This is a genomic window from Nonomuraea sp. NPDC050383, from assembly GCF_044459125.1.
Classification (GTDB): Bacteria; Actinomycetota; Actinomycetes; order Streptosporangiales; family Streptosporangiaceae; genus Nonomuraea.
Window position 1 is genome coordinate 556,233 of sequence record NZ_JBITIP010000003.1, and the last position, 105,225, is coordinate 661,457.

At 70.3% G+C, this 105,225-nt stretch carries 98 protein-coding genes, 2 tRNA genes and 2 pseudogenes (1 of these 102 cut by a window edge); 50 read left to right on the forward strand and 52 right to left on the reverse strand.

Features of this window, described 5'->3' with window-relative positions; all coding sequences use genetic code 11:
• The 3 genes from ACIBG4_RS10950 to ACIBG4_RS10960 form a co-directional block, all read left to right on the forward strand.
• Nucleotides 1-1,083, forward strand: the 3' portion of a protein-coding gene (locus ACIBG4_RS10950; protein WP_310708158.1) for a PLP-dependent aminotransferase family protein. The gene continues 150 nt to the left of window position 1, outside the view; the window shows 1,083 of its 1,233 coding nt (coding positions 151-1,233); its start codon lies off the left edge, out of view; it ends in the stop codon at nt 1,081-1,083.
• 318 nt (nt 1,084-1,401) lie between these two features.
• The gene (locus ACIBG4_RS10955; RefSeq protein ID WP_355441283.1) at nt 1,402-2,358 is read left to right on the forward strand and encodes a D-alanine--D-alanine ligase; all 957 of its coding nucleotides are present in this window, start codon (nt 1,402-1,404) and stop codon (nt 2,356-2,358) included.
• 60 nt (nt 2,359-2,418) lie between these two features.
• Complete coding sequence (locus ACIBG4_RS10960) at nt 2,419-3,465, forward strand: threonine aldolase family protein (RefSeq protein WP_397201636.1); 1,047 nt, start codon at nt 2,419-2,421, stop codon at nt 3,463-3,465.
• Nucleotides 3,466-4,514: 1,049 nt separating this feature from the next.
• Here ACIBG4_RS10960 and ACIBG4_RS10965 read toward each other — a convergent pair.
• The 8 genes from ACIBG4_RS10965 to rpmH form a co-directional block, all read right to left on the reverse strand.
• Nucleotides 4,515-5,480, reverse strand: coding sequence for a ParB/RepB/Spo0J family partition protein (locus tag ACIBG4_RS10965; protein ID WP_397201637.1), 966 nt, complete (start codon nt 5,478-5,480; stop codon nt 4,515-4,517).
• A gap of 358 nt (nt 5,481-5,838) precedes the next feature.
• Nucleotides 5,839-6,768, reverse strand: coding sequence for a ParA family protein (locus ACIBG4_RS10970; RefSeq protein ID WP_397201638.1), 930 nt, complete (start codon nt 6,766-6,768; stop codon nt 5,839-5,841).
• 137 nt (nt 6,769-6,905) lie between these two features.
• Nucleotides 6,906-7,577 carry a 16S rRNA (guanine(527)-N(7))-methyltransferase RsmG gene (gene rsmG / locus ACIBG4_RS10975; RefSeq protein WP_355441272.1) on the reverse strand — a complete coding sequence of 224 codons (672 nt, stop codon included), beginning with the start codon at nt 7,575-7,577 and terminating at the stop codon, nt 6,906-6,908.
• 262 nt (nt 7,578-7,839) lie between these two features.
• A complete protein-coding gene (locus tag ACIBG4_RS10980) occupies nt 7,840-8,328 on the reverse strand; it encodes a R3H domain-containing nucleic acid-binding protein (RefSeq protein ID WP_310708157.1) in 489 nt (162 codons plus the stop codon).
• Between the two features lie 20 nt (nt 8,329-8,348).
• The gene (gene yidC / locus ACIBG4_RS10985; RefSeq protein WP_310707767.1) at nt 8,349-9,299 is read right to left on the reverse strand and encodes a membrane protein insertase YidC; all 951 of its coding nucleotides are present in this window, start codon (nt 9,297-9,299) and stop codon (nt 8,349-8,351) included.
• A gap of 4 nt (nt 9,300-9,303) precedes the next feature.
• Entirely contained in the window at nt 9,304-9,561 is a 258-nt protein-coding gene (gene yidD / locus ACIBG4_RS10990; protein WP_310708156.1) for a membrane protein insertion efficiency factor YidD, read from the reverse strand.
• A gap of 17 nt (nt 9,562-9,578) precedes the next feature.
• Nucleotides 9,579-9,941 (reverse strand): ribonuclease P protein component, encoded by a 363-nt coding sequence (gene rnpA, locus ACIBG4_RS10995; protein ID WP_310707766.1) that lies wholly within the window; start codon nt 9,939-9,941, stop codon nt 9,579-9,581.
• A gap of 72 nt (nt 9,942-10,013) precedes the next feature.
• Nucleotides 10,014-10,151 carry a 50S ribosomal protein L34 gene (gene rpmH / locus ACIBG4_RS11000; protein WP_043614899.1) on the reverse strand — a complete coding sequence of 46 codons (138 nt, stop codon included), beginning with the start codon at nt 10,149-10,151 and terminating at the stop codon, nt 10,014-10,016.
• Nucleotides 10,152-10,609: 458 nt separating this feature from the next.
• Here rpmH and dnaA point away from each other — a divergent pair, with 458 nt between their 5' ends.
• From dnaA to ACIBG4_RS11045, 9 genes and pseudogenes are all read left to right on the forward strand, one after another.
• Nucleotides 10,610-12,190: a chromosomal replication initiator protein DnaA gene (gene dnaA, locus ACIBG4_RS11005; protein ID WP_397201639.1), complete on the forward strand. Its 1,581-nt coding sequence runs from the start codon at nt 10,610-10,612 to the stop codon at nt 12,188-12,190.
• A gap of 526 nt (nt 12,191-12,716) precedes the next feature.
• Nucleotides 12,717-13,856 carry a DNA polymerase III subunit beta gene (dnaN, locus tag ACIBG4_RS11010; protein WP_310707764.1) on the forward strand — a complete coding sequence of 380 codons (1,140 nt, stop codon included), beginning with the start codon at nt 12,717-12,719 and terminating at the stop codon, nt 13,854-13,856.
• A 42-nt stretch (nt 13,857-13,898) separates the two neighbouring features.
• Nucleotides 13,899-14,843: pseudogene (gene gnd / locus ACIBG4_RS11015) on the forward strand (phosphogluconate dehydrogenase (NAD(+)-dependent, decarboxylating)); the annotation flags it as partial.
• A 91-nt stretch (nt 14,844-14,934) separates the two neighbouring features.
• The gene (gene recF, locus ACIBG4_RS11020) at nt 14,935-16,164 is read left to right on the forward strand and encodes a DNA replication/repair protein RecF (RefSeq protein WP_310707763.1); all 1,230 of its coding nucleotides are present in this window, start codon (nt 14,935-14,937) and stop codon (nt 16,162-16,164) included.
• Nucleotides 16,154-16,651 carry a DciA family protein gene (locus ACIBG4_RS11025; RefSeq protein WP_355441259.1) on the forward strand — a complete coding sequence of 166 codons (498 nt, stop codon included), beginning with the start codon at nt 16,154-16,156 and terminating at the stop codon, nt 16,649-16,651. The genes recF and ACIBG4_RS11025 overlap by 11 nt, the downstream gene beginning before the upstream one ends.
• Before the next feature lie 375 nt (nt 16,652-17,026).
• Entirely contained in the window at nt 17,027-18,970 is a 1,944-nt protein-coding gene (gene gyrB / locus ACIBG4_RS11030; RefSeq protein ID WP_355441256.1) for a DNA topoisomerase (ATP-hydrolyzing) subunit B, read from the forward strand.
• A 33-nt stretch (nt 18,971-19,003) separates the two neighbouring features.
• Nucleotides 19,004-21,511, forward strand: a complete 2,508-nt coding sequence (gene gyrA, locus ACIBG4_RS11035; RefSeq protein WP_355441253.1) for a DNA gyrase subunit A — start codon at nt 19,004-19,006, stop codon at nt 21,509-21,511.
• Nucleotides 21,512-21,514: 3 nt separating this feature from the next.
• On the forward strand, nt 21,515-22,225 hold the full coding sequence (locus ACIBG4_RS11040; protein ID WP_397201641.1) for a DUF3566 domain-containing protein: 711 nt from the start codon (nt 21,515-21,517) through the stop codon (nt 22,223-22,225).
• Nucleotides 22,226-22,354: 129 nt separating this feature from the next.
• A tRNA-Ile gene (locus tag ACIBG4_RS11045) sits at nt 22,355-22,431 on the forward strand.
• Between the two features lie 63 nt (nt 22,432-22,494).
• Here the strand turns inward: ACIBG4_RS11045 and ACIBG4_RS11050 are convergent.
• The 13 genes from ACIBG4_RS11050 to ACIBG4_RS11110 form a co-directional block, all read right to left on the reverse strand.
• Complete coding sequence (locus ACIBG4_RS11050; RefSeq protein WP_397201642.1) at nt 22,495-23,496, reverse strand: tyrosine-type recombinase/integrase; 1,002 nt, start codon at nt 23,494-23,496, stop codon at nt 22,495-22,497.
• 914 nt (nt 23,497-24,410) lie between these two features.
• Nucleotides 24,411-24,794 (reverse strand): tyrosine-type recombinase/integrase, encoded by a 384-nt coding sequence (locus ACIBG4_RS11055; protein WP_397201643.1) that lies wholly within the window; start codon nt 24,792-24,794, stop codon nt 24,411-24,413.
• Nucleotides 24,795-24,816: 22 nt separating this feature from the next.
• Nucleotides 24,817-25,335: a tyrosine recombinase XerC gene (gene xerC / locus ACIBG4_RS11060; protein WP_397201644.1), complete on the reverse strand. Its 519-nt coding sequence runs from the start codon at nt 25,333-25,335 to the stop codon at nt 24,817-24,819.
• A 115-nt stretch (nt 25,336-25,450) separates the two neighbouring features.
• Nucleotides 25,451-25,609, reverse strand: coding sequence for a helix-turn-helix domain-containing protein (locus ACIBG4_RS11065; RefSeq protein ID WP_397201645.1), 159 nt, complete (start codon nt 25,607-25,609; stop codon nt 25,451-25,453).
• 161 nt (nt 25,610-25,770) lie between these two features.
• A complete protein-coding gene (locus ACIBG4_RS11070) occupies nt 25,771-25,959 on the reverse strand; it encodes a hypothetical protein (protein ID WP_397201646.1) in 189 nt (62 codons plus the stop codon).
• A gap of 85 nt (nt 25,960-26,044) precedes the next feature.
• Complete coding sequence (locus ACIBG4_RS11075) at nt 26,045-26,845, reverse strand: SMI1/KNR4 family protein (protein WP_397201647.1); 801 nt, start codon at nt 26,843-26,845, stop codon at nt 26,045-26,047.
• 567 nt (nt 26,846-27,412) lie between these two features.
• Nucleotides 27,413-27,970, reverse strand: coding sequence for a hypothetical protein (locus ACIBG4_RS11080; protein WP_397201648.1), 558 nt, complete (start codon nt 27,968-27,970; stop codon nt 27,413-27,415).
• Nucleotides 27,970-28,296: a PadR family transcriptional regulator gene (locus ACIBG4_RS11085; RefSeq protein ID WP_397201649.1), complete on the reverse strand. Its 327-nt coding sequence runs from the start codon at nt 28,294-28,296 to the stop codon at nt 27,970-27,972. Before ACIBG4_RS11085 ends, ACIBG4_RS11080 begins: the two co-directional genes overlap by 1 nt.
• A gap of 419 nt (nt 28,297-28,715) precedes the next feature.
• On the reverse strand, nt 28,716-29,279 hold the full coding sequence (locus ACIBG4_RS11090; RefSeq protein WP_397201650.1) for a carboxymuconolactone decarboxylase family protein: 564 nt from the start codon (nt 29,277-29,279) through the stop codon (nt 28,716-28,718).
• Complete coding sequence (locus ACIBG4_RS11095) at nt 29,279-29,878, reverse strand: TetR/AcrR family transcriptional regulator (RefSeq protein WP_397201651.1); 600 nt, start codon at nt 29,876-29,878, stop codon at nt 29,279-29,281. Before ACIBG4_RS11095 ends, ACIBG4_RS11090 begins: the two co-directional genes overlap by 1 nt.
• Nucleotides 29,879-30,157: 279 nt before the next feature.
• On the reverse strand, nt 30,158-31,261 hold the full coding sequence (locus ACIBG4_RS11100; RefSeq protein WP_397201652.1) for an aminotransferase class I/II-fold pyridoxal phosphate-dependent enzyme: 1,104 nt from the start codon (nt 31,259-31,261) through the stop codon (nt 30,158-30,160).
• 174 nt (nt 31,262-31,435) lie between these two features.
• Complete coding sequence (locus ACIBG4_RS11105; RefSeq protein WP_397201653.1) at nt 31,436-31,927, reverse strand: GNAT family N-acetyltransferase; 492 nt, start codon at nt 31,925-31,927, stop codon at nt 31,436-31,438.
• Nucleotides 31,928-32,046: 119 nt separating this feature from the next.
• On the reverse strand, nt 32,047-32,379 hold the full coding sequence (locus ACIBG4_RS11110) for a cupin domain-containing protein (protein WP_397201654.1): 333 nt from the start codon (nt 32,377-32,379) through the stop codon (nt 32,047-32,049).
• A 70-nt stretch (nt 32,380-32,449) separates the two neighbouring features.
• Between ACIBG4_RS11110 and ACIBG4_RS11115 the strand changes: the two genes are divergently transcribed.
• Nucleotides 32,450-33,400 carry a GlxA family transcriptional regulator gene (locus ACIBG4_RS11115; RefSeq protein WP_397201655.1) on the forward strand — a complete coding sequence of 317 codons (951 nt, stop codon included), beginning with the start codon at nt 32,450-32,452 and terminating at the stop codon, nt 33,398-33,400.
• Nucleotides 33,401-33,482: 82 nt separating this feature from the next.
• Here ACIBG4_RS11115 and ACIBG4_RS11120 read toward each other — a convergent pair whose 3' ends face one another.
• Nucleotides 33,483-33,860, reverse strand: coding sequence for a dienelactone hydrolase family protein (locus ACIBG4_RS11120; protein ID WP_397201656.1), 378 nt, complete (start codon nt 33,858-33,860; stop codon nt 33,483-33,485).
• A 133-nt stretch (nt 33,861-33,993) separates the two neighbouring features.
• On the reverse strand, nt 33,994-34,359 hold the full coding sequence (locus tag ACIBG4_RS11125; RefSeq protein ID WP_397201657.1) for a winged helix-turn-helix transcriptional regulator: 366 nt from the start codon (nt 34,357-34,359) through the stop codon (nt 33,994-33,996).
• Between the two features lie 75 nt (nt 34,360-34,434).
• Between ACIBG4_RS11125 and ACIBG4_RS11130 the strand changes: the two genes are divergently transcribed.
• Both ACIBG4_RS11130 and ACIBG4_RS11135 read left to right on the forward strand, forming a co-directional pair.
• A complete protein-coding gene (locus tag ACIBG4_RS11130) occupies nt 34,435-35,286 on the forward strand; it encodes an MBL fold metallo-hydrolase (RefSeq protein WP_397201658.1) in 852 nt (283 codons plus the stop codon).
• Nucleotides 35,283-36,284, forward strand: a complete 1,002-nt coding sequence (locus ACIBG4_RS11135; RefSeq protein WP_397201659.1) for a zinc-binding alcohol dehydrogenase family protein — start codon at nt 35,283-35,285, stop codon at nt 36,282-36,284. The genes ACIBG4_RS11130 and ACIBG4_RS11135 overlap by 4 nt, the downstream gene beginning before the upstream one ends.
• Before the next feature lie 101 nt (nt 36,285-36,385).
• Here ACIBG4_RS11135 and ACIBG4_RS11140 read toward each other — a convergent pair whose 3' ends face one another.
• On the reverse strand, nt 36,386-36,859 hold the full coding sequence (locus ACIBG4_RS11140) for a MerR family transcriptional regulator (protein WP_397201660.1): 474 nt from the start codon (nt 36,857-36,859) through the stop codon (nt 36,386-36,388).
• Between the two features lie 19 nt (nt 36,860-36,878).
• Nucleotides 36,879-37,751, reverse strand: coding sequence for an SDR family NAD(P)-dependent oxidoreductase (locus ACIBG4_RS11145; protein WP_397201661.1), 873 nt, complete (start codon nt 37,749-37,751; stop codon nt 36,879-36,881).
• Between the two features lie 194 nt (nt 37,752-37,945).
• On the opposite strand from ACIBG4_RS11145, the gene ACIBG4_RS11150 reads away from it, so the two are divergent.
• On the forward strand, nt 37,946-38,419 hold the full coding sequence (locus tag ACIBG4_RS11150; protein ID WP_397201662.1) for a hypothetical protein: 474 nt from the start codon (nt 37,946-37,948) through the stop codon (nt 38,417-38,419).
• A gap of 129 nt (nt 38,420-38,548) precedes the next feature.
• On the opposite strand, the gene ACIBG4_RS11155 is transcribed toward ACIBG4_RS11150, so the two are convergent.
• Nucleotides 38,549-39,220 (reverse strand): winged helix-turn-helix transcriptional regulator, encoded by a 672-nt coding sequence (locus tag ACIBG4_RS11155; RefSeq protein WP_397201663.1) that lies wholly within the window; start codon nt 39,218-39,220, stop codon nt 38,549-38,551.
• 112 nt (nt 39,221-39,332) lie between these two features.
• Between ACIBG4_RS11155 and ACIBG4_RS11160 the strand changes: the two genes are divergently transcribed.
• Nucleotides 39,333-40,229, forward strand: coding sequence for an SDR family oxidoreductase (locus tag ACIBG4_RS11160; protein WP_397201664.1), 897 nt, complete (start codon nt 39,333-39,335; stop codon nt 40,227-40,229).
• Between the two features lie 31 nt (nt 40,230-40,260).
• Nucleotides 40,261-40,395 (forward strand): hypothetical protein, encoded by a 135-nt coding sequence (locus tag ACIBG4_RS11165; protein WP_397201665.1) that lies wholly within the window; start codon nt 40,261-40,263, stop codon nt 40,393-40,395.
• Nucleotides 40,396-40,460: 65 nt separating this feature from the next.
• On the opposite strand, the gene ACIBG4_RS11170 is transcribed toward ACIBG4_RS11165, so the two are convergent.
• Together ACIBG4_RS11170 and ACIBG4_RS11175 are read right to left on the reverse strand one after the other, a co-directional pair.
• Nucleotides 40,461-41,351: an alpha/beta hydrolase gene (locus tag ACIBG4_RS11170; protein ID WP_397201666.1), complete on the reverse strand. Its 891-nt coding sequence runs from the start codon at nt 41,349-41,351 to the stop codon at nt 40,461-40,463.
• 58 nt (nt 41,352-41,409) lie between these two features.
• Entirely contained in the window at nt 41,410-42,012 is a 603-nt protein-coding gene (locus ACIBG4_RS11175; RefSeq protein ID WP_397201667.1) for a GNAT family N-acetyltransferase, read from the reverse strand.
• A 121-nt stretch (nt 42,013-42,133) separates the two neighbouring features.
• Here ACIBG4_RS11175 and ACIBG4_RS11180 point away from each other — a divergent pair, with 121 nt between their 5' ends.
• Nucleotides 42,134-43,105 carry a TetR/AcrR family transcriptional regulator C-terminal domain-containing protein gene (locus ACIBG4_RS11180; protein WP_397201668.1) on the forward strand — a complete coding sequence of 324 codons (972 nt, stop codon included), beginning with the start codon at nt 42,134-42,136 and terminating at the stop codon, nt 43,103-43,105.
• 29 nt (nt 43,106-43,134) lie between these two features.
• Here the strand turns inward: ACIBG4_RS11180 and map are convergent, their stop codons facing one another.
• Nucleotides 43,135-43,917 (reverse strand): type I methionyl aminopeptidase, encoded by a 783-nt coding sequence (map, locus tag ACIBG4_RS11185; protein WP_397201669.1) that lies wholly within the window; start codon nt 43,915-43,917, stop codon nt 43,135-43,137.
• A gap of 66 nt (nt 43,918-43,983) precedes the next feature.
• Between map and ACIBG4_RS11190 the strand changes: the two genes are divergently transcribed.
• Entirely contained in the window at nt 43,984-44,286 is a 303-nt protein-coding gene (locus ACIBG4_RS11190) for a helix-turn-helix domain-containing protein (protein ID WP_397201670.1), read from the forward strand.
• 129 nt (nt 44,287-44,415) lie between these two features.
• Here the strand turns inward: ACIBG4_RS11190 and ACIBG4_RS11195 are convergent, their stop codons facing one another.
• Both ACIBG4_RS11195 and ACIBG4_RS11200 read right to left on the reverse strand, forming a co-directional pair.
• Nucleotides 44,416-45,867 (reverse strand): MFS transporter, encoded by a 1,452-nt coding sequence (locus ACIBG4_RS11195; RefSeq protein ID WP_397201671.1) that lies wholly within the window; start codon nt 45,865-45,867, stop codon nt 44,416-44,418.
• 73 nt (nt 45,868-45,940) lie between these two features.
• Entirely contained in the window at nt 45,941-46,429 is a 489-nt protein-coding gene (locus ACIBG4_RS11200; RefSeq protein WP_310707732.1) for a MarR family transcriptional regulator, read from the reverse strand.
• A gap of 222 nt (nt 46,430-46,651) precedes the next feature.
• Here ACIBG4_RS11200 and ACIBG4_RS11205 point away from each other — a divergent pair, with 222 nt between their 5' ends.
• The 4 genes from ACIBG4_RS11205 to ACIBG4_RS11220 all read left to right on the forward strand — a co-directional run bounded on the left by ACIBG4_RS11205 (nt 46,652) and on the right by ACIBG4_RS11220 (nt 52,570).
• The gene (locus ACIBG4_RS11205; RefSeq protein WP_310707730.1) at nt 46,652-47,407 is read left to right on the forward strand and encodes a ZIP family zinc transporter; all 756 of its coding nucleotides are present in this window, start codon (nt 46,652-46,654) and stop codon (nt 47,405-47,407) included.
• A gap of 143 nt (nt 47,408-47,550) precedes the next feature.
• Nucleotides 47,551-48,708: a glutamate--cysteine ligase gene (locus tag ACIBG4_RS11210; protein ID WP_397201672.1), complete on the forward strand. Its 1,158-nt coding sequence runs from the start codon at nt 47,551-47,553 to the stop codon at nt 48,706-48,708.
• 131 nt (nt 48,709-48,839) lie between these two features.
• Nucleotides 48,840-50,627 carry an N-acetylglutaminylglutamine amidotransferase gene (locus ACIBG4_RS11215; RefSeq protein ID WP_397201673.1) on the forward strand — a complete coding sequence of 596 codons (1,788 nt, stop codon included), beginning with the start codon at nt 48,840-48,842 and terminating at the stop codon, nt 50,625-50,627.
• Entirely contained in the window at nt 50,627-52,570 is a 1,944-nt protein-coding gene (locus ACIBG4_RS11220; RefSeq protein ID WP_397201674.1) for a S9 family peptidase, read from the forward strand. The genes ACIBG4_RS11215 and ACIBG4_RS11220 overlap by 1 nt, the downstream gene beginning before the upstream one ends.
• A gap of 27 nt (nt 52,571-52,597) precedes the next feature.
• Here ACIBG4_RS11220 and ACIBG4_RS11225 read toward each other — a convergent pair whose 3' ends face one another.
• The 3 genes from ACIBG4_RS11225 to ACIBG4_RS11235 all read right to left on the reverse strand — a co-directional run bounded on the left by ACIBG4_RS11225 (nt 52,598) and on the right by ACIBG4_RS11235 (nt 55,787).
• Nucleotides 52,598-54,274, reverse strand: coding sequence for a RecQ family ATP-dependent DNA helicase (locus tag ACIBG4_RS11225; RefSeq protein ID WP_397201675.1), 1,677 nt, complete (start codon nt 54,272-54,274; stop codon nt 52,598-52,600).
• A gap of 80 nt (nt 54,275-54,354) precedes the next feature.
• Nucleotides 54,355-55,488 (reverse strand): NlpC/P60 family protein, encoded by a 1,134-nt coding sequence (locus ACIBG4_RS11230; RefSeq protein WP_397201676.1) that lies wholly within the window; start codon nt 55,486-55,488, stop codon nt 54,355-54,357.
• Complete coding sequence (locus ACIBG4_RS11235; RefSeq protein ID WP_397201677.1) at nt 55,488-55,787, reverse strand: hypothetical protein; 300 nt, start codon at nt 55,785-55,787, stop codon at nt 55,488-55,490. The genes ACIBG4_RS11230 and ACIBG4_RS11235 overlap by 1 nt, the downstream gene beginning before the upstream one ends.
• A gap of 263 nt (nt 55,788-56,050) precedes the next feature.
• Between ACIBG4_RS11235 and ACIBG4_RS11240 the strand changes: the two genes are divergently transcribed.
• From ACIBG4_RS11240 to ACIBG4_RS11270, 7 genes are all read left to right on the forward strand, one after another.
• A complete protein-coding gene (locus ACIBG4_RS11240) occupies nt 56,051-58,174 on the forward strand; it encodes a prolyl oligopeptidase family serine peptidase (RefSeq protein WP_397201678.1) in 2,124 nt (707 codons plus the stop codon).
• Between the two features lie 142 nt (nt 58,175-58,316).
• The gene (locus ACIBG4_RS11245; protein ID WP_310707724.1) at nt 58,317-58,808 is read left to right on the forward strand and encodes a hypothetical protein; all 492 of its coding nucleotides are present in this window, start codon (nt 58,317-58,319) and stop codon (nt 58,806-58,808) included.
• Nucleotides 58,808-60,211: a hypothetical protein gene (locus ACIBG4_RS11250; protein ID WP_397201679.1), complete on the forward strand. Its 1,404-nt coding sequence runs from the start codon at nt 58,808-58,810 to the stop codon at nt 60,209-60,211. Before ACIBG4_RS11245 ends, ACIBG4_RS11250 begins: the two co-directional genes overlap by 1 nt.
• Nucleotides 60,208-61,563, forward strand: a complete 1,356-nt coding sequence (locus tag ACIBG4_RS11255) for a VWA domain-containing protein (protein WP_397201681.1) — start codon at nt 60,208-60,210, stop codon at nt 61,561-61,563. Before ACIBG4_RS11250 ends, ACIBG4_RS11255 begins: the two co-directional genes overlap by 4 nt.
• 13 nt (nt 61,564-61,576) lie before the next feature.
• Nucleotides 61,577-62,692, forward strand: coding sequence for an AAA family ATPase (locus ACIBG4_RS11260; RefSeq protein ID WP_310707721.1), 1,116 nt, complete (start codon nt 61,577-61,579; stop codon nt 62,690-62,692).
• The gene (locus ACIBG4_RS11265; protein ID WP_397201682.1) at nt 62,689-65,496 is read left to right on the forward strand and encodes a hypothetical protein; all 2,808 of its coding nucleotides are present in this window, start codon (nt 62,689-62,691) and stop codon (nt 65,494-65,496) included. Before ACIBG4_RS11260 ends, ACIBG4_RS11265 begins: the two co-directional genes overlap by 4 nt.
• A gap of 44 nt (nt 65,497-65,540) precedes the next feature.
• Complete coding sequence (locus tag ACIBG4_RS11270; protein WP_310707719.1) at nt 65,541-66,035, forward strand: MSMEG_6728 family protein; 495 nt, start codon at nt 65,541-65,543, stop codon at nt 66,033-66,035.
• A 48-nt stretch (nt 66,036-66,083) separates the two neighbouring features.
• Here the strand turns inward: ACIBG4_RS11270 and ACIBG4_RS11275 are convergent, their stop codons facing one another.
• The 3 genes from ACIBG4_RS11275 to ACIBG4_RS11285 all read right to left on the reverse strand — a co-directional run bounded on the left by ACIBG4_RS11275 (nt 66,084) and on the right by ACIBG4_RS11285 (nt 68,396).
• Complete coding sequence (locus tag ACIBG4_RS11275; RefSeq protein WP_397201683.1) at nt 66,084-67,250, reverse strand: Dyp-type peroxidase; 1,167 nt, start codon at nt 67,248-67,250, stop codon at nt 66,084-66,086.
• The gene (locus ACIBG4_RS11280; protein WP_397201684.1) at nt 67,250-67,768 is read right to left on the reverse strand and encodes a copper chaperone PCu(A)C; all 519 of its coding nucleotides are present in this window, start codon (nt 67,766-67,768) and stop codon (nt 67,250-67,252) included. The genes ACIBG4_RS11275 and ACIBG4_RS11280 overlap by 1 nt, the downstream gene beginning before the upstream one ends.
• A gap of 82 nt (nt 67,769-67,850) precedes the next feature.
• The gene (locus ACIBG4_RS11285) at nt 67,851-68,396 is read right to left on the reverse strand and encodes an MFS transporter (RefSeq protein WP_397201685.1); all 546 of its coding nucleotides are present in this window, start codon (nt 68,394-68,396) and stop codon (nt 67,851-67,853) included.
• Nucleotides 68,397-68,603: 207 nt separating this feature from the next.
• Here ACIBG4_RS11285 and ACIBG4_RS11290 point away from each other — a divergent pair, with 207 nt between their 5' ends.
• Nucleotides 68,604-69,305 (forward strand): hypothetical protein, encoded by a 702-nt coding sequence (locus ACIBG4_RS11290; protein WP_397201686.1) that lies wholly within the window; start codon nt 68,604-68,606, stop codon nt 69,303-69,305.
• Between the two features lie 114 nt (nt 69,306-69,419).
• Nucleotides 69,420-69,968, forward strand: coding sequence for a universal stress protein (locus ACIBG4_RS11295; RefSeq protein WP_310707714.1), 549 nt, complete (start codon nt 69,420-69,422; stop codon nt 69,966-69,968).
• Nucleotides 69,969-69,978: 10 nt separating this feature from the next.
• Here the strand turns inward: ACIBG4_RS11295 and ACIBG4_RS11300 are convergent, their stop codons facing one another.
• Complete coding sequence (locus ACIBG4_RS11300) at nt 69,979-71,364, reverse strand: PLP-dependent aminotransferase family protein (protein WP_397201687.1); 1,386 nt, start codon at nt 71,362-71,364, stop codon at nt 69,979-69,981.
• A gap of 69 nt (nt 71,365-71,433) precedes the next feature.
• Here ACIBG4_RS11300 and ACIBG4_RS11305 point away from each other — a divergent pair, with 69 nt between their 5' ends.
• The 6 genes from ACIBG4_RS11305 to ACIBG4_RS11330 all read left to right on the forward strand — a co-directional run bounded on the left by ACIBG4_RS11305 (nt 71,434) and on the right by ACIBG4_RS11330 (nt 75,346).
• Nucleotides 71,434-71,883 carry a carboxymuconolactone decarboxylase family protein gene (locus ACIBG4_RS11305; RefSeq protein ID WP_397201688.1) on the forward strand — a complete coding sequence of 150 codons (450 nt, stop codon included), beginning with the start codon at nt 71,434-71,436 and terminating at the stop codon, nt 71,881-71,883.
• Between the two features lie 3 nt (nt 71,884-71,886).
• Entirely contained in the window at nt 71,887-73,098 is a 1,212-nt protein-coding gene (locus tag ACIBG4_RS11310) for an MFS transporter (RefSeq protein WP_397201689.1), read from the forward strand.
• 216 nt (nt 73,099-73,314) lie between these two features.
• The gene (locus ACIBG4_RS11315; protein WP_013130296.1) at nt 73,315-73,434 is read left to right on the forward strand and encodes a DLW-39 family protein; all 120 of its coding nucleotides are present in this window, start codon (nt 73,315-73,317) and stop codon (nt 73,432-73,434) included.
• A 16-nt stretch (nt 73,435-73,450) separates the two neighbouring features.
• Complete coding sequence (locus ACIBG4_RS11320) at nt 73,451-74,179, forward strand: HAD-IA family hydrolase (protein WP_310707710.1); 729 nt, start codon at nt 73,451-73,453, stop codon at nt 74,177-74,179.
• A 16-nt stretch (nt 74,180-74,195) separates the two neighbouring features.
• Nucleotides 74,196-74,268 (forward strand) — tRNA-Ala (locus tag ACIBG4_RS11325).
• Nucleotides 74,269-74,836: 568 nt separating this feature from the next.
• Nucleotides 74,837-75,346, forward strand: a complete 510-nt coding sequence (locus tag ACIBG4_RS11330; RefSeq protein WP_397201690.1) for a hypothetical protein — start codon at nt 74,837-74,839, stop codon at nt 75,344-75,346.
• 463 nt (nt 75,347-75,809) lie between these two features.
• On the opposite strand, the gene ACIBG4_RS11335 is transcribed toward ACIBG4_RS11330, so the two are convergent.
• The 5 genes and pseudogenes from ACIBG4_RS11335 to ACIBG4_RS11355 all read right to left on the reverse strand — a co-directional run bounded on the left by ACIBG4_RS11335 (nt 75,810) and on the right by ACIBG4_RS11355 (nt 79,223).
• Nucleotides 75,810-76,136 (reverse strand): hypothetical protein, encoded by a 327-nt coding sequence (locus tag ACIBG4_RS11335; protein WP_397201724.1) that lies wholly within the window; start codon nt 76,134-76,136, stop codon nt 75,810-75,812.
• An 85-nt stretch (nt 76,137-76,221) separates the two neighbouring features.
• Nucleotides 76,222-76,470, reverse strand: a pseudogene (locus ACIBG4_RS11340) (helix-turn-helix domain-containing protein); the annotation flags it as partial.
• A gap of 11 nt (nt 76,471-76,481) precedes the next feature.
• Complete coding sequence (locus ACIBG4_RS11345) at nt 76,482-77,030, reverse strand: hypothetical protein (RefSeq protein WP_397201691.1); 549 nt, start codon at nt 77,028-77,030, stop codon at nt 76,482-76,484.
• Between the two features lie 389 nt (nt 77,031-77,419).
• Complete coding sequence (locus tag ACIBG4_RS11350; protein WP_310707703.1) at nt 77,420-77,830, reverse strand: Rid family hydrolase; 411 nt, start codon at nt 77,828-77,830, stop codon at nt 77,420-77,422.
• Between the two features lie 751 nt (nt 77,831-78,581).
• Nucleotides 78,582-79,223, reverse strand: coding sequence for a TetR/AcrR family transcriptional regulator (locus ACIBG4_RS11355; protein WP_397201692.1), 642 nt, complete (start codon nt 79,221-79,223; stop codon nt 78,582-78,584).
• A 46-nt stretch (nt 79,224-79,269) separates the two neighbouring features.
• Between ACIBG4_RS11355 and ACIBG4_RS11360 the strand changes: the two genes are divergently transcribed.
• Nucleotides 79,270-80,802 carry an FAD-dependent monooxygenase gene (locus ACIBG4_RS11360; RefSeq protein ID WP_397201693.1) on the forward strand — a complete coding sequence of 511 codons (1,533 nt, stop codon included), beginning with the start codon at nt 79,270-79,272 and terminating at the stop codon, nt 80,800-80,802.
• A 6-nt stretch (nt 80,803-80,808) separates the two neighbouring features.
• On the opposite strand, the gene ACIBG4_RS11365 is transcribed toward ACIBG4_RS11360, so the two are convergent.
• A complete protein-coding gene (locus ACIBG4_RS11365; protein WP_397201694.1) occupies nt 80,809-83,379 on the reverse strand; it encodes a BTAD domain-containing putative transcriptional regulator in 2,571 nt (856 codons plus the stop codon).
• A 25-nt stretch (nt 83,380-83,404) separates the two neighbouring features.
• The gene (locus ACIBG4_RS11370) at nt 83,405-85,555 is read right to left on the reverse strand and encodes a glycoside hydrolase family 6 protein (RefSeq protein WP_397201695.1); all 2,151 of its coding nucleotides are present in this window, start codon (nt 85,553-85,555) and stop codon (nt 83,405-83,407) included.
• 117 nt (nt 85,556-85,672) lie between these two features.
• Here ACIBG4_RS11370 and ACIBG4_RS11375 point away from each other — a divergent pair, with 117 nt between their 5' ends.
• Together ACIBG4_RS11375 and ACIBG4_RS11380 are read left to right on the forward strand one after the other, a co-directional pair.
• Complete coding sequence (locus tag ACIBG4_RS11375; RefSeq protein WP_397201696.1) at nt 85,673-86,323, forward strand: class I SAM-dependent methyltransferase; 651 nt, start codon at nt 85,673-85,675, stop codon at nt 86,321-86,323.
• Between the two features lie 133 nt (nt 86,324-86,456).
• A complete protein-coding gene (locus ACIBG4_RS11380; RefSeq protein ID WP_397201697.1) occupies nt 86,457-86,906 on the forward strand; it encodes a hypothetical protein in 450 nt (149 codons plus the stop codon).
• Nucleotides 86,907-86,954: 48 nt separating this feature from the next.
• On the opposite strand, the gene ACIBG4_RS11385 is transcribed toward ACIBG4_RS11380, so the two are convergent.
• Complete coding sequence (locus ACIBG4_RS11385) at nt 86,955-88,421, reverse strand: sialidase family protein (RefSeq protein WP_397201698.1); 1,467 nt, start codon at nt 88,419-88,421, stop codon at nt 86,955-86,957.
• A 355-nt stretch (nt 88,422-88,776) separates the two neighbouring features.
• Between ACIBG4_RS11385 and ACIBG4_RS11390 the strand changes: the two genes are divergently transcribed.
• Entirely contained in the window at nt 88,777-89,538 is a 762-nt protein-coding gene (locus ACIBG4_RS11390) for an antibiotic biosynthesis monooxygenase (protein WP_397201699.1), read from the forward strand.
• A gap of 409 nt (nt 89,539-89,947) precedes the next feature.
• Complete coding sequence (locus tag ACIBG4_RS11395) at nt 89,948-90,943, forward strand: cellulose-binding domain-containing protein (protein WP_397201700.1); 996 nt, start codon at nt 89,948-89,950, stop codon at nt 90,941-90,943.
• A gap of 88 nt (nt 90,944-91,031) precedes the next feature.
• Here ACIBG4_RS11395 and ACIBG4_RS11400 read toward each other — a convergent pair whose 3' ends face one another.
• On the reverse strand, nt 91,032-91,460 hold the full coding sequence (locus tag ACIBG4_RS11400; protein ID WP_355446711.1) for a DUF6463 family protein: 429 nt from the start codon (nt 91,458-91,460) through the stop codon (nt 91,032-91,034).
• Between the two features lie 914 nt (nt 91,461-92,374).
• Between ACIBG4_RS11400 and ACIBG4_RS11405 the strand changes: the two genes are divergently transcribed.
• Genes ACIBG4_RS11405 through ACIBG4_RS11425 form a run of 5 tightly spaced genes read left to right on the forward strand, consistent with a single transcriptional unit; the run spans nt 92,375 to nt 97,209 of the window.
• The gene (locus tag ACIBG4_RS11405; protein ID WP_397201702.1) at nt 92,375-94,777 is read left to right on the forward strand and encodes a nitrate- and nitrite sensing domain-containing protein; all 2,403 of its coding nucleotides are present in this window, start codon (nt 92,375-92,377) and stop codon (nt 94,775-94,777) included.
• A complete protein-coding gene (locus ACIBG4_RS11410) occupies nt 94,774-95,208 on the forward strand; it encodes a roadblock/LC7 domain-containing protein (protein ID WP_397201703.1) in 435 nt (144 codons plus the stop codon). The genes ACIBG4_RS11405 and ACIBG4_RS11410 overlap by 4 nt, the downstream gene beginning before the upstream one ends.
• Complete coding sequence (locus ACIBG4_RS11415) at nt 95,205-95,603, forward strand: DUF742 domain-containing protein (protein ID WP_397201704.1); 399 nt, start codon at nt 95,205-95,207, stop codon at nt 95,601-95,603. Before ACIBG4_RS11410 ends, ACIBG4_RS11415 begins: the two co-directional genes overlap by 4 nt.
• Nucleotides 95,584-96,183 carry a GTP-binding protein gene (locus ACIBG4_RS11420; protein ID WP_397201705.1) on the forward strand — a complete coding sequence of 200 codons (600 nt, stop codon included), beginning with the start codon at nt 95,584-95,586 and terminating at the stop codon, nt 96,181-96,183. Before ACIBG4_RS11415 ends, ACIBG4_RS11420 begins: the two co-directional genes overlap by 20 nt.
• A gap of 45 nt (nt 96,184-96,228) precedes the next feature.
• The gene (locus ACIBG4_RS11425) at nt 96,229-97,209 is read left to right on the forward strand and encodes an NAD-dependent epimerase/dehydratase family protein (RefSeq protein WP_397201706.1); all 981 of its coding nucleotides are present in this window, start codon (nt 96,229-96,231) and stop codon (nt 97,207-97,209) included.
• Here ACIBG4_RS11425 and ACIBG4_RS11430 read toward each other — a convergent pair.
• Both ACIBG4_RS11430 and ACIBG4_RS11435 read right to left on the reverse strand, forming a co-directional pair.
• Nucleotides 97,191-97,838 (reverse strand): response regulator transcription factor, encoded by a 648-nt coding sequence (locus ACIBG4_RS11430; protein ID WP_310707686.1) that lies wholly within the window; start codon nt 97,836-97,838, stop codon nt 97,191-97,193. The two genes, ACIBG4_RS11425 and ACIBG4_RS11430, sit on opposite strands and share 19 nt — an antisense overlap.
• Nucleotides 97,823-99,082, reverse strand: coding sequence for a sensor histidine kinase (locus ACIBG4_RS11435; RefSeq protein ID WP_397201707.1), 1,260 nt, complete (start codon nt 99,080-99,082; stop codon nt 97,823-97,825). Before ACIBG4_RS11435 ends, ACIBG4_RS11430 begins: the two co-directional genes overlap by 16 nt.
• A 270-nt stretch (nt 99,083-99,352) precedes the next feature.
• On the opposite strand from ACIBG4_RS11435, the gene ACIBG4_RS11440 reads away from it, so the two are divergent.
• Nucleotides 99,353-100,567: a cytochrome P450 gene (locus ACIBG4_RS11440; RefSeq protein WP_397201708.1), complete on the forward strand. Its 1,215-nt coding sequence runs from the start codon at nt 99,353-99,355 to the stop codon at nt 100,565-100,567.
• A 36-nt stretch (nt 100,568-100,603) separates the two neighbouring features.
• On the opposite strand, the gene ACIBG4_RS11445 is transcribed toward ACIBG4_RS11440, so the two are convergent.
• The 3 genes from ACIBG4_RS11445 to ACIBG4_RS11455 form a co-directional block, all read right to left on the reverse strand.
• A complete protein-coding gene (locus tag ACIBG4_RS11445; RefSeq protein WP_397201709.1) occupies nt 100,604-101,974 on the reverse strand; it encodes an erythromycin esterase family protein in 1,371 nt (456 codons plus the stop codon).
• Between the two features lie 102 nt (nt 101,975-102,076).
• A complete protein-coding gene (gene helR / locus ACIBG4_RS11450; protein WP_397201710.1) occupies nt 102,077-104,230 on the reverse strand; it encodes an RNA polymerase recycling motor ATPase HelR in 2,154 nt (717 codons plus the stop codon).
• A 98-nt stretch (nt 104,231-104,328) separates the two neighbouring features.
• A complete protein-coding gene (locus ACIBG4_RS11455) occupies nt 104,329-104,790 on the reverse strand; it encodes a glycosyltransferase (protein ID WP_397201711.1) in 462 nt (153 codons plus the stop codon).
• Nucleotides 104,791-105,225: the final 435 nt, after the last annotated feature.

Here is a 105,225-nt window from a genome sequence, read left to right on the forward strand (position 1 = left end):
GCTCTGCAGTACGGCTCCGGCCAGGGCGATCCGCACCTGCGCGAGCAGATCTGCGAGGTCATGCGGCTGGAGGGGATTCAGGCCGGGGCGGACGACGTCGTCGTCACCGTGGGTTCGCAGCAGGCGCTCGACCTGATCACCCGCATCTTCATCGACCCCGGCGACGTGGTGCTGGCCGAGGGCCCGTCCTACGTGGGCGCCCTCGGGACCTTCGCCGCGTACGAGGCCAAGGTGGTGCACGTCGCCATGGACGACCAGGGCATCGTGCCCGAGTCGCTGGCGCAGACCATCTACGCCCTGGAGACCGCCGGGGCGCCGATCAAGTTCCTCTACACGATCCCGACGTTCCACAACCCCGGCGGCGTCACGCTCAACGTGGCCCGCCGCCAGCAGGTGCTCGACATCTGCCAGCGGGCCGGCGTGCTCATCGTCGAGGACAACCCGTACGGGCTGCTCGGCTTCGACGGCGAGCCGATGCGCGCCCTGCGCGCGGACAACGCCGACGGGGTGGTCTACCTCGGGTCGTTCTCCAAGACGCTCGCGCCCGGGTTCCGCGTCGGCTGGGCGCTCGCCCCGCACGCCATCCGCGACAAGCTCATCCTGGCCATGGAGTCGGCCGTCCTGTCGCACTCGTCGTTCACGCAGCTCGCCGTCGGCCAGTACCTGGCCACGCAGCCATGGCGGGAGCAGATCAAGTCGTTCAGGGAGCTGTACCGGGAGCGCCGTGACGCGCTGCTGGAGGCCCTGGGGGCGCTCATGCCACCCGAGGTCACCTGGACGCGGCCGGGAGGCGGGTTCTTCGTCTGGGCGTCGCTGCCCGAGGGGCTCGACTCCAAGGCCATCCTGCCGCGCGCGGTGGCGGAGCGGGTGGCCTTCGTGCCCGGCACGGGATTCTTCTCGGACGGGAGCGGGGCGCGCAACATGCGCCTGTCGTACTGCTACCCGGAGCCGGACCGCATCCGGGAGGGCGTGCGACGGCTCTCCGGGGTGATCGAGCAGGAGATCCAGCTGCGCGACACGTTCGGCACGGGGTCCACGCGTGGGCACGCGGGCGTCGACACACCGGGGCCCGACCTGGCCTGAGGCTCCCCCTCACGCCTGCTCTTCGTTCCCCTGCACTCGTACCCGTACGGGCCGGTGTCCCCGCGCGGACGCCGGCCCGTACGGTCCCGTCTCGGTGCGGGCTCGCTGTATGGCGTGTGCTGTGCGATCTCACGGCAGTGACCGCACCGCATGCATTCCCCGCAGCCCTCCGCCTGTCAGCACCGCACCGTGGCCCGGACCGGGCGGCACACCGAACGACTGGATGACGCCACGCGGTCGGCCGGTGCCGCCCGCCGTGCACCAGGGCTGCCCGCCGCCGGTACGGTTGGACAGCGTGCCATCAGCGGAGGAGATGTGATGAGCGATCTGGGCCACGTGCTCGTGCTGGCCGGGGGCCTCTCGTACGAGCGTGAGGTGTCCCTGCGCTCGGGCCGCCGCGTGAGCGAGGTGCTACGCGCGGCGGGCATCGACGTGGAGACCCGCGACACCGACGCGTCGCTCGTGCCCTCCATTCTCGCCGATCCGCCGGACGCCGTCTTCGTCACGCTGCACGGAGGCGCCGGCGAGGACGGCGCGATCCGTTCGGTGCTGGAGCTGCTCGGCGTGCCGTACGTCGGCGCGGACCCCGACGCGTGCCGGGTGGCCTTCGACAAGCCCACCGCCAAGGGGGTCGTCCGCTCTGTCGGGCTGCGGACGCCGCAGTCCGTCACGCTGCCGAAGGAGACCTTCCACGACCTGGGCGCCACGGCCGTGCTCGGGCGCATCGTGGAGCGGCTCGGCCTCCCTCTCTTCGTCAAGCCCGCCCGGGGCGGCTCCGCGCTGGGCGCCTCGTTCGTGCGCACCGCCGAGGAGCTGCCCGCCGCGATGGTGGGCTGCTTCGCCTACGGCGACACCGCGCTGATCGAGCGGTACGTGGAAGGAGTGGAGGTGGCGGTCTCCGTGGTCGACCTCGGGCACGGTCCCGTGGCGCTGCCGCCGGTCGAGATCGTTCCGGACGCCGGGGTCTACGACTACGCGGCCCGCTACACGGCAGGGCACACCGAGTTCTTCGCCCCGGCCCGCCTCACGCCCGACGCCGCGGCCGCCTGCGCCGAGGCGGCCGTGAAGGCTCACACCGCGCTGGGACTGCGCGACATCTCCCGGACCGATCTCATCGTGGACGCCTCGGGACAGCCGCACTTCCTGGAGGTCAACGTCGCGCCCGGCATGACCGAGACGAGCCTCCTGCCGATGGCGGCAGAGGCGGCGGGTCAGGATTTGGGCGACCTCTGCCTCATCCTGCTCCGCCACGCGGCCGGCCGCGCCCAGGGCTGACCGCCGCCGAGCGGCCTTCCGCGAGGAGGGCGGCTCGGCATACATCAGTAGCCTTGGCATGTGCTGATCGATTCCATCTATCCCAAGAGCTTCGCCAGCGACAACCACGCCGGCGTGCATCCGGCCGTCCTCGACGCCATGACGGCCGCCAACGACGGCGACGCCCCCGCGTACGGAGGCGACCGATGGACCGAGAACTTCGAGCGTCAGGTCAAGGAAGTGTTCGGCGGCGAGGCGGAGGGGTTCGCCGTGTTCAACGGCGCCGGGGCCAACATGGTCGGGCTGGCCCTCATGCTGGGCCGCTACGACGCCGTCATCTGCCCGGAGACCGCGCACATCGCCACGCATGAGACCGGCGCGGCGGAGCGGCTGCTGGGGGTCAAGCTCATCACCGTCCCGACGGAGGACGGCAAGCTGCGCCCGCACCACATCACCAGCCGTCTGGGTGTCCTGGGCCTCCCCCACGAGCCGCAGCCGCGCGTCGTCTCCGTCTCCCAGGTGACCGAGCTCGGCACCTGCTACTCCCCCGACGAGCTCGCCGCGCTCGCCCGCGTCGCGCACGACTCGGGGATGCGTCTGCACGTGGACGGCGCCCGGCTGGCGAACGCCGCCGCGTACCTGGAGTGCGACCTTCGGACCATCACGACGGACGCCGGCGTGGACGTCTTCAGCTTCGGCGGCACCAAGAACGGCGCGCTGGCGGCCGAGGCGGTGGTCGTCCTGGACCCGTCCCTGGCGCACGCCGTGCCGTTCCTGCAGCGGCAGTCGCTGCAGCTCGCCTCCAAGATGCGGTACGTCTCGGCGCAGCTCTCGGCTCTGCTGACGGACGAGCTGTGGCGCCGCAACGCCGCCCACGCGAACGCCATGGCCGCCCGCCTGGCTGCCGGGATCGAGGGACTGCCGGGGGTTTCACTGGCCTACCCGCCTCAGAGCAACGCCGTCTTCGCCGCCCTGCCGAAGAACGCGGCCGCCGCGTTGCTGGGGCGCTACCTCTTCCACCACTGGGACGAGGACGCGGGGGTGGTCCGCTGGATGACCGCCTTCGACACCACGCCGGAACAGGTGGACGATTTCCTGGTCGACATCCGCAAGGCGGTCGGTGCCTGAGGGTGCTCGATGGGCGCCCTCCCCCGCTTGTGTTGTCTCACTCCCATGTTTCACGTGAAACGGCGTCGCTGAACTGGCATCACTGGACTGGCATCACTGGACTGGCGTCGCTGGACTGGCGTGCTGATCGCGCTTCTTCTGGCTCGCCTCTGCTCGGCGGGCACTGTTTCACGTGAAACAGTGCCCGCCTGCGGCCTTGGTTTCACGTGGAACGGGTGGCCGGGCGACGTGGTTTCACGTGAAACACGGCGAACGCCGAGCCACCGGGAACAGGCTCACACCGCCCGGCAGGGTGCTTCGCCGACACCCCGGAGGCCAGACCGCGCGATTGGGTGCAGCGAAGCAGCAAGGCCGCACGGTGGAGAGCCGCGCACTGAGGTCGGCCGATGAGGGTGCACATGGAGAGCGCGGGCGTAGCGTGCACTGGGCGGGAGCGTGCACTGGGCGGGAGCGTGCACTGGGCGGGAGCGTGCACTGAGCGGGCGCCCGCCGGGCGCGGGCGCTGAGGAGGCGCAGGAGGGGTGCGCAGCCGGAGGGCACGTTGCCGGCAGGGAGCCGCGCAGTGGGGGCGGCAGCGTCAGAAGAGCAGCGGTCACGGGGTCTCCGGTCACGACCTGACAGGCGATGAGCCTTCGCTGCCCAGCGATCAGCGACCCAGGACCGGCGACCGGCGTCGGCGACCGGTGGCCGGGAGGCCGGTGACCGGGCGGACGGGCGACTGGCCACCGGCGACCGGCCAGGAGAGCAACCGACGACAAGCTTGAGCGCCAGGCAACGAGACCAAGCGGGGACGATGACGGCGGGCACCAGGAGCCAGCCGGCAGGGGCAGCCTGAGCGACGAGATGGTGTGGCTTCAGACAGGCGACGGCGTAAGTCCGCGGTAGTGATAGGCGAAACAGCCGACGCCAGGCCGCTGGGGTGACAGGTGGTACAGGCGGCGCCAGACCGCTGTGGTGAATGGGTGGTACGGGCGACGGCGTCCAGCCGCTGTGGTTTCACGTGAAACAGGGCGGCGCTCAGGGCGGCGTTGTTTCACGTGAAACAGGGGTCAGGCGTCGGCTTCCCGCATGGCGCGGGCGGCCTCAGGAGCCATGGTGCCGATGATGCGCTCCAGGTCGTCGATCGTGGCGAACTCCACCACGATCCGCCCCTTGCGTCGGCCCAGGTCCACCTTGACCTTCGTCTCGAAGTGGTCCGAGAGGCGGTCGGCGAGGTGGGTGAGGCCGGGGGCGGTGGGCCGGTTGGTGGGGCGGCGCTCGCGGGTGGGCTTGGGGGCCGCCGTCGCACCGCCGAGCGCGACGATCTCCTCGACCGCCCGAACCGACAGCAGCTCGGCGACGATCCGGTCCGCCAGCCGGGTCTGCTCCGCCGCACTGTCGAGACCCAGCAGGGCGCGGGCGTGCCCGGCGCTGATGGTGCCGGCCGCCACCCGGAGCTGCACCTCGGGCGGGAGGTTGAGCAGGCGCAGGGTGTTCGTGATGTGGGAGCGGGAGCGGCCGACCTTCTGGGCGAGCTGCTCGTGCGTCGCCCTGAAGTCGTCCAGGAGCTGCTGGTAGGCGGCGGCCTCTTCGAGGGGGTTGAGCTGCTCGCGCTGGAGGTTCTCGATGAGGGCGTCGCGGAGGAGGTCGTCGTCCTGGGTGTTGCGCACGATCGCCGGCACCGGGTCGAGCCCCGCCAGCCTGGAGGCACGCCAACGCCGCTCCCCCATGATCAGCTCGTACTCGCCACCGCCGACCGAGCGGACGACGATCGGCTGCAGCAGACCCACCTCGCGGATGGAGGCCGCCAGCTCTTCCAGCCGCTCCTCGTCGAAGACGTCACGTGGCTGCCGGGGGTTCGGCACGATGGCTTTGAGGGGGATCTCCCTGAAATACGCCCCGGCGATCGGCAGAGGGCCGCTCTCGGTGGTCGTGCCGTTGGCGGGGGCCGACTCCGTCCCCGTACCGTCACCGATGGGACCGGTCGGGATGAGCGCCCCGAGTCCCTTGCCCAGTCCCCGCCGCTGCTGACTCACTGCGTCTCCTCCACCCGGCCGAATCCGGTCACTCCAGGAGAGGTTACCGGTGCCGACGCGGCCCGGTGTGTCCTCGCCACACGCCGTTGTTCCTGATTTACACCTGGCGAGCCGGGCCCCGGGCATGACAAGGCGGACACGTGGCGAGCCCATACCGGCGTCACCTGCCGAGCCGCAGCGGTGGTGGTCACCTGCCGAGCGTCCCGGCCGACTCCGCCACAGCCGCTCTCCCAAGTCCACGTGGCGAGTCCCGCTCGCTGCGCGCGGGCGTGCCACAGGCGCCGCCGCCGGCGTTGCTCGGGTTCCGGTGGGAAGTTCTCCTCCGTAACCGGCGCCTCCCGCCGGTTCGGTCGAGGGGCTACACCACGACGTGGTGGGCGATCTCTCTGGCCGCGTCCATGTACGCCATGGCGCCGCTCGAACCCGGGTCGTACGTCATGACCGACTGCCCGTAGCTGGGCGCCTCCGACAGGCGGACGCTGCGCGGGATCACGGTGTTGAGGACCGTCTCGCCGAAGTGCGCCCGGACCTCCTCCGCCACCTGCGACGCCAGGCGCGTGCGCCCGTCGTACATGGTGAGGACGATCGTCGACAGCCGCAGCGTCGGGTTGAGGTGCGCCTTGATCAGGTCGACGTTGCGCAGGAGCTGGCCGAGGCCCTCCAGGGCGTAGTACTCGCACTGGATGGGAATCATGACCTCGTCCGCGGCCACCAGCGCGTTGACCGTCAGCAGGCCGAGCGACGGCGGGCAGTCGATGATGATGTAGTCCAGCTCGGCGGTGTACGCGCTGAACGCACGGCGCAGGCGCGCCTCGCGGGCCACCAGCGAGACCAGCTCGATCTCCGCGCCGGCCAGGTCGATCGTGGCAGGCGCACAGTACAGGCCCGGCATGTCGGGTACCTGCTTCACGATGTCGGCCATCGGGAGGTCGTCCACCAGGACCTGGTACACGTCGGGGACGTCACCGCGGTGCTCGGTGGCCAGCGCCGTCGAGGCGTTGCCCTGAGGGTCAAGATCAACGACCAGGACGCGCTGGCCGTTCATGGAGAGCGCCGCCGCGATGTTGACGGACGTCGTGGTCTTGCCGACGCCGCCCTTCTGGTTGGCAACCGCGATCACTCTGCACTTCGACGGGCGGGGCCACGTACTCTCACTGCCGCCGGGAGCGTCCTCGGCCTGGCTGGCCGCCTGAGTCGCAGATGTTTCACGTGAAACCACGGAGCTGAGCGCCTCTCGTACCAAAGGGGAATCGCCGGGGTTCAGTGGGGTCTGGGTCACGATGGCCATCCTTTCAACCCGTGGTGGGCCGGTGTCGGGAATTCGCTGCGGCGACACGCCCAATTCGGGCCAGCCCACGCCCGTGGGACTTTCGGCCAGAGGACCGTCGGGCCAGCCAAGACCGCTTGACGCGACTGGCACCACCGTCACCTCCTTCGTCGCCGCCTGGCAACCTCCGGCGAGCGACCTGCTACCACCCGGACCAGTGTCGCAGGCGGCTCGACCTTACCGCGCCCGACTGTGACAAGCTCAGCCGTCCTCGCTCCAACGGCCCGGAGCTGTGGCTCGGCCTCGGCGAGCTCCTCGGCGGCGCGCTCCCCCTTCATGGCGATCAGCTCGCCGCCTTCGCGCAGGAGCGGCATGGCCCACTTCAGCAGCCGGTCCAGCGGCGCGACCGCGCGAGCGCTCGCCACGTCGAACACCCGTTTGCCCGCCAGCTCCTCCGCCCGGCCGCGCACCACCTCGACGTTGCTCAGCTTCAGCGCCTCGACGCACTCCTCCAGGAAGACGGTGCGGCGCAGCAACGGCTCCAGGAGGGAGACCTGAACGTCCTGCCGGACGATCGCCAGCACCAGTCCGGGCAGCCCGGCGCCGGAGCCGATGTCGACCAGGCTGACGTCCTCGGGCACGGCCTCGGCGACGACGGCGCAGTTGAGCAGGTGACGGTCCCAGATGCGCGGCACCTCGCGCGGGCCCAGCAGGCCGCGCACGACGCCCGGCCCGGCCAGGAGCTCGGCGAACGTGTTCGCCCGGTCCCATGCCTCGCCGGTGAAGACGTCCCGTGCGATGCCGGGCGGAGCGGGTAGCTCATCGCTCACTGGTAGGTGGCCCTTTCTCGGGGTGGTGACGGATGACCTCTGCGGCGGTCCGCGGGCGGTGTCGAGTCAAGGCTAGCCACCTTCTTGAGTGCGGCTCGTACGAGACGTCACTGGGAGACGACCGAACCACCCCGCCGGGCGCCCCGCGCTTCCGTACGGGGTCGCGTACCTCCCAAGACGGGCGAAAAGAGGGAGACATGCGAACGGCCGCCAGCCCGCGCGTGGCGGGGCTGGCGGCCGGACTGGTGCACGGGGCCGGGAGTCAGGCGGGGAAGACCACCACGTACCGCTGAGGCTCCTCGCCCTCGGACTCGCTGCGGAGCCCGGCGGCGGCCACAGCGTCGTGGACGATCTTGCGCTCGAACGGGGTCATGGGGCTCAGCGACTTGGGCTCGCCCTTCTCCCGGACCTGGTGGGCGACCTCGCTGCCCAGCTTGGTCAGCTCGGCGCGGCGGCGCTCGCGGTAGCCGGCGACGTCGAGCATGAGGCGCGACCGCTCCCCGGTCTGCCGGTGCACGGCCAGGCGGGTGAGCTCCTGGAGCGCCTCCAGCACCTCGCCCTCAGGTCCGACGAGTTCGTTGCCCTTGAGCCCGACGACGGAGACGAGGGCACGGTCGCCCTCGACGTCCATGTCGATGTCGCCGTCGATGTCGGCGATGTCGAGAAGGCCCTCGATGTAGTCGGCCGCGATCTCGCCCTCCTGCTCGAGCGCGTTGAGATCAGGAGCCTTCTCCTGCTCGGCCTCAGTCATGACCGCCCTCTCCTTCGTGTTCACGACTTCTTGCTGCCGGTTCGCTTGCTGCGGGGCTGGCGGGTGGGCTGCTGTCTGACGATCTTAGGCTCGGGCGGAGCGGGGGGCGCCTGTTCTTCGGGAGTGGTGCCACGGATCTTGGAGATGAGCCCCTGCTTGGGCTGGACGGGGATGACGTTGCCCTTGGCGTCGTACTGCGGCATGGGGTGCCGGCTGTAGAACCAGTGCTGCTGGCCGAGCGTCCACAGGTTGGTGGTGACCCAGTAAAGGATCAGGCCGAGCGGGAAGTTCAGGCTGAAGAAGGCGAACAGCGGCGAGATGTACATGAGGATCTTCTGCTGCTGCGCCATGGGGTTGTCCGGCATCTGGGCCATGGAGCGGCCGACGCTCTGCCGGACGGTGAGGAACGTGGTCAGCGAGCTGATCGCCACGAAGATCCCCAGCACGATCTTGGTCTGGATGACCGTCGCGTCGAAGCCCTGGATCTGCGCCTCGGACATGAAGAAGCTGGCGGGCAGCGGCGCGCCGAAGATGTGCGCGGACCGGGCGCTGTCGACGAGCTCCTGCGTCATGCCGTAGACGGGCCGGCCGTCGGCCATCGCCCGCAGCACGGTGAACATGGAGATGAAGATCGGGAACTGCGCGACGACAGGCAGGCAGCCGCCGAGAGGGTTGGCGCCCTGCCCTTGGTACAGCGCCATGACCTCCTGGTTCATGCGCTGCTTGTCGTTCTTGTACCGCTTACGCAGCTCCGCGACCTTGGGAGCCAGCTCCTGCATCTTCCGTGACGAGCGCATCTGCTTGAGGAACAGGGGGAAGATCAGGATCCTCATGCACACGGTCAGCGTGATGATGGTCAGCGCCCAGGTCAGCCCGCCGTCCGGGTTGAGGACTGTGCTGTATCCCGTATGGATCCAGATGATGACGTGGGCTACGGCTTCATAGAGCCAGCTCAGCCAGGACAGCTCCACCGAGCTATCTCCCTTGCATTTCGTGGGACCGAACCGGGCGTGGGGGCACCGGGTCTATACCTCCGGGATGAAATGGATGGCACCGCCCGATGCGCCGGACAGTCAGCCAGGTGCCGCGCAATGCACCGTGTACGGCGATCGCCTCGAGTCCGTATGCGCTGCACGAAGGATGGAAACGGCAGTGCGGACCGAGCATCGGGCCGATGAAAGCCCGGTAGAACCGAATGGGGAGGATCAGTGCCCGAGCGGCGAGGCTCGGCATCCCCTGCGGCTGCTCCGTCATCTTTGTCCATCCATCGAGGACTCACGCCGCCTCAGGAGTCGATCCAGTGCGAGGTCAAGCTCGGCGGCTAGGTGCTCGGATCGCGCTGACGCGGCCGGTGGATTGGCGCGTACCACAAGCAGGCTACCTCTCGGCAGCCGTGCGAGACGGTCCCGCATCAGGTGTCGAAGCCGACGCTTGACCTTGTTGCGGATGACGGCGCCACCGACGGCTCGGCTCACCACGAAACCCACCCGAGGTGTCTCATCCCCTGAAACAACGAGATGCACCACCAAAGTGGGGCGACCGGCGCGTCTGCCGCGCTTGATCGCCTCCTGGAACTCCTCCCCGCGCCGCATGCGGGATTCTCGGGACAGCACGTGAAAGGACCGTATACGCCTATTGCCCGCCGGCGGACATCACCGGCGGGCGGACTATCAGGCGCGGGGCGATCAGGCCGACAGCTTCTCGCGGCCCTTGCGACGACGGGCGGCGAGGATGGCGCGGCCGGCCCGGGTGCGCATCCGCAGCCGGAAGCCGTGGGTCTTCGCGCGACGACGGTTGTTCGGCTGGAAAGTACGCTTGCTCACGGGTGGGCTCCAGGCTTGATGGTGCGCCCAGGGGCGCTTGAAACACATGGCTGGCCTGCCGTGGGAGCGAGGGCACGCGAAATAGCCGTCGCGTGGCAAGCCGACCGTCGTACGTTACGGGCCAGACGCGTCCTAGGTCAAACCGGCGGACGCCACCGCGAGGTTATCCACCTGTCCACAGGCAGGTTTTCCACCGCCCCGGCCGCGTCCACAGTATGTGCACCCAGGTGCCACTAGGCTGTGGACAACGTCTTGTACACAGCCTGTGCACATAGCTACTGTCGGCCACTCCAGGGCCATGTGAGGCTGTGGACATCCTGTGGATCACCTGTGGAGATCCTGGGTATCGCGCGCGGTTCCCGGGCTGTGGACGGACGGGGTCGACCGTCACGCGGACGGCGCCCGGGTGTGGATAACAATCGCGGGGGGCCGCGGAAAGGAAGGAGGGGAGTGGCGCCATGAACGCTGCCGAGCTCGCCACGGTCTGGTCCAGGGCTCTGGGCAACTTCATCAACGAGAACGTCCCCGTCCAGCAGCGCACGTGGCTGTCCATGGTCCGCCCGATCGCCGCGGCCGGCGACACGATCGTGCTGGGCGTCCCCAACGACTTCCTCAAGGACCTCATCGAGGGCAAGCTGCGCCAGCCGGTGACGACGGCGCTGTCGCAGGAGCTCGGCAAGGCCGTGCGGCTGGCCGTGATGATCGACACGACGGCCCCCGAGCAGCCTTCCCAAGAGACTCATCAACAGCCTGTGGGCAATGGTTATCCCCAGGGTGTGGATCAGCAGCTGCGTTTCCCACAGCCCCCGTCGTCCCAGCATTACGCCGTTTCGGAGCCCCCGCAGTTCTATTCTCCACAGGCGGAGCCGGCTCAGTCATCCACCGAATATCCACAGCCTGGCTTCACTTTTGAACAGGCCCAGCCGTACACACCGCCTGTGGAGAAAGCGCCGGAGCCGCCGCCGAACCGGTGGGAGGCGAAGAGCACAAAACCGAGCGAACCGGCCAGACTCAACCAGAAGTACACATTTGAGACATTCGTCATCGGGGCCAGCAACCGGTTCGCACACGCCGCGGCCGTGGCCGTGGCCGAATCGCCCGCGAAGGCGTACAACCCGCTCTTCATCTATGGCGACTCGGGGCTCGGCAAGACGCATCTCCTGCACGCCATCGGTCATTACGCGCAGAGCCTGTACGACGGCGCGCGGGTGAGGTACGTGAGCTCGGAGGAGTTCACCAACGACTTCATCAACAGCATCCGCGACCACAAGGCCGACGGCTTCCGCGGGCGCTACCGCGCGATCGACATCCTGCTCGTGGACGACATCCAGTTCCTGGAGGGCAAGGAGCAGACGCAGGAGGAGTTCTTCCACACCTTCAACACGCTGCACAACGCCAACAAGCAGATCGTCATCTCCAGCGACCGGGCGCCCAAGCAGCTCATCACGCTGGAGGACCGGCTTCGCAACCGGTTCGAGTGGGGCCTGATCACCGACGTCCAGCCGCCCGAGTTGGAGACCCGCATCGCCATCCTCAGGAAGAAGGCGATCCAGGAGGGCCTGGCCGCGCCGCCCGAGGTGCTGGAGTACATCGCGAGCCGCATCTCCACCAACATCCGCGAGCTCGAGGGCGCCCTGATCAGGGTGACCGCGTTCGCCAGCCTCAACCGGCAGGGCGTCGACCTGCAGCTCGCCGAGGTGGTGCTGAAGGATCTGATCACCTCCGAGTCGGGCCCGGAGATAACGATCGCGACCATCATGGCCAAGACCGCCGAGTACTTCGGCATCAGCATCGACGACCTGTGCGGCAGCTCGCGCAGCCGGGCGCTGGTGAACGCCCGTCAGATCGCGATGTACCTCGCCCGCGAGCTGACGGAGCTGTCGCTGCCGAAGATCGGCCAGCAGTTCGGCGGCCGCGACCACACGACGGTGATGCACGCGGAGCGCAAGATCCGGTCCCTCATCGCGGAGCGCAGGTCGATGTACAACCAGGTCAATGAGCTGACAATGCGCATCAAACAGACCACCAGCGGGTCCTGAGCAGTTATGCACAGCCTGTGGATAACACTGTGGACCAGGGGAAACGCGCACGGACGGCCGTCAGCCGCCCCACAATGCCCGGAAATTTCGCCCACAAGGGCTGGGGATAAAGCTGGGGACATCCTGCGGATAACTTGGGGACAACCTGTGGATGTCCTGTGGACGCCCTGTGCACAGTCATCTGAGGCCGCGCGAACAGGCGGTTTACCCCGTGGATAACCGGTGGAAACCTTGTGGATGACCGGTGGATGAACACCCCCTGGTCTGGGGACAGCGTGTGCACAACTTTTCGTCATCCCCAGGCGGCGAAGTTGTCCCCAGGCGTCACCCACAGGGGCGGTGGATGAAAACAGGCGGCCTGAGCAGCGGAAACGCCGGTTGTCCACAGTATCCACACCCCCTAGTGTGATGACCACTTATCTCATCTAGAAAGAACTCAAGACCCATAGAAGGGTTCTCCCGGACCGGAGGTGCGGGAGGCGAGACACTTTGAAATCTCAACGAGGCACCCAGGAGGCTGATCACGGTGATGTTCCGAATCGAGCGAGACGTCCTCGCTGAGGCGGTGGCATGGACGGCGCGCAGCCTTCCCGCCCGCCCGTCGGTACCCGTGCTCGCCGGCATGCGCATGGAGGTGACCGACGAGCAGCGGCTCAAACTCTCCGGCTTCGACTACGAGGTCTCCGCCCAGGTGACGCTCGAGCTCCAGACCGGCGAGCCGGGAGTCGTCCTCGTCTCCGGCAAGCTCCTCGCCGAGATCACCCGCTCCCTTCCCGCACAGCCTGTGGACTTCGTGGTGGACGGCGCCAAGGCGGTCGTCACGTGCGGCAGCGCGCGATTCACACTCCTCACCATGCCTGTGGAGGACTACCCGACGCTCCCGGCCATGCCGCCGGCCGCCGGGCGGGTGGGCAGCGACGTGTTCGCCTCCGCCGTCGCGCAGGTCGCCGTCGCCGCCGGCCGTGACGACACGCTGCCGATGCTCACCGGCGTCCGCATGGAGATCGAGGGCGACCTGGTCACCCTCGCCGCGACCGACCGCTACCGCCTGGCCGTGCGCGAGCTGAAGTGGCAGCCCGGCCAGCCCGACATCTCGGCCGTCGCGATGATCCCCGGCAAGACCCTCGCCGACACGGCCAAGGCCCTCGGCTCGTCCGGCGCCGAGGTGGAGATCGCGCTCAGCTCGGCCGGCGGCGCCGGCGAGGGCATGATCGGCTTCTCCAGCGGCGGCCGGCGCACCACCACGCGCCTGCTCGACCCCGAGTTCCCCAAGTACCGCTCGCTGCTGCCCACGGAGTTCTCCGCGCGCGCCGACCTGTCCACAGGCCCGTTCGTCGAGGCGGTCAAGCGCGTGGCCCTGGTCGCCGAGCGCAACACCCCCGTGCGTCTCGCGTTCAGGAGCGGCGAGGTCGTGCTGGAGGCCGGCAGCGGCGACGAGGCGCAGGCCGTCGAGGTGCTGCCCGTGGACTACGAGGGCGAGGAGATGAACATCGCCTTCAACCATCAGTTCCTGCTGGAAGGGCTGGGTGCGATCGACTCCGACGTGGCCCGGCTGCAGATGACCACGTCCACCAAGCCCGCCATCCTCACCGGGGGCAAGCCGGTGGACGGCGACGGCGCTCCCGACTACCGTTACCTGATCATGCCGATCCGCCTGTCAGGCTGAAGCTGACATCAGGGATGATGGAAGCCTGACAAGGGGGTAGAGCAAATGCAGATCGGCATGATCGGGCTCGGCAAGATGGGCGGCAACATGGCCGAGCGCCTCCGGCGCGGTGGCCATGACGTCGTCGGATACGACCACAACCGCGAGGTCAGCGATGTGGGCAGCCTGAAGGAGCTGGTCGAACGGCTGGAGGCGCCGCGCGCGGTCTGGGTGATGGTCCCGGCGGGCAAGCCCACCCAGCAGACGATCGACGAGCTCGGGCGCCTGCTCAGCGAGGGCGACATCGTCGTCGACGGCGGCAACTCCCACTACGTCGACGACCAGAAGCACGCGGCGGAGCTGGCCGAGAAGGGCATCGGCTTCGTCGACTGCGGCGTCAGCGGCGGCGTCTGGGGCCTGGAGAACGGCTACGCGCTCATGTGCGGCGGCGACAAGGCCGCAGTCGGCCACCTGATGCCCGTGTTCGAGACGTTGAAGCCGGAGGGCGAGGACGGCTTCGTCCACGCGGGCGACGTCGGCGCGGGCCACTTCGCGAAGATGGTCCACAACGGCATCGAGTACGGCATGATGCAGGCCTTCGCCGAGGGCTGGGAGCTGCTGGAGGCGTCCGACGTCGTCAAGGACGTGCGCGGCTCGTTCAGCAGCTGGCGCACCGGCACGGTCATCCGGTCGTGGCTGCTGGACCTGCTCGTACGCGCCCTCGACGACGACGAGCGCCTCGACCAGCTCCGCGGCTACGCCCAGGACTCGGGTGAGGGCCGCTGGACGGTCCAGGCCGCCGTCGACCACGCGGTGCCCCTGCCCGTGATCACCGCGGCGCTGTACGCGCGGTTCGCCTCGCGGCAGGACGACTCCCCCGCGATGAAGGTCGTCGCGGCGCTGCGCAACCAGTTCGGCGGCCACGCGGTGACCGCGGCCGAGGGCTCCACCGAGAAGGGCGCGGACGCGCCCGGCGCCGACGTCACCCCGCCGCGCGAGGCGCAGTAGGGCCTTCCGCGTCAGGCTCGTCCCCCAGGTTTTCCACAGGTGGGCAAGCCGGTTGCCCACGTGACCGGCGTGGCCCACTAACCTTCGTGGGGTGCACGTCGCCCACCTGTCGCTGACCGACTTCCGGTCCTACGCCTCCGTGGAGCTCGGCCTGGAGCCGGGCGTCACGGCGTTCGTCGGACCCAACGGCCAGGGCAAGACCAACCTGGTCGAGGCCCTCGGCTACGTCGCGACGCACTCCAGTCACCGGGTGGCCACCGACGCGCCCCTGGTGCGGCAGGGGGCGAGCCGGGCGATCGTGCGGTGCGCCGTCCACAGGGACGACCGGCGGGCGCTGGTGGAGCTGGAGATCAACCCGGGCCGGGCCAACCGCGCCCGGCTCAACCGCTCGCCCGCGCGGCCGCGCGACGTCATCGGGCTGCTGCGGACGGTGCTGTTCGCCCCGGAGGACCTGGCGCTGGCCAAGGGCGACCCGTCGGAGCGCCGGCGCTTCCTCGACGACCTGCTGGTGGCGCGGGCGCCCCGGTTCGCCGGGGTGCGGGCCGACTACGAGCGGGTGCTCAAGCAGCGGGGCGCGCTGCTGCGCACGGCCGCGCAGGCCCGCAGAGGCTCCAGGAGCCCCCGTAAGGCCGAGGGCGACTCCGGGTTCGCGGCGGCGGGCGCCGGCGACGTGACGGCCACCCTGGACGTCTGGGACGCCCATCTGGCGCGGCACGGCGCGGAGCTCCTCCAGGCCCGCCTCGATCTGGTCGAGTCGCTGCGCCCGCTGGTCGCCGGAGCGTACGCCGCGCTCGCCCCCACGAGCGCCCCCGCGACCCTCGACTACCGCAGCACGTTGTCCACAGGCGGGGACGGCGCGGAGGACGAAGTCGCCGGTGAGCGGGGATCTTCCGATGCGCAGACGTTATCCACAGACTTGGGGAAAACCCTTGAGGAGCGGATGCGGGAGCGGCTGCTGGAGGTCCGCCCGGCCGAGCTGGAGCGCGGCGTCACGCTCGTCGGCCCGCACCGCGACGACCTCGTCCTCGGCCTCGGCGACCTGCCCGCCCGCGGCTACGCCAGCCACGGCGAGTCGTGGTCGTTCGCGCTGGCGCTGCGCCTGGCCGCGTACGATCTGCTGCGCGCCGACGGAGGCGACCCGGTCCTGATCCTCGACGACGTCTTCGCCGAGCTCGACGGCCAGCGCAGACGCCGCCTGGCCGAGATCGTCGCGCCCGCCGAGCAGGTGCTGATCACCGCGGCCGTGCCCGACGACGTGCCGCCCGAGCTGGCCGGCGCCCGTTTCGACGTCGCAGAGGGGAGCGTGACCCGTGTCCGTTGACGACAACCCCACCGCCCGGGGCGCCGCCATGGCGAGGGAGAAGCTGGCCCAGGCCAAGGCCGACGCGGCCAAGCGCGGCCAGCTCCCCCGCCGTGAGCCGCGGCGCAGGGCGGCCGGCCCCCGCCGGGAGGGCGGCGATCCCCAGCTCTTCGGCCGCGCCATCCGGGACCTGCTGGCCGAGCGCGGCTGGGAGCGGCCGGCGGCCGTCGGCGGCGTGTTCGGGCGCTGGGCCGACATCGTCGGTCCCGACCTGGCCGCCCACACCAAGCCGGAGGGGTTCGAGGACGGCGAGGTGCTGATCGCGGCCGACTCCACGGCGTGGGCCACCCAGGTGCGGCTGCTCGCGCGCACGCTGCTGCGACGGCTCAACGAGGAGCTGGGCGAGGGCACGGTGACGAGGGTCAAGGTCAAGGGACCGCAGCACGGGCCGCGTCAGGGCGGCCTGCGGGTCACGGGGAGCCGCGGCCCGGGCGACACGTACGGCTGAGCGGGCGAGGGCGGAGGACCGGCCCGCGACCAGCCGTACGCGATCGGGAACGGAGAGCGGACAGGCGCGGAAAACCGATCAGAAGCCCGCAGGAGCGATGACCCCGCACCCATGGGGGGGAAGGCTTGCGCGGGGGGTCAACGAGCGACAGGGCAATACAGGGGCGTTCAATGCCACCTTGGGCGCTCGGACCCGGTAGAATGAAAGCGGATTCCGGACACGTCCGCTTGCGTGTCACCCCCGGCGCGCCATGCGACGTCGACTCCCCCGGGTGACCAGCGCAACGGGGCACTCACGACGGTGACGGGCACGGCAGGGGCAGCTGGGCAAGAGAGCGCCTCCCTGCCGCGTGTCCGCGGCAGGAGGATTTGGGACTTGTCCTACGACGCTAGCTCAATCACCGTACTCGAAGGGCTTGAGGCGGTTCGCAAGCGCCCGGGTATGTATATCGGATCGACCGGTGAGCGCGGTCTGCACCACCTTGTCCAGGAGATCGTGGACAACGCGGTGGACGAGGCACTCGCCGGTCACGCGGACCGCATCGACGTCACACTGCTGGCCGACAACGGCGTCCGGGTGGTCGACAACGGGCGTGGCATCCCCACGGGCATCCACCCTGTGGAGAAGCGATCCGCGGTCGAGGTGGTGCTCACCACGCTCCACGCGGGCGGCAAGTTCGACGGCAAGTCGTACGCCGTTTCGGGTGGTCTGCACGGCGTGGGTTCCGCCGTGGTCAACGCGCTGTCCACAGCCATGAACGTCGTGGTCAAGCAGAACGGGCGCGTTCACCGCCTGAATCTCGTCAACGCCAAGCCCGTCGCGCCTCTGTCCATCGACGAGGAGACCGACGAGACCGGCACCGAGGTCACTTTCTGGGCCGACCCCGAGATCTTCGAGACCACCACGTGGAACTTCGAGATGCTCTCGCGCCGGTTCCAGGAGATGGCGTTCCTCAACAAGGGCCTGACGATCACGCTGGCCGACGAGCGGCCCGACCACGTCAACGGCGAGTCCGTCAAGGTCGAGTACCGCTACGACGGCGGCCTGTCCGACTTCGTCACCCACCTCAACTCCAAGAAGGAGCCGGCGCACGCGTCGGTCATCGACTTCGAGGAGCAGGGCGACGGCATCTCGGTCGAGATCGCCATGCAGTGGAACAACTCCTACTCGGAGTCGGTCTACTCCTTCGCCAACGTCATCAACACGGCCGAGGGCGGCACCCACGAGGAGGGCTTCCGCGCGGCGCTGACGTCCATCGTCAACCGCTACGCGCGCGAGCAGAAGTACCTCAAGGAGGGCAAGGACGACAACCTCTCCGGTGAGGACGTCCGTGAGGGCCTGACCGCGATCGTGTCGATCAAGCTGGCCGACCCGCAGTTCGAGGGCCAGACCAAGACCAAGCTGGGCAACACCGAGGCCAAGTCGTTCGTGCAGAAGGCCTGCAACGACCATCTGCGCGCGTGGTTCGAGCGCAACCCCGGCGAGGCCAAGGACATCATCAACAAGTCGCTGCAGGCCGCCAGGGCGCGCCTCGCGGCCCGCCAGGCGCGCGACCTGACCCGGCGCAAGTCGCTGCTGGAGTCGGGCAGCGGCCTGCCCGGCAAGCTCGCCGACTGCCAGTGGAACGACCCCGACAAGTGCGAGCTGTTCATCGTCGAGGGCAACTCCGCGGGCGGCTCCGCCAAGGGCGGCCGGGACTCCCGCTTCCAGGCGATCCTGCCGATCCGTGGCAAGATCCTCAACGTCGAGAAGGCCAGGGTCGACAAGGTCCTGCAGAACGTCGAGGTCCAGTCGCTGATCACCGCGCTGGGCACCGGCGTCCACGACGAGTTCGACATCAGCAAGCTGCGCTACAGCAAGCTGATCCTGATGGCCGACGCCGACGTCGACGGCCAGCACATCACCACGCTGCTGCTGACGCTGCTGTTCCGGTTCATGCGGCCGCTGATCGAGGGCGGCCACGTCTACCTCTCGCAGCCGCCGCTGTACAAGATCAAGTGGGACCGGAAGGGTGAGGACGCGTCCTACGCCTACTCCGACCGGGAGCGCGACGCGATCATCCAGGAGGGCATCGCCCGCGGCAAGCGCGACCCGCGCGCCCACGACGGCGTCCAGCGGTTCAAGGGTCTCGGCGAGATGAACGCCAACCAGCTGTGGGAGACCACCATGAACCCCGACAGCCGCATCCTGCTGCAGGCCACCCTCGACGACGCAGCCCAGGCCGACGAGATGTTCAGCGTGCTCATGGGTGAGGACGTCGAAGCACGCCGGGCGTTCATCATCCGCAATGCGCGAGATGTCCGTTTCCTGGACGTGTAGCGACAGCCGTACCTCAGAAAAGGATCTTCACACGTGACGGAAGTGAACACTCCGCCTCCACCGTCGCCCGATCGCATCGAGCCGGTCGACATCCAGACCGAGATGCAGCGCAGCTACATGGACTACGCGATGTCGGTCATCGTCTCGCGTGCGCTGCCCGATGTGCGTGACGGCCTGAAGCCGGTGCACAGGCGAGTGCTGTACGCGATGTACGACGGCGGCTACCGCCCCGACCGCGGGTACTTCAAGTGCTCGCGCGTCGTCGGTGACGTCATGGGTTCGTACCACCCGCACGGCGACACCTCGATCTACGACGCGCTCGTGCGGCTGGCGCAGCCCTGGTCGCTGCGTCACCCGCTGGTCGACGGCCAGGGCAACTTCGGCTCCCCGGGCAACGACGCGCCCGCGGCGATGCGCTACACCGAGTGCAAGCTCGCGCCCATCGCCATGGAGATGCTGCGCGACATCGACAAGGAAACCGTCGATTTCCAGCCCAACTACGACGGCCGCTCCCAGGAGCCCGTCGTCCTGCCGGCGCGCTTCCCCAACCTGCTGGTCAACGGCTCGGGCGGCATCGCGGTCGGCATGGCCACCAACATCCCGCCGCACAACCTGCGCGAGGTGGCCGAGGCCGTCAAGTGGGCGCTGGAGAACCCGGAGGCGTCCGAGGAGGAGCTGCTCGAAGCCGCCATGGCGCGCGTCAAGGGCCCCGACTTCCCGACCAGCGCGCTGATCGTCGGCCGCCGGGGCATCGAGGACGCCTACCGCACCGGCCGTGGCTCGATCACCATGCGGGCCGTGGTGGAGGTCGAGGAGGACAACAAGGGCCGGCACGCCCTCGTCGTCACCGAGCTCCCCTACCAGGTCAACCCGGACAACCTCGCCCTGAAGATCGCCGAGCTGGTGAAGCAGGGCAAGGTCACCGGCATCGCCGACGTGCGCGACGAGTCGTCGTCGCGGGCCGGCCAGCGTCTGGTCATCGTGCTCAAGCGCGACGCCGTCGCCAAGGTCGTGCTCAACAACCTGTACAAGCACACCCAGCTCCAGGACACCTTCGGCGCCAACATGCTGGCCCTGGTCGACGGGGTGCCGCGCACGCTGCGGCTCGACCAGTTCATCTCGTACTACGTGCTGCACCAGGTCGAGGTCGTCGTCCGGCGTACCCGCTTCCTGCTGCGCAAGGCCGAGGAGCGCGCCCACATCCTGCGGGCGCTGCTCAAGGCCCTGGAGCGGCTCGACGACGTGATCGCCCTGATCCGCGCGTCCGAGTCGGCCGCCGCCGCCCAGCAGGGCCTCATGGGCATGCTGGACATCGACGAGATCCAGGCGCAGGCCATCCTCGACATGCAGCTGCGCAAGCTCGCCGCCCTGGAGCGCCAGGCGATCCAGGACGAGTTCGACCACCTCATGGCGCAGATCGCCGACTACCAGGACATCCTGGGCTCCGAGTCGCGGCAGCGGCAGATCGTCGGCGACGAGCTCAGCGAGGTCGTGGCCCGCTTCGGCGAGGACCGGCGTACCGAGATCACCGCCTACGACGGCGACATGTCCATCGAGGACCTGATCGCCGAAGAGGACATCGTCGTCACCATCACCCGCGGCGGTTACGCCAAGCGCACCCGCACCGACCTCTACCGCGCGCAGAAGCGCGGCGGCAAGGGCGTGCGCGGGGCACAGCTGCGGCAGGACGACATCGTCGACCACTTCTTCGTCACCACGACCCACCACTGGCTGCTGTTCTTCACCAACAAGGGCCGCGTCTACCGGGTCAAGGCGTACGAACTGCCCGACTCCGGACGTGACGCGCGTGGCATGCACCTGGCCAACCTGCTGGCCATGCAGCCCGACGAGACCGTCATGGAGGTCCTCGACCTGCGTGACTACGACGTCGCCCCGTACCTCGTGCTCGCCACCCGCAGCGGCCTGGTCAAGAAGACCCGCCTGTCCGAGTACGACTCCCCCAGGTCCGGCGGCCTCATCGCCATCAACCTGCGTGAGGACGACGAGGTCATCGGCGCCCGGCTGGTGTCCGAGGAGGACGACCTGCTGCTCGTCTCCAAGGGCGCGCAGGCGATCCGCTTCACCGCCTCCGACGACGCGCTGCGCCCGATGGGCCGCGCGACCAGCGGCGTCATCGGCATGCGGTTCCTCGATGGCGACGAGTTGCTCGCCATGAATCGCATGGCCGACGGCCAGCACGTGCTTATCGCGACCAAAGCTGGGTACGCCAAGCGGACCCCAGTTGAGCAGTATCCGGTTCAAGGTCGTGGCGGTAGAGGTGTGCTGACTGCGAAAATCGTAAGCTCCCGTGGCAAGCTGGTCGGAGCCGTCATGGTCAACCCAGAGGACGAGGTCTTCGCGATCACGTCCGCCGGTGGGGTGATCCGGACGAGTGCCGGCGAGATCAAGCAGTCCGGCCGCCAGACCATGGGAGTGCGTTTGATGAACCTCGCCGAAGGCGACAGTGTGGTTGCCCTCGCCCGCAACGCCGAGTCTATGGAGGCTGCGGTGGACATCGAGGAAGACGGGGGAGGAGAGTAAGTCATGAGCGCCCAGGGTGGTAGCCCCAGCGCGAGGACGAAGGCGGCTCGGGACAACGGGCAGAAGCCGAAGAAGTCCGCCGAATCCGAGACCTTCGACAAGCCTGAGGAGGACAACGCGACGGCCGTGCACCCGATGCCGACCGCGCCGCCGTCCTCCTCGGCCCCGCCCGCGGGGGCCAAGCCGGCACCGACCGGCCCCAAGCCCACGCCCGCGGACCAGCAGGACGGCAGGGGGGCGTCGTCGGGCATCCGGCCGTCACTGACGTCGGAGGCGCCGCCGCAGCTGGAGCTGTCGTCGTCGAAGAAGAAGTCCTCCTCGTCGGGAGCCCGCCTCCCCCGCAAGGCCCACCTGGTGCTGCGCCGCATCGAGCCGTGGTCGGCCATGAAGTTCAGCTTCGTGGTCTCGCTCGTCTGCTTCGTGGTGCTGTTCGTGGCGGTCGCCGTGCTGTACGGCGTGCTGTCCGCGCTGGGCGTCTTCGACTCGATCGTCGACCTGGTCAACCAGCTCGGCCAGGGTGAGCAGGGCCAGACGGCGCTGCCCATCGACATCGCCTCATGGTTCGAGCCGGTCCGCATCCTGGGCTACACCGCCCTGATCGGAGCGGTCAACGTCGTGCTCATCACCGCCCTCGCCACGCTGGGGTCCGTCATCTACAACGTCGCCTCCGACCTGGTGGGCGGCGTCGAGGTGACCTTCAGCGAGGCCGAGTAGGCCGCGCCGCTCGCGCCGCCCCGGGTCAACGGGTGCGGCGCGAGCACGGGCGCGGACACGGTAAGCTTTTCCTCGTTCGAGCAACCGGTTCGCGTCGGTAAGGCCGATGCGATACGGTGCGGTGTGCGCGGGGCTATAGCTCAGTCGGTTAGAGCGCTTCCCTGATAAGGAAGAGGTCCCAGGTTCAAGTCCTGGTAGCCCCACCAGCAGAAAGCCCCGAAGCGATCAAGCTCCGGGGCCGTTTTACTGCAACCGGTACTGCAACGGACTTACTCGAAGAGCTCGTTGACCCTTTTGAGCGCGTTCTCCCGGCTCTCGCCGTCGCCGTGGGTGTAGATCTCCATCGTGACCGAGATGCGGCTGTGGCCAAGGATCTCCATCGCGTCACGCGGTGAGACACCCAGCTTCTTGAGCAGCGATGCGGCGGTGTGCCGGAGATCGCGAACACGGATCGGCCGTAGCTCGTTCTTCTGCACGATCCGGGCGAAGGACCGGGCCAGGTTTCGCGGCTCAATGGGCCGGCCGGACTTGGTCGTGAACACGAGTCCCGTGTCCACCCAGCTCTCCCCCGCCTCGTCCTTGAGGATCTTCTGTCCGCCCCGCTGGATCTCCAACGCCTCGCGGACGATGCCGAGCAGCGGCAGCGATCGATTGCCGGCCCTGGTCTTCACCGGCCCGTGATGGAGCTCCGCTCCCACTCGGACGAGTTGCCGCCGAATACTGACATGCCCTTCCTCGAAATCCACATCGACCCACCGCAGCCCCAGTGCCTCTCCCCGCCGCAGGCCGTAGAGCAAGAGCAGCACGAAGGCGGGGTACAGCGGATCGGGCCGCGCTGCCCGAAGGAACGCCCGTGCCTCGTCGGCCGTCCACGGCTGATTGCGCTTCGAGTCGATTGCCGGAAGAGTCGCCAGCCGCGCGACGTTGCGGGAGATGATCTCTTCTCGCATGGCACGAGTCAGAGCCGCGCTCAGCACGTTCCGCATGACATGAACTGTCCCGATCGCGTGATCTTCGCTGTTGATCTTGGCGTTGAGGAAGGTCTGAACCTCGGCGACCGTCAGACGGTCAAGGCGGCGCTCCGCGCCGCCGCGCGGCCCTGCGCTCGGCCGCACGCTGCGCGTGCGGCCTGGGGGCCGTTCTCGCGCGCGGCCGTGCTCGGGCCGCTGGCATTGGGTCCACCGCAGTTTGCGAGCTTCGTAGTGCGGGGCCTCCCATGACTCGTCTACGAGATCGAGGCCAAAGCCGAGGCGTTTACGCTCAGCCTCCATATGCCTGTGGAGCCCGCGAGATCAGAAGGCTCGACCGCAGTTGAAGACCCACCTACGGCAACCCGTGCAAACCACTTTTCCGGCCTCGACGTGCACTAAGCAGCTCGTTGCCCGGCTTTTTGTCGGGCGTCGGCCATATCGTTGTGCAGTCAATGCGCGGCCCCAGATGACTGGATGAGTGGCCCTCTGTTGCCCCAGAGAGCCACTCGCACATCCAGTCAGGCCACAACGGTCAGTCACCGAAAGGACGTATCGATGACGGTACTAGGTAGGTCTGACGAAAGCGGCACGACCTCTTCAGGTTCGGAGAAGGAGCCCCCACGTATTCAGGTGCGGTGGGTGGTGATCATCGCGATCTCGATCGCGGTCGGCTTCGTGGCTGGAAGCCCGGCGGCGGGGATCGGCGCGGGCTTGGCTGCCGCTGTCGCGCTCCACGTGATGATGTCTTAGCTGCCTCTGGCTCGAAGATGTTGAGAGGTGCGGCTCGGCCTTCCGCCTGTGCTCCTTGAGAGGGCCGAGCCGTACACCGGTTGATGCTTCATCCCAAGCAGCGTCGCAGCACGTGTCATTCAGGCGGGAGCAGCGCACCCCTCACGATCGCCATGCGGTGGTGTGTCTCCGCAGATGGCTGGGGGCGATCGCCGGGCCGGAGCTTCGTTCCTCAGCCCCGGCCCATCGGAGACTGTGGTTGATGTTCGAGGCGGTACTGCAACCAGTACTGCAACAGCTCCTAACAACCGCTCATGCCCACGTCCTTCCGCCACTGGTGGGGACGCCGTTAGACACATCTGGCCACGGTCCGGATAGTCCTGATAAGGAAGAGGTCCCAGGTTCAAGTCCTGGTAGCCCCACCCAGCTAGAAGGCCCGTTCCGATCTCTCGGACGGGCCTTTGACGACAGTAGGGACGGCAACGCTACTCGCCGCGTCCCCCGAAGAGCTTCCCCGAGATCCTACCGATGGCTTCCCTGTGGGCGTCCTGATCACCGTGCGTGTAGATCTCCATCGTGACCGAGATGCGTGCGTGACCCAAGATCTCCTTAGCGTCTCGGGGAAAGACCTTCAGGTCCTTGAGCATCGGGCCCGTGGTGTGCTGAAGGTCGTGCAACCTGATCCGTCGTAGGCTGTTCTCCTTGATCACGAGATCGAAGGCGCGGCCCAGGTCGGTCGGTTCGACAGGTCCGCCCGAGCGGGATGCGAAGACGAGCCCCGAGTCCTGCCACGTCTCCCCCGCCTTACGCTTGGCGTCGGCTTGGAGCCCCGCGTGTCGATCAGCCCCATCTCGGACGAACAGAACCAAGGGCAGGGTGCGCCGGCCCGCGTCAGTCTTGACCGCACCCGGACGAGCTTGCCCTTGATCCGCTGGATCTGCCACTCAACCCGGATCGTGTTCGCGTCGAGGCCACGTCCTCCCACCCGATCCCGAGTACTTCGCCGCGCCGGAGCCCGTACACCAGGAGGAAGACGAACGGCAGGTAGTACGGCAGGGGCTTGGCCGCCTTGAGGAAAAGTCGCGCCTCATCCGCCGTCCAAGGCCGGATCGTTGACGGCTTGGGAGAGGAAAGCGTGACCAGGCGAGCCGGGTTGCTGGGGATCAGTTCCTCACGCATCGCCCGAGTCAGAGCCGCGCTGAGCGTGACCTTCATGGCGTAGACCGTGCCGACCGAGTGACCCGTGCTGATCTGCCGATTCAGGAAGGTCTGGATGGTGGCGACGCGCAACCGGTCGAGCCGTTGCTTGCCGAGACTGGGCTTGAGGTAGAGCCGAACCATGGTCTCGTACTTGGCGTACGTGGTGTCCCGCAGCCGCAGCGGCGCGACGTGTTCGAGCCAGCAGTCCAAGTAGGGTACTTGCGGACCCTCTTGTGCGTGCCATCCGAGGCCAGGACGAACGCGACCCCCTCCCAACGCCCGTCTTTCGTCCCTTCGCCGTTCGCCCGCCGGGACTTCTTGGCCATCACGCCGCCTCCTCCCTGAGCGGGGCAACAAACTCATCCAGAGCTGCGACCGGCACACGCCGGCTACGACCGACCTTCACCGACTCCAATTCGCCGGAGCGGATCAGGTTGTAGATCTGCCATCGAATCAGGCCGAGGACTGCCATCACTTCCGGCACTTGCCGTCGTTCAATGCGGCGGCTCCGCCGCCGCAGCGCGCGGCCCTCCTCGCGCGAGCATGCGGCCTGGGGGCCGGTCTCGCGCGGGAGCCGTGCGCTGAAGAGCGACGGTCGGCCAGGCACCTCACGGACTCAGCAAATCACCCGAGGTCCCCTGCGCCTTAGCGGAAACCGTCCGTCAGGACCAGGTAGACAAGGAGAACCGCGCCGACAATAAGCCCTGCGTAGGCCATCGAACCGAGAGCGCTACCCGGTTTCGAAGCCCGGGGTTTCTTGCCAGAGTTCTGGATCAAGGCCGCGAGCACAACCCAGGCGATGGCGATGAAGACGGCGGCAAACGTGTCAGTCATGGTGAGCCGATCGTTCCTGAGATCCCGGAAGCGAACAAGATTGCCTCCAGCGGGGACTCGGCTCCGGGATGATCGCGAACAGGACTCACCGGGTAGTGGAGTGGCCGAGGTGTGCCCGATCTTCTCGTCTGCCACGTCCAGGCAGCCCAGCAGACTTGCCCGCCAACCATGGGTCATCTTCGGGATACGGGACTTCCAGGCCGCGTCCGTTGATGACGCCACCATGCCGCCGATGATTCTGGCGTTCAGGATACGAAGTTTCCAGGTCACGTCCGCCGACCCAGCGGTCGAACCACTCTGCTAGCGACGAGCAGATCGCCACGACCCCGACCTCGGGGGACTGCTCGTCGGGAAAGTCCCACCCGTCGGCGTCCCAGAGGCATACGGGGTTACCTGGCTGAGTGAGCGACATGTACCAGTACATGGAGCACCCAGCGGCCACGAGCGGGAGCCCGAGCACACTGCTTACCTCCGGGTATTTCTCGTATATTTCGAGCGCGTCAGGGCCGCCCTCGGACTCCCGGTGTCCGCCGGGCGGAAGGCCTAGAAGGTCGTAGGAGGGGCCGAAGCCACCGTTGCTCACCTCCGTGTACACCCGTCGTAGGAGCTCGGGCAATTCGCAGCGGATGCGTCGCTCGCAGACACGCAGGTCCGCCTCGGAGATCGGTGGGTACGGGGGCTCGTGCAGGACATCCCTGAAGTACTTGACGGCTTCGGGGGCGCCCGCTTCCAAGGCGGCCTTGATGAGGTGATCAGGGGTGGGGTCCTCGACGCTGAGTTGGGTGATGCTGCCACCTTCACGGAGCGGCCGCCGCGTGTGGCGGATGCGGCTACTGATGTCCTCGCCGTATTCACGTATGAGCCAGTCCAGCGGAACGTAGACCATGTCGTGCTGCCGTGCGGGATCCCAGGCCCGTAGCCGAATGCGCTGGATTAGATCATCGTGTGACATGGACGCCAGAATGCCAGTGAATGTCCATTTATGCTGGCGAGTAAGGCCAGATCGGGTTGCCGCGGTGAGAGCCACCTGGGCTGACGATCAAGAACTGAGGCGAACCGGTCGGAACGGCCGGAGCCCTGCTGACCAGTCCAACGAACGTGTCCAGACAGCGCCGGAGTTCGGGGGCTTACGGATCAGAAGGTGCGTGCCCGTTGCGTGCCCGTTCGGACGGCGATCAGCGGGCAGTCACGGGGACTCAGCGGCACTCGCCTCCACGCCCATTCTGGGCAAGGCGTGAGACGAACGCACCGCACTCGGCATGGACTACGCCGAGGCCGTCCTCATCATCCGCCGCGCCATCACGGCCCACTCCAACGGTCGCCCCCATCGAGGCCACCGAGGTCAAAGCCCCCGCCAACCGCTACGAGATCGGCTACCACCGCGAACTCGCCGACGGCCCAGTAGCCGACATCGCCCCGCAGGGCCTCCCTCCGACAGCGTCGCCCTCATGATCTAAAGCGGTTGGCGCTCATCAGTCTCGTTACCAGGACGGACTTCTGGTGAGCGCGCAACATAAACGTAAGAGGTGCCATCAGAGTGGAACTCGTATCTGGCGAGCCACTTGCGTCTCGTATCGGCCTTCGCAGGCAGAAGGAGCAGGTAGGCCACTCCGAACATCAGCGCCGGTACCCAGTACGGCAGCGTCGACTGGACCAGCGCAAAGTACAGGCCATATATGAGTGCAGCGAAGACCAATCGCCGCTCCAGGAAGAACCTGCCTTGAATGTCGTCTCTAGCCCACCAGCGATACCGCCAGGGCAGTCGAAACGCGAACGTCTGGTACGGCAGCCAGTACCACACGGGCGGATGTTCGCGTAAACGCAGCATGAACCCACTGCGGAGCACGTCCACACAGTCGCGCATGGTCGGGCGGCTCTGTCCTGGCTCGGCCAGGTCTAGCAGCGTGCCCAGCAGTTCCGCGCCACGGGATTCTCGGAAACGAGGTGGATAGGCCAGACGCATCAGTAACTGGCAGCGGCGCTCGTAGGCGGAGGTGATGTCGGGGGTCATCACATCCCCATCCCGGGCTGAAGGTTCAGGCGTCGCTGAGCGGTGGCGGCCAGGCGTGCCAAGCGGGTGGTCTCTTCGGCCAGCATCTGACGACCATGGCCGGTCAGGTCGTAGTAGCGACGGTGACGGCCGGAGACGACCTCCTCCTTGACCACGATCACCAGTCCATCGCCCGCCAGTCGATCCAGAGCCCCGTAAAGGGTGCCCGCACCAAGTTGTACTCGTCCTTCGGACAACCCTCCCACCGCTTTGATCACGCCGTATCCGTGAAGGGGGCCTTGAGAAAGAGCCAGCAGGATCAGGTAGCTCTGCTCGCGTAGCGCCATATCCGATATATATCGTCATTCGTACTATCGTCACAAGTGCGACCGACGTACGGTGGGTGGCGCCGGAGAACCTGTCCGATCTCGACATCCGTCCCACACAGTGGCGACAGCTCCGGGATTATCTGGAGGGACGGCACTCCCACGTTGATTGACATGCCGGAACTCCATCAGGCGAAGGTCCCGGGTGAGTGACGAACTGAGTGACAATCGCCCTGGATCAGTCCGGACCGCTGTGGATTTCGGCGGACTGTTTTCCCAGGTCGGAGCAGGAGTTGGTCACTGTCCCGCTCCTACCGTGGTTGCCTCGAAAAGGGAGAGGTCCCGGGTTCAAGTCCTGGTAGCCCCACATGGTTGGAGCAGCTCAGACGCTCTGGCGTCGCCGGGTTCGCCGGGACGACGCCGGGCCGGCCTGGGAACTGTCAGACTGCCGCCTGCGCTCGGGTCCATTCCTGGTCCTGCCAGGCGGGGTCGAGTGGGGTATGGGCGATGTGGTTGGTGTAGTTCGACAGCGTCTTCATGCCGACGCCGAGCACGATGTCCAGCACGTTCCGGCGGGTGTGGCCGGCGGCCAGGAATGCCTCGATCTCGGCCTCGTCCACCCAGCCACGCTGGGCCACCACCGCGCGGGTGAGCCGGCGGACCGCCTCCAGCGCCTCGTCGGCGACGGGCTTGCCCGTTCGCAGGGCCTCGACGACCTCGGCCGGTACCCGCGCACGCAGCGCGAGGGTGGAGTGCGCGGCCACGCAGTACTCGCAGCCGTTCTCCACGCTGGCAGTGATCAGCACCACCTGCTTGGCCGCCAGGGACAGTGACGACTTGCCGAACTGCTCGGCCAGCGCGTTGTAGCCCGCCAGCAGTTCCGGCGACTCGGCCATCACGCCGTTCAGCGTGGTCACGAACCCCATCCGCTTCTTGGCCGCCTCCAGCATCGGCCGGGCTGCCTCGGGGGCATTGCTCTCGTCGTAGGTGCGGAAACCGCTCATCATCTCTCCTCGGTAGTGGTGAAACCATCAAGTACGGCACGCACGCCCGCCAGCAGGACGGCCGCCTCGGCGCCGGCTCGCGAGCGCAGGTTGACCGCGTAGGCCTGCAGGGCCAGTGCCTCGGCGGCCGCATCCACGTCCAGGTCGGTGCGGAGCTGGCCGTCGGCTCGGGCGGTCTCCAGCGCGGTCCGCATTGCCGCCTGCAGTGCGTCGTGGTGGCGGTTCAGAATTTCGCGGATCTCGGGAAGATCGCCGCCGGTCGTCGCATGAGTGTTGGTGACCAGACATCCCCAGCGGGCGTGCTCGCCCGAGCACCGGGCCGCCACCAGCCGTTCGAAGAACGCGGCGATGGCCGGCACGCCGCGGGTGTCGGCGGCTAGGGCGTCGAACACCGGCCGTGACTGCTGTTCCAGATAGCGGCCCAGCGCAGCCGCGTGCAACTGCGCTTTGCCGCCGAAGGTCGCATACAGGCTGGAGCGGCTGAGCCCGGTCGTCTCCACGATCTCGGCGATGCCGGTGGTGTCGGCCCCGCGCTGCCAGAACAGGTGCACCACCTGGTCCAGAACCACGTCAGTATCGAAGTGCTTGATGTCGGGCATCTCGCCATCTCCCATCTTGGAACGACTAGTCCAAGATAGAGGGTGGCGAAGGTCGGCGCAATCCCTTGTAGCTGTCGTCCCGGTGTCAGGCCGGACATAGCAGCGCATGAGGGCATAGAAGGGCAAGCCGTACGCCCCACAAGGATTCTGGCTTCCATGGCGGGCATCTCCGCGGCCGCGGCCCTGACCGAGTGCACCGCGACCAGCGACACCGAGGGCAGCGTGCCGCCCGCGACGACCAGCGCCGCAGCACACCGAAAACCGCGTTTGTGGAGTGCGTCAAAGGACGCAGGAGCCTGCGCCCTGCCACTCCGGCCAGGCTCGGACGAGCGTGGCCATCCCCTTGGGGAACAGGGCCCTGCCCATGCCGAACCGCAGGTGCTGTCCAGCATGCTGGAACATCACATCAGGAGCCAGCAGCACACCGTGACGGTCGACCAGCCACTCGGAGAACGCCCGCGCCTCCGTCGCCGTCAGCCACGGATACGCGCAGGTCCCGCCGACCGGGGGCACCCAGTCCCATCCAGGCGTGGATTCCACGAACGAGGCCAGCGCGGCCGCGTTGGCGCGGACCAGGCCGTTGGCGCGATCCAGAAGCGCGGGAGCCGCCTGCAGGCCGGCGATGGCGAGGACTTCGCTCGGCGCGCTGGTGGCCAGCGTCGTCCAGTAGCGGTAGTCCAGCAGGCGCTCCGTCACCGCTGCGTTCTGCGTGACCGTCCAGCCGATCCGGACCCCGGCCATGCCCAGCACCTTGGACACGCCCGTGACCGAGATCGCGTTGGAGCTCAGCGCCGCCGCGGACGGGAGCCGGCGCCGCGGCTCCAGTTCGATGCCTCGGTAGATCTCGTCGCTCAGCAGGAGGGTCTCGGTGCCGTCCACCAGGCCCAGAAGCTCCTCGAAGACCGGCGCTTCCGGCAATGCTCCCGTGGGGTTGTGGGGGAAGTTCGCCACGATCAGCCGGGTGTTCGGCCGCAGGGCGCGCCTGATCTCGTCCACGTCCAGGCGCCAACCGTCCTCCCGCCGGAGACGGATCTCGGTCACCTCCGCCCCGATCGCGCGTGGTACGTCGATCAGCAGCTGGTACGTGGGGCCGATGACCACCACGTGGTCGCCGGGGCTGAGGATGACGTTGAGGAGGACGAACACCGCCTCGGTGGCGCCGGCGAAGACCTGCACCGCCGACCCCGACGGGAGACCGGAGGACCGGGCGGCCAACTCCCTCAGCAACGGGTGGCCCGGGGACTCGGTGTAGCCCAGCGTCAGGGACTCGTACCACCGACGCGTGTCCTCGGGGGCGACCTCCCACAGCGCATCCAGCGACAGTCCTTCGGTGTCTGATCCGGTCAGGTTCACCCGGCACGTGAACTCATGCTCGGCGAACATGCGCTCGATCAAGAACGGAGGCAGTTGCACGTCGCGATCCCGTCTGCTGGTAGGCGTGTCGACCGGGCGGCTGTTCCTGGGCCATGTGTGAAGGCAGTGGCGCTGTAGGAGGCCGCCTCCCGCGCCCGAAGGGCTACGGGGCGGGCGCGTGACAGGCGAAGCCTTCCAGAGAGCCTAGTGTTTCTCCGTGTCGGCGGAGAAGCGGGCGTACTGCACGAGGACCGGGCGCAGCCCCCTGCGCTTGTAGAGGCGCTGGGCACCGGCGTTGGCTGCCAGAGTCCCGATGAGCAGATCGCCGATGCCGAGCCGTTTCAGCTCCTCGTCCACTTGGTCCAACAGCAGCGTGCCGATGCCGTTGCCTCGCTCGGCCGGAGCGACGGAGAGCGTCTGAAGCTCCGCCATACGGCTACCCGTCACCCAGGTGTCGTCGGGCCCCGACTGGATCTCCACGAAGGCGTAAGCGACCGCCCGGCTGTGACGTTCGGCAAGCAGGATGAACGAGTCCTCCTCCAGAATCCAACGCCGATAACAGGAACGGCGCAACTCCCAGGAACGCTCGTCCGAGAAGTACGCGAATCCCGGCTGGACGGACCGGTGGTGCTCGTGCAGCGCCAGCCACAGTGGCTCCAGGCGATCGATGAACTCAGCCCCTCCCTTGTGGAGCAAGATGTCACCATGGGTGTAGCCGGCCTGACTCATCGAAGCTTCGACCGGCCTCGGCGACGGCGATCACTTTCCGTGGTAGGCGCGCCGGACGCGCGGTGAGACGCCTGCATTGGCCAGGTCTACCCTTCCGGATAGAAGAGGAACAGCGTGCAGCCCGTCGTCGTCTGCGGGACGTGGGAGGAACCTGCGGGGGCGTGGATGAAGGAGCCGGCCGGGTAGTCCCGGTCTCCGTCGTTGAAGACACCGGAGACCACGAAGACCTCCTCGGGACCCGGTTCGTGGACGTCGACTCCCTGCCAGCAGGTGTTCGCGTCCATCTCCAGCACATACGCCTTCGCGCCGTTGTCCCCGTGCCACAGCGGGCGCAGACGGATGCCCGGGAACACCTCGCGGACCGGGGCGTCCTGGACGGCGGTCCACACATAGCCGGACGTGTTGTGTTCTGTCGTCATGGGGCCAGCTTGGCGGCCGACCGTCGTCCCGCCGAGTGTCTGGAAAGACATCGTGAGGTACTTTTCAGCCATGCATCGCGTGGTAGCGCTCGTCCGCCCCCCGCAGTCGACGTTCGAGCTCGCCTGCGCGGCCCAGGTGTTCGGGGTGGAGCGGGCGGGACTCCCGACGCGGTACGCCTTCGGCGTGTGCACCGAGCGCCCCGGCCCGGTCTCGACGTACGCGGGTTACGACATGCTCGTGACCGGCGGGCTGGACGCGCTCGACCGGGCCGACACCGTGATCGTCCCTGGCTGGCTGCCCGCACAGGAACCACCCTCGCCCTCGGTCGTGCGGGCGCTGCGCCGCGCGCACTCCCGTGGAGCTCGGGTGGTCAGCATCTGCTCCGGCGCCTTCGCGCTGGCGCACGCCGGTCTGCTGGACGGACGAGAGGCGACCACCCACTGGGCGCTGGCGGACCAGCTCGCCGGGCGCTTCCCGCACATCCGGGTCGATCCGGACGTGCTGTACGTGGACCACGGCGACGTGGCCACCAGCGCCGGCGCCGGGGCCGGCATCGACCTGTGCATGCACCTGGTCCGCAGCGACCAAGGCGCCCGGTATGCCGCACACATCGCACGGACCATGGTCATGCCGCCCCACCGCGAGGGCGGGCAGTTGCAGTACTCGGCGCCACCGCACCCGGCACAGATCGACGGCACGCTCGCGCCGCTGCTGGAGTGGATCACCGAGAGACTCGGCGAACCGGTGACCATCGAGAGCATGGCCGCGCATGCGGGCGTCTCAACACGTACCCTCACCCGGCGGTTCACCGACCAGCTCGGCACCAGCCCCGGGCAGTGGCTGCTCGCCCAGCGGATCGCCGCGGCTCAGGACCTGCTGGAGTCCTCCGACCTCCCGTTGGACGCCATCGCCCACCGCGTGGGTCTCTCCTCGGCCACGAACCTGCGCAGGCGCTTCCTCAACACCCTGGGCACGACGCCCGGCGCCTACCGCCGGGCGTTCCGGGCCAAGCCACGATGATCATCCGCTGGTCCAACGACGCCCGCCCCGCGTCCTGCGCAGGGCTGGCACTGCGGGGCCTGTGCGGCTCCAGCGGGCGTGATCAAACGGCGCATACGTCGTCCTTGGTGCCGTCGGGCGGCCACCGCGTTGCCCTACCTCCCGACCGCACGCCAGAAACCTGCCGTGGCGACCGGTATTGGACTGGCCGGATCACTCCGTCAGGGTCGGCGAGCAGCGGCATGCAACGGGCCAGCATCTCCTCGGGGTCGGTGAGCAAGCGCCCACCGTGGAGGTCGAAGGCCAGCGCCACGTATCCCAGCTCGGCGAGCGCATCGGCTCGGCGGCGCTCGACGTCGCTGAGCCCTGGCCCCTCGGGCCCGACCAGGACCGCGGGCCGGCGGTCGACACCGGCCGGGAGCGCAAGGTGCCCGATCATCGTCAGGCCGTCGGCTGGGTACTCGACCGTGCGCGTTGTCACTGTCGTGAGACTGGACTGTAGTGATCGTCGAGCCTCGGTCGGGCCGGCGTTCACGGCCGGCAGAACAGCGCGGGGTGTGCCTCTGAAATGGGGTGATGGCTCATAGGGCCCGCCGATGCCGGGCGTACTACCGTCACCCTTGGCCGTCAAGGGGCGTGGCGGGAAGGGTGATCCACTCCAGCGCCCACCGGTTCAGATCGAGCAGCACCGCGCCGAGCGCGGCACCTTTCTCGGTCAGCCGGTAGTCGACCCGTACCGGAGTGGTGCTTCGGACGTGCCGCTCGATGAGCCCATCAGCCTCGAGATCCTTCAAGCGCTGCGACAGCAGCTTGTCTGTCATGCCGGGAATGGCCGCCGCGATGTCGCTGAACCGCGTGGCTCCGCCGAGCAGCGCCCGCAGCACCGTCGCGGCCCAGCGGCGACTCAGGGTGTCCATCGCCGTGGCGTAGTACGGGCAGTACGGCCGGATGTCGTCCGGGTCCAGCCGGCGATGTGACATGACTCACCTTCCTATCGAACTATCTCTTCGATAGCTTCTTACTTATTGATAGTAGTTCATCGACAAGGAGCGAGCATGCCCGACGTGAGCAGAACCGCCGAGCTATCGTACGAGGTGTGGGTTTCCCGGCAGATCCCCACGAGCGGGACGCTTCCCACCGGTGCGCCCCAGCAGTGGTCGCCGCTTTCGACGACCCTCATCCACGGCACGAACGACGCGGTCCTCGTCGACCCGCCGTTCACCGTCGAGCAGACCCGGCAGGTCGGCGACTGGATCGATCGCTCAGGCAAGCGGTTGACCCACATCTATGTCACCCATGGCCACGGCGATCACTGGTTCGGCGCGTCCCTGCTGGTCGAGCGCTTTCCCGGAGCGGTGGTCGTCGCCACCGAGGGCACGATCCGGATGATGCACGCCTCGGTCAGCGGGCGGCGCCGGTCGTTCTGGGAGACGTTGTTTCCCGGACAGCTCCCCGACCTGCGTGTGACCGCCCAACCGGTGCCGGCCGGAGGGCTCGTGCTCGAAGGGCACCGGCTGCATCCGGTCGAGGTCGGCCACAGTGACGGCGACGACTCCACTGTGCTGCACGTGCCGACGCTCGGCCTCGTCGTCGCCGGCGACGTCGCGTACAACAACGTGCACCAGTACCTCGCCGACGGCGGGTTCGACGGCGGCATCGACGCCTGGCTCCAGGCCATCGAAACAGTGCGCGCCCTGCGGCCGGCAGCGGTGGTGGCCGGGCACAAGGATCCCGCTCGTCCGGACGATCCGGGCATCCTCGACGAGACTGCCGAATACCTGCGCACCGCCCTCAAGGTGATCGCCACCAAGCCGACTCCCCGTACGTTCTTCGACGAGATGACCCGGCGCTATCCGGAGCGCGTCAACCCGGGCACCGTCTGGCTCAACGCGCAGCGGGTGGCATGATGCGCGCCGTACGCTTCCACCAGTTCGGCGACGTCGGGAACCTGCGGATCGACCAGGTGCCGCGGCCGGTGCCCGACGGCGCCGAGGTGCTGATCCAGATCATTCGTGCCGGGGTGAGCCCGCTCGACGACAAGGTCCGCAACGGCGTGCTGCCCCCGCGGATGCGCAAACCGCTGCCACTGGTTCCCGGTGCCAGCGCTGTGGGCCGGGTCATTGACCCCGGCGCCTCCGAACATGCGCCCGGGACGCGCGTCCTGCTGTGCGGCTGGGGCTATGGCACGAAACTCGACGGCATGTGGCGTGAAGAAGCGGCCGTCCCGGCCGACCACCTCGTGCCCATCCCCGACCACGTCGGCGACGATGACGCCGCGGCCCTGGCGGCCGGCGCCGGATATCTGACCGCGTGGCTGGCGCTCACCAGGGTCACCCGCGTCCAACCGGGACAGGTCGTATTGGCACCCGGCATGTACGGTGCGGTGGCCTCGGCCGCAGCGCAGGTGGCTCCGATCCTCGGCGCCTCCAGGGTCATCTCCACCTCCCGCGGCGCCGACCGTCTCGCCGCGATCCCGCAGACCAGCGGTCTCGCCGTCATCGACCTCGAGACCGAAACCCTGGCCGCGGGTGTCGCCCGGCTGACCGACGGAGCGGGGGTGGACGTGGTCCTCGACAGCCTCGGCGGCGAGCTCACCGGTCAGGCGCTCGCCGCGCTGCGCCAGGGCGGGGTCGTGGTCAGCATCGGATACACCGCCGGCACCAAGGCGGCCATCGACGTCACCGACCTGATCTGGAAAACCGCCCGGCTTGAGGGCTTCCTGTTCACCGCGTTCACCCAGCAGGAACTCGCCGACACCTACGTCACCTTGCTCGGGCACCTGGCCGAAGGCACCCTGCGGCCGGCGACGGACCGCGTCTACCCGCTGGAGCAGGCCGCCGAGGCGCAGCGCCGGGTCGTCGAGGACCGCCCGATCGGCAGGGTCTTCCTCGACCCGCGGGCGTAGCAGCTTCCGGACGGAGCCGAACGCGGGCCGGCGGACCTACTCGTCTGGGTGCGCCTGAGAAGTCTCGTCAGGGTTTGTTGCGCGGTCACCCCGGCCGCCGGTCAGCCTTCTGGGTGCCCGCCGTAGACGCGGATCTTGTATTCGGTCGTCTCCAGGGCGAGAGTGAGCTCGCGGATCTGCCGCACGATGCGGTCGCGCTGGTCGAGCATGATGCGTCGGCGCTCCGGGATGGTGCTCGGGCCCTGCTCGACGAGGGCGATGTAGCGCTTGAGATCCTGCATGGTCATTCCCGACAGCCGCATCCGGGTGAGGAAGATGAGGCGGCGCAGGTCGAACGCCGAGTATTCGCGGTAACCGGAGGCGTTGCGTGCCGGCCGTACGAGTCCCTCCTGCTCGTAGTAGCGGAGGGTGTGGGGAGACAGGCCGATCAGGCGGGCGGCCTCGGCGACACTCTTGGGTGCCGCCGAGGCCTCGATCGTGGTGTCGTCGAGGAGTTCGTGCAGCGCATCGATGACTGACGCGGACGGTTCGTCGCCGGCGGCGAGGATGCGCTCGACAAGGTCTTCGGTGGCCATGTTCGACAGGGTACGGAGCTCAGAACGCGCGTAGCGCCGGCGGCATGCCGGGAAAGTCGGCCGTCTGGCTTACATCCGCCCACTTCTCGACGTCGCTGAGCGCGTTCCTGTAGCTGCGGGTGAGGTTGCGCACGGCCTCGGCGCCGAGCGGAAGCCTGAGCGGCGCGTCGGGCGTGTCGAGCATGTCGCGGATGACCGAGGCGGCGCGCGCCGGGTCGCCCTCCTGGATGCCGTCGGCCTCGGCCATGTTCGCGCGGACGGCGCCGAGCACCTCGTCGTAGATCGGGCTCTGGTCCGCGGTGTTGAGTACCTCGGCGGAATTGAAGGCGGTGCGGAAGCGGCTGGGCTCGGCGATGAGGACGCGGACGCCGAACGGCGCGACCTCGCCCGCCAGCGCCTCCGACCAGCCTTCGAGCGCGAACTTGCCGGCCGAGTAGCTGCCGACGCCGGGGAAGGACATCCGCCCACCCTGACTGCTCATCTGCACGATCGCACCGGAACGACGCTCACGCATGTGCGGCAGCACCGCGCGCACGTAGGCGGCCGGGCCGAAGAGGTGCTGCTCGAGCATGTCGCGCAACTGCGCGTCCGTGACCTCCTCCGCGGCGCCCACCTGCCCGGCTCCGGCATTGTTGACGAGTACGTCGACGTGTCCGAATGCGTCGAGCGCGCGCTGTACGACCGCCGCGGCCGCGTCCGTGTCGCGCACGTCGTGCTCGACCGGCAGCAGCCGGTCACCGTACTGAGCCCGGAGCGCGTCGAACCGGCCGACCCCCCGCGCCGTGCCGAGCACCTGCTCGCCCGCGGCCAGCGCCGCCTCGGCCAACGCCAGGCCGAGCCCGGAGCTCGCACCGGTGATGATCCAGGTCTTGGTCCCGTTTGTCGTAGTCATGACGCCGAAGATAGACATTCGAGCGCACTCGAAGGCAAGCAGGCTTCCGGCGCGGCGGCGCGGGCCGTGAAGTCCCGCGATGGCCTTTTGATCTTTTGGAAAGTGACTAAGGTCGTATCTCGTCCGACGGTCGAGACTTACGGCCGGAGCACTGCATCTCCCCGTCCCGAGGTCCGCCCGGAGGGTGAGCGGTTGTGGGTTTCTGGGGGATGCAGGCGATGAAGCACCGCGCGCTGTTGTGCTGGATGGGTGCCATCCTTCTGTCCACCCTTCCCCACTGGGCTTCGTTACCCGTAGACACAGAGATCTACATCTGCGCCCATCTGGACACCGAAGACGGATACACCGGTCGTGATGTGCTCGGCCTGGGCTTCGGCGCGATGGCCACTCTTCTTCCCCTTGCTCTGATGGCGCTGGCCGTGGCCGCATGGCGATCACGGCCCCAGAGGCGTCGGCTCCTGGCCTGGGCAGGAGCGGGCGGAGCGCTCGCGACAGCCGCTTACTACGCGCTGTCGACCGTCGCGTTCTTCTCCCCCTATTGCCCTGACGGTTCGCAGGGGCCTGGGCTCGTGCTCCCGCTCTACGGCGCTGTCGCTGCGCTCGTCCTGATCGCCGGTGTGCCACGAGCCGAGGACAAGCCCGACGCTGCGGCCGGGACGCGGTCATGAACAGCGGGCGTCACTCGGCGTCGTGCGCCGGCAGGTCGGCGTGGAGTGGTCGAGCCGGCCCAGCATTGGTGGAGAGGAGCCGTCCGTCCCGCGCGACGAGGAGGCGCGTGGGCAGGCTGATGGCCTCGGCTATGCCGATGGCGTCTCGGCCGTTTCCGGGCGGGGAAAGGCCTCGAGTAGACGTTCGATCGCGCTGACGTCGCCGGACACGGCGATGTCTCCGGCGTGTACGGCGTCCTGCAGGTCACGCTTCCGGGTCAGTACGGTGGCGAACGTCCTGGGGTCGGTGGCGATGGTGGCGTCGGGCGCGTCGAGGTCGCCGCGGGTGATGGCGATGGCGTCCGCGGTGACGCGTACCGTGACGTGGTCGTCGCCGAAGATCAGTGTGTAGGTCGCTGACAGGCCGCGGCTTGCCTCCGGGTCGAAGTCTCCCTGGAGCGCCAGCATGAGGGCGTCGACGCTGATGTCCGCGTCGAGGTCGCGAAACGGTGAGAGCCGGCCCCAACGGCCGAGGTGGACGAGAACCGGTTGAAGCTGTCGCCCCCAGTCGGTCAGCTCGTACACCCAGGACCGGGCGGGTGGTCCGAGCTTGCGCCGACGCACGATGCCGGACTGTTCGAGCTCGCTGAGCCGCTGCGACAGGCGGTTCGGGCCGACGTTCGGCAGTCCGCTCCGCAGGTCGCTGAAGCGCTTCGGACCGAGAAGCAGCTCGCGTACGACCAGGAGCGCCCAACGCTCGCCGACCAGGTCGAGGGCGTGTGCGGCGGCGCAGGCGTCGCCGTAGGTTCGCGTGCTTGACACACCACCGAGTCTAACCGAGGGCTCGTTCCGATACGGGCATTATTAGTATCGTTATTGTACTAAAAAGTACTTATATGTAACCTCTTGGTGTTCCCGAACGGAAGAAGGAACGATGATCCTCATCACAGGAGCGAACGGACGTCCCGGATCGGCCACCGTCCGTGAGTTCGCACGACGCGGCACACCGGTCCGCGCACTCGTGCGGGACCCCAAGAAGGCGAAGGATCTGCGGGCACTGCCGGGCGTCGACGTGGTGCACGGCGACATGCTCTGGCCCGAGACGCTGGAGTCCGCGCTGGCCGGGGTGGACCGGGTGCTGATGATCAGCGGCGCCGGCCCGGAGCTGCTGGAGACGCAGTGCACGTTCATCGACGCCGCGATCAAGGCGGGCGTCGGTCACATCGTGAAGTTCTCCGGCAAGGACTCGGTCGACGGGTTCGACAATGAGAAGTTCCGTTCCACCCGGAGCCACGAGCAGATCCTGCGCTACCTTGTCGCCTCCGGCATGCCGTGGACACTGCTGCGGCCGAGCCAGTTCATGCACGTGTACTTCGAGGAGGTGCCGGACATCGCCGGTTCCGGCGAGCTTCGCCTGCCGCTCGGGGACACGACGATGGCACCGATCGACATCGACGACATCGCCAAGATCTCCTACGCCGTGCTCACCACGCCCGGCCACGAAGGCAAGACCTACCCCATGACCGGTCCCGAGGCCTTGACCATGACCGACATCGCCGGCCATATCTCCGAGGCCATCGGCAAGCCGGTCCGCTACCGCGACGTGACCTCGGAGGAGAAGCGGCGGGCCTGGCTGGCGGCCGGGTACCCGCCGCCGCGTGCCGGCGCGTTCGCGCAGCTCTTCCAGGAGCGCAGCCGGCTGGGCCGCTCGAGCGTCGACCTGACCACCCACGAGCGCTTCGGAGTCGAACCGACCACCTTCGCGCAGTTCGCCCGTCGATACGCCGACGTCTTCCGCGGCGCCACCGACTACGCCGTCACCCCCGCCTGAGCAACCCGGAGACATCAGTGAATCTCCGTACATGGACTTCCGGTCCGGCGGACCGGAGTACCGCACCCGCGTCAAGGCGACCTTCGCCGCCGACGTGGACGACGTGCTCACCGGGACACCATCCAGCCATGTACGAAGAGGAGACCCACCGTGCCGCAACTCCTGATCGAAGCTCCCATCGGCATCAGCGACCACGCCAAGCGGAAGATGATGTCAGCGCGCCCCCGTCGGTCAGCGGGTCGCGAGTTCGGCGAAGATGTCCACCAGTTCGGCCCGGTCGAACGGGCCCACATGGGGTGCCGCGACGCTGCGGACGTCCGTCAGGTTGTCCGGGGTGAGGCGGTCGGCCTCTGCGATGAATCGGTCCTGCAGCGCCGGCGGGATCAGCCGGTCAAGGGTGAAGCGCACATACGTCCGCGGGATCCGGCCCCAGGTGTGCGCTTCGCCACGGGCTTCGGCCAGGGGAATGCCGGCGGTCTCGTCCGGCTCCAGCAGGTTGAGCAGGCGGCTCACCCCCTCGTCGGTGAAGTCCGCGGCCAGGGCGCTCTTGACGGCTCCGAACACCGCCGGATCGGCCGAGCGCCAGTTGACCCGGGTCACCCCCAGCACCGCTGGATCGGCGACCATCGCGGCGCTGATCTGGGGAATCAGGCTCTCGCTGTTCTCCGGGGTTTCGAGGTAGGCGACCATGTTCGGCAGGTCGACGCAGCAGTACGCCGCGACGTAGACCACCCGGTCGATCAACTCGGGGATGGCGTTGCCGACTCTGCTCACGGTGACGCCGCCCTGGCTCATGCCGACCAGGATCACCGGCCCGTGGCGGCGGGCGCGGCGTACCACCTCCCCGACGCGCTCGACGTAGTCGTCGATGGTGATCTTGGCGAGCGGCGACGGCTCGGTGGCCAGCGCGTCGAGGTCCTGCGGGGCCTGGTACGAACGGGGGTAGAACGCCTCGCGGCCGTGTCCGGGTAGGTCGACGGCCACGCACCGGTGCCCGCGCAGGGTGAGCTCGCTGGTCAGCCCCGATGCCCAGGCGGAGGAGGAGTTGGTGCCGTGGATGAACACCAGGGTCGGCGGGCGCCGGTCGGCGTCGCGGGCGTCGGCTTCATGGTTCGTTGTCATTGAGGTTCGCTTTCCTTGTGTCCGTCGGACGGGTGGGACGGGTGGTGGGAGTCGGCGGTCAGCGGTGCGGTGGGCGCCACATCGGCCACAGGAGCGGGCTGTCCGCCACGCGGACCGGTTCGCCGAGATCCTCGAACCCGTGCCGCTGATAGAGGGCACGGCTCCGCGGCGAGCTCGCCTCCAGATACGCCGGGAGCCCGTCGGCGTCCGCTCGCGCCAGCCGGTGCCGCAGCATGGCCGAGCCGAGTCCGGCGCCCTGCCGCCCGCTGACCACTCCCATGCAGGAGAGGTAGAGGTGCGGTTCGCGGTCGGGGTGCCGTTGAGCCAGCGCCTGACCGAGAGCGGCCAACCGGGCGCCGTTCTCACCGAAGACCGCGCCCAGGGCCGCCTCCGGAAGCTGTTCATAGGGCGTCTGGCCGGCGGCCAGCGTCAGCCACACCGACGCACCTTCGGGACGCCCGACCAGGTACGCCTCCCCGGCGGGATGGGTGACCAGGGACCCGTAGAAGAACGGCTGGAGACGACCTCGTTCACCGGCCTCGGGGAAGATCCAGCAGACGACCGGATCGCTCATGAACGCCTCGGTGAGGACGTCCACCACCGCCTGCCGCTCTGTCCCATCCGCCTGCCGTACGGTTGCGTACGGCGTATTCTCTGTCATGAGTACAGGGTATAGAGAGCTGGCTCCACATGGGCTTTCTTGCGCCATTCAGGCAGAAGAAGTGCACTAGTGCGATAGAAATGAACTAGTACACTTCAGCAGTCCATGGATCGGGGGCCCCATGCCGTCGTCAACGCAGCGACCGGATCCGCCGTACCGGCGGATCGTCGCGGAGATACGTGCCCGGATCCTGTCCGGCGACCTGCGGCCCGGCGATCGGATGCCTTCCATCCGGCAGATCGCCCAGCGATGGGGGGTGGCGGTCGCCACCGCGACCAGGGTGATGGCGACTCTCCGCGACGAGGGCCTGGTCGAGGCGAAGGTCGGTTCCGGCACCGTGGTCAGCGCCCGCGCCCGCGCGGGTCAGGAGCAGCCGCCCGGCCCGGCCACGTCGCCGAGACCGCGGCCGGCCGGCGTCCCCAAGCAGGCACTGAACCGGGAGCACGTTCTCCGCGCCGCCATCGCGATCGCCGACGTCGAGGGACTCGACGCCGTGTCCATGCGGCGCCTGTCGGCCGAGCTCGGCGTCGCTCCCATGTCGTTGTACCGGCATGTGGCGAACAAGGACGAGCTGGTGACGCAGATGGTCGACGAAGCCTTCGGCGCGGCGGAGCTGCCCGTTCCGGGACCTAAGGGGTGGCGGGCCAAGCTCGAACTGATCTCCCGCCGGCAGTGGGAGCTGTGCCGGCGACACCTCTGGCTGCCCAGGGCCGTCTCGTTCACCCGCCCGTCGCTCGTGCCCAGCATGATGGCGCACACCGAGTGGACCCTGCGCGCACTCGACGGGCTGGGGCTGCCCATGGCGACCCGGATTCGCGAGGCACTCACGTTGCACGCACTGGTCCTCACCGTCGCGCTGTCCATGGCGGACGAGGTCGAGGCGGAGCAGGAGACCGGGGTGACGCTCGACGGGTGGTGGCTGGCACAGCGGAAACGTGCCGACGAACTCCTCGAAAGCGGACGATTTCCGCTGCTGGCCACTATTTCCGGGGAAACAGTGTTGGACCTGGACGGGCTGTTCGAGTACGGCCTGGCATGCCATCTCGACGGGTTCGCCGCCCTGGTGGAGGGGCAAGCGCGAACGCGGTCATGAGAGGTTGCCCGCAAGCGGGGGCGCCCACCTCACGACTGCGCCTGCTTGGGCAAGGTGAGGATCTCGGCTCCGTCGTCGGTGATGGCGATCGTGTGCTCGCTGTGTGCCGTCCGGCAGCCTGTCGCACTCCGCAGCGTCCACCCGTCGGCATCGGTGACGAGCTCGGCGGTGTCCGCCATGACCCACGGCTCCAGTGCCAGCAGCAGCCCAGGGCGCAGTTTGTATCCACGGCCGGGCCGTCCGGTGTTCGAAACGTGCGGGTCCTGGTGCATCGTTGATCCGATGCCGTGACCTCCGAACTCGGTGTTGATCGAGTACCCCGCCTCGCTGAGGACCGTGCCGATGGCATGGGAGATGTCGCCGGTCCGGGCCCCTGGCCCGGCGGCGGCGATCCCCGCGGCCAGCGCGCGTTCGGTCGCACTGATCAGTGCGACGCTCTCCTGGGGCTTAGCGTCGCCCACGATGAAGCTGATGGCAGCGTCCGCGGCGACTCCGCCCTTGGAGACGGCGAGGTCGAGTGTCAGCAGATCGCCGTCGGCAAGCGGGTAGTCGTACGGCCGTCCGTGGAGCACGGCGTCGTTGACGGCCGTGCAGATGTAGTGGCCGAACGGGCCGCGTCCGAAGGACGGCTCGTAGTCGACGTAACAGGACAGCGCTCCCGCCTCGACGATCATGGTTTTGGCCCACCGGTCGATGTCCAGGAGGTTCGTGCCGATCGTGCTACGGCTCTTCAGCGTCTGCAGGATGTCGGCGACCAGGGCGCCTGCCTCCCTTGCTCGAGGCAGCTCGGTGGGGTTCAAGATCTCGATCATTCGGCGCCTTCCTCACGCGACCAATAACTATCCCGGCCAAACTATACCGGTACTATCATCAGAGTCATGGTCAGGTTGCCCCTCACGCCCGCAGAGGTCGAGCGCGGACAGCGCCTCGGCGCCCTCCTACGTCGGGCCCGGGGAGAGCGCTCGATGCTGGAGACCGCGCTCGACGCGCATGTCTCACCGGAGACCCTCCGGAAGATCGAGTCGGGCCGCGTGGCGACCCCCGCCTTCCCGACGATCGCGGCGATCGCCGATGTCCTCGGCCTCTCCCTCGATGCGGTGTGGGCCGAGATCAGCCGCCCCGAACATGGCGTCGGACCGGCCAACTCTGATCACAACGCGCGTGAGCAGCTGACCTCGTAAGCCGCGACCGGAGCGTCCCCGATGAGTACGCCCAGCACTCCTGAGCGGCGGGCGATCTCGTAGAGCCTCATGGCCTATGCCGAAACGCCCGGCGCGCGCTTCGGGCGCGCCGGGCGGAAGGCCGACGTTTCAGGAGGCCACAGGGGCCGCCGCCTCCTCCGGGGCCGGCCGGTCGGCGGTGGCCGGGGTCGGCCGGCGCATGACCAGGAGTGCCACGGCGAACGCCGCGAGCAGCAGCCCGGCGGAGATGGTGAACGCGAGCCGGTATCCGCCGGTCAGCGCGGCGGCCTGGCCGGCGCCGGTGGCCAGGAGCTCCCCGGTCCGGGAGGCGGCCATCGTGGACAGCAGGGCGACGCCGATGGCCATGCCGACCTGCTGGGTGGTGTTGAACAGCCCGGAGGCGAGGCCCGCGTCGCTCTCCCGCGCCCCCGACATGGCCAGCGTGGCCAGGGCCGGCAGCACCAGGCCGCCGCCCGAGATCAGCAGCATCGGAGGGAGCAGGTGCGTGACGTACCCGGCGTCCACCGTGACCCGGGTGAGCACGAGCATCGCCGCGACGAGCAGGACCAGGCCGGCCAGCAGGACGGCGCGGGCACCGAAGCGGGCGTTGAGCCGGGCCGAGACGAACAGGGAGATCGAGCCGATGCCGACCGCGGCCGGGAGCATGGCGAGGCCGGTGTCCAGCGCGCCGTAGCCGAGGACCCGCTGCATGTAGAGGGCGACGAGGACCTGGAAGGCGAACATGCCGGACAGGGCCAGCATCTGGGCGAGGTTCGCGCCGGCCACGTTGCGCGAGCGCAGGATCCGCAGCGGCATGAGCGGCGCCTTGGCGGTGGCCTGCCGTACGACGAACCCGGCCAGCAGGGCCAGCGACACAGCGCCGAGACCGAGCGTGTGGGCGGCCAGCCAGCCGTACTCCTCGACCTTGACCACCGTGTAGATGCCGAGCATGAGTCCGGTGGTCACGAGCACGGCGCCGGCCACGTCCGCGCCGGCGGCCAGGCCGAGCCCGCGATCGGCGGGCAGGGCCCGCAGCGCGAGCCCGACGGTGACCACTCCGATCGGCACGTTGATGAAGAAGATCCAGGGCCAGCTCAGGGCGTCGGTGAGTACGCCGCCCAGGACCTGGCCGATCGACGCGCCCGCCGCCCCGGTGAAGCTGAAGATCGCGATCGCCTTGCCCCGTTCGCCGGGATCGGTGAACAGCGTCACCAGGATGCCCAGGACCACGGCGGAGGCCAGCGCGCTCCCGACTCCCTGGAGGAACCGGGCGGCGATCAGCAGGCCGGGACCGGTGGCCGCGCCCGCCAGCAGGGAGGCGGCCGTGAAGATCGCGTTCCCGGCGAGGAACATCGTCCGGCGCCCGATCAGGTCACCCAGCCTGCCCGCCAGGAGCAGCAATCCGCCGAAGGGGATCAGGTAGGCATTGATGATCCAGCTCAGTCCGGCGGGCGAGAAGCCCAGGTCCTCCTGGATGACCGGCATCGCGACCGTCACGATGCTGCCGTCAAGGACCGTCATCAGTCCCGTCGCGGACAGCACGCCCAGTGCTGTCCAGCGCGAGTTTCCCACGTGCGACATGTTCTCTCCCGTCGTTGAGCTCGACAGGAGAGACCATAACAGATGGTTTCGTAATAGACGATCCTCTTCGGATCTAAACTGCGCGCTCCCGGGCCCGGCGCGTCGGCTGGGGACCTTCGGCGGGGGTGGCGAGATGCCCGCTGACCAGCCGGTTCAGGGCGCGTACCAGGACCTCGCGCTCGTCGTCGGGCAGCGATTGGAGGCTCGCCCGGTGGACACCGTCCACGAGCTCCTGGCTGCGCCGGGCGATGGCGGCACCCGCTTCCGTGACCGCGATGATGCGCGCCCGCCGGTCCGTGCTGGACGGGCGGCGCTCGGCGTACCCGGCCTTCTCCAGCGCGTCCACGGTCACCACCATCGTGGTCTTGTCCATGTCGCCCAGCTCGGCGAGCTGGATCTGGGTCCGCTCCTCCTCCAGGGCGTGCACCAGTACGCAGTGCATGCGCGCCGTCAGGCCGATCTCGGCCAGGGCCGCGGCCATCCGGGTGCGCAGCACGTGGCTCGTGTGGTCGAGCAGGAAGGACAGGTCGGTTTCGGTGCGCGTGGGAGCCATCGCTGTCATGCCGCCAGCCTACCCAAACAGTCCCGGTGCGGATTATCTACGAAGAAACGGTCCGGGAGTCTCGGTAGGTTCCTGCCGTGCCGTGCGCCATGTAGGCAGAGCCCTGTCGGAGATGAGCCACGCCGATCGGTGGGAGGCCGGCTTCTGAGCTTATACACGGGCTGATCGGAGGAACCCCGGGCGGGCGTTTGCGGGCGGTGTCGTGCGGGAACCCGCCTGGTCATGCCGGAGTGGTTGCAGGCGGGTGGGTGGGGGCTGCTGGCGGGGTTCGCGCTCGTGCTGGGCGCGCTGGTGGGTTACGCGGTGCGGCTGCCGCAGCGGGTGATCGCGTCGGTGATGGCGTTCGGCGCCGGCGTGCTGATGTCCGCCGTGTCGTTCGAGCTGATCGACGAGGCGCACGCGCGCGCGGGCCTGGCGCCCACGGTCGTGGGCGCCGTGATCGGCGCCGTCCTCTACACCGCCTGCAACGTGCTGCTGGCCCGCCGCGGAGCCAGGCATCGCAAGCGCTCCGGCGGCCGGCAACCCTCCGAGCAGGAGCAGAGCGGCTCCGGGACGGCGATCGCGCTCGGCGCGGTGCTCGACGGGGTGCCGGAGTCGGTGGTGATCGGCGCGAGCCTGCTCGGCGGGGGCGCGGTGAGCGCGGTGACCGTGGCGGCGGTCTTCATCAGCAACGTGCCGGAGGGGCTGTCCAGCGCGGCCGGCATGCGCGGCGCGGGGCGGTCCAAGACGTACGTGTTCGGGCTGTGGAGCGGGATCGCCGTCATCAGCGGCCTGTCGTCGCTGGCCGGGTACGCGCTGCTGGGGCAGGCGCCGGTGGCCGTGCTGGCGGGCATCATCGCCCTGGCCGGCGGCGCGATCCTCACCATGATCGCCGACACCATGATCCCCGAGGCGTTCGACAACGCGCACCTGATGACCGGGCTCATCACACTGGCCGGATTCCTGCTCGCGTTCGCGGTGTCGAAGGCGGGCGGCTGAGGCGTCCGATCCCCGTACGCGCCGCGGCTGCGGACGGGCCTGGAAGCGCGCCGTAACGGTCGCAACAAAGATCGCATCAGTCCCATGAGGTGCTAAAGGCGATTTTTGGGGCAGGTGACCGCAATGCGGACGAGCGCTGAGATATGGGGGTGTTCCTGGTGACCGGCTCCGCGATCACGCTGGGCGTCGAGGAGGAGTTCCACATCGTCGACACGCGGACCCGTCACCTGGTGCCGAGGGCGGGGATGCTCCTCGACATGCTGCCGGACGACTGCTTCACCAAGGAGCTCCAGTCCTCCACGCTGGAGGCCAACAGCAGGCCGTTCCGGGGGCTGGAGGACCTGGCGCGCGACCTGGGCGGCATGCGCGCGATGGTGGTCCGGCGGGCGGAGAGCCTGGGGCTCGGCATCGTGGCGGCCGGCAGCGTGCCGCTGGCCGACATCGACCGTATGAAGGTCTCGCCCGACCCGCGCTACGAGCAGATGCTGGACGACTACCAGCTCCTCACCCGCGAGCAGCTCATCTGCGGGACCCAGGTCCACGCCGAGATCACCGACCGGGAGCTGGCCCTCGCGGTCGCGCACCGGCTGGCCCCGTGGGCGCCGCCGCTGCTGGCGCTCAGCTCCAGCTCGCCGTACTGGCTGGGCGCCGACACGGGGTACGGCAGCTACCGCACCATGGTGTGGCAGCGCTGGCCCACGGCCGGGCCGATGGCCCGCTACGACTCCGTGGCCGACTACGAGCGGATGATCCAGGACCTCATCCAGTCCGGCGTGATCAGCGACCCCGGGATGATCTACTTCGACATCCGGCCGTCGGCGCACGTCCCCACCGTGGAGCTGCGCGTCTGCGACTCCTGTCCGCGCGTGGACGACATCGTGCTGATCGCCGGGCTGTTCCGGGCGCTGGTGGCCCGCGAGCTGGAAGCCGTGCGGCGCTCCCCCGGCCTGGAGGTGCCGCTGGAGGGCGTGCGGGCGGCGACGTGGCAGGCGGCGCGCTCCGGGCTCGAAGGGGAGCTGGTGGATCCGGTGGAGGGCGTCCCGCGGCCCGCCGCCGAGGTGATCACCCGGATGGTGAACGACCTGCGGCCGTACCTGGAGGAGGCGGGCGACTGGGAGCTGATCTCCGGACTCGCCGGCGACGCGCTGGCCAGGGGCAGCTCGGCCGCGCGGCAGCGGGAGGCGTTCGCCCGGCGGGGGCTGCTGGGCGACGTGGTGGACATGCTCCTCGCCGAGACGCGGTCCGGCGGGTGGGAGCCCCTGGGTGGCGACGCCTCGTCGTCGTACCGACCCGCCGCCTGAGAAAGCCCGAGAAGGCCTGAGAAAGCCCGACAAGGCCGGCGGCTGGAGGAAATCGGCGGCCGGCGCAAGAACCGGCCGCGCGGAAACGGGCCGCGTGAGGGACTGTGCGAGATACGGAAGGCGACTGACACATGTGTGGGCTGAGCGGCGAAATACGCTTCGACGGGAAAGCGGCGGACATGGGCGCCGTGGACCGGATGACCGAGGCGATGCGCGAGCGAGGGCCCGACGGATCCGGACTGTGGTCGACCGGCCCCGTCGCCCTCGGCCACCGCCGCCTCAAGATCATCGACCTGTCCGACAAGGCCGCCCAGCCCATGGTGGACGGCGAGCTGGGTCTCGCCGCGGTGTTCAACGGCTGCCTGTACAACTACCGCGAGCTGCGCGAGGAGCTGCGTGCCGCCGGGTACCGATTCTTCTCCACCTCCGACACCGAGGTGCTGGTCAAGGCGTTCCACCGGTGGGGCGTCGAGTGCGTCGACCACTTCAAGGGCATGTTCGCCTTCGCGGTGGCCGAGCGTGACACCGGACGGCTCACGCTGGGCCGCGACCGGCTCGGCATCAAGCCGATGTACCTCTCCCGGTCCGGCGACCGCCTGCGCTTCGCCTCCACCCTGCCCGCCCTGCTGGCCGGCGGCGACGTGGACACCTCGATCGACCGGGTCGCCCTGCACCACTACATGACCTTCCACTCCCTGGTGCCCGGCGAGCGGACCATCCTCAACGGCGTCAGCAGGCTGCCCGCCGCCACCGTGCGCACCTTCGAGGCCGACGGCACCAGCACCGACCGCCACTACTGGGACCCCGCCCACACCCGGTCGGCCCTGCCCGAGCGGGCCGGCCTCTCCGACGATGAGTGGCGGCACGCCGTCCTGGAGGCGCTGCGCGCGGCCGTGCGCCGCCGGATGGTCGCGGACGTGCCGGTCGGCGTACTGCTGTCGGGCGGCCTGGACTCCAGCCTGATCCTCGCGCTGCTGGCCGAGGAGGGCCAGGCGGACCTGGCCACGTTCAGCATCGGCTTCGAGTCGGCGGGCGGCCAGCGCGGCGACGAGTTCGCGTACTCCGACCTGATGGCACGCCGTTTCGGCACGGACCACCACCGCATCCGCATCCCGGACAGCCGCCTCCTGACCGGGCTGGAGCAGGCGGTGCGCTCGATGAGCGAGCCGATGGTCAGCCACGACTGCGTCGCCTTCCACCTGCTGTCGCAGGAGGTCGCCCAGCACGTCAGGGTGGTGCAGTCCGGGCAGGGGGCCGACGAGGTGTTCGGCGGCTACAGCTGGTTCCAGCCGCTGGCGGGGGTGCCCAGGGAGCGGGCCGCCGAGGTCTACCTCGCCGAGTTCGCGGACCGGCCGCACGAGGCGCTCGCCGGTATCGTGAGCCCCGACTACCTGCTCGACCACGACGCCAGCAGCGCGTACGTGCACGCCCACACGGCCAGGCCGGGCGCCGACACCGCGCTGGACGCCGTCCTGCGCCTGGAGACGACCGCCATGCTCGTCGACGACCCCGTCAAACGGGTGGACAACATGACCATGGCCCACGGCCTGGAGGCGCGCACGCCGTTCCTCGACCACGAGCTGGTCGAGCTGGCCGCGGCCTGCCCCACCGAGCTCAAGCTCGCCGACGGCGGCAAGGGCGTGCTCAAGGACGCCGCCCGCAAGCTCCTGCCGAGCGAGATCATCGACCGGCCGAAGGGCTACTTCCCCGTCCCCGCCGTGCGCCACCTCGACGGGCCCGTGCTCGACATGGTCCGCGACGCGCTCACCGGCCGGGCCGCCCGCTCGCGCGGCCTGTTCCAGCCCGACTACGTCAAGGCGCTGCTCGACGACCCCGACCGCGACCGCGCCACGACCGGCGTCAACACCCTGTGGCAGCTCGGGCTGCTGGAGCTGTGGCTGCAGGCCCAGGGAGTCTGATGGCCCCGTCCCCCGCCCTGTCCGTCCCCGCACTGTCCGTTCCGCTGCCCGCACCCGAGAGCCTGACCGCATGGAACTGCCGGACCCCGGCGCTGTCCCCCGACCACGGGGCCGTCGCGTACGTCAGCGACCGGGACGGCCGTCCCCGCGTGTGGATCCAGCCGCTGCCCGACGCGGGGCGCCCCGCCGAGCACGCCATGCCGGCCGCGGAGCACGGGTGGCCCGCCGGCGAGGAGGACACGGGCGCCGGCCCGCCGGACGGCGCGCCCGCCCGGCCCGTCGACACCGGCCCGGAGCCGGTCGCCGACGTGTCCTGGGCGCCGACCGGTGAGCGGCTGGCCGTCCTCGTCGCGCCCGGCGGTGGAGAGCACACCGAGGTGTGGACCGTACGGCCGGACGGCGGCGACCTGCGCCCGCTCGCGGCGCCGCCCGGCGGATCGGCGTCGTTCGTCCGGTGGACGGGACGCGGCGAGGTGCTGCTCGTCACCGAGACCTCGGCCTCGGGGTCGACCGCGGCGGTGCTCGTGGACGCCGCCACCGGAGGCCGCCAGGTCGTCGCGGCCGGTCCGTTGCTCCGGCCCGCCGCCGTCAGCCGCGACCACGCCACGCTGCTGCTGCGCCGGGGGCCGAGGGGCGCGCGGCGCATGTCGGTGGCCGCCTGCGGTCCCGGCGCGGAAGACGAGCTGCCGCTGCTGGCCGGCCTGCCCGGCTCGACCGACTACGGCATCCTGTCACCGGACGGGGAGACGGCCTACCTGCTGTCCGACGCGGGCCGCGACCGCGCCGCCCTGCTGGCGGTGCGTGGGGGCGAGCGGGTGCTCGTACGGGGGGACGAGCTTGAGGCGCGGTCGCACGACGTGCTGGCCCAGCGGGAGGACGCCGAGCTGGACCAGTTCGCGCTGAGCGCCGACGGGCGGCGCGCGGTCCTCGTGTGGAACGAGCACGGCCGCTCCGCCCTGGAGGTCCTGGACACCGGCACAGGTGCCGTGAGCCCGCTCCCTCCCCCGCCCGCCGACGTGGTCACCTCGATCAGGATCAGTCTCGACGGCGGCACGGCCGTCCTGGCCGCCGAGGGGCCGGACCAGCCCTCCCACGTGCTGCTGTGCGACCTCGCCACCGGCCGGTACGACCAGGTGGCGGGCGCGGGGCGGCTGGCGGGGGCGCCGCACGCCGAGCTGGTCCGCCTCAGGGCCCGCGACGGCCTGGAGCTGGCCGCCTGGCTGTACCGTCCCCCGAACGGCCACGGTCCCGCGCCGTACCTGGTCCATCTGCACGGCGGCCCCGAGGACCAGGAGCGGCCGGTCTTCAACCCGCTCTACCACAACCTCGTCGCCTCGGGCATCGGCGTGCTCGCCCCCAACGTGCGCGGCTCGTCCGGCTACGGCCGGGCCTTCCGCGAGGCCGACGACCGCGAGCTGCGCTTCCACGCGATCGACGACGTGGCCGACTGCGCCACCGAGCTCGTCCGGCTGGGCGCCGCCGACCCGCGCCGGATCGCCTGCATGGGATGGTCGTACGGCGGCTACCTGACCCTGGCCGCGCTGGTCACCCATCCCGGACTCTTCCGGACGGGCATCGACGTGTGCGGCATGTCGGACTTCGAGAGCTTCTATGCCCGTACCGAGCCGTGGATCGCCGCCGCCGCGGTCGGCGAGTACGGGCACCCGGAGACCGACCGCGACCTGCTGCGCGCCCTGTCGCCGCTGCGGCACTTCGACCGGCTGGAGGCGCCGCTCCTCGTCGTCCACGGGGTCCACGACACGAACGTGCCCCTGCACCAGGCCCAGCAGGCCGTCCAGGCGGCGCGGGCGCGCGGGGTGGTGTGCGAGGAGCTGCTGTTCCCGGACGAGGGGCACGAGATCCGGCGGCCACCCAACCGGGCGGCCTTCGTCGGCAAGGTCGTCGAGTGGCTCGGCCGCCACCTCCTGGCCCCGGTGGGCTGACGGCCGGGCGCGCACCGCCTCACGGAATCAGGCGCCGGTCTCGCGCAGGATGCCCTGGTCCACGACGGCGTCCAGCAGCAGCTCCCGGTACCCGGCCTCCTCGAACAGCACCGTCAGCCGGTCCTCGTCGCGCCGGATGACCTCCCCCGGCCCCCACGTCTCGTGCTCCACCTGCGCGTGGACCGGGAACGGCCCGTCGCCGCGCGCCGGCTCACCGGCGGTCCCCGCGTGGCAGGTGTCGCAGTTGCCGCACGGCTCCCCCAGGTCCTCGCCGAAGTACGCGAGCAGGAACCGCCGGCGGCAGTCCAGGGTCTCGGCGTAGCGGCGCATCATCTCGTGCCGGGTGCGCTCGATCTCCCGGTGCCGCTCGGCCAGCTCCCGCGCCCGCGCGGCGGCGGGACCGGGGTCGGGCCCGCCGGGCACCGGCATGATGCCGCGCGTGCCCAGCCGGACGGCCCCGGCGCGTTGCAGCAGGTCGAGCAGCGTGGTCAGGCGACGGGGCGACAGCTCGGTCCGCTCGCGCAGCTCCTTGCGCTCGATCCCGCCGGATCCGGCATCGGACTTCGCGACGGCCTCGGCGACGCGTTCCAGCGCCTCGACGTCCGGGAGGGCGCCGGTGAAGAACCGCTGGAGGCCCAGGTCCTCGGGCCGGTAGAACAGCAGCGCCCGCGCCGGGTCGCCGTCCCTGCCCGAGCGGCCGATCTCCTGGTAGTAGGCGTCCAGGGAGCCGGGGATCTCGCTGTGGAAGACGTACCGGACGTCCGGCTTGTCGATCCCCATCCCGAACGCGCTGGTCGACACCACGACGTCCAGCTCGCCCGCCATGAACCTGCCGTGCGCCGCGTCGCGCTCGCCCCGGCGCAGCCCCGCGTGGTACGCCTCCGCCCGCAGGCCCGCCTCGGCCAGCCGGCCGGCCAGCTCGGAGGTCCGCCGGCGCGTCGCCGTGTAGACGATGCCGGGCTGCGGCTGCTCCAGCACCGCCGCGACCAGCGCGTCGGTGGCGTCGGCCAGCTCCCGGCGCACCGACAGGGTGATGTTGGGACGGTCGAACCCGCGCACGATCTGTAGCGGGTCCCGCATGCCGAGCCGTTCGACGATCTCCTCGCGGACGGGCGGGGCGGCCGTCGCCGTGAGCGCCGCGATCACCGGGCGGCCGATCGCCTCGGCGGCCGAGCCCAGCCGCAGGTAGTCGGGCCGGAAGTCGTGCCCCCAGGCCGACACGCAGTGGGCCTCGTCGACGACCATGAGCGAGATGTTCGCCTCGGCCAGCTCGCGCACCACGTCGGGCCGGGTGAGCTGCTCGGGCGCGCAGAACAGGAACTCGGTCTCCCCCGCGCGCAGCGACTCGAACGTGGCCGCCCGCCTGCTCGCGGACGTGCCGGCATCCACGCTGGTCGCCTTCTCGTCGTGCCGCTGGCGGCGCAGCGCCTCCACCTGGTCGCGCTGGAGGGCGATGAGCGGCGACACGATCAGGGTCGGTCCGGGCAGCAGCAGCGCGGGCACCTGGTAGATGGCCGACTTGCCGCTGCCGGTGGGCATGACGACGAGCGTGTCGCGGCCCTCGGACAGCGATGTCATCGCCTCCAGCTGGCCGGGCCGCAGCTCGGCCAGGCCGAGGGATTCGCGGGCCGCCCGCTCGCACCTGTCGCGTACGGTCCCGCCGTCCCCGGCCTGCGGGGCGTCGCTGGAGAGATGAGCTCGCATGGCCGCGCCCCTACCCTCGTGGGCGGGGCTATGCCCGGTGAGGCGAAGCGCGGCTCCCGGATCGGGCCGGGTGTGCCGGGTCAGGTGAAGCGGCGGTACGTGATGGGGCCCAGGCTGGCGTTGCTGGCGACCGTGGACACTTTGACCACGTCGCCGGTGCGCGGGGCGTGGATCATCTGGCCGTTGCCGACGTAGATGCCGACGTGGTGGGCCGGCTGGCCGAAGAAGACCAGGTCGCCCGGCTGCGGCTGACCGGTGATGGCGTGGCCGCTGGCCTGGTACACGTCGGCGGTGGCGTCACCGATCTTGATGCCGGCCTGGTTCATCGCGTAGTAGACGAGGCCGCTGCAGTCGAAGGACGACGGGCCGTTGGAGCCCCAGACGTACGGCTTGCCGAGGTGTTGCCGCGCGGCGTTGACGATGTCGGCCCCGGTGCCGTTGCCCGTGACGAACGGCACGGGTGTTGCGGCGCCGCCCGAGTAGGCCGTGGTGGCGCCGGGCCCGCCGCCGGACGCGCCGCCGGACGCGCCGGTGGACGCGCCCGAGTAGGACGCGGGGGACGCTGCACCGCCGCCGTCCGCACTGGCGAGGAAGGTGGTGGTCCACTTGGGGGCGGGGGTCGGCTGCCAGCCGGTCGTACCGAACGCGTCGTCGCCCGCCTGCTTGATGGCCTTGAACGAGGCGTGCTTGGCCTTGATCGTCTTCCTGATGGCTGCCTCGGCCTCGCCGACGGCCTTGTTCGCGGTCGAGAGGTGGGTCTGGGCGTCACCGACGGCCTTTCGGACCACGGGCGCGATCGCCTTGTCGAAGTCCTCCTGCGTCGCGTCGGGGTTCTGCGTCCGGAACGAGCGGACCTGGGCGAGCACGCCCTCGCAGATCCCGTTGACCTTCGAGTGGGCCGTCTCCAGCGCGTCCGCGATGGAGTCGAGGGTGCCCGCGCAGCCGCCGAGGAGGTCGTTGAAGGCGTCACCCGCGACCTGGTAGTTCCGCATGTACTTGACGAACTCGTCGGCGGAGTCGCCCTGCCAGCCGGTGTTGATGTTCTTGACCGCGGTGCTGAGCCGGCCGGTGCGGGTGCTGACCGAGCCCGCGGTGCCGCGCCAGCGTTTGGCGACGTCCCGGATGGTGCTGGGGCTGCCGTTGACCTTCTCCAGGATCCGGGCCAGCTCGGAGCCGCCGCCGGGCAGTCCGTCGACGGTCTCGGTGGCCCCCATCAGGCCGCCGCTATGGTGCTGGCCTTTTCGGCCTTCTTGACGTTGCTCCGCACGTCCTCCAGGGCCGACTCGACGCCGGAGAGCCGTCGGTGGGCGTACTCCAGGTCGTCACTGATGATCTGCTCGACCTCGTCGAGGAGACCCGCGAGAGCGGAGGAGCCGTCGAGCCTGCCGAACATCAGAGAGTCGGCCGTCGCGGCCGGGTAGCCGCCCGCCGCCGCTCGGTAGTCCTTGACCAGCTCGCGCGCGACCGTCTGCCCGTCATCGAGCGCTTCGTACCGGAGATCGAGACCCGCCATCCACACCGCCCACCGGATCGCCCTGACACCCTGACCACATCCGCAACGGATGCGATCATTATGCGCGTCCGTCACTTTACTTGAGGCTTCTTTGTTTATGCCGGGAACCTCCTCAGTGGCTCGGCCACCACCTTCTGGGCGGCGGCCGCCGTGGAGGGGCGCCGTGAGCTGATAAACTATCGTTTGACTAGTAGGCCGTCTCCCGCTCTCGCGGAGGCGGCCAAGCTGCTTTTCGGATGTCCCTCGCTACCCGAAGGAGCAGCATGTCCGTCCCCTCCCTGCCGCGCCAGCTCGCCCGCACGCGGCGGTTCACGCTCGGCGCGCCCGGCAAGGTCAGTGTCTCGCCCGACGGCGGCACCGTCGTCTTCCTGCGCAGCCGTGCCGGGGACGACCCGGTGAGCTGCCTGTGGGCGCTCGACGTCGCCACCGGCCGCGAACGCCTCCTCGCCGACCCCCGGGCGCTGCTCGTGGGCGCGGGCGAGGAGCTCTCCGCCGAGGAGCTCATCCGGCGTCAGCGGGCGGGCGAGCTGTCCTCCGGCATCGTCGCCTACGCCGCCGACGCCGCCTGCGAGCTGCTGGCCTTCGCGCTGTCCGGCCGGCTGTGGACGGTCCGCGTCTCCGACGGCCTGGTACGGCCGGTCGCCGCGGCCGAGCCCGCCCTGGACCCCCGCCCGGACCCCACGGGCCGCCGCGTCGCGTACGTCAGCGGCGGCGCCCTCCGCGTGGCCGGCACCGGAGACGCCCTGGATCGGGCGGTGGCGGTGCCGGACGGTCCGGAGGTCACCTTCGGCCTTCCCGAGCACGTCGCGAGCGAGTCCATGGGCCGCCACCGCGCCTACTGGTGGTCGCCCGACGGCACCCGGCTGCTCGTCGCCCGGGTGGACACCGCGCCCGTGCGGCGCTGGCACCTGGCCGACCCCTCCGACCCCTCCCGGCCTCCGGTCAGCTTTCCCTACCCGTCGGCGGGCACGGCCAACGCCGAGGTCAGCCTGTGGATCGCCGACGCCGGAGGACGGAGCCCGCTCACCCCGGTCGTCTGGGACACCAAGGGGTTCGAGTACCTGACCGACGCCGGCTGGGACGCCGCCGGGCCGTACGCGTCCGTGCAGAGCCGCGACCAGCGCCACGTCCAGGTGCTGGGGATCGACCCGGCCACCGGGGCGGCCCGGGTGCTGGCCGAGCAGCGCGACGACGCCTGGGTGGAGCTCCTGCCCGGCCTGCCCGCCCGCGACTCGGCCGGCGCGCTGTTCACCGCCGGCGACGTGGACGGCACGCGCCGGCTGATGGCCGACGGCGTGCCCGTGACCCCGCCCGGCCTCCAGCTCCTCGGCGTGCTCGCCGTGGACGGCCGTACCGTGCTGTTCGCGGCGACGGACGAGCCGACGCAGACCCACGTGTGGGCGTACGACCCGGACGCCGGGGCGCGGCAGCTGACCACCGAGCCGGGCGTCCACAGCGCCGTGCGGCGGGGCGGCACCACCGTGCTCCTCTCCCGCACCCTCGACCGTCCCGGCACCCGCGTCACAGTCCACAGTGCAGGAGCAGCCAGGGCGGGAGCAGCCGGTGCGGGAGAAGCCGTGGAACGGGAGATCGTCTCGCACGCGCAGCGGCCCGTGCTGGAGCCCCGGCCCGAGCTGCTGAGCCTCGGCCCCCGCGGGCTGCGCGCCGCCCTGTTCCTGCCCTCGTGGCACCGGCCCGGCGACGCCCCGCTGCCCGTCCTCATGGACCCGTACGGCGGCCCGGCCCTGCGCAAGGTGACCGCCGAGCAGGCGTGGTGGACGTACGTCTCGCAGTGGTTCGCCGAGCAGGGCTTCGCGGTCCTCGCGGTGGACGGCCGGGGCACGCCCGGACGCGGGCCCGCCTGGGAGCGGGAGATCCACCTCGACCTCGCCGGGCCGGTGCTCGACGACCAGGTCGAGGGGCTGCGTGAGGCGGCGGCCCGCCGGCCCGAGCTGGACCTGTCACGGGTGGCGATCCGGGGCTGGTCGTTCGGCGGGTTCCTGGCCGCGCTCGCGGTGCTGCGCCGGCCCGACGTCTTCCACGCCGCCGTCGCGGGCGCGCCCGTCACGGACCAGCGGCTGTACGACACCCACTGGCGCGAGCGCCACCTCGGACACCCGGACGAGCACCCGGAGGCGTACGACCGCTGCTCCCCCGTCCTGGAGGCCGCGTCGCTCACCCGGCCGCTGCTGCTCATCCACGGCCTGGCCGACGACAACGTCGCGCCGGCGCACACCCTGAGGCTGTCCGCGGCGCTGCTCGCGGCCGGGAAGGCGCACGAGGTGCTGCCGCTGCCGCGCACCACCCACCTGCCCGTCGAGGAGTCCGTGGCCGAGAACCTGCTGCTGCACCAGCTCGGCTTCCTGCGCCGCGCCCTGCCCTCCTGAGGCCCCACCTCCGGTGATCTTTTCCGGTCCAGGATTGTCGGTCGGTTGGGGTACATTTTCGGATCATCAAATCGGCCGTTCGCGTAGTGCCGTCGCACGATCAGGCGTCCGCGAGCCGTACGGGCTGGGAGGTCGAAAGGTCGTGACCGCGGACATGGCCGCGTGGGAGCAGCGCAGCGTGGTGCCGGTGGTGCCGCCTGTCCGGCCCCGCAAGCTGGCCAAGGTGCCGTTCGTCGAGCTGGCCGACGGACGGCTGCAGGGCGTCGTGTCGAGCGGCTCCGACATCGAGCGGGTGTACGTCTCCTCGATCGCCGCCGGCACCCACGCCTACAGCTGCAGCACCAACAACAACCGGCCCTGCGGCGGCCTGTACGGCTCGCCGTGCAAGCACCTCCAGGCGCTGGCCGCCGAGGCCGTGCTCCAGTACGGCCTGGACCGCGTGGCGGGCTACCTGCGGGCCGAGGTCGGCGAGGACGGCGACCTGATCGGCGCCCTCGACGGCTCGGTGGAGCGGACGCAGGCGTCCATGGTGTTCAGCCGGTTCCTGCGCCACCTGGCGTACCTGGAGCTGCCGGGCACGGGTGAGCCGGTGCCCGAGTTGCAGTGGTTCCCGGCGACCGGGGCTGGTGCCTGATGCGCGGAGTGCAGCTCGCCGCGCTGCTCGACGGCGACGTGCCCGGGACCGGGCAGGCCCTGGAGCTGGTGACGGGGTTCGACGACGCGCTCGCCAACGGGTTCGCCCGGCTCGGCGAGGAGCGGGCCGGGGCGCTGGCCGCCCTGGCCGGGGCCATGGCCGGCACGCCCCTGGGCGACCGGGCGGCCGAGGCGGCGGCCAAGATCGCCGCGGGCTCGGTCGGCGAGGAGCACCTGGCGGCGCTCGCCGGGGCCCGCACCGCGCTGCTCGGCGCGGTCCACGACGCCCTGCTCGACCGGCTCGACGCCGCGCTCGGCCGCGATCGCGAGCCCTGGCCGGCCACCGGCGGGACGCCGGACGAGCCGGGCGTCCCCGCGAACCTGCTCGCCGCCGGCCGCTCCTGGCTGCACGAGCTGGCCATCACCGGCTGGCGCGGCGTCGACCACGACCTGGTCTCCGGCTCCGGGCAGGCCGTCGAGGCCCTGCTCGCTCAGCCCGCCGCGCGCCGCCTCGCGGTGCTGCTCGACGGGCTGGCGGCCGAGCTGGCCGCCTCCGGCCCGATCGGCCTGATGCCGCACCTGCCCGCCCGCCGGTGGGGCGACCTGTGGGCGCGGGCCCTCCTGCTCGCCCAGCCCGGCGGCCTGCCCGCCCGTCCGGAGCCGGTCACGGTCTCCGGGCGGCTGCTGCCCCTGGGCGTGGACGTCCACGAGCACGGCACCGCCGTGCAGGTCCAGGTGCACGGCGTGCTGGAGCCCGCGGGCGACGAGCCGAAGCGGCTGGTACGCGCGAGCGTCAGCGCCATGAAGGTCGACACGATCACCGGCCCCGCCGTGTGGCGGCTGCTGGGAGGCCACCCGGCGCTGCTGACGGCGCTGGCCGAGCACCGCGCCCTCGACCTCACCGGCATGCCGCTGCTGCCCGGCGGCGACCTCGTGTGGCACGACGACCGGGCCCGCGCGGGCGAGCCCGCCGACCCGTTCGCCGTGGCCCGCGTGCAGCTCGCCGGCGCGCTCGCCCCGCCGGCGCCGCCCCTCGACCGCCATCCCGTGCGGATCGCCGAGCCCGTCCTGCTGGAGGGCTACACGGTGACCGGCGACGGCACGCTCGACGTCGACGGCCACCCGATCGCCCTCGACACCGACCGGCTGCCCTCATGCGGCCCGCTGACCCCCCAGCTCGTGGCGGCCTCCACCGCGTGCGTCGGCCTCATGCGCTGGGACGGCGGACGATGGTCCGTCCAGCCGCTGGCGGTGCAGGCGACGGTCAAGCGCAAGCCGGTCGAGGCCGGCAACGGCGACTGGGCGCTCGGCCCCACCGACCCCAAGGTGGTCAAGGCCGTGGCGAAGGCCGGCGACGTCGTCGCCGTACTCCAGGAGCGGGCGGGACGGCTGCTGCGGCGATGAGCGAAACCCCGAGCGAGTCCCATGGCGAGTCCCCGAGCGAGTCTTCGAGCGCTGACGCGAACCGGCGGCAGCTCCTCTACTGGCGGCTGCTGTCCCGCGTCTTCGAGGCCGACGAGCAGCCCGCCCTCGAAGCGGGCAGCATGGCCGTCGTCGGCGACCTCGGCCTGCCCGCCGCCCTGCTCGACCCCGGCATCTCGGTCGACAACGTCGTGCAGCGCTTCCCCGAGCTGGCCGCCGAGTTCGACGGCCTGATGGCGCCCGGCCTGCCGGAGTCCGAGGAGATCGGCCCCGACGAGGTGCGCCGGGCCGCGCTGGTGTCGAAGCTGCTGCTCAACGTGTTCGCGACCGGCTCGGGCAGCGTCTCCGCGAGCGGCCTGGCCCGCTGGCAGCAGGACGCCGGCTGGTTCGAGCGCGCCCTCGGCCACGAGCCCGGCGGGCTGCGCGCCAACCCCGCGAGCGACGAGCTCGGCGGCGTGCTGGCCGGCCTCGAAGGCGATCTGGTCAGCCGGATGCGCCTGCGCGAGGTGCTGGCCGACCCCACCCTGGCCCGGCAGCTCACGCCCAGCATGTCGCTCATCGAGCAGCTCCTGCGCGACAAGGCCAACCTGTCGGGCATCGCGCTGGCCAACGCCAAGGCGCTGATCCGCCGGTTCGTCGACGAGGTCGCCGAGGTGCTCCGTACGCAGGTCGAGCAGACCAGCGCGGGGAAGATCGACCGATCGGTGCCGCCCAAACGGGTGTTCCGCAACCTCGACCTCGACCGGACCATCTGGAAGAACCTCACCAACTGGAGCCCCGAGGACCAGCGGCTTTACGTCGACCGCCTCTTCTACCGGCACACGGCCCGCAAGAACACGCCGTCCCGGCTGATCGTGGTGGTGGACCAGTCGGGCTCCATGGTCGACTCCATGGTCAACTGCACCATCCTCGCGTCGATCTTCGCCGGGCTGCCGAAGGTGGACGTCCACCTCATCGCGTACGACACCAGGGCGATCGACCTGACGCCCTGGGTGCACGACCCGTTCGAGGTGCTGCTGCGCACCGACCTCGGCGGCGGCAACGACGGGCCCGTCGCGATGGCGATGGCCCGGCCGAAGATCGCCGAGCCGCGCAACACCGTGATGGTGTGGATCTCGGACTTCTACGAGTTCGACCGGTCGCAGCCGCTGTTCGACGGGATCCAGGCCGTCCACCGCTCCGGCGTGCGGTTCATCCCCGTCGGCTCGGTGAACAGCTCCGGCCAGCAGAGCGTCAACCCGTGGTTCCGCCAGAAGTTCAAGGACCTCGGCACTCCGGTGATCTCCGGCCACATCCGCAAACTCGTGTTCGAGCTCAAGAGCTTCCTCACCTAGGAGAGTCCCCCGCATGACCGACGAGATGCTGCGTGCCCCCGCCGAGGTGAAGTACGCCGACGAGCTCGACTGGCTGGAGTCCGTGGACGACGGGCCGAAGCCGTTCTCGTGGCGGCTGAGCCCCCGGATGGTGCGGCTGTTCGTGCTCGGCTCCGATCGCTCCGACGGGCTCGACCGGGAGATCAAGCAGAAGTGGTTCGGCGACCGGAGCTTCGTCGAGCGCGCCATCGTGACCCTCGCCTCCGACCGCGGCCTGCTGCTGATCGGCGACCCGGGGACGGGCAAGAGCTGGCTGGCCGAGCTGCTGTCCGCCGCGATCAGCCGCAACTCGACGCTGGTCGTCCAGGGCACGGCCGGCACCACCGAGGACCACATCAAGTACTCGTGGAACGTCTCCATGGTGATCGCCAAGGGGCAGTCGCGCGACTCCATGATCCCCTCGCCCATCATGACGGCGATGGAGCAGGGCGTGATCGGCCGCTTCGAGGAGCTGACCCGCTCCACCAGTGACGTGCAGGACGCGCTCATCTCGATCCTGTCCGAGAAGTACGTGTCCATCCCCGAGCTGGACGACGACAACATCGTCTTCGCCAAGCCCGGCTTCTCCATCATCGCGACCGCCAACAGCCGCGACCGGGGCGTCAACGACCTGTCCTCGGCCCTGAAGCGGCGCTTCAACTTCGTCCGCATCCCCGTCGTGACGAACAAGCGCAGCGAGGCGGAGATCGTCCGCTTCCGCACCACCGAGCTGCTGCGCCGCCACCGGATCGAGCTGGACGTGCCGCCCACGCTCCTCGACATCCTGCTGCAGAGCTTCGCCGACCTGCGGGCCGCGTCCGAGTCGGCGAGCAGCGACGACGAGAGGCTGGAGTCGGCGCTGTCCACGGCCGAGCAGATCGGCGTGCTGGAGGACGCCATCCTGCACAGCCAGTTCTTCGGCGACCAGACGCTGCGCGCGCAGACCCTCGCCGGCTCCCTGGTCGGCTCGCTGGCCCGCCGCAACCCGGAGGACCTGGCCATCCTCAACAAGTACTGGCACGGCGTCGTCGAGCCCCGCAGCAAGAAGGACGGCGGGGAATGGCCGGACTTCCTCGAAGGCGGCCGCCAGGCGATCGCCACCCTGTCATGAGCTCGCCCGGCGCGGTCGCGGGTCCGTTCGGAGCCCTGCGCGAGCAGCTGCTGGACGCCGCCGCGGCCTTCGCCGGCGCTCCGGCCTCCCTGTCCGAGATCCTCGCGGGCCTGGTGGACGACGTCGACCGGGCGCTGCGTGAGGAGCTCGAGATCTTCCCGGTGTGCCACCACTCGCCCGCGTCCGCGCTGGCCATGGCGCGCCGGCTGCGCGAGAAGCGGCCCCAGGTCGTCTACCTGGAGCTGTGCGAGGACCTGCGCCCGCTGCTCGGCGAGCTGCGCAACTGCCGCCTGCCGGTGGCCCTGCAGGCGTTCGCGACGGAGCTCGACGGCTTCCCGCCCGGCTCCGGGCCGCTCAGCGTGGTGGCGCCCATCACCGAGGCCTCGGCGGAGTACCAGGTCATCGCGTACGCGCTGGAGACGCCCGGCGTCGAGCTGGTCCTCGTGGACCGCTCGGCCGACCACGTCTTCCAGTGGCTGCCCAAGGACGAGGACGCCGCCGAGGAAGAGCAGCCGGAGCACGGTGAGGACGCGGCGCTGCACGGCGACGCCGTGGGCATCGAGATCGGCGACCTGCGCCCCCGCTTCGCCGAGCTGGAGGCCCACCTGCTGCACCACGGCAAGGTGCGCCACTGGTCCGAGTGGTGGGACCAGTACGTGGAGCGCCCCCTGCTCGACGCCGACCACGACACCTACCGGCAGGTCATGGTGCTGATCGGCAGCCTGTTCCGGCGGCTGGCCCCGGAGCGGGGCGACCGGCTCGCGCGGGACGAGGAGCGCGAGCGCCACATGTGGACGCGCATCCGCGAGCACCTGTCCACCTCCGGCGCCGACCCGGAGCGCTGCCTGTACGTGTGCGGCGCCTTCCACGCGGCCAGCCGGGTCGAGGAGTTCGGGCTCGCGGGCTCCGGCACGTACGCCATCACGCCCCGCACGGGCACGCGGTGGCTGTACGGCCTCATCCCGTCCAGCCACTCGGCCATCGAGGCGCAGTTCGGCCTGGCCTCCGGCTCGGTGTCGATCGCGGCGGCGACCTGGGCCAAGGCCGTCTCGCGCGGCGGCGTCCAGCCGTACCGGCTGGAGGGACAGCCGGGGCAGGCCAAGACCAAGCGGACCCGCGCGAAGGAGACGGGACCGGAGACGCCGCGGCCGGTCGCGGACCGGCTGAGCGGGTTCCTGTCCAAGCCGCCGGAGCTGGGCGGGCTCGACGAGGCCGAGCTGCTCGGCTGGTGCGTGAACCTGGTCCGGCTGGCACGCCGCAACGGCTACCTGGCCAGCACCGCCGACGCCATCGCCGTGTACGAGACGTCGATCCTGCTCGCGAGCATGCGCGACCGTGCCCGGCCGACGCCGTACGACTTCCAGGACGCGGCGGTCACCTGCATCGAGAAGGACGTGGTGCCCGGCCGGCGCGACGTCCGGCACCTGTGCGAGATCCTGCTCGGCGGCGACCGCATCGGCCAGGTCGGCTACGACGCGATGCCGCCGCTGGCCCGCGACGTCTACGACCGGCTGGAGCCCCTCGGGCTCGACCTGCACAAGCGCACGGTCCAGCGGGCGCTGATGAACCTCGACGCCGACCCCCACCTCGCGCCCTGCTCGCACCTGCTGTGGATGCTGCGCTACCTGCTGCCCGAGGGCGCGGTGCGCCCCATCATGGGCACGCGGCGGCTCGGCGAGCGCTCCATCCAGGAGAGCTGGGACCTGTCCCTCGGCCAGCACCAGCGCTCCGTCATCGAGCTGGGCTACCAGGGCGTCACCGTCGAGCAGGTGCTGGAGCGGCGCCTGCGCGACGCGGTGCGGCACCCCCGGGCCACGGCCGCGACCGCGCTGGAGGCGGTCGAGGACTCGATCGTGTTCCTCGGCAGCCGTCGCTTCACCGACGAGCTGGGGGCGCGGGCCGTCGAGCTGCTGTCCGCCGAGCGCACCGTGGACGACGCGCCCGAGGTGCTGCGCCGCATCCGCCGCCTGCTCGCCCACTACCGGGCGGCGGAGCCGGAGCTGCCCGCCTGGTGCGAGGCGTTCGTCACCACCGGCTACGCGCAGTACTGCACGCTGCTGCCCACCGCGTTCGTGGCCGAGGACACCGGGGTCCGGCAGGTCGGCGCCATGCTGGGCTTCCTGTTCTCCATGGAGGGGCTGGCGCTGTCGCTCGGCTGCGAGCGGGCCCAGCTGGAGCTGGCCGTCCAGCAGTCGCATCCGCGGACGCCGGCCAAGGTGGCGCTGCTGTGGGCGGCGCACACGCAGCTCGGGCTGCTGTCGATAGCCGCGCTGCGGGAGCGGTGCGACGAGCTGCTCGCCAACCCGCTCGTGCTGCCGTCGTTCCCGCTCTACATCAGCGGGTTCGTGCAGGCGCTGGAGTCGGTGCCGTCGCTGACGCCGTTCGTGGTGGAGCTGATCTCCAAGGCGTTCGCGCGGTTGCCGGACGCGGTGCTGCTGCCGTGGCTGCCCAGGCTGATCACGACGCTGCGGGAGCAGGCGCGGGAGCTCGTACCGGTGCTGGTGAGGGAGGCGGGCCGGACGTTCCCCGCCGGGCTGGCGGAGCTGGACGCCTGGGTGCCGCCGTGGAGCGGGCGCACGGCGGCCCCCGCGGCGGCGGGCGGGCCGGTGGCCGTGGCCGGCGGGCCGGTCGCCGAGCTCCTGCGCGCCCACCCGGGCGCGTGCGACGCGGTGGCGTCGCTCCTCGGCTGCGAGGGCGGCTGGCTGACGGAGGAGCCGGCCGCGCACGCCGAGGCCGTCGCCCTGCTGGCCCGCCACCCGGAGACGGCGCTCGCGGTGGCCGGTCTGGTGGCGCCCACGGGGTAGGGGTGCCGGAGAAAGGTGGGGGTGCCCGAGAAGGAGGACGGCCCGTGCAGACATTCCTCCCTTATCCCGACTTCGCGAGGTGCGCCGAGGTCCTCGACCCCCGGCGCCTCGGGAAGCAGCGGGTCGAGGCCCTGCAGATCCTGCGCGCCCTCACCGTCCCCGGGTACGGCTGGCGCCACCACCCGGCGGTGCGCATGTGGGCCGGCTACGAGGAGGCTCTGGCCAGGTACGGCCTGGAGGTGTGCGGCCGGTGGTGCGACCTCGGCCGCCAGGACACCTGCGCCGGCACGATCACCCGTGAGGTGGCCCAGCACTGCGGCCACCGCGTGGTGCGCGCCCAGCCGGACCTGGAGACGCACGGCGAGCTGCCGCCGTGGCTCGGCGACGCCGCCCTGCACCTCAGCCACCGCTCGGCCCTGCTGCGCAAGGATCCCGCGTTCTACGTCCCCCTCTTCGGCCCCGAGCCGGACGACCTGCCCTACGTCTGGCCGCCGTCCGACCGGCCGCCGTCGTGCCTGCCGGGCAGCACGTTCGCCTGACCCGGGTCCACGGCCGCGAGCGGCCGGGACCCGGGCGGGCATGGCAGGTCAGGCGGCGAGCAGGCGGTCGCCGACCCACCCGTCCGGCGCGCAGCCGGGCGGGATCGCGAAGACCGCCGAGCCGATCGGCGTGACCCACGCGTTCAGCAGGTCGCCCTCCGCCACCCGCCGCTGCACGGGCACGAACTGCCGGTCGATGTCCGCCTGGTACGACACGAAGATCAACCCCGACTCCGAGGCCCCGTCACGACCCACCGCCTCGTCGTAGTTGTAGGGCCGCCGCAGGATCCGCTGCCCCGGCTCGGTGGCCCGGGCCCGCCTGATGTGCGCGAACTCCGGGATGACCGGGAACCCGAGCTGGTTGAGCCGGTTGAAGTCGGGCTCGTCCCGCTCGGCCCGGCCGGTGAGCGGGGCGCCCGTGTCGAGCCGGCGGCCGATCGCGAACTCCCGCGCCGACCGGTCCGCCGCGTCCCACTTCTCGAGCCTCATCCGGATCCGGCGCAGCACCATCGTCGTACCGCCGCGCATCCCCTCGGGCCCGTCGCCGATCCACACGGACCGGTCGAGGTCCGAGGGGTTGACCGTGCCGTCGAGCTGGCCCATGAGGTTGCGCTGCGTCGTGCCGGCCGCCTGCGTGCCCGCGGCGCGCCGGAAGCCGCGCTGGCTCCACCGCACCCGCGCGAAGGCCCGCGCGTCCTTGACGATCATCCGCAGCGCGTGCGCCACCGTCATCGGGTCGTCGGCGCAGACCTGCACGAGCAGGTCGCCGCCGCTCCACCGGTCCTCCAGCTCGTCGGTCTCGAACGCGGGCAGCTCCCGCACCGGCGACGGCACGCCCGCCGCCGCGAACAGGCCCGGCCCGAACCCGAACGTGATCGTCATCCGGGCGGGGGCGACGGCCAGTTCGGGCTCGGTGTCGGCGAGGGCCGGCCGTCCCTGGGTGAGCCGGCGGGCGTCGTCGGTGAGGAGCTGCATCAGCCGGACGATCGCCTCCTTGCCGGTGCCGGGCAGCAGGTCGAGCCCGAGGAAGACGGCGTGCGCCTGCGGGGTCGTCGCGACTCCGGCCTGGTGCTCGCCGTGGAACGGCTCCACCCCGTCGCCCGTTCCCGGAACGGCTGGTGCGGCTCTCACAGGCGCGGCCGTGACTCCCCCGGCCACCACCGGGAGCGCGACCCCGCCCGCCAGCAGCCTCCGGCGGCTGATCGCGGCGCCCATCAGTGCCCCGTCCCCGGCTGGTAGTCCTCCTTGCCGCCGGCGAAGTCCTTGCCGACGGCCGTGAAATCCAGCGGCGAGCCGCCCTTCACCGTGAGCGTGAACGGCACCCGCACGCCCGGCTTCACCTCTTCGGTGACGTCCATGAGCATGATGTGGTCACCGCCGGGCCGCAGCTCGTGCGTGCCGCCCGCGGGCACCACGATGCCGCCCTCCTTCGGCCGCATGATCATCTTGCCGCCGGACTCCACGACCTCGTGCAGCTCCACCTTCTTCGACAGGGGCGTGCTGCCGGCGACGATGGTGATGTCGGCGCCGGTCGGGTTGACCAGGGTGCCGAACGCGGCCGTCATCCCCTTCTTCGTGGTCTTGACCCACGGGTCGGTGATGGTGAGAACGGCAGCCTTTCCGGCGGCGGCAGAAGGGCTCACCCGGGCGGCGGACTCGGTGGCCTCCTGGCCACCACACGCGGTCAGCACGCAGACGGCGGCGACGAGCACCAGAACATGACGGGAGAACATGGGAAACGCCTTTCTCCACCCGGGTACGGGCACGCCGAACATGCGCACGTCCCAGATGCGGTTGTCGAAAAGAGGGGAGATGTCAGAACAAATCGACAACCATCGGCGGACCCCGCCGGCTCACCGCGTAGCGCAGCACGGCCCCGCGCAACACCACCGGCCGGGCCGTACGAACCATGACGAACGGCGTCCAGAACACGGGCAGCCGCACGAGCAGCAGCCGCACCGCCAGCCGGCGCAGCAACGCCCAGAACAACGCCTCGCCCCGGGCCAGCCACAACCCGGTCAGCAGCGTCGCCCACCCGTGCGCGACGAGCATGCCGAGCCCCGGCACCAGCCCCGCGTGGGCGTCCGCCGGCATCTCGACCGGCGAGGCGGCATGGGCCAGCGAGAACACCACGTGCAGCACGGCCTGCGCCCCGCCGAGCAGCGGCAGGATCGCCCGCGCCGTCCGCTCACGCCCGGACAGCGGACACGCCGCCGCGAACACCCCGCCCATCGCCCCGGCCACCATGCCCGGAGCCACGCTTCCCCCGCCGAACGCGTGCGCCCCCCAACCCAGCCCGACGCACACCACGGCGAACACCGCGGCACGCACGAGCCGGAACGGAACCGAGGCGGGAGACACAGACGGGATCCTCCCACGCGTACCCCACGCCCGGTGATCCGCACGTTCAAGGGGCGACATTGCCCGGGTCAAGACCCTCCTACACGAGGACCTACCCGGGCATAATGGCGGCCGATGCCGATACATCATGAGCCGATGCGCGAAGAGCCGATGCTCCATGAGCTGACAAATCATGAGCACATGCATCATGAGCCGATAAATGCGGACTTGTCGGCTTTCGCGGCCACCATGGCCCCCGTCGTCAACGCGGTCCACGTCAACGTCCACGCCGCGGCCCGCCGGCAGCGCGACGACCACGCCGAGGCGTGCGGCCTGACCCCCGGCCTCCTCATCGACCTGCGGTACGTGCTCCCCGCGCGCCCGCTCACCCGCCGCGACCTGTCCGTCGTCTACCGGTACGGCACCGCCGCCGAGCTGGACGCCGAGATCGCGGCCCAGCTCCGCCAGGGCACGCTGGCCGAGGACGCCGACGGCCTCCTGCGGCTCACGGACGCCGGTCGGTCCTACCTCCGCGGCCTGTACGAGGTCCACGCCGCCGCCACCCGCCGCCTCTGGGACGCCTACGACGTGCCGGCCGTGGCCGCCCTGCTGGGCGAGGTCCTGGCGCGGGCCGCGGCCGAGCCGGGTGGCGCGTTCGCGGTGATGGCGCCGCCGTACGAGCCCGAGGGGACGCCGCCCGGCCTGCTGCTGTTCAACCGCGTCGCCGCGCTGCGCTACCACCGGGCCGACGCCCACGCCGCCGCCTGGCACGCCGCCGGGCTGACGGCGGACACGGTCGTCGAGCTGGGCTGCGGTCCGCTGCGTGACCGGATCGAGGAGGACACCAACCGGCGCGCCGCCCAGCCGTACGCCGCGCTCACCGGCCGCGAGCGCGAGACCCTGTTCGAAGGGCTGCTCGCGCTCATCTGACCTCTCGCGAAGGGACCTGCCGTCGTTCCGCCCCCGCACGCCACGCCCCGGAGTAGCGAGGGACTCCGCAGTTCGCAAAGTGCCACCTTCAGGTAACCAGCGGCAAGGAGCAATATGGTCGAGTACCCCTTCGAGGAGGGTGCCGTGGATCATGACCTGCCCGGTGGGCCGAGGCTGATCGTGGGGATCGACGAGACCCCGGCCTCGCGCTGGGCCCTGGCCTGGGCCATCGGGGCCGCCAGGCTGCACCGGATGACCCTGGTAGCCGTGCACGTCAGCCGGGCGCCGGTCCACCCGTTCCCCGAGGCGCTGCCGGTGCAGCAGGCGCTGCGGTCCGGGGAGGAGGCGCGCTGCGCCGAGGTCGTCGGGGGGGTGTTCGAGGACGTGGCGGGCGGGATGCCCGAGGATCTCACCACGGCCGTCGTCGGCCGGGTCGGCGACCCCGGCTACCACCTCGTGGACCTGGCCCGCGAGGGCGACCTGCTGGTGCTCGGGCGCAGCCGGCGCGGCCTGCTCAGCCGCATGCTCCTGCCGTCCACCAGCATGTACTGCGCGCGGCACGCCAGGACGACGGTCGTCATCGTGCAGCAGCCGTCGCCGCCGGACGACCCGGAGCTGACGGGGGAGCGGGCCAGACGCTTCTGGACCCGCAAGCACTTCTAGCCCTGGAGTTCTAGCCTTCCCACCGCAGGGACTCGCCGAGGAGGCGAAGGCCCGCGGGGAGGTCCGGCTGGCGGATCGCGCCGTAGCCGAGCACCAGCCCGGGCAGCGCCGGGGTCTCGCCGCAGTACGCGTCGAGCCGCTCCACGGCCAGCCCGGGCGCCGGCCGTACGGACACGCCCGGGGCCAGCCGGGCGCAGAGGTGCAGGCCCGCGACCGACGGCACCACGCGCAGCCGCTCGTCGCGCTCCAGCGCGGCGGTGATCAGCGCGCGCCGGGCCGCGTACTCGCGGGTCGCCTTCCTGATGTGCCGCGCCAGCAGCCCCTCGTCGACGAACCGGGCCAGCGCGGCCTGCGTCGGCAGCGAGCCGTGCCAGTCGGTGAGCTGCTTGGCCGCGCGCAGCGCGGGCGCCAGTGAAGCCGGCGCGACCAGGAAGCCCAGCCGCAGCGCCGGGAGCAGCGTCTTGGAGAACGAGCCCACGTACACCACCCGGCCGGCACGGTCCAGGCTCTGCAGCGGCTCCAGAGGGCGATCCCCGAAGCGGAACTCGCTGTCGTAGTCGTCCTCGATCACCACGGCCCGGCGCCGCTCCGCCCACGCCAGCAGCGCCGCCCGCCGCGCCAGTGACATCGGCGTGCCGAGCGGGAACTGGTGGGACGGCGTCACGTACACGAGCCGGACCCCGCCCGGGATGGCGGACACGTCGATGCCCTCGCCGTCCACCGGCACCCCCACGACCCGCGCGCCGAGCGAGCGGAACAGCAGCCGGGCCGGCGGATACCCCGGCTCCTCCACCGCCACGCACGCGCCCGGCTCGATCAGGACCCGCCCGACGAGGTCGAGCGCCTGCTGCGCGCCGCTGGTGATGAGCACGTCGTCCGCGCCGGCCCGTACGGAACGGCTGACGCCGACGTGCCGGGAGATCGCCTCCCTGAGCCCCTCATGCCCCGCCGGGTCGCCGTAGCCGGCCGTGAAGGCGCTCACCCGCAGCTCCCTGGCCACCAGCCTGCGCCAGCTCTCCATCGGGAACAGCCGCGGATCCGGCACACCGGCCCGGAAGTCGTACCGGGCCGGGGACACGGGTGCCGCGGCGGGCGGCATCGACCGCCACAGGGCCCGCGGCCGCACCACGCCCCGCGGCGCGGCCCGCCCCCGCACCGGCTCCGCCGACACGAACGTGCCCGCCCCCGCCCGCCCCACCAGGAACCCGTCGGCGACGAGCCGGTCGTAGGCCACCGCGACGGTGTTGCGCGAGATCTCCAGGCGCCGCGCCAGCTCCCGCGTCGGCGGCAGCCGCTCACCCGACCGCAGCCGGCCGTCGAGGATCGCCTCCAGCAGCTGCCGGTAGACCTGTGCGGCCAGGTCACCCCGGCCGGTCAGCGTCACGTGGACGTCCATGCTTGGCCCAATCAATTCGCCGGAAATTGGAGCTTACACCGGGACAAGCCGCTCCCTAGGCTCGGTGTCATGACAGAACGCATGGACCTCGGTGCCCTCGCCGGAGAGGCGTACCGCGCGATGGCCGGACTCGACCGATTCGTCAAGGACAGCACCCTGCCCGCGCCGCTGCTGGAGCTCGTCCGGCTGCGGGCCAGCCAGATCAACGGATGCGTGTACTGCGTGGACATGCACAGCTCCGACGCCAAGCAGGCGGGGGAGAGCGACGTCCGGCTGCACGCCGTCGCCGTGTGGCGCGAGGCGCCCTTCTTCACCGACCAGGAACGGGCCGCGCTCGCCCTCACCGAGGCCGCCACCCGCCTGTCCACGCACGACGTCACCGACGAGATCTGGGACGAGGCGGCCAGGCACTTCGACGAGCGGCAGCTCGCGGCCCTGGTGGTGGCCGTGGCCACGATCAACGCCTGGAACCGCATGGGCGTGGCCACCCGCATGACCCCCGAGTCGTACAAGGCCTGACCGGTGGGAAACGACCTCAGGACCCTGACCGCCGCCCAGCTCGTGGCCTCGACCGGCGACGGCGCGTACCTCGTCACCTCGGCGCTGTACTTCACCGGCGTCGTCGGCATGTCGCCCGCGCAGGTCGGCGTCGGGCTGACGCTCGGCTGGGCCGTCGGCGCGCTCGCCGGGGTTCCGCTCGGCCATCTGGCCGACCGGCGCGGCCCGCGCGGCGTCGCCGTGCTGCTCGCCCTCGCCACCGCCGCGGCGGTCGCCTCGTACGTCCTGGTCCGGTCGTTCCCGCCGTTCGTCCTCGTCGCCTGCGCCTACGGGACCGCGCAGACCGGCCTGTCGGCCGCTCGCCAGGCCCTGCTCGCCGGGCTGGTCGAGCCCGCGAACCGGACCCGCGTCCGGGCCGCGCTCCAGTCGGCGCAGAACGGGGGACTCGCCGTCGGAGCCGCGCTGGGCGGCCTGGCCCTGCACCTGAACTCCCGCGAGGCGTACCTGGCGGTGCTGGCCGTGGACGCGGCCTGCTTCCTGGGCGCCGCCCTGGTGCTGCTCCGGCTGCCCGCCGTGCCGCCCGCGCCGGTGGCCGCCGGTCCCCGGCTGGCGGTGCTGCGCGACCGGCCGTACGCGCTGGTCACGCTGATCAACACGGTCATGCTGCTGTACATGCCGATGCTCAGCCTGATCGTCCCGCTGTGGATCGCCCAGCGCACCGCGGCCCCCACCTGGACGGTGTCCGCGCTCCTGCTGCTCAACACGGCGGGGGTCGTGCTGTTCCAGGTCCGCGTCGCCCGCCGGGTCCGCGGCCTCGCCGACGCCTCCTCCTCGGTACGGCGGGCGGGGCTGGTCATGCTGGTGGCCTGCGCGGTGTTCGCGCTGTCGTCGGCCGGCTCGTCGCCCTGGCTGGCCGGCGCCGTGCTGCTGGCCGGGGTGGCGCTCCAGGTGGTGGGCGAGCTGCTCCTGGCCTCGGGAGCCTGGGAGATCAGCTTCACCCTGGCTCCGGACGACAAGCAGGGGCAGTACCAGGGGTTCTTCGGCACGGGGACGGCCGTGGCCCGCATGCTGGGGCCCGCGCTGCTGACCACGCTGGTCATGGGATGGGGGACGGCGGGGTGGCTCGTGCTGGGGCTGATGTTCCTGGGGGCGGGCGTGGCGATACCGCCGGCCGTACGATGGGCTCGGCGCGGCATGGCCGTCACTCCGGTGTCGTCCCAGGCTGTTGAATCGTGAGAACAACCCCGCGCGCCTTGCCCCGCATGATCAGATCGTTGTCCAAGATGGACGGGTAAGGCGGGTCTCACCTGCGCCAGCCTTGCCATGCTTTGCACATTCCGTACATCTGGTTCGTGCGCGAAACAAGGACCGCAGCGAACCCTTGCTAGGCTGCATGTCAACCGTTGGGTCTCACCCCGGCAGGTGAGGCCGTCGAAGAAGTGGGGTCACACCGTGAAGAAGCTGCTTGTTCTGGCGCTGGTCGCCCTTGGGGGGTTGCTGATCTGGCGCAAGGTGCAGGCTGACCGCGCCGAGCTCGATCTCTGGACCGAGGCCACCGGCAGCGAGAACTAACCGACCTGGCGAGGCGATGAGTGACGTCGTCCCCATCCAGCTGGCGTGCCTCGACCTGGCAGGCACAACAGTCGGTGACATCGCCATGGTGGAGCGCGCCTTCGCCGAGGCGATAGCCACACAGGGCATCGTCCCCGGGACCGGAGCGTACGCGCGTGCCATGGTGCACGTGCACCGGTCCCGGGGCTGCCCCAAGATCGATGTCTTCCGTGGGATCTTCCCCGACAACGAAGCCCAGGCGCAGGCCGCCAACCTGACCTTCGAGCGCTCCTACGAGGGCGCCCTGGAACGGGCCGGCCTCGTCCCCATGCCCGGAGTCATCGAGGTCCTGGACAAGCTGCGCGGCTCCGGCCTCCGGCTCGCCCTCATCACGGGCTTCAGCCGCACCACCCTGAGCCGCGTCCTCAGCGTGCTCGGATGGGACGACAAGATCGACCTCGCCATCTCCCCCGAGGACGCCGGCGGCCGCGGCCGCCCCTGGCCCGACATGATCCTGCACGCCGTGCTCCGGCTCGGCATCGAGGACGTACGCGCGGTCGCCGTCATCGGCGACTCCGAAAGCGACATGCTCTCGGGCCGCCGCGCGGGCGCCTCGATCGTGGCGGGCGTCATGACGGGCGTCCACAGCCGCGAACGCCTCCTCAAGGGCGGTGCCACCCACATCCTCGACACGATCGCCGACTTCCCCAGCCTGGTGCTCAGCGACGACCTGCCCCCGCACCAGATGGGCACGCCGGGCCGGTAAGCTATCTTCGTCTGAAGGGGCCTTAGCTCAGCTGGCAGAGCGCCTGCTTTGCAAGCAGGATGTCAGGAGTTCGAATCTCCTAGGCTCCACCTCATGAAACGCCCCGTTCCGGATCTTGGAACGGGGCGTTCGTGCCGTTAACGTGCCATGAACATAATCTCGCGAACTGAAGGAGGATCAGGAGAGTTCGCCACGCACGTGGATGATCCGATCAGGCTGCCCTATGCCTCTGACCTGCACTCAGCCCTTTCCGTAGACATGTCCGGACCGGATCAGAGACTTGCGTAGCCCCCGCGGTGCAAGGCTGTCGTCGTATATCTGACACAAGCCTTCATGCGTGTCGGAGAACAGGTATTCGTAGGCGTACACCCTGCCGAACCGGGTTCACTCATGACGGGCGATGGGGCGCCTCAGAATCCTCTCGAACCATGCTGCGGCCGTTTCTGCGAGCTGCGGCATCGACCCGTCGGCCACGTCGGCCGGAAGACGGGTAGCGGGCGGAGAACGGCGGTCTCTCACTGGCGCGTGTGGCGGAGGAGGCTCGCTCCAGCCGTTATCTGTCGCTGCTGGAGCGCCAGCGGATCGGAGCCTCCAACGAAGGCGGTTCAGGCCCAGGGCCGTCGCCGGGTTGTCGGCGAGAAGGGTGAACGGGATGCTGTGGTGGTGATCAATGTCAGGAAGGGCCTTGTCCTGCTGACGATGGGGACGGCGCTGGTGCCGGTGTACGCGGCACTCAATTACGTGGCCATCCAGATGGGTGATGAAGCGCTGCGTCGAGGGCCGGAGTGGGAGGGGGGTGTCCCGCTGAACGATGCGATGAGTCCTGTGGCCGCGCACGCGTGGATGTGGACCTGCTGGGTCGCCCTCGGGGCGGGCTTGGTGGGCGTCGCGCTGATCGTCATCGGCGCCCTTCTCCTCCGGCTGCGCGGCCGTGGCCGGACCGGCCTCTTGACAGCGGCCTGGGTCATCGCCGTGCCCTATCTGCCGATCCTCTTCCTGGCCTTGCTCAACCCCGTGCGGGCCGGCATCTTCGACTTGCCCGACTACGAAGCAGGGCTTCCCTGGTGGCAGTCGGCTACGCATTATCTTCTGATGGCGGCTGCGTTGGTACAGGCCATGGGCCTGACCTGGCTGGCCCGCGCATCGGCCAATCCGTCACATCGGTGACCACGCCACTTCGCCATGCTCTCCGGCCCTCGCTCGCTCCCCAACAGGTGGAACGGCAGCGGCGAGAAGACTGGCCCGATAGAGCCCGCGGCAATCCCCGTACGGTTAACGCCGCCCCCATCGGGCGAGAGCGCGAATGACGGTAGGGATGTCCTCTCGGCGCGCACGCATGAGTGCGACAAGTCCGAGCACCAGCCAGGGGAGAACTGTGATCAGGACAGCAAAGGGCAACGACACGACAGAAGACACGACAGAGCCACCTCTCGGGATCGGTGTCTGTCGCTGGAGCCTGCAACGCATCATGCACGGCGACCGCGCACCCACAAAACAGAATCCAGCGTCCAGAACGCTGAGCCCGAGAATCACATGTCGCGTCGCTCTCGTCAACCATCCAGGTCACCTGCTGGGCATGCTCGATACTGGCGAACGGGCCGTGCTCGTCTAGCAGTTCCCGGCGCAGTGTCTAGTGGAAGCGCTCAACCTTGCAGGTGGTGGTGGGTAAATGCGGGCGGGTAAGCCGGTGGGTGTTGCCGTAGCGGCTCAACGCCTCCGCCAGGGCCAGGCAGACGGCCCGGCCGGTAGGGCACGCCACCACGGTCGCGGCGACGCAGCAGCGGGAATGGTCGTCGATGCCGGTGACGACCTTGCACTCGGTGCCGTCAGCCGGCATGATCCCGCCGAGGATGTCCATCTGCCATAACTGCATCGACTCGGATCGTTGCCAGCGCGTGTAGTCCTCCCGTCGCCGGCCTCTGGGGTTGACCTGCACCAGGCCATGGCGCACCAGCACACGGTGCACCGTCGCCTTCGACGGCACCGGCCCGGAGCAGCCTCGGCGGGTCAATTCCCACACCAGGCGGCGGGCACCCCAAACGGGGGTGGCTACGCCGCAGTTCGCAGAGCAGCGCGCCCACCGCGGCCGGTGTCCGGGCCGGCGAACTACGCGGGCGCGAGGAGCGGTCCGACAGCCCGGCCAGCCCCTGATCGCGATATCGGCCCAGCCGTCGATGAACGGTCTGACGGGAGACCCCGAATCGGCGGGCGACGTCGGTGACACTCGCCCCGGACAAGACCTGCAGCACGGCTTGATACCGCTGCTCGACCACGCTCGACTCCACCAGCACTCAGCGAAGTGTCACGCATGTCCTGAGCACGGTGCTTCGCCTGGCCAGGGATCAGATGCCAGACTCCCTGATCCTGACCCACGGCGAGGCGGCCCGGGACTGCCCTGGACTATCCGGAAGAAGCCGCAAGGACAGCGCAGTAAGAGGGCAAGCACCAGACCACGACCCCGCCACGACAGGTGCGGCGCGCTCACCAGGGCAGCCAGTGGGTAGGCGAACACTCCGGCGACCGCGCTGACCGGCACGTCGGCGAGCTCCCAGATCGGCACCAGGAAGAAGGGCGCGAGCACGGCGACGATCCATGCCGGGCGTACCCGGAGGAGGTGCAGCAGCGGCCAGGCGAGCACGACCGCCGCCCAGTTCCCCACCGTCCACGCCTCGACCAGCCGGCCGATACAGCCGAAGTGGCCGCAGCGTGAGTCGTCGGACAAGGCGGCCACGAGCAGCAACCAGCCGAACTGGATGAAGGGCAGGATGATGCCGGCGAGCCCGGCGGCGACCACTCGCTCGGCAAGCCGCCTCTCGGCGGCGGGTGAGGCACTCGCGTTGCATGTATCCACACCGTGAGCATCTGATCCGGCTGTCTCGCGAGGCATACGCATTGATCACGATTGAAGTGGGGTCCAGCAGGTGCGCCACCCCGCGGACCAGGATGCGGATCAGTTGTCTGCGTCCTAACGTGTGCTCAGCGCGTACAGCAGAGAAGTACGGAAACGAGGCCTTACACGACACACTCTGCCAGTCGGGAATTGCTCTCTGAGCTGGGCAACGCCGACTTCAGGTGGTACCTGGCTCCCGTTTGCGAGCAGGATGTCAGGAGTTCGCATCTCCTAGGCTCCACACACGAAAGCCTCTTTCCTCGCGGCCAGCGATGGCCGCGAGGTCGGAATGCCCCGCCGGGCGGACCATGAGACCCGCCCATGGTCACGCCGCCGCCCAGCCTTACCGCTTAGGAATCGAGTACGGCGGCGACGGCTTCGATCTCAACGAGCTGGTCGTCGTAACCGAGCACGGTGACGCCCATCAAGGTGCTCGGTACGTCGTGGTCACCGAATGAGTCCCGGACCACCTTCCAGGCAGCCCCCAAATCCTTCTGCCGGGTGGACGCGACGAGAACCCTTGTGCTGATGACGTCGTGCAATGATGCGCCAGCGGCAGTGAGAGCCGCCTGCATGTTCTCAATGGCTTTCGCTGCTTGGCCCGCGTAGTCCCCAATCGCTGCCGTCGAGCCGTCCTCGTTCAGGGGACACGCTCCGGCGAGGAAGATGAGTCGTGACTCGGCAGGCGCCGTGGCTGCGTAGGCATACTCGGCGACGTCGGACAGAGAAGCGGAGCGGATCAAAGTGATGGCGCTAGGCATGGCCCTCAGTTCCCTTCGTATCGGGCACAGGGCGACCATCCTGACATCGGCCTCTTTCTGCCGCCTCCTCTTTTTCGCAGCCAAGCCGCCCGTACCTTGCGGCCCGCGGACTTGGGATCGGTGAAGATCGGACCCTTGCCGGTGATCTAGAGCAATTGGTTCGACTTTGACTGTGCCTGTGTTGAGGTCGAGGTCGCGGCGCCGGAGTCCGGTGAGTTCGCCCCATCGCAGGCCGGCGAACGTGCCGAGGAGTACGAGGGTGCGGTATCGGTGTCCGATGACGTCGACGAGGCGGTAGACCTGGGCGACTGTGAGCGCCGGTCGTTCGGGTGACTTCTCCTGGCCTGCGCCTTTGATCCGGCAGTGGTTGCGTTTGATGAGCTGGTCATCCACAGCTGTGGACAGAATCGTCTTGAGGAGTCGGTACGCGTTGGCGCCGGTGACCTCGCTGACGCCCTCGTGGCGCAGCAGCGGCCTATTGAGCTAGTTGGGCGCTTTGTCGCCGAAGGTCTGGCCGCAGGACGGGTGAGGCCGGGCCGAGCAACTCTTCCACAGGATCAACGACGCCGTAGGCGTTTGGGTTCGTGGCGGCGGGCGTGGGTACGGGCCGAAGTCCAAAGGTACGCCGGCAGCCGGTGAAGACCGGCATCCGAAGACACCTGCCGACCCGCCCCAGGGACGTGCCGCGCACGGTCCGCTGGTCAACAGCTCCTGACCGGCCATCTCTCGGCCGACCCCGATCGGGATGCCGTCACAAGCCGTCGGGAAGCGCCCGTTCCAGGCCGTCGAAGGCACGTACGGCCAGTGCTCGCTGCTCGTCGGCGATGTCGTCGGCGCGCTCGCCTGCCAGCAGCCGCGCGGCTGTGGTGACGTAGATCGTGCGACAGGCCGCGACCGTCAGCGCCGCCGCCAGCCTGGCCCGCGAGTCGCCGAGCTCGACCCCGGCGGCCTCCGCGAGGAGAGAGGCCATGGTGTCCTCCATCTCCTCCACGGCCTCCCTGGCCCGCGCCCGCAGCGACGGCGCCGCCAGCACGACCCGCCAGAAGTGCGGGAAGTCGTCGTGCAGGCCCGACAGCGGATGCCGCTGGTCCATGAGCTCGAGCAGCATGCGGCGCAGCGGGACGAGCGGGGACTCGCCCTCCTGACGTTCCCGGACGGCTCGCGTGATCAGCTCCGCGGCCTCGGGAAGCCGGTCGAGGAAGAGGTCCTCCTTGCGGGGGAAGTGGTTGAAGACCGTCATGGCGGAGACGTCGGCGGCTTCCGCGACCTCGGCGACCGTGACGTTGTCGAAGCCGCGCTCGAAGAAGAGCATCGACGCCACGTCGGAGATCCGCTGCCGTGTCTGGCGCTTCTTGCGCTCGCGCAGCGTAAGGGGGGCGGGATCGTGGTTCACGATTCCAGTGTAGCGAGTAAAAGATTTTAGTGACTATAGTGAAGTCATGGACTTCGATGTGGTGGTGGCAGGGGCAGGTCCCGTCGGACTGATGCTCGCCTGCGAGCTTCGGCTGGCCGGAGTGTCGGTGGTCGTCGTCGAGCGGCTGACCGAGGTGGACACGACGATCAAGGCGGGCTCGATCACCCTGCCGACCGCCGAGGCGCTCTACCGCCGCGGGCTGCTGCCCGCGGCGGCGGAGATGCAGCGGGAGGTCTTCGCGCGGTTCATGCGGCCGGGTGCGGGCGGAAAGCCCGGGAAATCCGGCCCGAAGGTTCTCGGCCACTTCGCCGGCATCATGCTGCACAACGACCTGCTCGACACGTCCGATCCCGACTTCGCCGGCCACGGCCCCGCGGCGGACGTTTCGCTGGTGCCCCAATCCGAGCTGGAGCGCCTGCTCGGCGACCGTGCGTCGGCCCTCGGCGTCGAGGTGCGGCGCGGGGTGGAGCTCACCGGGTTCGACCAGGACGCCGAGGGGATCACCGTCCACACCGGCAAGGGTCCGATCCGCGCCGCCTGGCTCGCGGGCTGCGACGGCGGCCGCAGCACGGTCCGCAGGCTGGCCGGGTTCCAGTTCCCCGGCACGGACCCGGAGATCACCGGCCACCAGGCGCTGGTCGAGATGGAGGGCGCCGAAGACCTGGTCATGGGCTGGAACCGCACCGACACCGGCGTCTACGTCCACGGCCCGATACCAGGCCGTATCCTCACCGTGCAGTTCGGCGGGCCACCCGCCGACCGGGACGCGCCGATCACCACAGGGGAGCTCCAGGCAGCCCTGCACCGGGTTTCCGGGGTCGATGTCACGATCACCGCCGTCCACACGGCCACCCGGTTCACCGACAACGCCCGCCAAGCCACCACCTACCGGATGGGGCGGGTGCTGCTGGCGGGCGACGCGGCGCACGTCCACTCGCCCTTCGGTGGCCAGGGGCTCAACCTTGGCATCGGGGACGCGATGAACCTCGGCTGGAAGCTCGCCGCCGCGATTCGCGGCTGGGCGCCCGTGGGGTTGCTGGATTCCTACACCGCCGAGCGGCATCCCATCGGCGCGTGGGTCCTGGACTGGACCCGGGCCCAGATCGCGCTGATGCGTCCCGAACCGCACGCACAGGCCATGCGCGACATCGTGACCGACCTGGCCAGGACGGTGACCGGAACCACCTACTTCGCCAAGAAGCTCTCCGGCGTATGGCAGCACTACGACCTCGACGGCGACCACCCGTTGGCCGGCCGCACGGCGCCTGACCTCGAGCTCACCGGCGTCGGCAAGCTGGCCGACCTCCTCCACGGCGGCCAGGCCCTGCTCCTCGACCTGACAGGCGGCGACGCGGCACTCGGCCGGCACGCCGAAGGCTACGGCGACCGGATCCGCGTCGTCGCGACGACCTGTCCTGACCGTCCCGACCTCACAGGCCTCCTGGTCCGGCCCGACGGGATCGTCGCCTGGGCGTCAGGCGACCCGGACACCTCGAAGACGCTCGACAACGCGCTGACCCGGTGGTTCGGAGCACCTTCCGAACTCTCGCCTGCCTGAGCGCGTTCAGAGCAGCGCCAGCAGGGACCGGGCGTTCGCGTTGCCCTGGCGGTCGCCGGTCTCCTCGAAGACCTCCAGCGCCGCCCGGGCCAGCTCGCGCGAGCGTACGGCCGCGCCCTCCGCCCGGTTGACCTTCGCCAGGGCCAGCAGGGCATGTGCGTCGAGCAGTCGGTCGCCGAGCCGTACGGCGATGCCCCGGGCCCGCTCGGCGGCGGCACGCGCGTCCGGCTTCGCACCCTGCGCCAGGTGTACCGCCGACAGCTCCAGCAGCGTGTCGGCCTGCCGGTGCCGGTCGCCGAGCTCGGCCAGGCGACCGACGGCGGCCAGCAGCCGGTCGGCGGCCTCGTCCAGCCGGCCCGAGCGGCGCAACATGACGCCCAGCACCTGCTCGGCGTCGGCGGCGTCACGCTGGTTCTCCGCCCTCTCCAGGCAGGCCAGCAGTGCCCGCTCCGCCTCCTCCAGGCGGCCCAGCTCCAGGTGTACGCGGCCCAGCCGGCGCATGACGTGCGCGACCTCGCGGGCGCTTTCCCGGCTCTGGAACATCTCCAGCGCCAGCCGAAGCCGCTCCTCCGCCCCCTGCCAGTCCCGCTGAGCCAGGTGCAGGTCGCCCTGGTCCAGCAGGATGAGCGCCTCGCCCAGGCTGTCGCCCGTCCGCCGCGCCGCCTCCATCGCGGGGCCCGCCAGGGCCCGCCAGTCGTCCAGGAACCGGTGCCGCTCCAGGTAGGGGGCCAGCAGGTGGGCCAGCCGCCAGCAGGCGCCGTCCAGTCCGGCGGCGCTCAGGTCGGCGACCAGGCTCACCAGGAACGCCCGCTCGGCCGCCAGCCACTCGACCGACTCCCTGATGTCCCTGGTCGCCACGGCCGTGGCCGGATCTCCCGACACCAGTGAGAACCGCGACGCCTGCACGCGCGACAGCGCCTTGTCCGCGAGCTTCGCCAACGCCCCCGGCACCGGCTGCTCGCGCGCGAACAGCCGGGTCAGGTCGTGCAGCCGGTAGCGTACCTGTCCGGCCACGTCCACGCCGTGCGTCTCCAGCAGTCCCGCGTCCACCAGCGCCTCCGCCTGCCCGCCGAACAGCTCGGTCACCCAGTCGGCGAAGTCCGGCGCGGACAGCGCGCCCAGCCCGCGCAACGTCAGCCTCGCCGCCTCCGGCAGCCCGTCGAAGCCGATCGCGAACACGCTGCGCACCGTCAGGTCGCCCGCGTGCAGCCGGTCGAGCCGCTGGTGCTCGTCCTCCAGCAGACCCACCAGATAGTCGGCGGTCCACTCGGGACGGGCCGCCAGCCGGGAACCCGCGATGCGCAAGGCGATCGGCAGGCCGCCGCAGAAGCGCGCTAACCGCCGCAGGGCGCCGTCCGCCGCCTGGCCCGAGCTCTTGACCAGCAGCTCCAGCGCCTCCCCGTCGTCCAGCACGCCCACCGGCAGCCGCCGCGCGCCGAGCAGGCCGCCCAGCGGGGAACGGCTGGTGACGATGGTCGGGCACGAGGTCAACAGCGGCCGCACCTGCGCCTCGCCGGCGGCGTTGTCCAGCACCACCAGGAGCTTGCGGTTGGCGGTGTAGGTGCGAAACAGCCGCTCGCGCTGCTCCGGCGCAGCCGGGATCGCCTGGGCCGGGCAGCCGAGCCAGCGCAGGAAGTCCTCCAGCACGGCCGCCGGGGCCGTGGTCTCGCGCAGGTCGGCGTACAGGATGCCGTCGGGGAAGTCGGGGCGCCGCCGCCATGCCGCGTGCACGGCCAGCGCCGACTTGCCCGCCCCCGCCTGCCCGTGCACCACGACGAGGCCGCCGGTCACCTCCTTCAGCAGCTCGGCCCGGCCGGTGAAGTCGGCCACGTCGGGCGGCAGCAGCACCGGCGGACCGGCCGACACGTGCAGCGAGGCGTCGTCGTGCAACATGCGGTGGTAGAGCAGCTGCAGCTCCGGGTCCGGCTCGATGGCGTGGCCGCCGTCGAGCTGGTCGCGCAGCACCGCGTACGCGGCCAGCGCGTCCACCCGGCGCCCGCTGCGGTAGAGCGCCAGCATGTACTGGCCGCGAAAGCGCTGCCACATCGGGTGCTGCCTTGTCAGTCGGCGCAGCTCGGCCAGCAGCTCGCGATGGCGCCCGGCGTCCAGGTCGGCCTGCACCCGGCGCTCCAGCGCCAGCAGCCGCAGCTCCTCCAGCTCCTCTCGCAGCCGCCGGGTCTCCACCCACCGCTCGCCCTCGGGATCCACGTCGTCCAGCGCTTCGCCGCGCCACAGGGTCAGCGCCTCCTCGTACGCGCCCCGGTCCACCAGCAGCCGGAACCGGTCGACGTCGAGCTGCCCGTCGCCGAGGTTCAGCAGGTACGCGCCGGACACGGTCGTGATCGTCCCGTGCCCGATCAGCCGCCTGAGCTGACCCACATACCCGCGGACGAGGGAGTCGGACCGGTCGCCGTCCTCGTGCGGCCACAGCAGCCTGCGCAGCCGCTCGGCCGTCAGCGGCCGGCCCGCGTTGAGCAGGAACATCGCCAACAGATCGCGATGCTTGCGCACGGTCGGGGTGCAGTCCTTGCCGTCGGTGTCGCGGACCTCCAGCGGGCCCATGATGCGGAACTCCACGGCTCCTCCCTATCAGGAAAAAACCTCACCGCAATGGCGGGTTGGCCAGTTTGGCCCGTTCGAGGGCCAGCTCGGGCCACCACTCGCCTGCCTCCGGCGACACCACGCCGCGCTCCGGGTCCTTCTCGCCGTCAGTGCCACGCCGGCACCGGCCTCCGGAGGTGCCCGCCCGCGCGATCCACAGGTAGGCGTCCACCAGCTCCTCGCCCGTCGCCGTGGTCGGCCGGTCGCCGACGCCCCTGCCCGGCGGGTTGCACCAGGTCTGCGGGTCGGAATAGTGCCTGGTCGGAGCCCAGGAGCCCTGGCCGTTCCTGCCGGTGTCGACGACGAAGTGCGGCATGGTGGCCGGGTCCGCCTTCACCTCCATGGGGCAGCCCTTACGGCCGGTGGCGAGCCGGACGGCGATGCAGCTCGACAGCTTCTTGCCGTACGCGACCGACTTCTCGGTGCTCTGGTAGCCGGCCGTGTTGACGAAGAAGCCGTCCGCCCGGTCGATGCTCGCGCCGATCAGGCGGTCGGCCATGAGCTCGGTGCCGGGCCAGAGGTCCTGGCTGCCGTCGAGGTAGACGGCGGTGTTCGGGTGGGACTTGAGGGTCTGGACGGCCTGGCGCAGGTCTTTGTAGCGCTGGTCCGGGGAGCCCTGGGGGTCGCAGTCCGGCGTGCCGGGCAGCTTGGCCAGGCTGCCGGGCTCCAGGATGACCGCTGCCCGCGCGTCGCCGATCTGGTCGGCTATGCCGTTGATCCAGTCGTGGTAGGCGGTGAGTTCCGCGGAGGCGGCCGGGCGGCACTCGCTGCCCGGCAGGTGGTTGATCAGGAACACGGGCACCGCGTCCTGCTGCCCGGCGCCCGTGATGGCGTTGTCCACCTTGGCCCGGACCTCGGAATCGCCGAGGCGGATGGCGTACGGGACGGCGGCCAGTTTCGTCATGAGCTCGGCGTCCCGCGGTCGGTCCTCGGCCCAGAGCCTCGCCTGGCGGCTGGCCGCCGGCTCGGGCGGGGCGTAGAACTGGACGTCCTGCCCGGCGCGCAGCGGGTTGCGTGCGGCGGTGGGCCGAGAGGCCGCCGGCGATGCCGCGGCCCCCGTCCCAGAGGTCCCTCTGGCCGCCGGGTCCCGGACGCCGGTGGGAGAGTCCTTCCCCTGCGACGCGAACGCCACCACCCCGGCCGCCGCGACGACCACGGCGGCCGCCCCGGCCATCCACTTGCGCGTCCGGCCGACGCCCCGACCACGTCCATCCGTCCCCGCGTCCGTCCCCGCGTCCACGACGCCCGCCGCTTGCGCCGGCGCGGTCCCGGGGGAGGAGAACCGGGGGGGCTGTGTCAGGTGGACCCGCTCGGCGCCCCCGTCCGCCTCACTCGCGGGAGCGGCGGGCAACGGGATGGACGTGCTGAGGTGGTCCAGGATGTCCTGGGCGGTGGGGCGGTCGGCGGGCTTCTTGACCAGGGCGGCCGCGACCAGGTCGTGCAACTGGCCGGACAGCCCGTCCAGGGCGGGGGGCTCGTTGACGATGCGGAGGAGGATCGTGGGCACCGAGCCGGAACCGAAGGGCGACGCCCCGGCCGCGGCGAAGGCCAGCGTGGAGCCCCACGAGAAGATGTCCGACGCGGGACCCACCTGCGAACCCGAGACCTGCTCGGGGGACATGTACGCCGGCGTCCCCACGATCGCGCTGCTCATCTCCGCGTCGGCGAGGCGCGCGATGCCGAAGTCGATGACCTTGGGCCCCACCTGGGACAGCAGCACGTTGGCCGGTTTGAGGTCGCGGTGCACCACCCCTGCCCCGTGGATGGCCCGCAGCGCCACCGCCATGGACACCGCCAGCCCGTCCAGCGCCGACCCCTTCAGCGGCCCCGACCGGCGCACGGCGTCCTCGAGGTTCGGCCCCTCGACGTACTCGGTGACCAGGTAGGCCATCTCGCCCTCGACGTCGGCGTCCAACACCGGAGCCGTGCAGAAGCGGGCGACTCGCCGGGCGGCGGCGACCTCGCGGGCGAAGCGGCGGCGGAAGTCGGCATCCGCGCTCATCCTGTGGTGGATGAGCTTGACGGCCACCCGCGTGCCGTCCGGTCCCTGACCCAGGTAGACGGCGCCCATCCCGCCCTCGCCCAGTCGGGCCAGCAGGACGTACGGCCCGGCCAGGCGTGGATCCCCGTCGCGCAACGCCTCCAAGGTCATAGATCATCAGGTTAGCCTGCGGCCGTGGGGCCTTCCAGGCCTCGCGCTCCGCCCGCACGGCACCGGCCTGCCGTACATCGGCTGAATCACAGCCGGGGTGGGCTATTTTGATCCACCATGACCCAAGCCGGCTTCGTCGAAACGACCCGTGACGCCTACACCGCGAGAGCGGCCGAGTACAGCGAGCTGTTCCGCGATCCTCTCGCGGACCAGCCGCTGGACCGGGCCCTCATCGACACCTTCGCCGACCTGGTGAAGGCGACGGGCGCCGGGCCGATCGCCGACCTGGGGTGCGGGCCAGGACACTACACGGCCTACCTCCACACGAGGGGAGTCACCGCGTTCGGGATCGACCTGTCGCCGGGGATGATCGAACAGGCCCGCCAGGAGCATCCCGACCTCCGGTTCGAGGTCGGGTCCATGTTCTCGCTGGACCTGGCGGACGCCGGCGTCGGTGGCGTCTTCAGCCACTACTCGATCATCCACACCCCACCGGAACGGGTGCACGAGCTGTTCGACGAGTTCGCCCGCGTCCTCGCACCCGGCGGGCACCTGCTGCTCTCCTTCTCGGCGACCGACGACCCGTCGCAACCGGCCGAGCCTTACGACCACGTCGTCTCGCTGGCCTACCGATGGTCCACCGACATGATCTCCGCCATGCTCCGCGAGCGGGACATCATCGAGACCGGCCGCCTGATCTTCCCCGGGGACCAGGACGCGAAGCGCGGCTTCCCGAGAGTGTTCCTGCTGGCCGGCAAGACCGGCTGACGCCGACGCTCCGTAGCAGCCGTCACCGGCCCAGGAGTGGGTCTGGCCCCACCCACCCGTACGGCCAGGCCCATATGGGCCTGGCCGGGCGCTCCCTAACATCGCTACCACAGCGACACGAAGGAGCAGGATCATGGCGAACGCCGGCGACATCACGACCGCGACGGAGCGCATCGGCGACGCTCGCACCCAGGAAGCCTTCACCACGGTGAAGAAGTGCGTCATGCTCTTCGGCGCCGTCAGCGCCATCACTCTCGGGGTGGTCGGCGTGATGGCGTTCACCGGCCACGAGGCGACCTCGTTCATGTGGATCCGGGGAGCCATCCTGCTCGCGGTGACCCCGCTGATCTACCGGATGACGGTCCGCGCTGCGGAGGGGTCGTACAAGGCCTTCGACCGCGTGCGCACGCTGTCCACCATCATGCCGGTCGCGATCATCGGCGTCGACCTGATCCCCGGCCTCTGCCCAGCGTGGTACGCCGTGCTCCAGGGCCTGTCCGCGCCGGCCCTGATCGGCGTCGCCCTCATCACTCGCGGTTCCGCGCTGAGCGCCGCCTTCCCCAAGAAGACGGTCTCCTTTTGACGGGCGGGGCCCGGCCCGGCCGGGCCCCGCCCGGCGGCGTACGACCGCTCAGCCGGAGAAGCGGGCGCTGTGCAGGTCCACCGGGTTGGCGGCGTCACCGGTCGAGACGCCGTACACGGCCGTGAAGGCGTTGCCGACCGGGACGAGGCCGGTGTAGTCACCGAGCAGACGCCCCACGCTCGTCAACGGGACCTTCCGCGTGTCGAACGGCCCCTCGATGTGCTGCTCGCGCCACGCCCCCGGCTTCGTGCAGGCGGTCGAGCAGGTGACGGCCCACAGGTCGGTGGGCAGGGTGGCCGGGTCGGGCGTGTTGTTGCGGAAGTCGTAGTAGGTGACCGCCACGGTGCCCGTCCTGGACGTGGCGACGACCGGTACGGCGGCGGAACCGGTGGGCGTCCTGTCCAGGCGGATCGGGGTGGACCACGTCTGCCCGCCGTTCGCCGAGCGCGAGTAGGCCACGTGGAAGCTGCCGTCGGCCTCCTGGCTCTGCCAGACGGCGTTGACCACCTGGGTGCCCGGTTGGGCGGCCAGCTGAGGCAGGGCGGCGTTGCGTACCGGGTCACCCGAGTTGTCCGGGTCCGGGATGCGGGGGCCCACCGCGAGCGGGGCCGGGACGTTCAGCGTCGGCGCCGACCAGGTCTTGCCGCCGTCGGTCGAACGGATGACCTGGGTGGAGCCGGCGTCGATCGTCTCGTGGTGCATGCCGATCAGCAGCGTCCCGTCCGGGAGCGGCACCAGCTGGGTGCCGATGACGCCGCTGTTGGTGGGCACGTCGTACACCTTGCTCGTGGTCCAGGTGCGCCCGTCGTCGGTCGACTTGGCCAGGTAGACCGGCTGCACCCAGTTCGGCGTGGTGCTGGTCGACTGGTCGTCGATGCGGTCCCACACCGCGTAGACCACGCCCGGGCGGTACGGGTCCGCGGTCACCGACGGGCGGTCGTTGAAGAAGCGCGGGTTGTCGTCCCGCTGCAAGGTGGTCGGCGCGTCCCAGGTCCGGCCGCCGTCGCCGGAGCGGGCCACCAGGATGGCGGTCACGTCCCCGGCGCGGGACATCGACAAGGACGCGGCCACCGCGGCACCTGATGGCGTGACCGTGACCCAGTTGTCCGTCGTGACGTCGTAGTCCCCGCCGTTGGCGCTCGTGCCGCCGTTGCACCGGGAGAAGGCGGGCAGGTTCTTGGACTGCTGCCAGGTCAGGCCGTAGTCGTCCGACACGGCGGTGACCGCGCCGTTGCTGCCGTACCGGTTCCAGCGATCCTGCTGGTACACCGTGACGAGGTGTTGCGGACGGTTCGGGTCCCGCCCCAGCATGGGCAGGACCTCGGTGTTGGGGTTCAGGGTGTAGCCGTCGGCCGGGGGAGGCCCGCAGTCTGCGGGCAGCGGGCTGGTGCCCGAGACCGGCCGGATGATGACGGGCCCGCCGGTGGAGGCGCCGTCCGCGGCGGCGGGCTGCGCGACGGCGCAGGCCAGCAGGATGGCCGCTGCGGGTAACAGCGCCCTGGAGCGTCGGATCACGAGCATTCCTCATCTTGATCGTGTTGATGAAGACGTCCCCGGCTCGCCCGGGGCAGTGCGGTGTCTCCCGGGCGTCCGGCGAACGACGCAGGGAAGATTACCGGCGCAAGATCAGTTACGTCCGCCGAATGATCGCAAAGCCGAGGCTGGGCCTGACCTGCGCTTTCGCTGCCGGCCGACTCCTCGGCGAGGGAGCCGGTCCGGCGGATGGCGTACCAGGTGAACAGCGTCGGCGGACCGGCCGCGGGTGGAAGAGGAGGAGTTTGATCCCTTGCTTTGATTACACGATTACACTACGACTGGCTTGCGGCTATGTTCTAGCTCGCTTGCGCGACCCGCTGAGAGGAACGCCGTCATGATCGTGGAGTACATCCGTTACCGCATCCCTGATGAGCGGTCGGTCGACTTCGAGGAGGCCTACGGCAAAGCCGCCGTCTTCCTCGCGAAGGCCCCGCAGTGTGTGGACTACGAGCTCAGCCGCTGCGTGGATGAGCCTGTCTGCTACATACTGCGGATCACGTGGTCCTCGGCCGAGGACCACACGCAGGGATTCCGGAACAGTGAACTGTTCCCCGGATTCCTGGCGGCGATCCGCCCCTACGTCGGCATGATCGAGGAGATGCGGCACTACGAGCGCACGCCCATACGCGGCGTCGGCTCGTCCGTCCCGACGATGTACGACTGGGCGGGCGGCACCGAGGCCCTGGAGCGCCTCACGGATGTCTTCTACACCAACGTCCTGAAGGACGACCTGCTCCGCCCGCTGTTCGAGCACATGTCCCCCGACCACCCCAAGTGGGTCGCCATCTGGCTGGGCGAGGTGTTCCGCGGCCCGGAGCGCTACAGCCAGGAACGCGGCGGCTACCACCACATGGTCCGGCAGCACCTGGGCAAGGCGATCACCGAGGCGCAGCGCCGCCGCTGGGTGAGCCTGCTCATGGACGCCGCCGACGAGGTCGGCCTGCCCGCCGATCCGGAGTTCCGCGCCGCGTTCGCGTCCTACATCGAGTGGGGGACCCGCATCGCGCTGTCCAACTCCCAGCCCGCCGCGACGCCGCCCCTGGAAGCGCCCATGCCCCACTGGGGCTGGGGCGTCGCCCCGCCGTACCAGGGCTGAACGTCCTCGGCAGCCCTCCGGCGTACCGACTGAAGGCCGTCCTCTCCACAGCTGTGGACGTGGGCGGGGCTCGCTTCCGGCCAAAGGGGCGCAGCTCTGAAACTTTCCGTTTCTGGAGAGCGTTTTCCCAGGTCGGCCGTGGCTCTCGCCCACGCTTGTTGACACCGGTGCGAGGGTTCGGGACCGTGCCCCTCGTTGGCGTTCATATTCCTCGGGTTCGCCGTCATCGGGGGTCATCGTGGCGGCGGGACCACCTGCAGCGCCGGCGCCCACGACGCCCGCCCATGGTGGGCGACGCGGACCTGAAGACGGGTTCGAGCCGCAACGGAGGAGCCAGATGAACCAACGAGGACTACGCCGGGGTCTTGTCGCCTGGGTCTTAGCCGTGGCCTGTCTGACCGGCGCTGCGGTGGCGAACACGATCACGGCGCACGCCGCCTCGGCCGGCTGTCAGGTCACCTACACCGTCGGCTCGCAGTGGGCCGGCGGCTTCAGCGCCAGCGTCGCTGTCAGGAACCTCGGTGATCCGCTCACCAGCTGGGCCCTGCGCTGGACGTTCGGCGCCGGGCAGACGATCAGTCAGGCGTGGAACGCCGACGTGGCGCAGAGCGGCAGTGCGGTGACCGCCTCCAACACGAGCTGGAACGGCTCTCTGGCAACGGGCGCCGGCGCCTCCTTCGGGTTCAACGGCACCTGGAACAACTCCAGCAATCCCGTGCCGGCCGGCTTCACACTCAATGGCGTCACCTGCACGGGCAGCGCGACTCCTTCGCCCAGCGTGACCCCGTCAACGACGCCGTCACCGGCGCCGAGCACCCCGCCGTCGCGGACGGTGCGGGTCTTCTGGCTCAAGCCGTCGGACGTGGCGTACGACCAGCGGTACCCGGACGGCATGACCAAGGTCATGCAGGAGGCGCAGCGCTTCTTCAAGCAGGAGCTGGGTAAGACGTTCACCCTGAACAGCCCGGTCGTCGAGGTGGTCAGCGGCGACAAGCCGCGAAGCTGGTACGAGAACACGCCGAACTGCGGTGAGAAGTACTGGTGGGCGGTGTGCAACATGCAGGCGGAGCTGCGCCGCAAGTTCGGCCTCGGCGCACCGGACAACCGTTGGCTCAACGTCGGCGAGGTCAGCGCCGAGGGCGACGGCGCGGGTGGTGGCGGCGGCAACGGCTGGGTGATCCTCAGCGGCCACGACGCTGACGGCGCCGCCGGGCTCAACGGCGCGATGAATCGTTGGTACGGCGGCATGGTGCACGAGCTGGGGCACGCCTTCGGCCTGCCGGACGCTACGTCCACCGACGGCACGTGCATGTCGGCATCGCTCTACGACTACCCGAACTGCCACTTCAGCCAGGCGCAGAAGGACAGCATCCTGCGCGGCAGCTACGGGAGCTTCCTCTCCTGATCGGCGACGGGCGGCGTGACCGATCGCCACGCCGCCCGACGTTCACCTGGACGCGCGAGGCCCAGGGCTCTCCAGGTGGCGCCACTGCTCAGGACCGGCCGCGGGAGTGCCGCCTGGTGGTGATGTTCGCCGCGATGAGCAGCCCGGCGGGGATCGCTGCGAGCAGGAAACCGCTCGGCCCGATCAGGGTGACGGCCAGCGCTCCCCAGGCGAGGGTCACCCAGCCGACATACCCGGGAACATGGTGGCCCTGCCGCCCCATCCGCGCCACCAGCAGCCCCAGCAGTGCCAGCACCACGACGAATCCACCGGGCAGCGCCCAGAACGTCGCCACCGAGTCACTGTCCGCGGCACGGTTACGGAGGTCCCCGGCGAGCCAACTGGACCAGGGGGCGAGACGGGCGAACACGGCGGTGTGCGCCACGGCGATCAGGACCATGGTCCGGCCGGCCCAGATGGTGAGCCGACTCGGAGGCGCGGACAATACGGGCTGGTGGGTCGCGGGGGTGGTGGTCATGGTTCCCAGCTTCTCGGGACCGCGACCAGGTGTGCTCCCCCGCAGGGGGGACGCGGCTCCCTCGCTCCGGGGAGCTTGACGCCCTGGTCAGGCGGGACGGACCGTCCTTGCCACCAAGCCCATTGGGAATCCGGCGACCTGTGCGAAGCGGGTGAAGTACGGCGGAGGTAATACTGGTCGACGGGCAGAACCAGGGCGTACAGATACGGCCGGGCCCATGGCGGTAAGGCGACGAGGGCCTGGTGCAGCCGTCGGCGGGGCGCGTCTCCGCTGCACTCGTCGCACTCGCATCGCCTGAAGAGGCGGTCAGCGGTCCCGACGAGGGCCGCGCCCTGCCAAGCCACCAGGGCAGTCGCCACCGCACCGGGCCACATACGGGTGTGTTCGAGAGCGATGACCGCGGCCATGGGACGACGGCTGAGCCCGGGGACATGATGGATCAAGGCTCTGTGGGCGCCGCACGCCGATCCTCGCGTACGGGCCTCGGAGGGGCGCCTACGCGGCATGGCCCTTTCTGGTCGATGTCATGAGCGCGATGATCGCATACCTGGAGCGCCACCTCCAGGCGGTAACTGCGACAGATGATCTCCTACCGCGGTCCCGTCGGGACGTGACCTCAGCAGGGCGCCTGGCCGCCGCGCATCGATTTGTTGTGGCGCCGAGGAAGAGGGAGGCCAGGTCCGGCTCACGAGCGAGGACGTTCCGCTCGATGTTCTGCATGCCGCTTCAAGAGAGCGCATGACATCCCTGGGGAGAGTCGGTGAGGCGGGGGCTTTCGGGTCAACTGCCGTATGGCTACTATCAGGCACCAATCGCCTACTTTGGCGATTTTCGTCATGGACGCACCGACTGGTGAGGAGAGTGTCCTGCACGTGGCTGGATGGGGCAGGGTCGGGCGGCGACGAACGGCAAACATGGGCGACAGCAACGGGTTATCGGGGCCGACCGGCGACAGGTCGCGGCGGCTGCCCTTGCGTACCGTGCTGCTCATCGTCGTGTTCGTGCCGAGCGTGACTTTCGCTCCACTGCTGGCCTCGGGCATGTTCCAGCTGTCCAGTCAGTGGCAGACGGAGAAGGCCCAGATGGAGCTGGCCACCACGACCGTCGGCAGGCCCGCGGCAAACCTGTTCTTCAGCCTTCAGGAGGAGCGACGCCTCACCGCGGAGGTGCAGGCCGAGCCGCGTGGCGGCGCCCGTGACAAGCTGGCCAAGCAGCGCGCGGTGACCGATCAGGCCGTGAAAGCCTTCCCGTCGCCGGCGGCCCTGGACACCACCAACGCGCAGGAGGGGCTCACCGGCGCGATCACCCGGTTCCAGCGCGGCCTCGGCCTTCTCGACCAGCAGCGCGGGGCGGTGGACGCCGGTTGGGCCAGTGAGCAGCTGGCGTTCGACTACTACAGCGGCGTCATCGAGGCGGACCTCAGCGTCCTGGCCGCGCTCAGTCACACGCATCACGGTGAGGTGGGCAGCAAGGCGCAGACCCTGGTCGACCTCTTCTGGGTCGTCGACATGATCGGCCGCGAGGACGCCGTTCTGGCCCGTGGCTGGAAGAGCGGGCGCCTGACGAAGGACGAGTACGCCCTGGTCACCGACGCCATCGGCACCAGGAAGCACATCCTGCAGTCGCAGGTGCTCCCCAGCCTCCTGGGCAACGAGAGCCAGTACCGAACGCTGACGACCAGTAAGGCATGGGACACCATGACCGGTCTGGAGAAGCGGCTGGTCACCTCCGGGACCGGGACCGAGAGCAATCAGGTGATACTCCGCGACGTCGGTCCGGCGTGGCGCGCCTCGGTGGACATCATCAACCCGCAACTGCTGCAACTCCTCAGCCTCCGGCTCGACAACGTCGCCACGATCGGCAACAGCCACGCCCGTACGCTCTTCGTGATCTTCGTCAGTGTCAGCGCCGTGAGCCTGCTCGCCTTCTTCCTGGTCGTCTTCACCAGCTGGCGCCTCACCGCCGTTCTTCGCCGGCGCATCCTCCACCTGCGCGAGGAAGCCCAGGAGCTCCAGGAGCGCCTGCCCGACGTGGTCGCCCGGCTGGAGCGCGGCGAGGACGTCGACGTGGACGCGGAAGTCCACATGGTCGAGCCCACCCCGGACGAGCTCGGCGAGCTCGGGCAGGCCCTCAACCTGGCCAGCCGCAGCGCTGTCCTCACCGCCGTGCGGCAGGCCGAACAGCACCGCGGCTTCCAGCGCATGCTCCAGCGCATCGCCCGGCGTACCCAGATCCTCATCGGCCTTCAGCTGAAGAAGCTGGACGAGCTGGAGCGCAGGCACGAGGACCCCGAGGTGCTGGAGGGCCTGTTCGACCTCGACCATCTCACCGCGCGGCTGCGCCGCTACGAGGAGAACCTGGTCATCCTCGGCGGCGGTCAGCCGCAGCGTCGCTGGCGCAAGCCGGTACGCCTGCTCGACGTCCTGCGCGCCGCGCAGGGTGAGGTCCAGGACTACCGGCGGATCTCGATCGAGGTCGCGGGTGAGCCCTGGGTGGCCGAGCGGGCGGTGGGACCGCTGGTCCACGTCCTGGCCGAGCTCATGGAGAACGCCACCGCCTTCTCCAAGCCGCCGACCCCCGTCGAGGTGCGGGCCGCGCTGGTCAGCCGGGGCCTCGCCGTGGAGATCGAGGACCGCGGCCTCGGCATGGAGCCCGAGCAGTACGCCGCCGCCAACGACCTGATGCAGTCGCCGCCGCAGCTCGATGTGATGACCCACGCCGACGATGTGCGTCTCGGCCTGTACGTGGTCGCCCGGCTCTCCGCGGGACTGGGCCTCCAGGTGGAGCTGCGGCCGTCGGCCTTCGGCGGCACCCGTGTCATCGTGCTGCTCCCGGAGTCGCTGGTCGTGGACCGCCCCCGCGCGGTACCCGAGCCGGCCGCCACGCCGCGCGAGGAGGCTCCCCGGGAGCCCGCCGGACCGCAGCCCCACCCGCGGGAAGCCGCGCCCGGTCCCCGCTCGCCCCGCGAGGGCGCGCAGTTGCCGACGCGCTCCAGGGGACGCGCGATGGCGTACGTGACGGCGCCCGGCGCCGGAGCACCGGATCGGGGCGAAGAGCCCCCGCCGCCCGGCCCCCGGCCGCTGCCCCAGCGGGTGCGCCAGGCCAGCCTGGTCACCGAGCTGAAAGTCCCGGTGGACAGGGAGGAACAGGCCGACCAGGGAACCTGGCCCGCGCGCGAGCAGTCCGGCCGATCCAGTGCCATGATCGGTGCGTTCCAGAGGCAGTCCCGCAGGCGCCGGACCGGTGACGACGACGCCTCCCAGCCCCGGCCGGACGGGTCCGCCGAGCCCAGTTCCCCTACGACGGAAGATCGATGATGACGCAGCGAACCACCGCCACCGACGCAGACCTGGACTGGCTCCTGGACGGCCTGGTCGATCAGGTCGCGGGCACCCGGCACGCCATCGTGCTGTCCGACGACGGCCTGGTGATCAGCCGGTCCCGGACCATCGAACGCTCGGACGCCGAACGCCTCGCCGCGATCGCCACCGGGCAGCAGAGCCTGGCTCGCGGTGTCGGGCAGCTCTTCAACGGCGGACCCGTGCACCAGGTCATCATCGAGATGGCCGACCTGTGGCTGTTCATCACGGCCGCGGGCCGCGGCACCCATCTGGCCGTGGTCGCGTCCCAGGAGGTCGACGCCGAGCTGATGTCCGTCGCGATGCACACCCTGATCCAGCAGGTCGGCCAGAAGCTGGGAGCCGACGCGCGCGCCCCGCAGGCCGATGACGCGAGGAGACGCGGATGAGGCACTGGACTGAGGGCTTCGACGACGAAGACGCCGACGAGCCCCTTGTCCGTCCCTATACGATCACCGGCGGACGAACCACGCCCGAGCGGGACGACCTCACACTGATCACCCTGGTGACGGCGATCTCCGCGGTGCCCTCGGAGGCCGGGCAGGAGCTGCGGGGGATGCAGCCGGAGCACCGCACCATTCTCGCTCTGTGCGGGCGGCCCCTGGCGGTGGCCGAGGTCGCCTCCGCGCTGAACCTCCCGGTGTCGGTGACCAAGATCCTCATCGGTGACCTGATCGAGGCCGGTCAGCTGCGGTCCCGGCCACCGCTGGCGTTCGCGCAGGCAGGCGGCCTTCCCGGTATGACGATCCTTGAGGCGGTGAGGGATGGGTTACGCAACCTCTGACCACGGGGACGCGGCTCCCCTGGCGGTGAAGGTCCTGATCGCCGGTGGTTTCGGCGTCGGGAAGACGACCCTGGTCGGCGCGGTGAGCGAGGTCGCCCCGCTGCGTACCGAGGAGTACCTGACCCACGCCAGCGTCGGCGTGGACGACCTCGAAGGGGTGAGCGGCAAGACCACCACCACCGTCGCGCTCGACTTCGGGCGCATCACGATCAACCGGGACCTCGTCCTCTACCTGTTCGGCACCCCCGGCCAGGAACGCTTCTGGTTCATGTGGAACGACCTCGTCAACGGCGCCATGGGCGCGGTCGTCCTGGTCGACACCCGCCGGCTGGACGTGAGCTTCGCGTCGATCGACTTCTTCGAGAGCCGCGGCATCCCCTTCGTCGTCGGGGTCAACTGCTTTCACGGTGTCAGGGACCGGACACAGGAGGAGATCCGCAAGGCGCTCGATCTCGATCCACAGGTGCCGCTGGTGCTCTGTGACGCCCGCGACCGGATGGCGGGCCGTGATGTGCTGCTGGCGCTCATCGACCATCTGATGGCCGCTCACTCCCGCACCGCGCCGCACCCGGTGTCCTGACCGGGCACGGTCGCGAACGAGCCCGCGGCCCGCGAGGATGAGGGGATGCGGACACTGGTTCTGGGCGGTACGAGGTTCCTGTCGAGGCAGATCGCACGGCAGGCGCGCGATCGCGGGCACGAGGTGGTCTGCGCGGCGCGCGGACTCTCGGGCGAGCCGCCGCCGGGTGTCGAGCTCGTCCGGGTCGACCGGAGCGAGGACGGCGGGCTGGCGCCGCTGGAGGGAACGTTCGACCTGGTCATAGACGTCGCCCGGCATCCGAGCGTGCTACGGCGGGCCGTCGCGGAGCTCGCGGGCCGTGCCGGTCATTGGACGTTCGTGTCGTCGTGCAGCGTCTACTCCGACACCGGAGAGGCCAACCAGGCTCTGCACGAGCCGCTGCCCGCCGATGCGGACGAGAACGACCCGGAGAACTACGGGCCGGCCAAGGTCGCGTGCGAGCGGATCGCCGGCGACGGGGCGCTGCTGGTGCGGGCCGGGCTGATCGTGGGCCCGGAGGACCAGTCCGACCGGTTCACCTACTGGGTCGACCGGTTGGCGCGCGGCGGGCCGGTGCTGGCGCCTGGGTCGCCCGACGAGCTCGTCCAGCTCGTCGACGTGCGCGACCTGGCCGCCTGGACGATCGAGGCGGCGGAGAAGGGGCTTGCCGGGCCGTACGATGCGATCTCCATGCCCTTCAGCAGGGGCGACCTGCTGGCGGAGATCGCCGAGGGTCTGGAGGTGCGGCCTGAGCTGATCTGGGCCGGCCAGGACTTCCTCCTCGCTCACAAGGTGGAGCCGTGGATGGGGCCGCGGTCGCTGCCGTTGTGGCTGCCGTTGCCCGAGTACGCGGGCTTCATGGCCCGTGACACCTCCGCCACGCTGGTCGCCGGCCTGCGGATCCGTCCGGTCGCCGACACGGCCCGCGACACGCTCGCGTGGCAGCGCGCGTCCGGCCACACCGTGAGCCGTTCCGGCCTCACCGCCGCCGAGGAGTCCGAGCTCGTCCGCCTGTTCGAGGCCGAAGGTCACGGCTCGTTGAGGTAGGTGAGCACGGCGAGAACGCGGCGGTTGCTGCTGTCGTCGTCGACGATGCCGAGCTTGCCGAACAGGGAGGTGGTGTACTTGCTGATGGCGCTCTCGCTGAGGAAGAGCCGCCGCCCGATGGCCTGGTTGGACAGTCCCTCGGCCATGAGGCCGAGCACGGAGTGTTCGCGTTCGGTGAGCCGGTCGAGTCGCCGGGTCGAGGACCCGCTGGACAGCAGCTTGGCGATGACGGCCGGGTCCATGGCGGTCCCGCCGTCGGCGACGCGTTCCAGGGCGTCGATGAACTGGTCGGCGTCGAACACGCTCTCCTTGAGGAGATAGCCGACGCCGCCGGCGCCGTCGGCCAGGAGTTCGCGGGCATAGAGCTGCTCGACGTGCTGGGAGAGGATCAGGACCGGCAGTCCGGGCAGCTCGCCGCGGGCGGCGAGAGCCGCACGCAGGCCCTCGTCCGACTGGGTCGGCGGCATGCGGACGTCGATGATGGACACGTCCGGCCGCCACCTCCGCAGGGCGTCGAGCGTCTCGGGCCCGGTGGTGGCCGTCGCCACCACCTCGTGCCCGTACGCCTGGAGGAGGCGGACCATCCCGTCGCGCAGGAGGTAGAGGTCTTCGGCTACAACGATTCGCATGGCACCACCATTCTCACGCGGGTCGGGCCGCCCGCCGGACTGATGATCTCCAGGGTGCCGTCGAACACGGCGAGGCGGCGGTGCAGCCCCGCGAGTCCGCCGCCGGCCCGTACACCGGCCCCACCCCGGCCGTTGTCCTCGACCTCGACGACGATCCCGGTGCCGTCCTGGGCGATGGAGACGCGCGCCCGGGACGCATGGGCGTGCTTGAGCGCGTTGGTCAGCAGCTCGGCGACGCCGAAGTACAGGGCGGACTCGATCGGCGCGTCCAGGCGTAGCCGGACGTCGGCGCTGACGGTCGCCTCCAGCGGGCTGTCCAGGGCGAGGGCGCGAACGGCGTCGACGAGTCCTCGCTCGTTCAGCACCGGCGGGTTGATTCCCTTGACCAGCTCGCGCAGCTCGGTCAGTGACGTGGAGGCGGTGACCCGTGCGTCCCGCATCAGCGCCATGGCCTGGTCGGGGTCGGTTCTCATCAGCTTCTCCGCGGTCGCCAGAGCCAGCCCGAGCGCGACCAGGCGTGCCTGCGCCCCGTCGTGCAGGTCCCGCTCGATCCGGCGGATCTCGGCGGCCTGGGCGACTGTCGTGTCCGCGCGCTGGGCCGTCAGCTCGTCGACCCGGCCGGCCAGCGTCATCGTGGGCGACGCGCCCAGGAAGCGGACGGCTACCGGCTCGGCGGCCCGCCACGCGTACGGGGCGCCGGCGATGGCCACGACCAGGCCGAGCACCCCGGCAAGACGCGCGGGAAGCGTCGGCTGGGACAACCCGAGGACCGCCGCGACGGCTCCGGCCGGCGGGACAGCCGCGATCAGGCCCATGGTGACGGGTGCGATCGCCGTGAACCTCAGGTCGCGCCAGGTGGCCGGATCGCTCCACCAGAGCCGCATCCGCTGATCCTGGCGGGCGTCCCGGTCGGTGCGCTCGTAGGAGTACCCGTTCCACCAGTACCCGGTGGACATCCGGGTCACCGGCCCGGCCTCCCGGTATCCGGCGGGAATGACGGTGCCCGTCCACTTCCCGACAAGGGAGCGGACCATCCGGCACACCGGGCGGGACAGGGCGAGCGTGCCGATGCACGCCCACAGGAGCGGCACGATCGACGACCACGCGTCTCCGCCCCACCACCACATCCACAGCGCCACGGCGACGGCCCACACGGCCGGCACCAGCATGGCGACGCCCACGACGGCGCACGCGCGCACGAACCCCACGCAGGCACTCGTCACCCACGACACCAGCTGTCTCATGATCTTCCCTTGCCGTCCGGTATGGCGTGATGTGTCCACTGTGCACCCCGCGGAGCCTGGCCCCAGCCAGATCGGCTCCGGAGTGGGTCCGGCCCTACCTTTCCGTGTGGCCAGGCCGACACCGCTCCATCCACATCCGATCCCGGCGACGCCGGCGACAGTGAAGCGTCGCGGCGTTCGAGGGGAGATGTGGCCGCTGAGACATTGACCGGCTACGCGCCGTTACGTACGTTCAGGGGGCTCGTCGGCCGGCATCGCCAGGAGGCGGTCATGACTGCACGGTCCAGCACCACATCGCCCTGGCCGGAGCTTCCGCCCGGCCCGCTCGGCGCCCCCTCTCCCGAACTGGCCCGCAGGCTCGCCGAGGCTCCGATGGAGCTCATCACCATGCCGAGCGGGGACCGGGTGCCCATGATCGTCAGGTACGAGGACGTCCGTGCCGTTCTCGCCTCGCCGGCCGGCAGCCGCAACCTGCGGGCGCCCGGCCTTCCCCGGATGGTCAGCGGCACCGCCCTGGAGGACGACTCCTCGGCGCTGATCAACCAGGACCCGCCGGAGCACACCCGCTACCGCCGCATCCTGCAGGGCACCTTCACGCCCCGGCACATCGAGCGCTGGCGGCCTCGCGCGGCGGCGATCGCCGACGATCTGCTCGACGCGGCCGGCCAGGAGTTCGACGTGGTCACCGATTTCGCCCTGCCGCTGCCCGCGCGGGTGATCTGCGAGATGCTCGGCGTCCCGATGGACCGGTTCGAGCAGTTCCGCGGCTGGACGGAGACGTTCCTGTCCACCTCGGAGGCGAGCGCCGAGGCCCGGGGAGAGGGGTTCGCCGCGTTCATGGCGTACGCCGGCGAGCTGATCGCGGAGCATCGGGCCAGGCCGGGCGACGATCTCATCGACCTGCTCATCGAGGCCCGCGACGCGGGCGACAGGCTGAGCGAGGCGGAGCTGACCCACATGGTCTTCACGCTGATCATGGCCGGTCACGAGACCACCGCGTCGATCATCATCCGGGGCACGTTCCGGCTGCTGTGCCATCCCGAGCAGTACGCACGCCTGGCGGCCCGGCCCGAGCTCGTGGAGCCGGCGGTGGAGGAGATCCTGCGCTGCGAGGGCCCCGGGGGGAACGGCCTGCTCCGGGTGCTCACCGAGGACGTCGAGCTGCCCAGCGGCGTGATCCCGAAGGGCTCCGTCGTCCTGCCCAACCCCACGGGCGCGAACCACGACCCGTCGGCCTTCGAGGACTCGCTGCGGTTCGACATCCAGAGGTTCGCCGGGACGGCGCCCCACCCGCACCTGGCGTTCGGCCATGGTCCCCATTACTGCCTGGGGGCGAACCTGGCCAGGATGGAGCTGCAGGAAACCTTCCGCGCCCTGGTGACGCGGCTGCCCACCCTCCGCGCCCAGGAGGACCTGCCGACGCTCCGGTGGACCGACGACGGACTGATCCATCGCCCCCGCCGGCTCCCGGTCAAGGGCGGCTGAGACACGGCATGGCGACCGGTGACGTAGCGGCGCCGGTCACGGCAGCAGCGTGGCGGCCTTGACCGTGTGCAGGTGGATCACGACGTCGAAGGACTCGCCGAGCGCGACCTTGGTCGCCTGCTCGGGTGACCAGAAGCCGCCGCCGATGATGCGGGTGAGGCGGGGCCGGGCGAGCCAGGCGCGGGCGGCCGGGGAGGCGGTGCGGGTGTCGAGGATGAAGTCCCGGTGGCGGACCTGGTCCAGGACGTACTCGTTGTAGTCCGAGCCGGCGGCCGCCACCGAGCCCTTGCAGGCCAGGGGCCGCTCGGCGGGGGTGGAGCCGTCCGGGCACTCGCCCTTGTCGACGGTGAAGTTGTAGCCGCCCTGGTCGAAGCTGGTGCCGACGGTGACGAAGCGGTCGCCCAGGCGCCTGCGCAGGACGCCGCCCATGGGGGCGGGCACGAACATGGTGTCGATCGGGGTGTAGCTGATGTGCGAGTTCAGCCCGGACATCTGGATCTTGTCGCCTGTCGTGGTGTTCCACCAGACGACGTTGTCGGCCAGCACGGTGTCGCGGTACTCCTGGGCCTGCCGGCGTCCGTCGGCGGTGGCCTGGTCGAAGGCGAAGTCGGTGAAGGTCTGTGACAGGGCGCGGGCGTGCTGCACCGCCCACCGGTACTCCTCGGCGTTCCCGCCGGCGCCCTGCTGCTGAAGGAGCTTCAGCGCCTTGGTGGCGCGCCGGGCGTGGTCCTGGCGGGTCCGCAGCGGCTGGGTCAGCGCCAGGCCCATGTACTCTCCGGCGTTCGGGGTCGTCGGCCGCAGCCCGTCGTACAACTGGGTGAACTCGCCCAGCAGGCCGGGGTGGTACTGCTTGACGTAGGCCAGCACCTTGTCGAACAGGACGTCGCCGGGGTAGAGCAGGTCGGCGCCCATGAACTGGACCTTGGCCTGGTGGGCGGCGTTGTAGGAGCGCATCCAGGTGATGAGGGCGAGGAACTCGCGGTTGTCGAACAGCGCGTAGGGGCCGGTGACCTCGTCGTGCAGGATCTGCCGCGGGTCGCCCTTGCCGTGCAGGACGTAGTCGTTCAGCCGCACCCCGGTGCTCCAGCTCAGCTCCCGGGCGAAGGTGGTGAACCCCTTCTCGGTCACCAGGTAGCGGAACAGCCGGTGGTTGAGGGTGTAGAACTCCGCGGTGCTGTGCGTGGCCTCGCCGACCGCGACCACCTTCGCGCCCGCCACCATCGCACCGAACGCGTCCAGGTCCCGCAGCCCGCCTCGGGGGGAGGTGGAGGCGAGCGGCTTGGCCGAGGCGTTGAGGGCCGCCACGACGGCGGCCGGGTTGTCGGCGTCGGCGATCGCGGCGGGGCCGACGGCGGCGGTGACGGCGAGGCCGAGGACCAGCGCGCCACCCAAGGTCTTGCTGTTCATGATGGTCTTCCGATACGTGAGTGGGTGTCGTTGACGGGCCTCAGCCTCGTCGGGAGCGCTGACAGCACGGGGACAGCCCACTGACGAACGAGTGTCCGGGCGTCAGGAGGTCGTGAGGATGACGAGTCGCTGGGTGGCTCGGGTCATCGCGACATAACGGTCGACCGCCCCCTCGATGCCTTCGCCGAACGCCTCCGGGTCGACGAGGACGACCAGGTCGAACTCCAGCCCCTTCGACAGCTCCGGGGTCAGCGACCGGACGCGGGACGTCGACCGGAACGTGGGATCGCCGATGACGCAGGCGATCCCCTCTGCGTGGGCGGCGAGCCAGGTGTCGAGGATCGAGCTCAGCTCCGAGGCGGATCCGTGTACGACGGGGACGCCGCTGACGCGGATGGAGGTCGGCACGTTGGCGTCCGGGAGCACGGCCCGGATGACCGGCTCCGCCTCCGTCATGATCTCTTCCGGGGTCCGGTAGTTGATCGTCAGGGAGGCCAGGTCGATCCGGTCCAGCCCGATCCGCTTGAGCCGTTCCTGCCACGATTCCGTGAACCCGTGCCTGGCCTGGGCGCGGTCCCCGACGATGGTGAAGCTCCGGGACGGGCAGCGAAGCAGCAACATCTGCCACTCCGCGTCCGTCAGTTCCTGAGCCTCGTCCACGACGATGTGCGCGAACGGGCCGGCGAGCAGGTCCGGTTCGGTGCGGAGCGGCGCGGCCTCGTCGACCAGGGCGTCCTGCATGTCTTGTTGGCGCAGCATCGTCACCGCGCCTTCACCGTCGTCATCGGCCGCGAGCAGGTTGTCGATGACCTTGGCTCTCTCCTCGCGCTCGGCGGCGACGGAGGCGGCATGCCGGCGCTTGCGTCGTGACGCCTCCGGGTCGCCGAGCCGCTGCCGTGCCGCGTCCAGGATCGGCAGGTCGGACACCGTCCAGGCCTGGGGGTCCGGGCGCTGCAGCGCCCGGACCTCGTCGGGGCTGAGCCAGGGAGCGCACATCCGCAGGTAGGCGGGCACCGACCAGAGGTCTCCGACGAGGTCGGCCGCGTCGATCAGCGGCCACGCGCGGTTGAAGATCGTGAGCAGCTCCCTGTTCCGCAGCAGCGACTTGCGGAGCAGGGCGGCCGGGACTTCCTCGTCGCTATCGTGCTTGTCCATCAGGATCGTGAGCAGTTCCTCCCAGATCTGGTCGCGCGCGTCGTTGTGCGGCGTACCGGGGTCCGGCGCCTCGAACGCCTCGGCCCAGTCGTCGACGCTCAGCCAGATGTCGGACCAGGGGGTCGTGACCGTCATCCCCTTGGTGGGCGGGTTCTCGTAGAACCTGACGGCCGGCTCGATCGCCTTCACCAGGTCCGCGGACGACTTCAGCCGGGCCACGTCCGGGTCGCTCTCGATCCCCGCCGCCGCGCCCTCGGCGACGAGGTCCCGCAGGGTGCAGGTCTGCACGCCCTCCTCGCCGAGGCTGGGCAGGACGTCGGAGACGTAGTGCAGGTAGGGCTGGTGCGGGCCGACGAAGAGCACGCCGCCCCGGTGGTGACCGAGGCGAGGGTCGGAGTAGAGGAGGTAGGCGGAGCGGTGCAGGGCGACGACCGTCTTGCCCGTACCCGGGCCGCCGTCGACGACGAGGGCGCCGCGGGAGCCCGCGCGGATGATGGCGTCCTGGTCGGCCTGGATGGTGCCGAGCACGTCCCGCATCCGGGCGGACCGGTTGCCGCCCAGGCTGGCGATGAAGGCGGACTGGTCGTCGAGCGCGGCGTGGCCCTCGAACCCGTCCGCGGTGAACACCTCGTCCCAGTAGTCGCTGATCCGGCCGCGGGTCCAGCGATACCTGCGGCGGCTGGTCAGACCCATCGGGTTGGCGTGGGTGGCTCCGAAGAACGGCTCAGCCGCGGGGGAGCGCCAGTCGAGCAGCAGCCGGCGACCCGCGCTGTCCGTGAGGCCGAGCCGTCCGATGTAGACGGGCTCGGGGTCGTCCGCGCCGACCATGTGTCCGAGGCACAAATCCAGACCGAAGCGACGCAGGGCGCGCAGGCGGGCGGTCAGCCGGTGGATCTCCAGGTCCCGGTCCAACGCCTGCCGGCCGAGGCCGCCGGGTGCCCTGCGCTCGGCGTCGAGGCGGCCGGACAGGTCGGCGATCGACTGTTCGAGGCTCTCGGCGATGGCGGCGAAGTGCCGCTCATCGCCGGCGATCAAGGCCGGGTCGGCCTTGGGGGAGAGGTGGTCGGGAAGGTCGAACGCGCTGGTGGTCACGGAATTCACTTTCTTCAGCTCTGATGCAGCAGCTTGGCGGCCATCGTCGTTCCGTCGGTGCGGATCGTGCCGGCCACGGCGGTCGCTCGTGCGTGGGTCTCGGGGGGTCAGGGCCGTTCTGAGCGCGGCTGACAGGGACTCGGTGGTCGGCGTCGGGCCGTCGTGTGCCGCGCCGATGCCCAGCGCGGCCACCCGGCCGGCCCAGTACGGCTGGTCCGTTTCTCGGCCACCGACAGCGCGCCGGCCGCGGCCGGCATCAGGCCGGTCGCCACCAACGCGTCGCATCCCTCGGCCGCCGCGGTGACCGCGGGGAACAGGTCGGCGATCAACTCGGCCGCGCGCGCGGGCAGGCTCGCCGGCGACGGGGGCGTCGCCGCGGTCGTCAGCGTGCGCGCCGACCGGCCGACCGGCACCAGGGGCACGTCGACGCCGGCCAACCGCTGCGCGAACTCCTCGTCCGGCGGCGCGCACACCCGCACCTCCGCGCCGAGTTCGCGCAACCGCACCGCGAGTCCCACCACCGGTTCGACGTCTCCGCGCGATCCGTACGTCGACAACAACACCCGCATTCCGCGTCCCCCATATCCGCAGGCTGTGGCCTCGGTCAGCGATTGTGCGGCATGACCGGGGTCTTGCCGCAAGCCCCTCGGTGCGCTATACGTTGAGAGTGGAAAGGCGCGGGCATTCCCCTTTCCTTCTTCCGGAGTTTTCCTCACCTGGCCGATGTGGGCGTTCGTGCTGGCCCAGGCCCCGGCGGTGCTCCCTGGGACTTCTGACGAGCGAGCTTGGCGATTGACAAAGGCGACGGCGTACGGCATCCTGGAAATGCGACCGGAATGATGGGTCTGCGTGAGCGTGGACAAATGTAATTTGAGCGGGTACGCTCATGCCTCCACGCTCCCTTTTTGGCGACCCGCTCCGCTTGCTCACGTTGCGAGGTTGTCTGGCGTGCGTGTAGTCAGTCCGCCGCGAGCCCTCGGAAGGACATCTGTTGGCAGCCTCGC

Excerpts from the sequence above, each read along its gene's own strand:
- ACIBG4_RS11410 (WP_397201703.1), top strand. The coding sequence starts at position 94,774 with ATGATGACGCAGCGAACCACCGCCACCGACGCAGACCTGGACTGGCTC.
- ACIBG4_RS11420 (WP_397201705.1), top strand. The coding sequence starts at position 95,584 with ATGGGTTACGCAACCTCTGACCACGGGGACGCGGCTCCCCTGGCGGTG.
- ACIBG4_RS11205 (WP_310707730.1), top strand. The coding sequence starts at position 46,652 with ATGCCGGAGTGGTTGCAGGCGGGTGGGTGGGGGCTGCTGGCGGGGTTC.
- ACIBG4_RS11175 (WP_397201667.1), bottom strand. The coding sequence starts at position 42,012 with ATGACAGAGAATACGCCGTACGCAACCGTACGGCAGGCGGATGGGACA.
- ACIBG4_RS11110 (WP_397201654.1), bottom strand. The coding sequence starts at position 32,379 with ATGACGACAGAACACAACACGTCCGGCTATGTGTGGACCGCCGTCCAG.
- ACIBG4_RS11430 (WP_310707686.1), bottom strand. The coding sequence starts at position 97,838 with ATGCGAATCGTTGTAGCCGAAGACCTCTACCTCCTGCGCGACGGGATG.
- yidD (WP_310708156.1), bottom strand. The coding sequence starts at position 9,561 with ATGCCGAGCCTCGCCGCTCGGGCACTGATCCTCCCCATTCGGTTCTAC.
- ACIBG4_RS11040 (WP_397201641.1), top strand. The coding sequence starts at position 21,515 with ATGAGCGCCCAGGGTGGTAGCCCCAGCGCGAGGACGAAGGCGGCTCGG.
- ACIBG4_RS11050 (WP_397201642.1), bottom strand. The coding sequence starts at position 23,496 with ATGGAGGCTGAGCGTAAACGCCTCGGCTTTGGCCTCGATCTCGTAGAC.
- ACIBG4_RS11085 (WP_397201649.1), bottom strand. The coding sequence starts at position 28,296 with ATGGCGCTACGCGAGCAGAGCTACCTGATCCTGCTGGCTCTTTCTCAA.
- ACIBG4_RS11130 (WP_397201658.1), top strand. The coding sequence starts at position 34,435 with ATGCCCGACGTGAGCAGAACCGCCGAGCTATCGTACGAGGTGTGGGTT.
- ACIBG4_RS11295 (WP_310707714.1), top strand. The coding sequence starts at position 69,420 with ATGGTCGAGTACCCCTTCGAGGAGGGTGCCGTGGATCATGACCTGCCC.
- ACIBG4_RS11280 (WP_397201684.1), bottom strand. The coding sequence starts at position 67,768 with ATGTTCTCCCGTCATGTTCTGGTGCTCGTCGCCGCCGTCTGCGTGCTG.
- ACIBG4_RS11095 (WP_397201651.1), bottom strand. The coding sequence starts at position 29,878 with ATGCCCGACATCAAGCACTTCGATACTGACGTGGTTCTGGACCAGGTG.
- ACIBG4_RS11380 (WP_397201697.1), top strand. The coding sequence starts at position 86,457 with ATGGCGAACGCCGGCGACATCACGACCGCGACGGAGCGCATCGGCGAC.
- ACIBG4_RS11200 (WP_310707732.1), bottom strand. The coding sequence starts at position 46,429 with ATGACAGCGATGGCTCCCACGCGCACCGAAACCGACCTGTCCTTCCTG.
- ACIBG4_RS11125 (WP_397201657.1), bottom strand. The coding sequence starts at position 34,359 with ATGTCACATCGCCGGCTGGACCCGGACGACATCCGGCCGTACTGCCCG.
- ACIBG4_RS11240 (WP_397201678.1), top strand. The coding sequence starts at position 56,051 with ATGTCCGTCCCCTCCCTGCCGCGCCAGCTCGCCCGCACGCGGCGGTTC.
- ACIBG4_RS11265 (WP_397201682.1), top strand. The coding sequence starts at position 62,689 with ATGAGCTCGCCCGGCGCGGTCGCGGGTCCGTTCGGAGCCCTGCGCGAG.
- ACIBG4_RS11215 (WP_397201673.1), top strand. The coding sequence starts at position 48,840 with ATGTGTGGGCTGAGCGGCGAAATACGCTTCGACGGGAAAGCGGCGGAC.
- dnaA (WP_397201639.1), top strand. The coding sequence starts at position 10,610 with ATGAACGCTGCCGAGCTCGCCACGGTCTGGTCCAGGGCTCTGGGCAAC.
- ACIBG4_RS11390 (WP_397201699.1), top strand. The coding sequence starts at position 88,777 with ATGATCGTGGAGTACATCCGTTACCGCATCCCTGATGAGCGGTCGGTC.
- ACIBG4_RS11160 (WP_397201664.1), top strand. The coding sequence starts at position 39,333 with ATGATCCTCATCACAGGAGCGAACGGACGTCCCGGATCGGCCACCGTC.
- ACIBG4_RS11435 (WP_397201707.1), bottom strand. The coding sequence starts at position 99,082 with ATGAGACAGCTGGTGTCGTGGGTGACGAGTGCCTGCGTGGGGTTCGTG.
- ACIBG4_RS11425 (WP_397201706.1), top strand. The coding sequence starts at position 96,229 with ATGCGGACACTGGTTCTGGGCGGTACGAGGTTCCTGTCGAGGCAGATC.
- ACIBG4_RS11190 (WP_397201670.1), top strand. The coding sequence starts at position 43,984 with ATGGTCAGGTTGCCCCTCACGCCCGCAGAGGTCGAGCGCGGACAGCGC.
- ACIBG4_RS11405 (WP_397201702.1), top strand. The coding sequence starts at position 92,375 with ATGGGCGACAGCAACGGGTTATCGGGGCCGACCGGCGACAGGTCGCGG.
- ACIBG4_RS11220 (WP_397201674.1), top strand. The coding sequence starts at position 50,627 with ATGGCCCCGTCCCCCGCCCTGTCCGTCCCCGCACTGTCCGTTCCGCTG.
- ACIBG4_RS11170 (WP_397201666.1), bottom strand. The coding sequence starts at position 41,351 with ATGACAACGAACCATGAAGCCGACGCCCGCGACGCCGACCGGCGCCCG.
- ACIBG4_RS11320 (WP_310707710.1), top strand. The coding sequence starts at position 73,451 with ATGAGTGACGTCGTCCCCATCCAGCTGGCGTGCCTCGACCTGGCAGGC.
- map (WP_397201669.1), bottom strand. The coding sequence starts at position 43,917 with ATGATCGAGATCTTGAACCCCACCGAGCTGCCTCGAGCAAGGGAGGCA.
- ACIBG4_RS11115 (WP_397201655.1), top strand. The coding sequence starts at position 32,450 with ATGCATCGCGTGGTAGCGCTCGTCCGCCCCCCGCAGTCGACGTTCGAG.
- ACIBG4_RS11275 (WP_397201683.1), bottom strand. The coding sequence starts at position 67,250 with ATGGGCGCCGCGATCAGCCGCCGGAGGCTGCTGGCGGGCGGGGTCGCG.
- ACIBG4_RS11235 (WP_397201677.1), bottom strand. The coding sequence starts at position 55,787 with ATGGCGGGTCTCGATCTCCGGTACGAAGCGCTCGATGACGGGCAGACG.
- ACIBG4_RS11360 (WP_397201693.1), top strand. The coding sequence starts at position 79,270 with ATGGACTTCGATGTGGTGGTGGCAGGGGCAGGTCCCGTCGGACTGATG.
- ACIBG4_RS11140 (WP_397201660.1), bottom strand. The coding sequence starts at position 36,859 with ATGGCCACCGAAGACCTTGTCGAGCGCATCCTCGCCGCCGGCGACGAA.
- ACIBG4_RS11255 (WP_397201681.1), top strand. The coding sequence starts at position 60,208 with ATGAGCGAAACCCCGAGCGAGTCCCATGGCGAGTCCCCGAGCGAGTCT.
- ACIBG4_RS11195 (WP_397201671.1), bottom strand. The coding sequence starts at position 45,867 with ATGTCGCACGTGGGAAACTCGCGCTGGACAGCACTGGGCGTGCTGTCC.
- ACIBG4_RS11400 (WP_355446711.1), bottom strand. The coding sequence starts at position 91,460 with ATGACCACCACCCCCGCGACCCACCAGCCCGTATTGTCCGCGCCTCCG.
- ACIBG4_RS11440 (WP_397201708.1), top strand. The coding sequence starts at position 99,353 with ATGACTGCACGGTCCAGCACCACATCGCCCTGGCCGGAGCTTCCGCCC.
- ACIBG4_RS11145 (WP_397201661.1), bottom strand. The coding sequence starts at position 37,751 with ATGACTACGACAAACGGGACCAAGACCTGGATCATCACCGGTGCGAGC.
- ACIBG4_RS10955 (WP_355441283.1), top strand. The coding sequence starts at position 1,402 with ATGAGCGATCTGGGCCACGTGCTCGTGCTGGCCGGGGGCCTCTCGTAC.
- ACIBG4_RS11165 (WP_397201665.1), top strand. The coding sequence starts at position 40,261 with ATGGACTTCCGGTCCGGCGGACCGGAGTACCGCACCCGCGTCAAGGCG.
- ACIBG4_RS11305 (WP_397201688.1), top strand. The coding sequence starts at position 71,434 with ATGACAGAACGCATGGACCTCGGTGCCCTCGCCGGAGAGGCGTACCGC.
- ACIBG4_RS11230 (WP_397201676.1), bottom strand. The coding sequence starts at position 55,488 with ATGGGGGCCACCGAGACCGTCGACGGACTGCCCGGCGGCGGCTCCGAG.
- ACIBG4_RS11250 (WP_397201679.1), top strand. The coding sequence starts at position 58,808 with ATGCGCGGAGTGCAGCTCGCCGCGCTGCTCGACGGCGACGTGCCCGGG.
- ACIBG4_RS11210 (WP_397201672.1), top strand. The coding sequence starts at position 47,551 with ATGGGGGTGTTCCTGGTGACCGGCTCCGCGATCACGCTGGGCGTCGAG.
- ACIBG4_RS11260 (WP_310707721.1), top strand. The coding sequence starts at position 61,577 with ATGACCGACGAGATGCTGCGTGCCCCCGCCGAGGTGAAGTACGCCGAC.
- ACIBG4_RS10980 (WP_310708157.1), bottom strand. The coding sequence starts at position 8,328 with ATGACTGAGGCCGAGCAGGAGAAGGCTCCTGATCTCAACGCGCTCGAG.
- ACIBG4_RS11375 (WP_397201696.1), top strand. The coding sequence starts at position 85,673 with ATGACCCAAGCCGGCTTCGTCGAAACGACCCGTGACGCCTACACCGCG.
- ACIBG4_RS11180 (WP_397201668.1), top strand. The coding sequence starts at position 42,134 with ATGCCGTCGTCAACGCAGCGACCGGATCCGCCGTACCGGCGGATCGTC.
- ACIBG4_RS11350 (WP_310707703.1), bottom strand. The coding sequence starts at position 77,830 with ATGCCTAGCGCCATCACTTTGATCCGCTCCGCTTCTCTGTCCGACGTC.
- ACIBG4_RS10970 (WP_397201638.1), bottom strand. The coding sequence starts at position 6,768 with ATGGCCATCGTGACCCAGACCCCACTGAACCCCGGCGATTCCCCTTTG.
- ACIBG4_RS11080 (WP_397201648.1), bottom strand. The coding sequence starts at position 27,970 with ATGACCCCCGACATCACCTCCGCCTACGAGCGCCGCTGCCAGTTACTG.
- ACIBG4_RS11100 (WP_397201652.1), bottom strand. The coding sequence starts at position 31,261 with ATGTTCGCCGAGCATGAGTTCACGTGCCGGGTGAACCTGACCGGATCA.
- ACIBG4_RS11135 (WP_397201659.1), top strand. The coding sequence starts at position 35,283 with ATGATGCGCGCCGTACGCTTCCACCAGTTCGGCGACGTCGGGAACCTG.
- ACIBG4_RS11415 (WP_397201704.1), top strand. The coding sequence starts at position 95,205 with ATGAGGCACTGGACTGAGGGCTTCGACGACGAAGACGCCGACGAGCCC.
- ACIBG4_RS11370 (WP_397201695.1), bottom strand. The coding sequence starts at position 85,555 with ATGACCTTGGAGGCGTTGCGCGACGGGGATCCACGCCTGGCCGGGCCG.
- ACIBG4_RS11075 (WP_397201647.1), bottom strand. The coding sequence starts at position 26,845 with ATGGTCTACGTTCCGCTGGACTGGCTCATACGTGAATACGGCGAGGAC.
- ACIBG4_RS11300 (WP_397201687.1), bottom strand. The coding sequence starts at position 71,364 with ATGGACGTCCACGTGACGCTGACCGGCCGGGGTGACCTGGCCGCACAG.
- ACIBG4_RS11455 (WP_397201711.1), bottom strand. The coding sequence starts at position 104,790 with ATGCGGGTGTTGTTGTCGACGTACGGATCGCGCGGAGACGTCGAACCG.
- ACIBG4_RS11090 (WP_397201650.1), bottom strand. The coding sequence starts at position 29,279 with ATGAGCGGTTTCCGCACCTACGACGAGAGCAATGCCCCCGAGGCAGCC.
- ACIBG4_RS11070 (WP_397201646.1), bottom strand. The coding sequence starts at position 25,959 with ATGACTGACACGTTTGCCGCCGTCTTCATCGCCATCGCCTGGGTTGTG.
- ACIBG4_RS11445 (WP_397201709.1), bottom strand. The coding sequence starts at position 101,974 with ATGAACAGCAAGACCTTGGGTGGCGCGCTGGTCCTCGGCCTCGCCGTC.
- ACIBG4_RS11225 (WP_397201675.1), bottom strand. The coding sequence starts at position 54,274 with ATGCGAGCTCATCTCTCCAGCGACGCCCCGCAGGCCGGGGACGGCGGG.